111 protein-coding genes, 1 tRNA gene, 1 other RNA gene and 2 pseudogenes (3 of these 115 only partly in view) are annotated in these 111,905 nt (G+C 66.4%); 55 read left to right on the top strand and 60 right to left on the bottom strand.

Annotated elements, in window-relative coordinates; genetic code table 11:
- A protein-coding gene (gene egtD, locus FHS94_RS09700; RefSeq protein ID WP_343055228.1) for an L-histidine N(alpha)-methyltransferase crosses the window boundary here: on the top strand, nt 1 shows a 1-nt sliver of it. The gene continues 944 nt to the left of window position 1, outside the view; just 1 of its 945 coding nucleotides falls inside the window; its start codon lies off the left edge, out of view; only part of the stop codon is in view: it crosses the left edge, with 1 base visible at nt 1.
- Here egtD and FHS94_RS09695 read toward each other — a convergent pair.
- Nucleotides 1-858: the 5' portion of a CPBP family intramembrane glutamic endopeptidase gene (locus FHS94_RS09695; protein ID WP_184057189.1), read on the bottom strand. Its footprint begins 3 nt before the window's first position; only the first 858 of its 861 coding nucleotides appear in the window; the start codon lies at nt 856-858; the stop codon falls past the left edge of the window. The two genes, egtD and FHS94_RS09695, sit on opposite strands and share 4 nt — an antisense overlap.
- A 66-nt stretch (nt 859-924) precedes the next feature.
- Here FHS94_RS09695 and FHS94_RS09690 point away from each other — a divergent pair, with 66 nt between their 5' ends.
- Both FHS94_RS09690 and FHS94_RS09685 read left to right on the top strand, forming a co-directional pair.
- A complete protein-coding gene (locus tag FHS94_RS09690) occupies nt 925-1,794 on the top strand; it encodes a 3-hydroxyacyl-CoA dehydrogenase NAD-binding domain-containing protein (RefSeq protein ID WP_184057187.1) in 870 nt (289 codons plus the stop codon).
- Nucleotides 1,791-2,033 carry a CBU_0592 family membrane protein gene (locus FHS94_RS09685; RefSeq protein ID WP_184057185.1) on the top strand — a complete coding sequence of 81 codons (243 nt, stop codon included), beginning with the start codon at nt 1,791-1,793 and terminating at the stop codon, nt 2,031-2,033. Before FHS94_RS09690 ends, FHS94_RS09685 begins: the two co-directional genes overlap by 4 nt.
- Here FHS94_RS09685 and FHS94_RS09680 read toward each other — a convergent pair.
- Complete coding sequence (locus FHS94_RS09680; RefSeq protein ID WP_184057183.1) at nt 2,020-2,655, bottom strand: TMEM175 family protein; 636 nt, start codon at nt 2,653-2,655, stop codon at nt 2,020-2,022. The two genes, FHS94_RS09685 and FHS94_RS09680, sit on opposite strands and share 14 nt — an antisense overlap.
- Before the next feature lie 5 nt (nt 2,656-2,660).
- Nucleotides 2,661-3,929, bottom strand: a complete 1,269-nt coding sequence (locus tag FHS94_RS09675) for a NupC/NupG family nucleoside CNT transporter (protein WP_246348521.1) — start codon at nt 3,927-3,929, stop codon at nt 2,661-2,663.
- Nucleotides 3,930-4,246: 317 nt separating this feature from the next.
- Between FHS94_RS09675 and FHS94_RS09670 the strand changes: the two genes are divergently transcribed.
- The 5 genes from FHS94_RS09670 to FHS94_RS09650 all read left to right on the top strand — a co-directional run bounded on the left by FHS94_RS09670 (nt 4,247) and on the right by FHS94_RS09650 (nt 7,777).
- Entirely contained in the window at nt 4,247-4,933 is a 687-nt protein-coding gene (locus FHS94_RS09670; protein ID WP_184057181.1) for a queuosine precursor transporter, read from the top strand.
- A gap of 11 nt (nt 4,934-4,944) precedes the next feature.
- Nucleotides 4,945-5,844: an acetylglutamate kinase gene (gene argB / locus FHS94_RS09665; RefSeq protein ID WP_184057179.1), complete on the top strand. Its 900-nt coding sequence runs from the start codon at nt 4,945-4,947 to the stop codon at nt 5,842-5,844.
- Nucleotides 5,845-5,923: 79 nt separating this feature from the next.
- On the top strand, nt 5,924-6,229 hold the full coding sequence (locus FHS94_RS09660; RefSeq protein ID WP_246348485.1) for a YggT family protein: 306 nt from the start codon (nt 5,924-5,926) through the stop codon (nt 6,227-6,229).
- A gap of 20 nt (nt 6,230-6,249) precedes the next feature.
- On the top strand, nt 6,250-7,140 hold the full coding sequence (gene folD, locus FHS94_RS09655) for a bifunctional methylenetetrahydrofolate dehydrogenase/methenyltetrahydrofolate cyclohydrolase FolD (protein ID WP_184057177.1): 891 nt from the start codon (nt 6,250-6,252) through the stop codon (nt 7,138-7,140).
- Between the two features lie 16 nt (nt 7,141-7,156).
- A complete protein-coding gene (locus FHS94_RS09650) occupies nt 7,157-7,777 on the top strand; it encodes a MarC family protein (RefSeq protein WP_184057175.1) in 621 nt (206 codons plus the stop codon).
- A gap of 29 nt (nt 7,778-7,806) precedes the next feature.
- Here FHS94_RS09650 and FHS94_RS09645 read toward each other — a convergent pair whose 3' ends face one another.
- Entirely contained in the window at nt 7,807-9,702 is a 1,896-nt protein-coding gene (locus FHS94_RS09645; RefSeq protein ID WP_425506175.1) for an AcrB/AcrD/AcrF family protein, read from the bottom strand.
- A gap of 98 nt (nt 9,703-9,800) precedes the next feature.
- Here FHS94_RS09645 and FHS94_RS09640 point away from each other — a divergent pair, with 98 nt between their 5' ends.
- Nucleotides 9,801-10,208: a GtrA family protein gene (locus FHS94_RS09640; RefSeq protein WP_246348484.1), complete on the top strand. Its 408-nt coding sequence runs from the start codon at nt 9,801-9,803 to the stop codon at nt 10,206-10,208.
- The gene (locus tag FHS94_RS09635; protein WP_184057172.1) at nt 10,208-10,936 is read left to right on the top strand and encodes a class I SAM-dependent methyltransferase; all 729 of its coding nucleotides are present in this window, start codon (nt 10,208-10,210) and stop codon (nt 10,934-10,936) included. Before FHS94_RS09640 ends, FHS94_RS09635 begins: the two co-directional genes overlap by 1 nt.
- 21 nt (nt 10,937-10,957) lie before the next feature.
- Here FHS94_RS09635 and FHS94_RS09630 read toward each other — a convergent pair whose 3' ends face one another.
- Nucleotides 10,958-12,007, bottom strand: a complete 1,050-nt coding sequence (locus FHS94_RS09630; RefSeq protein WP_184057170.1) for a glycosyltransferase family 2 protein — start codon at nt 12,005-12,007, stop codon at nt 10,958-10,960.
- A gap of 33 nt (nt 12,008-12,040) precedes the next feature.
- Nucleotides 12,041-14,143 (bottom strand): RelA/SpoT family protein, encoded by a 2,103-nt coding sequence (locus tag FHS94_RS09625; RefSeq protein ID WP_184057168.1) that lies wholly within the window; start codon nt 14,141-14,143, stop codon nt 12,041-12,043.
- A gap of 122 nt (nt 14,144-14,265) precedes the next feature.
- Between FHS94_RS09625 and FHS94_RS09620 the strand changes: the two genes are divergently transcribed.
- Nucleotides 14,266-14,757 carry a winged helix-turn-helix transcriptional regulator gene (locus FHS94_RS09620; protein ID WP_184057166.1) on the top strand — a complete coding sequence of 164 codons (492 nt, stop codon included), beginning with the start codon at nt 14,266-14,268 and terminating at the stop codon, nt 14,755-14,757.
- Between the two features lie 39 nt (nt 14,758-14,796).
- Here FHS94_RS09620 and FHS94_RS09615 read toward each other — a convergent pair whose 3' ends face one another.
- Entirely contained in the window at nt 14,797-16,008 is a 1,212-nt protein-coding gene (locus tag FHS94_RS09615; protein WP_184057164.1) for an LL-diaminopimelate aminotransferase, read from the bottom strand.
- 109 nt (nt 16,009-16,117) lie between these two features.
- On the opposite strand from FHS94_RS09615, the gene FHS94_RS09610 reads away from it, so the two are divergent.
- The 3 genes from FHS94_RS09610 (at nt 16,118) to clpS (ending at nt 18,955) form a co-directional block, all read left to right on the top strand.
- Nucleotides 16,118-17,815 (top strand): PHA/PHB synthase family protein, encoded by a 1,698-nt coding sequence (locus FHS94_RS09610; RefSeq protein ID WP_184057161.1) that lies wholly within the window; start codon nt 16,118-16,120, stop codon nt 17,813-17,815.
- Between the two features lie 65 nt (nt 17,816-17,880).
- Complete coding sequence (locus tag FHS94_RS09605; protein ID WP_246348483.1) at nt 17,881-18,483, top strand: phasin family protein; 603 nt, start codon at nt 17,881-17,883, stop codon at nt 18,481-18,483.
- A 130-nt stretch (nt 18,484-18,613) separates the two neighbouring features.
- Nucleotides 18,614-18,955, top strand: coding sequence for an ATP-dependent Clp protease adapter ClpS (clpS, locus tag FHS94_RS09600; RefSeq protein ID WP_184057329.1), 342 nt, complete (start codon nt 18,614-18,616; stop codon nt 18,953-18,955).
- A gap of 27 nt (nt 18,956-18,982) precedes the next feature.
- Here clpS and FHS94_RS09595 read toward each other — a convergent pair whose 3' ends face one another.
- On the bottom strand, nt 18,983-19,789 hold the full coding sequence (locus FHS94_RS09595; protein WP_343055226.1) for a Crp/Fnr family transcriptional regulator: 807 nt from the start codon (nt 19,787-19,789) through the stop codon (nt 18,983-18,985).
- Between the two features lie 55 nt (nt 19,790-19,844).
- Between FHS94_RS09595 and murA the strand changes: the two genes are divergently transcribed.
- Complete coding sequence (gene murA, locus FHS94_RS09590; RefSeq protein WP_184057325.1) at nt 19,845-21,128, top strand: UDP-N-acetylglucosamine 1-carboxyvinyltransferase; 1,284 nt, start codon at nt 19,845-19,847, stop codon at nt 21,126-21,128.
- Between the two features lie 12 nt (nt 21,129-21,140).
- Here murA and FHS94_RS09585 read toward each other — a convergent pair whose 3' ends face one another.
- Nucleotides 21,141-21,659 carry a phosphoribosyltransferase gene (locus FHS94_RS09585; protein ID WP_184057159.1) on the bottom strand — a complete coding sequence of 173 codons (519 nt, stop codon included), beginning with the start codon at nt 21,657-21,659 and terminating at the stop codon, nt 21,141-21,143.
- Complete coding sequence (locus tag FHS94_RS09580; protein WP_184057157.1) at nt 21,659-22,675, bottom strand: adenosine deaminase; 1,017 nt, start codon at nt 22,673-22,675, stop codon at nt 21,659-21,661. The genes FHS94_RS09585 and FHS94_RS09580 overlap by 1 nt, the downstream gene beginning before the upstream one ends.
- Before the next feature lie 131 nt (nt 22,676-22,806).
- Between FHS94_RS09580 and FHS94_RS09575 the strand changes: the two genes are divergently transcribed.
- Nucleotides 22,807-23,091: a hypothetical protein gene (locus tag FHS94_RS09575; RefSeq protein ID WP_184057155.1), complete on the top strand. Its 285-nt coding sequence runs from the start codon at nt 22,807-22,809 to the stop codon at nt 23,089-23,091.
- Between the two features lie 21 nt (nt 23,092-23,112).
- Here the strand turns inward: FHS94_RS09575 and map are convergent, their stop codons facing one another.
- The 7 genes from map to lgt form a co-directional block, all read right to left on the bottom strand.
- Nucleotides 23,113-23,895: a type I methionyl aminopeptidase gene (gene map, locus FHS94_RS09570; RefSeq protein WP_184057153.1), complete on the bottom strand. Its 783-nt coding sequence runs from the start codon at nt 23,893-23,895 to the stop codon at nt 23,113-23,115.
- Nucleotide 23,896: 1 nt separating this feature from the next.
- The gene (locus tag FHS94_RS09565) at nt 23,897-24,103 is read right to left on the bottom strand and encodes a TA system antitoxin ParD family protein (protein WP_184057151.1); all 207 of its coding nucleotides are present in this window, start codon (nt 24,101-24,103) and stop codon (nt 23,897-23,899) included.
- Nucleotides 24,104-24,198: 95 nt separating this feature from the next.
- Complete coding sequence (locus FHS94_RS09560; protein WP_425506176.1) at nt 24,199-25,497, bottom strand: cystathionine gamma-synthase family protein; 1,299 nt, start codon at nt 25,495-25,497, stop codon at nt 24,199-24,201.
- An 83-nt stretch (nt 25,498-25,580) separates the two neighbouring features.
- Nucleotides 25,581-26,345, bottom strand: coding sequence for a peptidoglycan editing factor PgeF (gene pgeF, locus FHS94_RS09555; protein ID WP_184057147.1), 765 nt, complete (start codon nt 26,343-26,345; stop codon nt 25,581-25,583).
- The gene (locus FHS94_RS09550; protein ID WP_184057145.1) at nt 26,342-26,851 is read right to left on the bottom strand and encodes a GNAT family N-acetyltransferase; all 510 of its coding nucleotides are present in this window, start codon (nt 26,849-26,851) and stop codon (nt 26,342-26,344) included. Before FHS94_RS09550 ends, pgeF begins: the two co-directional genes overlap by 4 nt.
- Entirely contained in the window at nt 26,848-27,900 is a 1,053-nt protein-coding gene (locus tag FHS94_RS09545; RefSeq protein ID WP_425506174.1) for a class I SAM-dependent methyltransferase, read from the bottom strand. The genes FHS94_RS09550 and FHS94_RS09545 overlap by 4 nt, the downstream gene beginning before the upstream one ends.
- 11 nt (nt 27,901-27,911) lie before the next feature.
- Nucleotides 27,912-28,805 carry a prolipoprotein diacylglyceryl transferase gene (gene lgt / locus FHS94_RS09540; protein ID WP_184057143.1) on the bottom strand — a complete coding sequence of 298 codons (894 nt, stop codon included), beginning with the start codon at nt 28,803-28,805 and terminating at the stop codon, nt 27,912-27,914.
- A 65-nt stretch (nt 28,806-28,870) separates the two neighbouring features.
- Here lgt and FHS94_RS09535 point away from each other — a divergent pair, with 65 nt between their 5' ends.
- Nucleotides 28,871-30,583 carry a class I adenylate-forming enzyme family protein gene (locus tag FHS94_RS09535; protein ID WP_184057141.1) on the top strand — a complete coding sequence of 571 codons (1,713 nt, stop codon included), beginning with the start codon at nt 28,871-28,873 and terminating at the stop codon, nt 30,581-30,583.
- Here FHS94_RS09535 and glpK read toward each other — a convergent pair.
- Genes glpK through FHS94_RS09520 form a run of 3 tightly spaced genes read right to left on the bottom strand, consistent with a single transcriptional unit; the run spans nt 30,565 to nt 34,265 of the window.
- Nucleotides 30,565-32,037, bottom strand: coding sequence for a glycerol kinase GlpK (gene glpK / locus FHS94_RS09530; protein ID WP_184057139.1), 1,473 nt, complete (start codon nt 32,035-32,037; stop codon nt 30,565-30,567). The genes FHS94_RS09535 and glpK overlap by 19 nt on opposite strands.
- Nucleotides 32,038-32,046: 9 nt before the next feature.
- Nucleotides 32,047-32,421: a hypothetical protein gene (locus FHS94_RS09525; protein ID WP_184057137.1), complete on the bottom strand. Its 375-nt coding sequence runs from the start codon at nt 32,419-32,421 to the stop codon at nt 32,047-32,049.
- On the bottom strand, nt 32,418-34,265 hold the full coding sequence (locus tag FHS94_RS09520; RefSeq protein ID WP_246348482.1) for a glycoside hydrolase family 9 protein: 1,848 nt from the start codon (nt 34,263-34,265) through the stop codon (nt 32,418-32,420). Before FHS94_RS09520 ends, FHS94_RS09525 begins: the two co-directional genes overlap by 4 nt.
- Nucleotides 34,266-34,395: 130 nt before the next feature.
- On the opposite strand from FHS94_RS09520, the gene FHS94_RS09515 reads away from it, so the two are divergent.
- The gene (locus FHS94_RS09515) at nt 34,396-36,864 is read left to right on the top strand and encodes a glycoside hydrolase family 3 protein (RefSeq protein WP_425506173.1); all 2,469 of its coding nucleotides are present in this window, start codon (nt 34,396-34,398) and stop codon (nt 36,862-36,864) included.
- A 65-nt stretch (nt 36,865-36,929) separates the two neighbouring features.
- The gene (locus tag FHS94_RS09510) at nt 36,930-37,727 is read left to right on the top strand and encodes a class II aldolase/adducin family protein (RefSeq protein WP_184057133.1); all 798 of its coding nucleotides are present in this window, start codon (nt 36,930-36,932) and stop codon (nt 37,725-37,727) included.
- A 226-nt stretch (nt 37,728-37,953) separates the two neighbouring features.
- On the opposite strand, the gene pnp is transcribed toward FHS94_RS09510, so the two are convergent.
- The 5 genes from pnp to FHS94_RS09485 form a co-directional block, all read right to left on the bottom strand.
- Nucleotides 37,954-40,332: a polyribonucleotide nucleotidyltransferase gene (gene pnp / locus FHS94_RS09505; RefSeq protein ID WP_184057131.1), complete on the bottom strand. Its 2,379-nt coding sequence runs from the start codon at nt 40,330-40,332 to the stop codon at nt 37,954-37,956.
- Between the two features lie 158 nt (nt 40,333-40,490).
- Nucleotides 40,491-40,760: a 30S ribosomal protein S15 gene (gene rpsO, locus FHS94_RS09500; protein WP_184057129.1), complete on the bottom strand. Its 270-nt coding sequence runs from the start codon at nt 40,758-40,760 to the stop codon at nt 40,491-40,493.
- A gap of 23 nt (nt 40,761-40,783) precedes the next feature.
- Complete coding sequence (gene truB / locus FHS94_RS09495) at nt 40,784-41,680, bottom strand: tRNA pseudouridine(55) synthase TruB (RefSeq protein ID WP_184057127.1); 897 nt, start codon at nt 41,678-41,680, stop codon at nt 40,784-40,786.
- Nucleotides 41,680-42,372 (bottom strand): site-2 protease family protein, encoded by a 693-nt coding sequence (locus FHS94_RS09490; RefSeq protein ID WP_184057319.1) that lies wholly within the window; start codon nt 42,370-42,372, stop codon nt 41,680-41,682. The genes truB and FHS94_RS09490 overlap by 1 nt, the downstream gene beginning before the upstream one ends.
- Before the next feature lie 52 nt (nt 42,373-42,424).
- Entirely contained in the window at nt 42,425-43,006 is a 582-nt protein-coding gene (locus FHS94_RS09485; RefSeq protein ID WP_184057125.1) for a thymidine kinase, read from the bottom strand.
- An 845-nt stretch (nt 43,007-43,851) separates the two neighbouring features.
- Between FHS94_RS09485 and FHS94_RS09480 the strand changes: the two genes are divergently transcribed.
- Nucleotides 43,852-44,019, top strand: coding sequence for a hypothetical protein (locus FHS94_RS09480; protein ID WP_184057123.1), 168 nt, complete (start codon nt 43,852-43,854; stop codon nt 44,017-44,019).
- A gap of 65 nt (nt 44,020-44,084) precedes the next feature.
- Nucleotides 44,085-44,528 (top strand): hypothetical protein, encoded by a 444-nt coding sequence (locus FHS94_RS09475; RefSeq protein ID WP_184057121.1) that lies wholly within the window; start codon nt 44,085-44,087, stop codon nt 44,526-44,528.
- A gap of 6 nt (nt 44,529-44,534) precedes the next feature.
- Here the strand turns inward: FHS94_RS09475 and rbfA are convergent, their stop codons facing one another.
- From rbfA to rimP, 7 genes are read right to left on the bottom strand one after another with little or no spacing between them, the layout of a single operon-like run.
- The gene (gene rbfA / locus FHS94_RS09470; protein WP_184057119.1) at nt 44,535-44,942 is read right to left on the bottom strand and encodes a 30S ribosome-binding factor RbfA; all 408 of its coding nucleotides are present in this window, start codon (nt 44,940-44,942) and stop codon (nt 44,535-44,537) included.
- Entirely contained in the window at nt 44,935-45,312 is a 378-nt protein-coding gene (locus FHS94_RS09465; protein WP_184057117.1) for a glyoxalase superfamily protein, read from the bottom strand. Before FHS94_RS09465 ends, rbfA begins: the two co-directional genes overlap by 8 nt.
- 18 nt (nt 45,313-45,330) lie before the next feature.
- A complete protein-coding gene (gene infB, locus FHS94_RS09460) occupies nt 45,331-48,213 on the bottom strand; it encodes a translation initiation factor IF-2 (protein ID WP_184057115.1) in 2,883 nt (960 codons plus the stop codon).
- Nucleotides 48,210-49,001: a DUF448 domain-containing protein gene (locus FHS94_RS09455; protein ID WP_184057113.1), complete on the bottom strand. Its 792-nt coding sequence runs from the start codon at nt 48,999-49,001 to the stop codon at nt 48,210-48,212. Before FHS94_RS09455 ends, infB begins: the two co-directional genes overlap by 4 nt.
- Nucleotides 48,982-49,224: a tautomerase family protein gene (locus FHS94_RS09450; protein ID WP_184057111.1), complete on the bottom strand. Its 243-nt coding sequence runs from the start codon at nt 49,222-49,224 to the stop codon at nt 48,982-48,984. Before FHS94_RS09450 ends, FHS94_RS09455 begins: the two co-directional genes overlap by 20 nt.
- Nucleotides 49,224-50,867, bottom strand: a complete 1,644-nt coding sequence (nusA, locus tag FHS94_RS09445) for a transcription termination factor NusA (protein ID WP_184057109.1) — start codon at nt 50,865-50,867, stop codon at nt 49,224-49,226. The genes FHS94_RS09450 and nusA overlap by 1 nt, the downstream gene beginning before the upstream one ends.
- Nucleotides 50,867-51,421: a ribosome maturation protein RimP gene (gene rimP / locus FHS94_RS09440; RefSeq protein ID WP_184057106.1), complete on the bottom strand. Its 555-nt coding sequence runs from the start codon at nt 51,419-51,421 to the stop codon at nt 50,867-50,869. Before rimP ends, nusA begins: the two co-directional genes overlap by 1 nt.
- 158 nt (nt 51,422-51,579) lie before the next feature.
- On the opposite strand from rimP, the gene FHS94_RS09435 reads away from it, so the two are divergent.
- Nucleotides 51,580-52,845 carry a PQQ-dependent sugar dehydrogenase gene (locus FHS94_RS09435; protein ID WP_184057317.1) on the top strand — a complete coding sequence of 422 codons (1,266 nt, stop codon included), beginning with the start codon at nt 51,580-51,582 and terminating at the stop codon, nt 52,843-52,845.
- Here the strand turns inward: FHS94_RS09435 and FHS94_RS09430 are convergent.
- On the bottom strand, nt 52,842-53,228 hold the full coding sequence (locus FHS94_RS09430; protein ID WP_184057104.1) for a PaaI family thioesterase: 387 nt from the start codon (nt 53,226-53,228) through the stop codon (nt 52,842-52,844). The two genes, FHS94_RS09435 and FHS94_RS09430, sit on opposite strands and share 4 nt — an antisense overlap.
- The gene (locus FHS94_RS09425; RefSeq protein ID WP_184057102.1) at nt 53,225-53,650 is read right to left on the bottom strand and encodes a PaaI family thioesterase; all 426 of its coding nucleotides are present in this window, start codon (nt 53,648-53,650) and stop codon (nt 53,225-53,227) included. Before FHS94_RS09425 ends, FHS94_RS09430 begins: the two co-directional genes overlap by 4 nt.
- An 82-nt stretch (nt 53,651-53,732) precedes the next feature.
- Here FHS94_RS09425 and FHS94_RS09420 point away from each other — a divergent pair, with 82 nt between their 5' ends.
- Complete coding sequence (locus FHS94_RS09420; protein ID WP_184057100.1) at nt 53,733-54,515, top strand: crotonase/enoyl-CoA hydratase family protein; 783 nt, start codon at nt 53,733-53,735, stop codon at nt 54,513-54,515.
- 4 nt (nt 54,516-54,519) lie between these two features.
- Here FHS94_RS09420 and FHS94_RS09415 read toward each other — a convergent pair whose 3' ends face one another.
- Both FHS94_RS09415 and FHS94_RS09410 read right to left on the bottom strand, forming a co-directional pair.
- Nucleotides 54,520-54,786 carry a hypothetical protein gene (locus FHS94_RS09415; RefSeq protein WP_184057098.1) on the bottom strand — a complete coding sequence of 89 codons (267 nt, stop codon included), beginning with the start codon at nt 54,784-54,786 and terminating at the stop codon, nt 54,520-54,522.
- Between the two features lie 67 nt (nt 54,787-54,853).
- Nucleotides 54,854-56,317 (bottom strand): DEAD/DEAH box helicase, encoded by a 1,464-nt coding sequence (locus FHS94_RS09410; protein ID WP_184057096.1) that lies wholly within the window; start codon nt 56,315-56,317, stop codon nt 54,854-54,856.
- Nucleotides 56,318-56,619: 302 nt separating this feature from the next.
- Here FHS94_RS09410 and FHS94_RS09405 point away from each other — a divergent pair, with 302 nt between their 5' ends.
- Complete coding sequence (locus FHS94_RS09405) at nt 56,620-57,474, top strand: MBL fold metallo-hydrolase (RefSeq protein WP_184057094.1); 855 nt, start codon at nt 56,620-56,622, stop codon at nt 57,472-57,474.
- Here FHS94_RS09405 and FHS94_RS09400 read toward each other — a convergent pair.
- Complete coding sequence (locus tag FHS94_RS09400) at nt 57,471-57,920, bottom strand: YdeI/OmpD-associated family protein (RefSeq protein ID WP_184057092.1); 450 nt, start codon at nt 57,918-57,920, stop codon at nt 57,471-57,473. The two genes, FHS94_RS09405 and FHS94_RS09400, sit on opposite strands and share 4 nt — an antisense overlap.
- Nucleotides 57,921-58,041: 121 nt before the next feature.
- Here FHS94_RS09400 and FHS94_RS09395 point away from each other — a divergent pair, with 121 nt between their 5' ends.
- Nucleotides 58,042-59,043 carry a fumarylacetoacetate hydrolase family protein gene (locus FHS94_RS09395; RefSeq protein WP_184057090.1) on the top strand — a complete coding sequence of 334 codons (1,002 nt, stop codon included), beginning with the start codon at nt 58,042-58,044 and terminating at the stop codon, nt 59,041-59,043.
- 41 nt (nt 59,044-59,084) lie between these two features.
- Here the strand turns inward: FHS94_RS09395 and FHS94_RS09390 are convergent, their stop codons facing one another.
- A complete protein-coding gene (locus tag FHS94_RS09390; protein ID WP_184057088.1) occupies nt 59,085-59,288 on the bottom strand; it encodes a hypothetical protein in 204 nt (67 codons plus the stop codon).
- A gap of 160 nt (nt 59,289-59,448) precedes the next feature.
- Here FHS94_RS09390 and FHS94_RS09385 point away from each other — a divergent pair, with 160 nt between their 5' ends.
- Genes FHS94_RS09385 through FHS94_RS09370 form a run of 4 tightly spaced genes read left to right on the top strand, consistent with a single transcriptional unit; the run spans nt 59,449 to nt 63,490 of the window.
- On the top strand, nt 59,449-60,735 hold the full coding sequence (locus FHS94_RS09385) for a 3-methyl-2-oxobutanoate dehydrogenase (2-methylpropanoyl-transferring) subunit alpha (RefSeq protein WP_184057086.1): 1,287 nt from the start codon (nt 59,449-59,451) through the stop codon (nt 60,733-60,735).
- Between the two features lie 53 nt (nt 60,736-60,788).
- Nucleotides 60,789-61,793 carry an alpha-ketoacid dehydrogenase subunit beta gene (locus FHS94_RS09380; protein WP_184057315.1) on the top strand — a complete coding sequence of 335 codons (1,005 nt, stop codon included), beginning with the start codon at nt 60,789-60,791 and terminating at the stop codon, nt 61,791-61,793.
- A gap of 3 nt (nt 61,794-61,796) precedes the next feature.
- A complete protein-coding gene (locus FHS94_RS09375) occupies nt 61,797-63,158 on the top strand; it encodes a dihydrolipoamide acetyltransferase family protein (RefSeq protein WP_184057085.1) in 1,362 nt (453 codons plus the stop codon).
- A 2-nt stretch (nt 63,159-63,160) separates the two neighbouring features.
- Nucleotides 63,161-63,490: a YciI-like protein gene (locus FHS94_RS09370; RefSeq protein WP_184057083.1), complete on the top strand. Its 330-nt coding sequence runs from the start codon at nt 63,161-63,163 to the stop codon at nt 63,488-63,490.
- Here the strand turns inward: FHS94_RS09370 and FHS94_RS09365 are convergent.
- A complete protein-coding gene (locus tag FHS94_RS09365) occupies nt 63,453-64,340 on the bottom strand; it encodes an NmrA family NAD(P)-binding protein (protein WP_184057081.1) in 888 nt (295 codons plus the stop codon). The genes FHS94_RS09370 and FHS94_RS09365 overlap by 38 nt on opposite strands.
- 65 nt (nt 64,341-64,405) lie before the next feature.
- On the opposite strand from FHS94_RS09365, the gene rarD reads away from it, so the two are divergent.
- Nucleotides 64,406-65,302 carry an EamA family transporter RarD gene (gene rarD, locus FHS94_RS09360; RefSeq protein WP_184057079.1) on the top strand — a complete coding sequence of 299 codons (897 nt, stop codon included), beginning with the start codon at nt 64,406-64,408 and terminating at the stop codon, nt 65,300-65,302.
- A 3-nt stretch (nt 65,303-65,305) separates the two neighbouring features.
- On the opposite strand, the gene FHS94_RS09355 is transcribed toward rarD, so the two are convergent.
- Nucleotides 65,306-66,502, bottom strand: a complete 1,197-nt coding sequence (locus FHS94_RS09355; protein ID WP_184057077.1) for an acetyl-CoA C-acyltransferase — start codon at nt 66,500-66,502, stop codon at nt 65,306-65,308.
- A 112-nt stretch (nt 66,503-66,614) separates the two neighbouring features.
- Here FHS94_RS09355 and FHS94_RS09350 point away from each other — a divergent pair, with 112 nt between their 5' ends.
- The 3 genes from FHS94_RS09350 (at nt 66,615) to FHS94_RS09345 (ending at nt 68,384) form a co-directional block, all read left to right on the top strand.
- Complete coding sequence (locus FHS94_RS09350; RefSeq protein WP_184057075.1) at nt 66,615-67,379, top strand: enoyl-CoA hydratase/isomerase family protein; 765 nt, start codon at nt 66,615-66,617, stop codon at nt 67,377-67,379.
- A gap of 106 nt (nt 67,380-67,485) precedes the next feature.
- Entirely contained in the window at nt 67,486-67,716 is a 231-nt protein-coding gene (locus tag FHS94_RS19145) for a hypothetical protein (RefSeq protein ID WP_221234671.1), read from the top strand.
- Between the two features lie 170 nt (nt 67,717-67,886).
- Nucleotides 67,887-68,384 carry a hypothetical protein gene (locus FHS94_RS09345; RefSeq protein ID WP_184057073.1) on the top strand — a complete coding sequence of 166 codons (498 nt, stop codon included), beginning with the start codon at nt 67,887-67,889 and terminating at the stop codon, nt 68,382-68,384.
- A 402-nt stretch (nt 68,385-68,786) separates the two neighbouring features.
- Here FHS94_RS09345 and FHS94_RS09340 read toward each other — a convergent pair whose 3' ends face one another.
- The 4 genes from FHS94_RS09340 to FHS94_RS09325 form a co-directional block, all read right to left on the bottom strand.
- Nucleotides 68,787-69,578, bottom strand: a complete 792-nt coding sequence (locus FHS94_RS09340) for a DUF2189 domain-containing protein (RefSeq protein ID WP_184057070.1) — start codon at nt 69,576-69,578, stop codon at nt 68,787-68,789.
- A gap of 249 nt (nt 69,579-69,827) precedes the next feature.
- Nucleotides 69,828-70,256: a CBS domain-containing protein gene (locus tag FHS94_RS09335; RefSeq protein WP_184057069.1), complete on the bottom strand. Its 429-nt coding sequence runs from the start codon at nt 70,254-70,256 to the stop codon at nt 69,828-69,830.
- Nucleotides 70,257-70,503: 247 nt separating this feature from the next.
- A complete protein-coding gene (locus tag FHS94_RS09330) occupies nt 70,504-72,078 on the bottom strand; it encodes an MFS transporter (RefSeq protein WP_246348480.1) in 1,575 nt (524 codons plus the stop codon).
- Between the two features lie 172 nt (nt 72,079-72,250).
- The gene (locus FHS94_RS09325; protein ID WP_246348478.1) at nt 72,251-73,174 is read right to left on the bottom strand and encodes a LysR substrate-binding domain-containing protein; all 924 of its coding nucleotides are present in this window, start codon (nt 73,172-73,174) and stop codon (nt 72,251-72,253) included.
- Between the two features lie 104 nt (nt 73,175-73,278).
- On the opposite strand from FHS94_RS09325, the gene FHS94_RS09320 reads away from it, so the two are divergent.
- From FHS94_RS09320 to FHS94_RS09305, 4 genes are all read left to right on the top strand, one after another.
- Entirely contained in the window at nt 73,279-73,593 is a 315-nt protein-coding gene (locus FHS94_RS09320; RefSeq protein ID WP_184057065.1) for a UrcA family protein, read from the top strand.
- Nucleotides 73,594-73,720: 127 nt separating this feature from the next.
- Nucleotides 73,721-74,512 carry an isocitrate lyase/PEP mutase family protein gene (locus tag FHS94_RS09315; RefSeq protein WP_184057063.1) on the top strand — a complete coding sequence of 264 codons (792 nt, stop codon included), beginning with the start codon at nt 73,721-73,723 and terminating at the stop codon, nt 74,510-74,512.
- Nucleotides 74,513-74,516: 4 nt separating this feature from the next.
- Nucleotides 74,517-75,104 (top strand): glutathione S-transferase family protein, encoded by a 588-nt coding sequence (locus tag FHS94_RS09310; protein WP_343055224.1) that lies wholly within the window; start codon nt 74,517-74,519, stop codon nt 75,102-75,104.
- A gap of 79 nt (nt 75,105-75,183) precedes the next feature.
- Nucleotides 75,184-75,840, top strand: a complete 657-nt coding sequence (locus FHS94_RS09305; protein ID WP_184057061.1) for a glutathione S-transferase — start codon at nt 75,184-75,186, stop codon at nt 75,838-75,840.
- Between the two features lie 75 nt (nt 75,841-75,915).
- On the opposite strand, the gene FHS94_RS09300 is transcribed toward FHS94_RS09305, so the two are convergent.
- The 3 genes from FHS94_RS09300 to FHS94_RS09290 form a co-directional block, all read right to left on the bottom strand.
- Nucleotides 75,916-76,956: a glycoside hydrolase family protein gene (locus FHS94_RS09300; protein ID WP_425506171.1), complete on the bottom strand. Its 1,041-nt coding sequence runs from the start codon at nt 76,954-76,956 to the stop codon at nt 75,916-75,918.
- A 25-nt stretch (nt 76,957-76,981) separates the two neighbouring features.
- Nucleotides 76,982-79,825: a TonB-dependent receptor gene (locus FHS94_RS09295; RefSeq protein ID WP_221234670.1), complete on the bottom strand. Its 2,844-nt coding sequence runs from the start codon at nt 79,823-79,825 to the stop codon at nt 76,982-76,984.
- Between the two features lie 242 nt (nt 79,826-80,067).
- Nucleotides 80,068-81,039 (bottom strand): glycoside hydrolase family 43 protein, encoded by a 972-nt coding sequence (locus tag FHS94_RS09290; protein ID WP_184057055.1) that lies wholly within the window; start codon nt 81,037-81,039, stop codon nt 80,068-80,070.
- A 725-nt stretch (nt 81,040-81,764) separates the two neighbouring features.
- Between FHS94_RS09290 and FHS94_RS09285 the strand changes: the two are divergent.
- A pseudogene (locus FHS94_RS09285) lies at nt 81,765-82,013 on the top strand (glucose/galactose MFS transporter); the annotation flags it as partial.
- A 249-nt stretch (nt 82,014-82,262) separates the two neighbouring features.
- Here FHS94_RS09285 and FHS94_RS09280 read toward each other — a convergent pair.
- The gene (locus FHS94_RS09280; protein ID WP_184057053.1) at nt 82,263-83,039 is read right to left on the bottom strand and encodes a FadR/GntR family transcriptional regulator; all 777 of its coding nucleotides are present in this window, start codon (nt 83,037-83,039) and stop codon (nt 82,263-82,265) included.
- 121 nt (nt 83,040-83,160) lie between these two features.
- On the opposite strand from FHS94_RS09280, the gene FHS94_RS09275 reads away from it, so the two are divergent.
- The 5 genes and pseudogenes from FHS94_RS09275 (at nt 83,161) to FHS94_RS09255 (ending at nt 90,742) form a co-directional block, all read left to right on the top strand.
- Nucleotides 83,161-84,738, top strand: a complete 1,578-nt coding sequence (locus FHS94_RS09275; RefSeq protein WP_246348475.1) for an alpha-N-arabinofuranosidase — start codon at nt 83,161-83,163, stop codon at nt 84,736-84,738.
- A gap of 7 nt (nt 84,739-84,745) precedes the next feature.
- A pseudogene (locus FHS94_RS09270) lies at nt 84,746-85,777 on the top strand (glycoside hydrolase family 43 protein); the annotation flags it as partial.
- A 154-nt stretch (nt 85,778-85,931) separates the two neighbouring features.
- A complete protein-coding gene (locus FHS94_RS09265) occupies nt 85,932-88,865 on the top strand; it encodes a TonB-dependent receptor (protein WP_184057048.1) in 2,934 nt (977 codons plus the stop codon).
- Between the two features lie 59 nt (nt 88,866-88,924).
- The gene (locus tag FHS94_RS09260; RefSeq protein ID WP_246348473.1) at nt 88,925-89,944 is read left to right on the top strand and encodes an arabinan endo-1,5-alpha-L-arabinosidase; all 1,020 of its coding nucleotides are present in this window, start codon (nt 88,925-88,927) and stop codon (nt 89,942-89,944) included.
- A gap of 75 nt (nt 89,945-90,019) precedes the next feature.
- Nucleotides 90,020-90,742 carry a FadR/GntR family transcriptional regulator gene (locus tag FHS94_RS09255; RefSeq protein ID WP_184057043.1) on the top strand — a complete coding sequence of 241 codons (723 nt, stop codon included), beginning with the start codon at nt 90,020-90,022 and terminating at the stop codon, nt 90,740-90,742.
- A gap of 283 nt (nt 90,743-91,025) precedes the next feature.
- Here FHS94_RS09255 and FHS94_RS09250 read toward each other — a convergent pair.
- Nucleotides 91,026-91,100 (bottom strand) — tRNA-Thr (locus FHS94_RS09250).
- Nucleotides 91,101-91,195: 95 nt separating this feature from the next.
- Here FHS94_RS09250 and FHS94_RS09245 point away from each other — a divergent pair.
- The gene (locus tag FHS94_RS09245; RefSeq protein WP_184057357.1) at nt 91,196-91,336 is read left to right on the top strand and encodes a hypothetical protein; all 141 of its coding nucleotides are present in this window, start codon (nt 91,196-91,198) and stop codon (nt 91,334-91,336) included.
- Between the two features lie 4 nt (nt 91,337-91,340).
- Here FHS94_RS09245 and FHS94_RS09240 read toward each other — a convergent pair whose 3' ends face one another.
- Nucleotides 91,341-93,143, bottom strand: coding sequence for an aminopeptidase P family protein (locus FHS94_RS09240; protein WP_184057041.1), 1,803 nt, complete (start codon nt 93,141-93,143; stop codon nt 91,341-91,343).
- Nucleotides 93,144-93,209: 66 nt separating this feature from the next.
- The gene (locus tag FHS94_RS09235) at nt 93,210-95,393 is read right to left on the bottom strand and encodes a family 1 glycosylhydrolase (RefSeq protein ID WP_184057039.1); all 2,184 of its coding nucleotides are present in this window, start codon (nt 95,391-95,393) and stop codon (nt 93,210-93,212) included.
- Nucleotides 95,394-95,503: 110 nt separating this feature from the next.
- On the opposite strand from FHS94_RS09235, the gene FHS94_RS09230 reads away from it, so the two are divergent.
- Genes FHS94_RS09230 through FHS94_RS09220 form a run of 3 tightly spaced genes read left to right on the top strand, consistent with a single transcriptional unit; the run spans nt 95,504 to nt 98,523 of the window.
- A complete protein-coding gene (locus FHS94_RS09230; RefSeq protein ID WP_184057037.1) occupies nt 95,504-97,564 on the top strand; it encodes a S9 family peptidase in 2,061 nt (686 codons plus the stop codon).
- A gap of 6 nt (nt 97,565-97,570) precedes the next feature.
- Complete coding sequence (locus FHS94_RS09225; protein WP_184057035.1) at nt 97,571-98,137, top strand: VTT domain-containing protein; 567 nt, start codon at nt 97,571-97,573, stop codon at nt 98,135-98,137.
- Nucleotides 98,134-98,523, top strand: coding sequence for an acyl-CoA thioesterase (locus FHS94_RS09220; RefSeq protein WP_184057033.1), 390 nt, complete (start codon nt 98,134-98,136; stop codon nt 98,521-98,523). Before FHS94_RS09225 ends, FHS94_RS09220 begins: the two co-directional genes overlap by 4 nt.
- Here the strand turns inward: FHS94_RS09220 and FHS94_RS09215 are convergent.
- From FHS94_RS09215 to hppD, 5 genes are all read right to left on the bottom strand, one after another.
- Complete coding sequence (locus FHS94_RS09215) at nt 98,520-99,398, bottom strand: pirin family protein (protein ID WP_184057031.1); 879 nt, start codon at nt 99,396-99,398, stop codon at nt 98,520-98,522. The two genes, FHS94_RS09220 and FHS94_RS09215, sit on opposite strands and share 4 nt — an antisense overlap.
- Before the next feature lie 196 nt (nt 99,399-99,594).
- Nucleotides 99,595-99,960, bottom strand: coding sequence for a Rieske 2Fe-2S domain-containing protein (locus FHS94_RS09210; RefSeq protein WP_184057029.1), 366 nt, complete (start codon nt 99,958-99,960; stop codon nt 99,595-99,597).
- Complete coding sequence (gene maiA, locus FHS94_RS09205; protein WP_184057027.1) at nt 99,957-100,595, bottom strand: maleylacetoacetate isomerase; 639 nt, start codon at nt 100,593-100,595, stop codon at nt 99,957-99,959. Before maiA ends, FHS94_RS09210 begins: the two co-directional genes overlap by 4 nt.
- Entirely contained in the window at nt 100,592-101,878 is a 1,287-nt protein-coding gene (hmgA, locus tag FHS94_RS09200; RefSeq protein ID WP_184057025.1) for a homogentisate 1,2-dioxygenase, read from the bottom strand. Before hmgA ends, maiA begins: the two co-directional genes overlap by 4 nt.
- A gap of 157 nt (nt 101,879-102,035) precedes the next feature.
- On the bottom strand, nt 102,036-103,106 hold the full coding sequence (gene hppD / locus FHS94_RS09195) for a 4-hydroxyphenylpyruvate dioxygenase (protein ID WP_221234668.1): 1,071 nt from the start codon (nt 103,104-103,106) through the stop codon (nt 102,036-102,038).
- 78 nt (nt 103,107-103,184) lie between these two features.
- Between hppD and FHS94_RS09190 the strand changes: the two genes are divergently transcribed.
- The 3 genes from FHS94_RS09190 to FHS94_RS09180 all read left to right on the top strand — a co-directional run bounded on the left by FHS94_RS09190 (nt 103,185) and on the right by FHS94_RS09180 (nt 105,288).
- Nucleotides 103,185-103,628 carry a MarR family winged helix-turn-helix transcriptional regulator gene (locus FHS94_RS09190; RefSeq protein ID WP_184057021.1) on the top strand — a complete coding sequence of 148 codons (444 nt, stop codon included), beginning with the start codon at nt 103,185-103,187 and terminating at the stop codon, nt 103,626-103,628.
- Nucleotides 103,629-103,682: 54 nt separating this feature from the next.
- On the top strand, nt 103,683-104,216 hold the full coding sequence (locus tag FHS94_RS09185) for a gamma carbonic anhydrase family protein (protein WP_184057019.1): 534 nt from the start codon (nt 103,683-103,685) through the stop codon (nt 104,214-104,216).
- A 61-nt stretch (nt 104,217-104,277) separates the two neighbouring features.
- A complete protein-coding gene (locus tag FHS94_RS09180; protein ID WP_184057017.1) occupies nt 104,278-105,288 on the top strand; it encodes a sugar kinase in 1,011 nt (336 codons plus the stop codon).
- A gap of 22 nt (nt 105,289-105,310) precedes the next feature.
- On the opposite strand, the gene FHS94_RS09175 is transcribed toward FHS94_RS09180, so the two are convergent.
- Complete coding sequence (locus tag FHS94_RS09175) at nt 105,311-105,589, bottom strand: chorismate mutase (RefSeq protein ID WP_184057015.1); 279 nt, start codon at nt 105,587-105,589, stop codon at nt 105,311-105,313.
- 107 nt (nt 105,590-105,696) lie between these two features.
- Here FHS94_RS09175 and FHS94_RS09170 point away from each other — a divergent pair, with 107 nt between their 5' ends.
- The 3 genes from FHS94_RS09170 to FHS94_RS09160 are packed head-to-tail and all read left to right on the top strand — an operon-like array spanning nt 105,697 to nt 109,474.
- Nucleotides 105,697-106,710 carry a polyprenyl synthetase family protein gene (locus FHS94_RS09170; RefSeq protein ID WP_184057013.1) on the top strand — a complete coding sequence of 338 codons (1,014 nt, stop codon included), beginning with the start codon at nt 105,697-105,699 and terminating at the stop codon, nt 106,708-106,710.
- A gap of 21 nt (nt 106,711-106,731) precedes the next feature.
- On the top strand, nt 106,732-109,182 hold the full coding sequence (gene hrpB, locus FHS94_RS09165; protein ID WP_184057011.1) for an ATP-dependent helicase HrpB: 2,451 nt from the start codon (nt 106,732-106,734) through the stop codon (nt 109,180-109,182).
- Between the two features lie 10 nt (nt 109,183-109,192).
- Nucleotides 109,193-109,474: an ETC complex I subunit gene (locus FHS94_RS09160; RefSeq protein ID WP_184057009.1), complete on the top strand. Its 282-nt coding sequence runs from the start codon at nt 109,193-109,195 to the stop codon at nt 109,472-109,474.
- A 34-nt stretch (nt 109,475-109,508) separates the two neighbouring features.
- Here FHS94_RS09160 and FHS94_RS09155 read toward each other — a convergent pair whose 3' ends face one another.
- Nucleotides 109,509-110,015 (bottom strand): NUDIX hydrolase, encoded by a 507-nt coding sequence (locus FHS94_RS09155; RefSeq protein WP_184057007.1) that lies wholly within the window; start codon nt 110,013-110,015, stop codon nt 109,509-109,511.
- A gap of 81 nt (nt 110,016-110,096) precedes the next feature.
- Between FHS94_RS09155 and mscL the strand changes: the two genes are divergently transcribed.
- Nucleotides 110,097-110,537, top strand: coding sequence for a large conductance mechanosensitive channel protein MscL (gene mscL / locus FHS94_RS09150; RefSeq protein WP_184057005.1), 441 nt, complete (start codon nt 110,097-110,099; stop codon nt 110,535-110,537).
- On the opposite strand, the gene FHS94_RS09145 is transcribed toward mscL, so the two are convergent.
- Nucleotides 110,534-110,965: an RrF2 family transcriptional regulator gene (locus tag FHS94_RS09145; protein ID WP_184057003.1), complete on the bottom strand. Its 432-nt coding sequence runs from the start codon at nt 110,963-110,965 to the stop codon at nt 110,534-110,536. The genes mscL and FHS94_RS09145 overlap by 4 nt on opposite strands.
- A gap of 40 nt (nt 110,966-111,005) precedes the next feature.
- Here FHS94_RS09145 and ssrA point away from each other — a divergent pair.
- Nucleotides 111,006-111,381: a transfer-messenger RNA gene (ssrA, locus tag FHS94_RS09140) on the top strand.
- A 46-nt stretch (nt 111,382-111,427) separates the two neighbouring features.
- Here ssrA and FHS94_RS09135 read toward each other — a convergent pair.
- Nucleotides 111,428-111,905, bottom strand: the end of a protein-coding gene (locus tag FHS94_RS09135; RefSeq protein WP_246348504.1) for an MFS transporter. The gene runs 752 nt beyond the window's last position; only the last 478 of its 1,230 coding nucleotides appear in the window; its start codon lies off the right edge, out of view — the gene reads right to left on this strand; its stop codon occupies nt 111,428-111,430.

Raw genomic sequence — 111,905 nt, 5'->3', positions numbered from 1 at the left:
GACGAAGCCGCGCCGCCGCGCGCCAATCCAGGTGATGATGAAGACGGCCAGCCCGACGACCATCGCCGACACCGATGCTTCGGGGCCAAAGATGCCGCCGGACAGCCACTCGGGGGCGCCGCTCACGGGGGCGCTGGCGAACAGGCTGCCATTCTCGACATGGCCCGACACGCGCGCGCCGAACACCGGCCCCTGCATCATGTTCCAGGCGATGTGCACGCCGACCGACATCCACAGCCGCCCGGTCAGGAGGTAAAAGCCCGCCAGCATCGTACCCGCTTCGATCGCGATCGCCACCGCGCCCAGCCAGGTCGCGTTCGGATTGCCCAGGTGACCGCCGCCGAACAGCAGCGAAGACAGGATGATAGCCGGCCACACTCCGGCGGCGCGCATCAGCAGGCGAAAGATGATCGCGCGCGTCAGCAACTCCTCCACCAGGCCGACCTTGGTGTAGGTCAACAGGTCGTTCGGCCAGTCATACCAATTGGCCCGCGCAAGGGTGTACGCGCCGAGCAGCCGCAGGCTGGCAAAGACCAGCGCGAACATCCCCGTCCCGATCAACAGGCCAAGGCCCAGGTCGCGCGGCAGCGCCGACAGGCGCAGTTCCTCGACCGGGCGCTTCTCCACCCGGCGAACCAGCGCCGCGTACACGACAAAGAGCGCGACCAGCGACAGCGTGCCCCCGATGTTCGCCACCGTGGCGGACTGGTGAAGTGGCCCGCGCAGCACCGAACCGACCGCGGAAAACGCGATAAACACCGCGAACAGCGCCAACATCCAGCCGAACGCAATCGCCGGGCGCCAGCGCCTTGGCCGCAGGATCCCGTTGTCGCCCAGCGCGATCGGCACAAAATCCATGTCGTCTCCCCCGTTCCCCGGGGCCACGCTAGCGGCTAAGCGCGGGCGGGAACAGGAGAGATGCTGATGAACACCGTGGGCGTGATCGGGGCGGGGCAGATGGGCGCGGGGATCGCGCAGGTCGCGGCCCAGGCAGGATATCGCGTGCTGCTGTCCGACGTCTCGCGTGAACGGGCGGAGGCGGGCAAGGCCGGGATCGCCAAGCAGCTCGCGCGTCAGGTTGACAAGGAAAAGATCACCGCGGACGCCCGCGATACTGCGCTGGCGCTGATCGAGCCGGTGGACGCGCTGTCCGCCATGGCACCCGCCAGCCTGGTGATCGAGGCGGCCACCGAGCGCGAACCGTTGAAGCGTCAGATCTTCACCGAAGTCGGCGCGGTTCTGGCATCCGACGCGGTGCTCGCCTCCAACACGTCATCGATCCCGATCACCCGGCTGGCTCAGGCATCCCCCGATCCCGCGCGCTTCATGGGCGTGCATTTCTTCAACCCGGTGCCGGTCATGGGGCTGATCGAGCTGATCCGCGGCCTTGCGACCAGCGACGAGACGGTGGCGCGGGTGGAAGCATTCGGGCGGACGCTGGGCAAGGAGATCGTCCATGCGAACGACGCGCCCGGCTTTATCGTCAACCGCGTGCTGATGCCGATGCTCAATGAGGCGTGCTTTGCGCTGGGGGAGGGCGTCGCGAGCGTGCGCGATATCGACACCGCCTGCCGGCTGGGCCTCAATCACCCGATGGGGCCGCTGACGCTGGCCGACTTCATCGGGCTGGACACCTGCCTCGACATTACCCGCGTGCTGTTCGAGGGCACGGGCGATCCCAAGTTCCGCCCGGCGCCCCTGCTGGTCAAATATGTCGAGGCGGGCTGGTACGGGAAAAAGGTCGGCCGCGGCTTTTACGACTGGACCGGGCCGGAACCGGTGCCAACGCGGTGACGGGAAGCGACGCCATCGGGTTGGTGGGCACCGCGCTGATCCTTGGCACCTATGCACTGACCGTTGCCGGGCGAGCGGACCCGAAACGAGCACCGGCGCTGGCGGGCAATGCCGCGGGCGCCAGCCTGATCCTCGCCAGCCTGTGGCACGACTGGAACCTGTCCGCCGCCATCGTGGAAGGTGCCTGGGCGGTGATCGCGCTGCTGGGCCTCCTCCGCCTTGCGATCAGGCGGCGGTAGCGCCCCTGCCGCCCCGCGCTAAAAGGATGCGCCACAAGGGCATGCTGAGCAGCAGGGCGAGCCCGAACGCGGGATAGGGCATCAGCGCCGATGCGACCAGCGCAATCGCCGCGCCCAGCACCACCGCCCGCCCGCGCCGGCGATAGGTGGCAAGCAGCGCCGGGTGGGCATCCTCGGCCACCACCGGCGCGCGCAGCACATGGCGTTGCAGGTTGAGGTTGAGCAGCGCCGCCGCCAGCAGCCACGCGCAATACAGCATCACCGGCAACCTCGCGAAGGTGTTGGCGCTCATGAACGCGGTGAAGAACGGTGTCGACGCGATCGCCAGCAGGAACCACAAATTGCTGACGATCAGCCGCTCGTCCCAGCGCGCGGCCAGGGCAAAGGCGCGGTGATGCCCTGCCCAAAAAGCGCCGATTACCCAGAAGCTGACCGCAAAGCCCCAGAACTCCGGCACCAGTTGCAGCAGCGCCTGCGCCTGTTCCGCAAACGGCTGGCCATAGTGCAGGTGCGGCGGGTGCAGCTCGATCACCAGCAAGGTGATGGCGATTGCGAACACGGCGTCCGAGAAGAAGACCAGCCGTTCGAGCCGGTGCGCGGAGCCGTGGTCGAGCGCCGACATCGCCGTCAGCCGATCAGCAGCCCGGCCAGCGCCGCGCTCATCAGATTGGCCAGGCTTCCCGCCGCCAGCGCCCGTAGCCCCAGCCGCGCGATGTGGGGCCGCTGGTTGGGCGCCAGGCTGCCCGTCACCGCCATCTGGATCGCGATGGAGGAGAAATTGGCAAAGCCGCACAGGGCAAAGGTGACGATCGCCACCGTCCGCTGCGACAGCTGCGCCGCCTGCTTGCCAAGGTCGATGTAAGCGACGAACTCGTTCAGCACGATCTTCTCGCCGAAAAGCCCGCCCGCGATCCCCGCTTCGCGCCAGGGAATGTTGAGCAGGAACATCACCGGCTGGAACACGTAGCCGAGCAGCCCCTGGAAGCTCAGCTGCGGATAACCGAACAGGCCGCCAACGCTGCCGAGCAGGCCGTTGGCGAGCGCGACCAGCGCCACAAAGGCGAGCACCATTGCGCCAACCGCCACCGCCAGCTTCACGCCCGTCTGTGCGCCCTGTGCAGCCGCCATGATCAGGTTGGCGGGCTTTTCCTCGTCATGCGTCGCATCGGGCAGCGGCTCGCCCGGGATGGGCTCACCACCGGCAACGCCCAGCGGCAGCTCCGGCTCGGCCGGGGTCGCGGTGTCGGGCATGATGATCTTGGCCATCAGGATGCCGCCCGGCGCCGCCATGAAGCTTGCCGCCAGCAGATAGTCGATGCTGATCCCCATCGAGGCATAAGCCGCCAGGATCGTCCCCGCGACGCCCGCCATGCCGCTGGTCATGACCGTGAATAGCTGAGCGGGCGTGAGGCCGGCGAGATAGGGGCGGATCACCAGCGGCGATTCGGACTGGCCGACAAAGATGTTCGCCGCCGCGCACAGCGATTCGACCTTGGACGCGCCGATCACCCATTCGATGGCGCCGCCGATCCAGCGCACCACCAACTGCATGACCCCCAGATAGTACAGGATCGACACCAGGCTGGCGAAGAAGATGATCACCGGCAGCGCGGCGATCGCAAAGCTGTTGCCGCCGATCGCCGGGCTGGCGAGCGGGCCGAACAGGAAATCGACCCCCGCCTTGGCATAGCCGAGCAGCGCCGACACGCCAGCCGACGCGCCTGCCAGCGCGCTGCGGCCGGGCGACCAATAGAGCACGATCACGGCAATCGCCGCCTGCAATGCAAACGCCGCGCCCACGATCCGCGGCCGGATGGCACGACGGTTCGTCGACAGGGCGAACGCGATCAAAAGAATGACAACAATGCCGATCAGGCCGATCAGGATACGGTTCAACGCGCTGAGTCCCCCGTGAGGCCCGGCACGCGTCCGCCCTTCACCGCTGCGCAGCATAGGGAAGGGAAGGCGGGTCGGGCAAGCCGGAGCCACGGTCGTGCATTGGCGAATTGGGACGCTGCGCCGTGCGGCGTGACACTGGTGACGCCCTGAAATCCGTCCGCCGGCGCAAATTCCACGCGGACCGCGGCGGCAGGGTGTGGGGCAGGGCGGGTCGTCATCATGGGTCGTCTGCCCCGTACAGGGGGTTGTAGGACAGAAAAATCGAACAAAGCGGGCGCTTTGCCGGCGCGGCGAAAGTCGCTAGCACTCCAGCGATGGCTTCCCCCCCTCCCGCGATCTCGCGTTCGTTGTTCGCCTTCTCGATCTTCTACGGCGGCATGGTCTGCATTGCGGGCGTGCTGGGCAACAAGCAGGTGGCGCTTGGCCCCTTGTCGGCGCTTGGGCCGGTGCTGGGCCTGCCCCCGCTTGCGATCGAGGCGGGGATCAGCGCGTTCCTGCTGCTGGTGGTGACGTCCAGCGCGATTGCGGAGCTTCATGGGGGAGAGGTCGCGACCCGGCTGGTCCGGCTCGGCTTCATACCGCTCATCGTATCGATCCTGCTGTCCGCGCTGGTCTGGGTCCTGCCGCCGTCGCCGGACATGCAGCCCGCGAACCGCGATGCCATCCAGCTCGTGCTGTTCGCGACGTGGCGCATCTGGCTTGGCGGCATTATCGCCTATGGCGTGTCCCAATCACTGAACGTCACCATCTTCGCCGCGCTCAAGGGGCGCGAGGGCAGCCGGTTGCTCTGGCTCCGCGCCGCGGTAGCGGGGATGCTCAGCCAGATCGTCGACACGCTGCTGTTCGTGACCATCGCCTTTTACGGCGAATTCCCGATCACCTCCCTGCTGGTCGGACAGATGCTGGTGAAGGTGGTTTTGTCCGCCGTGCTGGTGCCGCCGCTGATCTATGTCTTTGTCGCGCTGGGACGGCGGCTGGACGGGACCGCCACGCCCGCGTAACGCGCGCGCCCATGACCGACTACGCTCCCAGTGCCCAACTGCTTGCCAAGGCGGAAACGCTGACGGAAGCGCTGCCCTATCTCCAGCGCTATGCCGGGCAGACGTTCGTGGTGAAATATGGCGGCCACGCGATGGGCGCGCCCGAGTTGCAGCGCGACTTCGCCGAGGACGTGGTGTTGTTGCAGCAGGTCGGGATCAATCCGGTCGTGGTGCACGGCGGCGGCCCGCAGATCGGCGCCATGCTGAAGCGGCTGGGGGTCGACAGCACCTTTGTCGGCGGGCTCCGCGTTACCGACAAGCAGACCGCTGATATCGCCGAAATGGTCCTGGCGGGATCGATCAACAAGGAAATCGTCGGCTGGATCGGCCAGGCCGGCGGTCGCGCGGTGGGCGTGTCGGGCAAGGACGCGGGCCTGGTCCGCGCCGAGAAGATCGCACACCGCGCCGCCGACCCGCTTCAGGGGATCGAGCGGCACGTCGATCTGGGCTTTGTCGGCGAACCCGTGGCGGTCGACCGGCGGCTGATCGACAGCCTCTCGCGCGAGGGCATCATCCCCGTGATCGCGCCGGTCGCGGCCGGCAATGACGGCCACACCTATAACATCAACGCCGATACCATGGCGGGCGCGGTCGCGGCGGCGCTGGGCGCGGCGCGGTTCTTCCTGCTCACCGACGTGCCGGGCGTCCTGGCCAAGGACGGCACGCTGATGACCGACCTACACCCCGGCGACATCGCCGCGCTGAAGGCCGATGGCACGATCACCGGCGGCATGATCCCCAAGCTCGACACCTGCGTAGCGGCGGTCGAGTCGGGCGTCGACGCAGCGGTCATCCTCGACGGCCGTGTACCCCATGCGCTGCTGCTGGAGATCTTCACCCGGACCGGCGTCGGCACGCTGGTGCGGGCGTAAGAGCGGCCGGTCGTAACGCAGGTGTGGCGATAGCGCGGGCGCATCCCTATACACTTCCCAACAACCCGGGGAGCCGCGCTTGATCACCATTCTCCAGATCTGCCAAATGCTGCTGAACGTCATCTGGTGGGTGATCGTCATTCAGGCAGTGCTGTCCTGGCTGATCGCGTTCAACGTCATCAACACGGGCAACGATATCGTCCGGCAGATCTGGTACGCCCTGGGGCGTATCACCGATCCGCTGTACCGGCCGATCCGCCGGGTTCTGCCCGACTTTGGCGCGCTGGACCTGTCGCCGATCGTGGTGCTGCTCGCGATCGCGATCCTGAACCGCATCATCGACAACGCGATCCTGTCTCAGATGAGCGCCGGCGCAACCTTCTGAACTGATCCAACGGGGGCGGCATGAGCGCGACCATTATCAACGGCAAGGCGATTGCGGCGGAGCTGCGCGCCCGCGTCGCGGCACAGGTGCCCGCCTTTCGCGACGCCACCGGACGGGCGCCGGGGCTGGCCGTGGTGCTGGTGGGCGAGGATGCGGCGTCGGCCGTGTACGTCCGCAACAAGGGCCGCGCGACCCGAGAGGCGGGGATGGAGAGCATCGAGCATCGCCTGCCCGACACGACCACCACGGCGGAACTGCTCGACCTTGTCGGGCGGTTGAACGCAGATCCTGCGGTGGACGGCATCCTGGTCCAGCTGCCGCTACCCGCTGCCGTCGATACGCAGGCGGTGATCGAGGCGATCGACCCGGACAAGGACGTCGATGGCTTCCACCCGGTCAATGCCGGGCGGCTGGCGACGGGGCTGGACGGGCTGGTGCCCTGCACGCCGCTGGGGTGCATCCTGCTGCTCCGGACCATTCACCCGCATCTTGCCGGACTGGAAGCGGTGGTGGTGGGGCGCTCCAACATCGTTGGCAAGCCGATGGCGCAATTACTGCTGCGTGAAAGCTGCACGGTGACGGTGGTGCACAGCCGAACCCGCGACGCGTTTGCGCATATCCGCCAGGCGGACATCGTCGTGGCGGCGGTCGGCATCCCCGGCTTCGTTCCCGCCGCGGCGATCAAGCCGGGTGCAACGGTGATCGACGTCGGCATCAACCGGACCGACACGGGGCTGGTCGGCGACGTCGACTTCGCGGCCGCGAGCGAGGTTGCGGGCGCGATCACGCCGGTGCCGGGCGGGGTCGGGCCGATGACCATCGCTTGCCTGTTGCGCAACACGCTGGTCGCCGCTGCCCGTCGTGAAGGCGTGTCGCTGGACCTGGCGACGATCGACGGCGCTGCTGCATGAGCGGGCAGGCCCGCTGATGCTCGAGCTGTTCGTTTCCTCGCTCGTCACGTTCTTCCTGGTCATCGATCCGCCGGGCTGCGCGCCGATCTTTGCCGGGCTGACCGCGGGCGCCACCGCGACGCATCGGCGTGCAATGGCCGTCCGGGCGGTGCTGGTGTCGGCGGCGATCCTGCTAGTGTTCGCGCTGGTCGGCGAGGACCTGCTGAAGGGGCTGGGGATCAGCCTGGCGAGCTTCCGCATCGCGGGCGGCATCATGCTGTTCCTGATCGCGCTCGAAATGGTGTTTGAAAAGCGCACGCAGCGGCGTGAGGACCGCGCCGCCAAGGTGGCCGAGACGCCGGAGATCGAGGACGTGTCCATCTTTCCCATGGCCATGCCGATGATCGCGGGGCCGGGATCGATTGCGACCACCATGCTGCTGATGGCGCGCAATGACGGGCTGGAGCGCACCTTTGTGGTGCTGGCCGCGATGGCGACGATCCTGTTGCTGACCTTGTTGTCGTTGTTGGCGGCAGGCCCGCTGATGCGGATGTTGGGCGCCCGGATCGAAGCGGTGATCACGCGGCTGCTGGGCGTGCTGCTGGCGGCACTGGCGGTGCAGTTCGTGATCGACGGACTACAGGTACAGCTGCGCTAACCTCGCCAAAACGCCTGCCGGACCGACCCTTAGTCGATCCGGAACAGGCGTAGCGGCGACCCGGCGGGCAGGGGAAGCGGCGTCAGCCAACTGAACTTCTTTCCGTGCGCCAACTGATCGTAGAAGCCGCCGGGGTTGCGCGCCCGATAAATGGTCGATTCCGCCATGTCCGGACACACCATCAGCATGGTCGCGCCGTGGCGGCGCATGATCGCGTGGGCGTTCTCCGACGATCGGCTGAAGGCGTGCTGGACGTCCAGGATCGCATCGCCGTTGCGGTGATACGGGCCGGCGATGGCGCTGTGGTGGGTCAGCACGATCAACCGCGGGCCAAGATCGGTGAAGGTGAAGACAGTCTGCGCCGGATAATGGTTCAGCGGCCGCAGCGCCGGCTGCGTCATGCAGCGCCCAGTCGCGCGATTGACGCGCCGGGTATAGGCGCTGGGCCGATCCGGCGGCAGGTAGTTCACCAGCTGGTGCCCGAACAGATTGATGCTCAGCGGCTTCATGACCAGGCCCACGAAGCTGCCGGTCGCAATCAGCACCGCGCCCACCGTGCCGAACACCCGCACGAACACCGAATGGTGCCCCAGAGTGAACGCCACCAGGACCCAGGTGAGCGCCACCGCACCCGGCACTGCCAGCAACTGCGCCGCCGGCCCGGCGCGCACCTGCCACAACAACATGGCGCAGGCGAAGGCGGTGAACAACGCCACCGCCGCCCAGCCCACCAGCGCGGGCGTCCGCCGGGCCCGCCACGTCGCCAGAATGGCGCCGAGCAGGCCGATCGCGGGTAGCACCGCGATCGGGAAGCCGACCCGGAACGGGTGCTTGTAGATCGGCTTGGCTTCCTTGACGTTGTCCAGCCAGGTGCGGGCAAGCTCCGGCGACACCTGTTCGGGCCGGCCGAGGCATTGCGGGAAAAACAGCGCGAAACCGGCCGCGACGATCGCGCCTGCCGCAACGGCCAGGCCCAGGCGCGCCGCGCGCGACTGGGGGTTGGCCCGCGCCGCGGCAAACAACAGCGCACCCGCGACCACCACGACGCTAAGCCACACCGGCGTCAACGCATCGCAGCGGGGCAGCTGATTGGCGTTGGATGCGAAGGCAGCGAAGCCTGCGGCGTTCGCGCCCGCCAGCATCAGGCCATAAACCTGAAGCCGCGCCGCCTCCGCCCTATCCCACACCCAGCGCAGCGCGATGATCGCCCCCGCCATCAGGCAATAAGGCAGCATCTCCAGCCCGATGCCGAGGCTGATCGCGCTCGCGATTCCGACCAGCGCGCCGCCGCGCGGGCCCCGCGTGTCGCACAGCCCGGCCACCGTAAGGCTCAGCATCGCGAGCTGCCATCCGTGATGGTCGATGCGCTCTGGCATGAACATCAGCATTGTGGTCGGCGCGATAAGGATGAACGCGAGCGCGACCGGCCAGGCCAAGGCCGCGATCAGCCGCCGCGCGGTGGCGGCAATGCCCAGCATCGCAACGGCGAGTGGCAGCAACGGGGCGATGCCGCAGGCCAGCCGCTCTGCCCAGGCGTTTGACGTGAACAGGCGAAAGAACAGGATCAGGCCGGCGATCGGCAGGTCGACGATGCGGCTCCAGTGGATGTCGAAGCCCTGCGGCGGATTGAGCCGATACTGGCGCAGGTCATACCAGCCCTGGCCATTCAGCCAGGCGCGCACCTGCATCAAGCGCATATTGTCGTCAGTGTCGCCCAGTGCCAGCCAACGGATCGCGCCCCAGCGCTGCCACACATACCAGGCGGCCACCGCCGCCCAGGCGACCAGCACGAACCGGATCCATTGCCGATCGAGCTCGATCTGAAGCCGGCCCGGTTCGCCAGCAGCGCGACCGCCGTCCGGGGCCTTGTTGCCCTGGCCGTCGCCGCCCACCATCTCGTTGTCGACCGAAGAAGCTTCCCTCACGCGTCCACCCGCATTACACGCCCGGGCTTTCGCGCCCCCGCCGCTCTATCGCGGGCGGCTGAAAGGGCAAGGCGGCGGTGTCGGCACTCGCAAGACGGTTGGACGATCTGAAGGCGAGCGGGCTGCTGGGCCAATTGATCCGGTTTGGGATCGCGGGCGGGCTTTCGACCGTGATCTATTCGGCCGTGTACCTGCCGCTGACCGCGCTGGTGTTCGACCGGCACCATGCGGTGTATGCCGTTCCCTTCGCCTTTGCGGTGGCGGTAACGGCGGGATTCTTCATGCACAGCCGCTGGAGCTTCAAGGGGCATGGCACGCGCGATCCCGGTGCTGGGCAGCAGGTGAAGTTCGTGGCGGTGCAGGCGTCGGGCATGGCGCTGAACGCGGTGGTCACCTGGATCGGCACCGCCGTGTTCGGCTATCCCGCCTGGGTGCCGCTGCTGCCGGCGGTAGCGCTGGCGACCATTTTCACCTTTATTCTCAATCGCTGGCTGGTGTTCGCGTAATGGATCGTATCGTCTATGACCGGATGGCGGCGCACGACTCCACCCATTGGTGGTACCGTGCGCGACGCGAGATCCTGGCCGATTACCTGACTCGCTATGGTCGCCTGCCTGAAAAGGCACGCATCCTGGAGATCGGCTGCGGCACCGGCCACAACCTACCGATGCTGGCCCGCTTCGGCGATGTCGAGGCGATCGAGATCGATCCCGCCGCGCGCGAGATCGCGTCCGAACGGCTGGGCCGCCCCGTGGGTGCCGCGCCGCTGCCCGCGCTGCCCGACGTGCCGCGCGGCGCATTCGACCTGGTCGCGGTGCTGGACGTTGTGGAGCATATCGAGGACGATGTGGCCGCCCTTCAGGCGATGAAAACGCTGCTCCGGCCCGGCGGCAAGGTGTTGATCGCGGTGCCCGCACACCAATGGATGTGGTCGGCGCATGACGAGGTGAACCATCACCACCGCCGTTATTCCAAGAAGACGCTGGCGGCGGCGATCGGCAAGGCGGGGCTGCGGCCGACCAGGCTCACCTATTTCAACTCGCTGTTGTTCCCGCTGGCCGCGGCGGCGCGGGTCGCGGGGCGGCTTACGGGGCGTGACGACAGCGACGATTCGCCCCCGCCGCCCGCGGTCAACAAGCTGTTCGAGACGATCTTTCGCTGGGAACGGCACATGGTCGGCCGCGTGCCGATGTCCCCGGGCGTGTCGATCGTGACACTGGCGGAGCCGGCCTAGACTTCGCCGCGCGAGGTCGCGTCAGACGCCTGGCGTCGCCTCGACAGGATCGGCCCGCACGGCGCCGGGCAGCGGCGGTGTTGCGCGGGGCGTAGCAGGCGGCTCGGCCCGAAAGCCAAGCGTCGCGCGGCCCTTCACTGGCCCCGCCACGTCGGCGACGAGGTAAAGCGGGCGGCGTTTCACCTCCACATACATGCGGCCGAGATATTCGCCGATCATGCCCAGCACGAACATCTGCACCGCGCCCAGGAACACGGTGACGGCCATGGTCGATGTCCAGCCCTGCACCGCGCTGCCCGACAGCCAGCCGATCGCGATGTAGACGAACAACAGCATCGACACGCCGGTCAGGATCAGCCCGGCATGGCTGGCGAACCGTAACGGCGCGGTGGAAAAGCCCGTCACCGCGTCAAAGGCAAGACGAAGCATCTTGCCGAACGGGTAGTTGGTTTCGCCCGCGGCCCGCTCGGCACGGTCGTAGGGGAAGGGAACCTGGCGGAAGCCGATCCAGGCGACCATGCCGCGAATGAAGCGGGCCTGTTCGGGGAGCGACAGGAAAGCGTCGAGCGCACGACGGCTCATCAGGCGGAAGTCGCCGGTGTCGAGCGGGATTTCCGTGTCGGTCAGGCGATCGAGCAGGCGATAGAAGATCGCGGCCGTCGCCTTCTTGAACAGGGTTTCGCCCGCGCGCTTGCGGCGAACCGCGTAAACGACGTCCGCGTCCTGCTCGGCCATGACCCGGCGCATGTCGCCCAGCAGTTCGGGCGGATCCTGCAGGTCGGCATCAATGATCAGGATCTGCGCGCCCGCGGACAAGTCGAGCCCGGCGGTGAGCGCCAATTGGTGGCCGTGGTTGCGCGACAGGTTGATCGCGACCAGCCGCGGATCACCCGCCGCCAGCCGCTGCATCACCGCCCAGCTGTCGTCGCGGCTGCCATCGTTGATCAGGATGATTTCGTGATCGTCACCCACGGCGGCGCGTGCCGCCGCCGACACGCGCGCGTGGAGCGCTGGCAGGCACGCGGCCTCGTTGTAGCAGGGGATGACGACGGAAAGGGCGGGACGGTCCATGGCCAGCGATCGATTGGGAGCGAAACGCCCCCGCTACACCCGCTCCACCGCGTTGACTACGTCTGCCGCGCGCAAGGCCGCGATCAGTCGCATCAGTTGCTGAACGTCATGCACCTCGACGTCGATGGTGTTGGTGTGAAAACCACTGTCCCGGTTGTCTAGCCGCAGGTTGATGATGTTGGCCTTGTGCGCGCCGGTGATGGTGGCGAGCACGCCCAGCGCGCCCGGCTCGTTCTTCACCTCGACGCTGATGCGGGCGACGGCGCCTTCGGTCGCTTCGCCCCAGGAAACGTCAACCCAATCGGTCTCGCCCTCCGCTCGCTCGGCCAGTTCGGCGAGCACGACGCAATCGATCGCATGAATCTCGATGCCGGCGTCAGGGCGGCGTAGCCCAGCGATTCGGTCGCCCGGCACCGGGTGGCAACAGGTGGCAAGGTTGTAGGCGACGCCGGCGGTCAGCCCCTTGATCGAGATCGCGCTCGACTGCGGTGCCTGGGCGACGTCGGCGCCGGCGGAGCCCGGCATCAGCGCCTCCATCACCGCCGCATCCGACAGGGTACGGCGCGCGATCGCGATCATCAGCGTCGCCTCGTCGGCAAGCTTCAGGCGCTTCAGCGCATGGGTCAACGCGTCCGTGCCGATCTGCGCCGGCAAGCGGGTCACGATGTCGTCGTAGAGCTTGCGGCCCAGGCGGATGCTTTCGTCACGCTCCTTGTGGCGGAGGTGGCGGCGAATCGCGGCGAGGGCCTTGCCCGTGATCGCGAAGCTCAGCCAGCCGCGCTGCGGTTCCTGCGCCTTGGATCGCAGTATCTGGACCTGGTCGCCATTCTCGATAGCGGTTTTCAGCGGCACGACACGGCCGTTGATCTTGGCCCCGACAGCCTGGTCGCCCAGATCGGTGTGAACGGCATAGGCGAAGTCGATCGGGGTCGCTCCCTTGGGCAGCTGGATCAGCTCACCCTTGGGCGTGAAGGCAAAGATCCGGTCCTGGTACATCGCCATGCGCGTGTGTTCGAGCAGCTCTTCCGGGCTGCCGGCGGTGTCCAGGATCTCGACGAGGTCGGCGATCCAGCCGACGCGCGGGCCAGGCTCCGCCGCGGTTTTCTGCTTGTACGCCCAGTGCGCGGCGAAGCCCATTTCGGCCTGCGCGTGCATGTCGGGCGTCCTGATCTGGATCTCTACCCGGCTGTTGTCGGCGTGGATCACCGTGGTGTGCAGCGATCGGTAGCCGTTGCGCTTTGGATTGGAGATGTAATCCTTGAACCGGCCAGGCACCGCGTGCCAGCGGCGGTGGATGTGGCCCAGCGCCTGGTAGCAATCCTCGATAGTCGGCACGATGACGCGGAACGCCATGATGTCGCTCAGCTGTTCAAAGCTGATGTGGCGCTCCGACATCTTGCGCCAGATGGAATATGGATGCTTTTCGCGGCCCGAAACCTCCGCTTCCAGCCCCGCACGGCCGAGCAGCAGCTTCAGCCCCGACGCGATCCGCGCGATCCGGTCCCCGCCACCTTCCTTCAACTGCGCTAGGCGGCGGCTGATCGACTCGCTCGCCTCTGGCTCGAGCTGTTCGAAGGCGAGCGTCTGCATCTCCTTCATGAACTCGTACATGCCGATCCGCTCGGCGAGCGGGGCATAGATGTCCATGGTTTCGCGCGCGATGCGGCGGCGCTTTTCCGGATTCTGGATGAAGTGCAGCGTGCGCATGTTGTGCAGCCGGTCGGCGAGCTTCACCAGCAGCACGCGGATGTCGTCCGACATGGCGAGCAGGAATTTGCGCAGATTCTCCGCGGCGCGCTCGCTTTCGGTCTGCGCCTCGATCTTGGACAGCTTGGTGACGCCATCGACCAGCCGCGCGACGCTGGGGCCAAAGATGCGCTCCACCTCTTCGGCAGTCGCGACGGTATCCTCGATCGTGTCGTGAAGGATCGCGGTGGCGATCGTCTCGTCATCGAGGTGCAGGTCGGTCAGGATGCCCGCCACCTCGATCGGGTGGCTGAAATATGGGTCGCCATTGGCGCGCTTCTGCGAGCCATGGGCGTGCATGGAAAACACATAGGCGCGGTTCAGCAGCGCCTCGTCGGCTTGCGGGTCATAGTCGAGGACCCGGTCGACCAGTTCATATTGCCTGAGCACGTTTACCTAGATGGCGCGTGTGAGTGTTGCATTGCAACCGGCTAAATGGCGGACACGCAAAGAAGTGGAACGGGAAACGGCGTGGCTTGCTTTCGCCCGCGGCGGGGCCGACATTCAAGCGCATGAACGATGTGTTCGAGTTGCCGGCCGAATGCAGCCTGCCTGCCGCGCTGGAAGCGATGGGAGAGCGCTGGTCCTTTCTGATCCTGCGCGCCGCGTTCAATCGGTTGCAGCATTTCGAGGAATTCCAGGCGACTCTGGGGATCGCGCGCAACATCCTGGCCAATCGCCTGACCCGGCTTGTGGACCACGGCATCCTGCGGCGTGAGCCGGTGGCGACCGACAAGCGCAAGATCAAATATGTGCTGACCGACAAGGGCTATGCGCTGGTGCCGACGCTGGTCGCCCTGCGGCAATGGGGTGAGCGCTGGGAAACGGGTGCCCCGGCCTATCCCATGCTGGTCGACGCGCGCGACCGGAAACCCATTCGCCAGGTGGCGGTGCTGAGCCATGATGGGCGGGAGCTGGGAAAGCGGGACCTGGTCTGGGCGGCTCCGGAGGAGATAGTCGGCGAGGCCGGCCCGGCGGCCGACGAGGTCAAGGCCGCCGAGTAACACGGCCGCGCCGCTCGTCGGCCGTCACCGGAGAGGGTGTCAGCCCGCCTTCTGGTGCGGCACGTTGACCCCCATGGATTGCAGATAGCGCCTCACGTTGCGCGCGGCCTGGCGCAAGCGCTGCTCATTCTCGACCATCGCGATGCGGACGAAGCCCTCGCCATTCTCACCATAGCCGACGCCGGGCGCGACCGCGACCTTCGCATGGGCGAGGAGCTGCTTGGAGAATTCCAGGCTGCCCAGGTGCTTGAGCGCGGGCGGAAGCGGTGCCCAGGCGAACATGGAGGCGGGCGGGCTGGGGATGTCCCAGCCAGCGCGAGCGAAGCTTTCAACCAGAACGTCGCGGCGCTTGTGGTAGAGCTGCCGGTTCTGCTCCACGATCTCCTGCGGTCCGTTCAGCGCCGCGCAGGCGGCAGCCTGGATCGGCGTGAACGCGCCGTAATCCAGGTACGACTTCACCCGCGACATCGCGGCGATCAGCTTCTTGTTGCCAACCGCAAAGCCGATGCGCCAGCCCGCCATGGAATAGGTCTTGGACAGGCTGGTGAACTCGACCGCGACATCGGTCGCGCCCTTCACCTGCAGGATCGAGGCTGTGGGCCGGCCGTCGAAATACAATTCCGAATAGGCAAGGTCCGACAGGATCCAGACCCCGTTTTCCCGTGCCCAGGCGACCAGGCGTTCGTAGAAGGTGATGTCCACCGTCTCCGCGGTCGGGTTGGATGGGTAGTTCACCACCAGGATGCTGGGCCGGGGCACCGTGAACGCCATCGCCCGGTCCAGGCTTTCCCAATAGTGCTCGTCGGGCGTGGTCGGCACCGCGCGGATGGTCGCGCCGGCGATGATGAAGCCAAAGGTGTGAATGGGGTAAGACGGGTTGGGCGCCAGCACCACGTCGCCCGGCGCGGTGATCGCCGTGGCAAGGCTGGCGAGCCCTTCCTTGGACCCCATGGTCACGACGACCTGGGTTTCGGGATCGATTTCCACCCCAAAGCGGCGGGCGTAGTAGTTGGCCTGGGCGCGGCGCAGGCCGGGAATGCCCTTTGACTGGGAATAGCCATGCGCGTCGGGCTTGCGCGCCACCTCGCACAGCTTGTCGATGACGTGCGGGGGCGGGGGCAGGTCGGGATTGCCCATGCCAAGGTCGATAATGTCCTCGCCACCCGCGCGGGCCGCGGCGCGCATCGCGTTCACCTCCGCGATGACATAGGGCGGCAGCCGCTTGATGCGATAGAACTCGTCGTCGGCCATGAGCGTTCACCTTTCGCCGGGCACTCTACCGCCAAAGCGTGACGAACGGGACCCCGGTTTTACGGTTACGGGCGCAGGTGCTAACACCCTGGCGCACGAGAGGGACGCCATGCCTGACCACGCTACGCCGACGCCGCCAACTTCGGCTCCCCCAAGCCTTGCGGACCTGCAGCACTGGACCTGGGTGATGGGGCGTGCGCAGCAGATGATGATGGAAGCGGGACTGGCCGCGGTACAGCCCTTTGCCGCGCCCGAATCGCCCGCAAAGCCGGCCGACTTCTGGCAATCGGGCCTTCAGATGTGGCAAAAGCTGCTCGATCCCGAGGCGCGCGAACCCGACCCGCGCGACAAGCGGTTCCGGGCCGATGCGTGGCGTGACCCCTGGTTTGACTGGATCCGTCGGTCCTACCTGACCATCGCCGACCACATGCTGGCGGGCGTCGACCGGCTCGAGGGCGTGGACGAGCGCCAGCGCGAGCAGATCCGTTTCGCTACAAACGCGCTGATCGATGCACTCAGCCCGTCAAACTTCGCTGTCACCAACCCGCAGGTGATCCAGCGCGCGGTGGAAACCAAGGGGGAGAGCCTGCTCAAGGGCATGTCCCACATGCTGGCCGACCTTGGCCGCGGGCAGCTGACCCATACCGACCGCACCGCGTTCGAGGTGGGCGTGAGCCTGGCGACGACGCCGGGCAAGGTGGTGAAGCGCACCCCGCTTTTTGAGCTGATCCAATATGCGCCCGCGACGGATCGGGTGCTGGCGACGCCGCTGGTCATCTTTCCGCCCTGGATCAACCGCTTCTATATCCTGGACCTGACGCCGGAGAAGAGCTTCATCCGCTGGGCGGTCGAACAGGGCATCACCGTGTTCATGGTGTCGTGGAAGTCGGCCGACGCGTCGATGAAGGATGTCGCCTGGGACGATTATGTCGCGGCGCAGGTCGACGCGATCGACACCGTGCGGGAGTTGCTGGACGTGCCGGCGGTGCATGCCATCGGCTATTGCGTGGCGGGGACCACGCTGGCGGCGACGCTCGCCTGGCTCACGGCGCGGGGCGAGGGGGAAAAGGTCGCCTCCGCCACCTTCCTGACCGCCCAGGTCGACTTTTCCGGCGCCGGCGACCTGTCGCACTTCGTGGGTGAGGATCAGTTGGCGGTGATCGGGGCACTGACCCCCGAAGGATTCCTGGACGGGCGCTACATGGCCGCGACGTTCAACCTGCTGCGCGGTCGCGACCTGATCTGGAATTACGTCACCAATAATTACCTGCTGGGGGAGGACCACGCGCCCTTTGACCTGCTGCATTGGAATGGGGACACGACCAACCTGCCGGCGCGCTGGCACCTCAGCTATCTGACCGACCTGTACCGCGACAACCTGCTGGTGGAGCCGGGCGCATTGTCGATCGCCGGCGTGCCGCTGGACCTGCGCGTCGTGAAGACGCCGACCTATGTTCAGGCCGGGCGCGAGGACCATATCGCTCCGCCCGAAAGCGTGTGGCGGCTGACCGAGATGTTCCGGGGTCCGTTGCGCTTCGTACTTGCGGGATCCGGGCACATCGCTGGCGTGGTCAACCCGCCTTCCGCCGGCAAATACCAGCACTGGGTCAGTGACGAGCCTGCCGATTCGCTCGACGCCTTTGTTGCGACCGCGCGGGAGGTGAAGGGGAGCTGGTGGCCCGATTGGGCGACATGGCTGCGCGGTCAAGATGCGGAGGAGGTGGGTGCGGTCGGTCCGCGGGTGCCCGGCAAGGGTGCGCTGCCAGCCCTGGGCGATGCGCCGGGCGAGTATGTGCGCCAGCGCTGAGCCCGTCGCGCGGCGCCGCGGGGTACTTGCAATCTGACCGATCCGGCGCTATTGTGCACTGCAGCATGGAAACGGATCGCTCCCTCTCAGACGGCGGGATCACTCCCGAAACCAGGCCGGCCACCAAGAAGCCGGCGCGGATGCGCGCGCGACGTCGCGATGGTGCGTCCCCCTCCGCCGGCATGGGCCCGGCACCCACGCAACCGAAGGACGAGATCATGGAAGAGCAGATCAAGGCCGCTACCGACCACGTTCAGGCGCAGGCCGGCGCGATGTTCGCTGATGCGGGCGCGCGCGCCCAGGGCGCCGTTGAGCGCGGCACCAAGCTGTTCGCCGAGATGGGCGAGTTCAGCAAAGGCAACCTGGACGCAGTAGCCGAGTCGGGCCGCATCGCGGCGCGCGGGCTGGAAGCCATGGGCCAGGATGCGGCGAACTTTGCCCGCAGCTCCTACGAGAACAGCGTCGCGGCGCTGCGCAGCCTGTCGAGCGTGAAGTCGCCGACCGAGCTGCTGCAGGCGCAGGGCGAGCTGGTCCGCAAGGCGTTCGACGCAATGGTCGCGCAGACCTCGCGCAATACCGAAACCACGCTGAAGCTGGCGGGTGAGATCGCGCAGCCGCTTCAGAACCGCTGGGCACTGGCTGCCGAGAAGGCCCGCACGGCCGGCTGATCCGGTCTGCAATGGCTATGAAAGGGGCGGTTGCCGATGCGGCAGCCGCCCTTTTTCGATGGGCTGGGCTCTTGCCCTACACCGCCCGAGTGCCATATTTCGGTGACACATGACGCTGCAAACATTCACGATGGCCGAACGCCGCGACGGCGGCGGCGATGACGATGGGGGTGAGGGTACCGGCACGGGCCTTGCCACGCGTACCCGCGCGCGCACCAAGCAGCCGACGCCTTACCGCGTGCTGATGCTGAACGACGATTACACGCCGATGGAATTCGTCGTGCTGTGCCTGCAACGCTTTTTCCGGATGAACATGGAAGAAGCGACCCGGGTCATGCTTCACGTCCACCAGAAGGGCGTGGGCGTGTGCGGCATCTTTTCCTACGAGGTTGCCGAAACCAAGGTGGGGCAGGTCACCGACTTCGCGCGCCAGAACCAGCATCCTCTCCAGTGCACGCTGGAAAAGGCCTGATCGATTGATCCCGCGCTGACCGAGTGATCAGCGCGCCGGTGCCAGCCACTCCAGGTCGACGCCGTCGTTGCGGTCGACGTAATTGGCCATCTGCGCCAGTGCGCCATGGTTCAGCACGGTGACGCGGCTGCCGGCACGAGCGATCAACTGTTCCTCCTCGAGCAATCGCAGCATCCGGTTGACGTGAACCGCGGTCAGCCCAACCGCGTCCCCCATTTCTTCCTGCGTCAGGCCGAGCTGGAATTCGTCCCCGTTCGCCATGCCGCACGCGCTCATGCGGTCGCGCATTTCGATCAGCAGGGCCGCTACCCGTCCGCGCGCGTCGGTGCGGCCCAGCGTCGCCAGCCGGTCTGACATCACCTGCCGTTCAAGCTGCGCCAGCGCGCTGATCGCAGCACCCAGGCGAGGGTTCTGGGTCATCAGCCCGATCAGCGCCGTGCGGTCGAATGGAGCAACTTCCGCATCGCTCGTCGCAACCACGGTTTCGAGCGAATGCCGGAATGCCAGCGCCGACCAGCCCAGGATGTCACCCGGGAAGTGGAAGCGCAGGATCTGCCGGCTGCCATCGCGCAGCAGCACATAGCTCATCGCCGTGCCCCGCCTCAGCAGAAACATCTCACCCGCGCGGTCATTCAGCCGCAGCAAGGCGGAACCGCGCCGCAGGAGCCTGCCGCGATCCTCCAACTGGGCGAGTGCGCTGCTTTCCTCAGCGCTCAACGTCATCAGCCGTCCGATCCGGTCGGCCAAACAGATACCTGGCACGTCGTGTTTTTCCCCCGAGGAATCGCGGGAAAAGCAAACCGGGCGCATCATCGCATTAAAATCGATCAACACGGCTGTTCCCGTGCGGAGGCTTGCGCGCGGCGATGCGCGCGATACACGCGAGTGCATGGACCGCATCATCATTCGTGGCGGCAACCGCCTGTCGGGCAGGCTGCCGATCTCGGGCGCCAAGAACGCGGCGCTCACGCTGTTGCCGTGCGCGCTGCTGACCGACGCGCCGCTGACCCTCACCAACCTGCCACGCCTGGCCGATGTCGACGGGTTCGGGCATCTGCTGAACCAGCTTGGCGCGTCGACGAAGGTGTCGGGCACCAGCCCACAGGAGTTTGGCCGCACCATGCGGATACGGGCGGGCGAGCTGACCTCTACCGAGGCGCCTTACGACATCGTGCGCAAGATGCGGGCGTCGATCCTGGTGTTGGGGCCGATCCTGGCGCGCGCGGGCGTTGCTCGGGTCAGCCTGCCGGGCGGGTGCGCGATCGGCAACCGACCGATCGACCTTCACCTGCGCGCGCTGGAAGCCGTTGGTGCGGAGCTGGAGATGGCGGCGGGCTATGTGGAGGCGCGCGCGCCCGGCGGCCGGCTTTCCGGTGGCCGGTACCGCTTTCCGGTGGTGTCGGTTGGCGCGACGGAAAACGTTGTCATGGCGGCCGTCACTGCGCGCGGGGGGACCTGTATCGAGAACGCGGCGCGTGAGCCCGAGATCGTCGACCTGTGCCGCTGCCTGGTCGCGATGGGCGCCAGGATCGAGGGCATTGGTACCGAGACGCTGGAGATCGAAGGCGTCGATCGGCTGAACGAGGCGACCTATGCCGTCATGCCCGATCGGATCGAGGCGGGCAGCTATGCTTGTGCAGCGGCGATCACCGGCGGTGACCTGACACTGACGAATGTCGCGCCCGATGACATGGGCGCCACGATCGATGCGCTGCGCGAGGCGGGCGTGACGGCGGAGGTGAATGGCAGCGAGATGCGGGTGGCAGCCGAAGGGCCGCTGAAGCCGCTGACGCTGTCAACCGCACCGTACCCCGGCTTCGCCACCGACATGCAGGCGCAGTTCATGGCGATGCTGACGCTGGCACAGGGCGCAAGCGTGCTGACGGAGACGATCTTCGAAAACCGCTACATGCACGTGCCTGAACTGGCGCGGATGGGTGCCGACATCACCGTCAGCGGCCGCACCGCGGTGGTGCGCGGCGTCGTGGGCCTGACCGGCGCGCCGGTGATGGCGACCGACCTGCGTGCATCCATGAGCCTGATCCTCGCCGGCCTAGCGGCGGAGGGCGAGACTTCGGTCAGCCGCGTCTATCACCTCGACCGGGGCTATGAGCGGCTGGAGGAGAAGCTGTCGGCCGTTGGCGCGGATATCGAGCGCCTCGGCGACGGCTGATCGCCCGCCGCGTCAGGCGATCCGGTCGGGCACTTCGGCGGCATCCTCCGCGATCGCCTCGGCCGGTGCCACCGCCTCCCACGGGAACACGAACCAGTCTTTTGTGACGGTGCGGTCGATGGTTCGCGCGCGATAGTCGACCCGCTGCGCCGACACTCCGTTGTCGATCAGCGTGGCGAAGCGGACATGGTCGGAAGCGGCCTGTGCCGCCGCCAACGAGGTGCGCAGCATCCCGATGGTGCGGCCCGAATCGTTGATATCGTCGATGAACAACAGACGCTCGCCCTCACGCGTGCGGGCGGCGAGGCGGACCAGCACGTCGTCCGCGAAGTCAGGAACGTGGCTCGACAGATCGCAGGAGAGGGTGGGCAGGCCGGTCGCGTGGCTGAGATAGACGGCTGGCACCAACCCGCCACGCCCAATCCCGATCAGGAAGCTTGGCTGCCAATCGGCGTCTGCCGCGATCGCCGCCGCCAACGCCCGCACGTCCGCAACGAAGCGCTCATGCGCGACCGTGTCGAACACCGGCATCAGGCGGCCTCCGCCACATAAGCGTCGATACGGGCAAGGTGCGCCGCCACCGCCTCGTCGGGCAGGAAGCTGCCAAGGAAGCTGTTGCGGGCCAGCGTCGCCAACTCCTGCCGCCCCAATCCGCGCGCCTCCGCCACCGCCACGTAATTGTCCGCCACATAGCCGCCGAAATAGGCGGGATCGTCCGAGTTCACCGTGGCGCGCAGCCCTTCCCGCAGCATCCGATCGATAGGGTGATCGGCCATGGCATGGACCACGCGCAGCTTCAGGTTCGACAAGGGACACACCGTCAGCGTCATGCCGGCGCCCGCCAGCCGGGCGGTCAGCACCGGGTCCTCCAGCGAGCGATTGCCATGGTCGAGCCGGTCGATCGCGAGCAGGTCCAGCGCCTCGCGAACATAGTCGGGCGGCCCCTCTTCGCCGGCATGGGCACATAGCTTCAGGCCAAGCTCCCGCGCGGCGGCGAACACGCGGGCAAAGCGGGAAGGCGGATTGCCGACCTCTGACGAATCGAGCCCGACGGCGGTGATGTGGGACAGCCAGGGGCGCGATTGCTCCAACGTGGCGAACGCGTCCTCCTCCGACAGGTGGCGCAGGAAGCTCATGATCAGGCAGCTGGTGATGCCATGCCGCGCCTTTGCGTCGGCCATGCCGGACAGCAGCCCGCGCATGACGGTGTCGAACGCGATCCCGCGCGCCGTGTGCGTCTGCGGGTCGAACATGATCTCAGCATGTTTCACACCGTCAGCGGCGGCCCGATCGAAATAGGCTACGGTCAGGTCGTGGAAGTCGCGCTCCGTCACCAGCACCGCCGCGCCCTGGTAATAGATGTCCAGGAAGTCCTGAAGGTTCGAAAACTGGTATGCCGCCCGCACCGCGTCCGCAGAGGTGAACGGGATGGTCAGCCCGTTGCGCCCGGCCAGCGCGAACATCAGTTCGGGTTCCAGGCTGCCCTCGATGTGAAGGTGAAGCTCTGCCTTGGGCAGGCCGGCGATGAAGCGCGAAAGATCAGCCATAATCTCGTGTATTCGCGCCCTGCGCGCCGGCGGGCAACCCCGCAGGTTTGGACAAAGCACGACTGAGACTTTTCTTCGCTCGGTGCAGCGTCTTAGGAAAGGCCATTACAGCACAGGGTTGCATGCCAGCGATGACTGACAAACCGAACCGCTTTCCTTGGAGCCGTGACAAGGAGATTGAACTCGCCAGACGTTATGTGGCGGGGGAAGCGGTTGATGCGATTGCGGCTAACTTCGGCTGCACCACCAGCGCTCTGACCACGCGTATCAGCACGCTCGGCATCCGCCGGCGCAAGCTTGCGACCAATTGCGTGGGCAATGGCAATGCCATCTTTCTGACCGGCTCTGCGCTGAGGAGCGCGATGCCGTTGCCGGACGACAGTTTCGGAGAAGACCTGCTCGCTCAACTGGACTAGGTGATTGCCCGTCGCGCAGTTTCATGCCCGCTGGCGCACGGCTCCTGGTTTTTCGTCCCGGCGCAGGGTCAGCACCTCCACGCCATCGGCCGTGACCGCGACCGTATGCTCGAATTGTGCCGATAACTTCCCGTCGGCGGTGACGACGGTCCAGCCATCGTCCAATGTCTCCACCTTGCGCGTGCCCTGGTTGATCATCGGCTCGATCGTAAAGGTCATGCCCTCGCGCAGCGTCGGGCCGGCGCCGGCGCGGCCGAAGTTCATCACCTCGGGCTCTTCATGCATTTCGCGGCCGATGCCGTGGCCGCAGAACTCACGCACCGCCGAATAGCCGTGCTTCTTGGCGTGCTTCTCGATTGCGAAGCCTATATCGCTCAGGCGCCCGCCGGGCCGTACCTGGCCGATCCCCTTCCACATCGCTTCCTGAGCGACCTGCACCAGCCGGCGCGCAGGAGGGCTGACGGTGCCGACCAGATAGGTCTTGCTCGAATCAGCGATGAAGCCGTTCTTTTCGAGCGTGATGTCGAGGTTGATGATGTCGCCGTCGCGAATGACCTGGCCTGGGTCGGGCACGCCGTGGCAGACGACCTGGTTGATCGAGCAGTTCAGGACATAGGCAAAGCCATATTGCCCCTTGCTGGCCGGCCGCGCCTGTAGATCGGTGGTGATGAAGCGGTCGACCATGTCGTTGACCGCCAGCGTCGACATGCCGGCCAGATCCTGTTCGTCCAGCATCTCGAACACCGACGCCAGCAATCGGCCGGACACCCGCATCAGCGCCAGTTCGTCAGCCGTCTTTACCATGTCAGGCGGCCGCGGCCTGATCGGGAAGCGCCTGCACCGCGGAAAGCTCTGCCCGCACAATCTCGGCGAACGACAGGGTGGGGCTGGCCTCGGCGAGCATGCCGATCTTCATCCAGAATTCCGCCTGCGCATTGATCGACCGGCACATCACCGTGCTCGCACGGCGGATCTGTTCGTGCAGTTCGTCGTCGATCTTCACGATGCCCACCGCCGCTTCCTCCAATCACGAGTAAGCGGAACGTATATGGATCGTATATCGCACGTCAACGGGCCGGCCGCTTTCACGCAGCCGGCCCGAACAGGTCAGATCGCGGCCAGCGCTTGTTCGAAGTCGGCGATCAGGTCGTCCGCGTCTTCCACCCCGATCGAGATGCGAACAAGGTTGTCGGTGATGCCGAGCGCCTGCTTGCGCGCATCCGGCACCGAAAGGTGCGTCATGCCGGCAGGGTGGCTCGCCAGAGTTTCGGTGCCGCCCAGGCTGACCGCCAGCTTGGCAATCTTGAGCGCGTCGAGGAAACGGAACGCCTCGGCCTCGCCGCCCTTGAGGTAGAGCGAAAAGGTGGAGCCGCCGCCCGAGCAGTGGCGACGATAGATGTCCGCCTGCCGGCTTTCCTCATTCGCCAAGAAGCCGAGATAGCCGACGCGCTCCACCTTGGGCTGGTCACGCAACCAGGTGCAGACCTTGTCCGCGTTCTCGCCCGCGCGGCTCATCCGCAATTCCAGCGTTTCCAGGCTACGCAGCAGCATCCAGGCGGTGTTCGGGTCGCAGATGGTGCCGATGGTGTTCCGCATCGATCGGATGGTATTGATCTGCGCCTTGTTACCGAGCAGCCCGCCCGCGACCAGATCCGAATGGCCGCCGGCATATTTGGTCAGGCTGTAGACGACGATGTCAGCGCCATGGTCCAGCGGCTTGTGCCACAGCGGGCCGAGGAACGTGTTGTCGATCGCGATAGGCGGCTTCTCGGCTGCCCCCGCAAACACGGCGTCGCGGCTGGCGGCGACCGCTTCCACGTCGACCAGCGCGTTGGTCGGGTTGGCGGGGCTTTCGAGATAAATCAGCGCGACGCGGCCCGAACCCGCCGCCTTGCTCATCACCGCGTCAATCTCCTCACGCGTGGCGCCAGCGGGGAAGTCGAGCCAGTGGACGCCGAAACGGCCAAGGATCTTGGCGATCAGCGTCTCGGTCGCGGCATAAAGCGGGCCCGAGTGAACCACCGTGTCGCCCGGCTTCACCATCGACAGGAACAGGGTCGCGATGGCCGACATACCGGACGAGAAGCTGAGCGCGTCCTCCGCTTCTTCCCAGATCGCCAGGCGGTCCTCCAGGATCTCCTGGTTCGGGCCGTTGAAGCGCGAATAAACCAGCCCCTCGGCACCGCCCGGCCGCTTGCCGGTCACGCCCTCGAAGTGGCGCTTGCCCGCGGCGGCGTTGGGGAACACAAAGGTGGAGGTGAGGAAGATCGGCGGCTTCAGCGATCCTTCCGACAGGGCCGGATCATAGCCATGACCCATCATCAGCGTCGATGGCTTCAGCTTGCGCTCACCGATCGTCTTGGGCGTGTCGTCCTGCGGCTGTTGCGCGGGCACGCCGCCCGACATCTCTGCTTCGTTCTCGTTGGGCGTGTCGGTCATCTGCACTCTCCTTGGCAGCGGTATGTAGCCCAGGATAGTCACCGTTGAAACTAGCTGGGCAATCCGATCAGGCTGATCTGGCGGCCATAGGTCGGCTCGCCCCGGTGTGTCGCCCGGCGGTAGCTGTAGAAGCGGTCGGGAAGCGCATAGGTGTCTAGCCCAAGCGCCTCGACCCGCAACACGCCTGCGTGACCCAGCCGGTGGACAACATAGGCCTCCAGGTCGAAGCGGTAGTGACGCTCGCGTGCGGGAGTGAAGAAGCGCTCGTTGGCGCGATCCACGGCGGCGAATCGATCGAGAAAGCCCTCATCCACCTCGTAGCTTGTGCGCGCGATGCACGGGCCGACCGCGGCCACGATGCGGTCGCGCTGCGCTCCCAACGCTTCCATCGCGACCACGGTGGCGTCGGTGATGCCTCCCAGCGCGCCCTTCCACCCCGCGTGCGCCGCGCCGACGACCCCTGCCTCCGTATCGGCCAGCAGCACGGGCGCGCAGTCGGCCGTCAGGATGCCGAGCAGCAGGCCGGGGCGGTCGGTGACCAGCGCATCCGCATGGGGGCGCAGATTGTCGTCGAATGGCTGAAGCACCGTGACGCAGGATGCCGAATGGACCTGATAGGCGGTGACGAGGCGCGAGCCCGGCAGCACCGCTTCCACCGCGCGGGCGCGGTTCGTCGCGATCGCGACCGGATCATCCTCCGACCCCAGCCCGACGTTGAGCCCGGCCATGTCGCCGGTCGACACGCCGCCGCGCCGGCCGAGAAACCCATGGGCGATCCCGTGAAGCGCGTCGGCGCGATTGACCTCGACGTTCATAACGACAGCCGCATCAGGCGATCTTCGTCGATCACGCTGCCCACAGCGAAGTCGTAGCGGCCGATGTCAACGAAGCCGTAGCGGGCGTAGAATCGCTTGGCCCGATGGTTGTCGACGTAAACGGACAGGACGAGCTCGGTCCCGCCGCCCGCGCGCGCCGTATCGATTGCCCAATCCATCAAGGCAGGCCCGACGCCCGCGCCCAGGTGGCTGGAGAGAACATAAAGCTGGTGCAATTCAACCGCGCCCGACGGCCAGTCGCCCGAGAACGCCACGGGGCCGAGCTTGGCAAAGCCGATGATCTTGCCCCCATCGGTCGCGACGCGGATAGTGTAGGCGGGGTCGGTCACGTGCGCCTGAAGCCCGGTCGGGCCGAACGCCGCGGGAAGGAAGACGTCCAGGTCACCCTGCCGGTACAGGCCCCTGAAGGTTTCGGTATAGGCCTGGGTTGCGACCTCCCGCAGGTCACCGGCGTCGGCGGCAGTGGCGGGGCGGTAGTGGATCATGCAAACCCCGCCGGCGTCGGCCAGTTCGGCGCGGTGAGGCCGAGCACCTTGAACAGCGCGCCCATGCCGTTCACCAGGCGCTGGCGATCGGTGACCAGGCTGTCGGCACGGTCGGGGTGCGCGCGGGCGAGGGCGGCGGAACGCGAATCGATGCCTAGCCGGACCAGCCATTCCGCCTGCTCGACCGGGCCCCAGGCGACCAGGCCCGACACCTGGCCCGCCGCGGCAAGGGTAGTGAAATCGACGTGCGCCGACAGGTCCTGATCGCCCACCCGCTCGAACGGGTTGGCAAAGGAGTGGCCACGCACAGCCTGCAAGGTTTCGCCCAGCGCCGGCCCCTCATAGCCATAATCGATCGCCAGCAACGTGCCGCCCTGGCGAGCGATGCGGGCAGCGAGGGAGCGTACAACGGCGACGCTTGAAGGGCTGACTTCCAGCACCGATCCCGCCGGCGCGTCGCGCAGCGGTTCGGGCACCACCTCCGCGGGGACGGGCGGGCCGGCCACGGGCAGGAACAAGGTGTCCTGGCAGGCGACCAGGCGTTCGTGCCAGGCGTCGCCGCGGCGCACCAACTGGCGGATCGGCAGCGCGTCGAAAAACTCATTGGCGACTACCACCAGCGACCGGTCGTCCGGCAGGGTGTCGACCGTGTCGTGCCAGCTGGCCTGCGGCACCTGCTCCGCTTGCGCTGCGCGCAGCACCGGGCTGATCTCCACCAGGTGAACGGGCGGGGTCCAGCCAGCCTTGCCCGCCGCGCGTAGGGCATCGGCGCTGAGCGTGCCGCGGCCGGGGCCAAGCTCCACCCAGGCAGCGTCGGGGCGACCCGCGCGATCCCACAGGTCCGTGGCCCACAGGCCGACCAGCTCACCGAACATCTGGCTGATCTCTGGCGCGGTGACGAAGTCGCCGGTCGCGCCAAGCGGGTCGCGGGTCGCGTAGTAATGGTTGTTCGCCGCGGCCATGAACTGCGAGATCGGCACCGGGCCCGCCATGGTAATCGCGCGGGCGAGCCGGTCGGAAAGGCTGCCGCCCGCTTCGGTATCCATCATGCCCGCCCGCCTCAGGCGACGCTGGTGCCGCCCGCGATCGGTTCGACGCGGGTACGACGGCGCGGCGCGGTCGCCATCAGGTACGCGCCGCCCAGGATCATGGGCAGGCAGAGAAGCTGGCCCATGTGCGTACCGGGCGTGCCGAGCAGCCCCGTCGCGTACTGGCGATCGGGCTCGCGGAAGAACTCCACGATGTACCGGGCAAGGCCATAGCCGACCAGGAAGAGCCCGACGAGGCGGCCCGGCTGGTAGCGGGCGCGGGTGCGCCAGAAGGCGAAGGCGAGAATCGCGAACAGGACGATGCCCTCCAGCGCAGCCTCATAAAGCTGGCTCGGGTGGCGCGCTGGCTCGGGCAGGGGAAACGGCACGGTGTGGGGAAAGATGATCCCCCAGGCGACGTCGGTCGGGCGTCCCCACAACTCCGCGTTGATGAAGTTCGCGATCCGGCCAAAGAACAGCCCGAACGGCACGCAGCACGCGACGTAATCGTGGATTCGCAGCCAATCGAGCTTGTTGGCGCGGGCGAACAGGATCAGGCCCAGCGACGTCCCGATCACGCCGCCATGGAAGCTCATGCCGCCATCCCACAGCCGCAGGATGCGCAGTGGATGCAGGATCATGTCGGGCGAATAGAACAGGACATAGCCGATCCGCCCGCCAAGGATGATCCCCAGCGTCGCGTAGAAAACAAGGTCGTCGGCATGGCGCTTCGCCATGGGCGCGCCCGGCTGGGCAAGCAGGCGGAGCAGGTACCACCAGCCGACCACGATGCCGGTGATGTACGCCAGGCTGTACCAGCGCAGCGCAAACCCGCCGATGTTGAACAACACGGGGTCGAGCCCGAGCTGATCGAAGCGGATGTGCCCGGACGCGGAGGCCGCAGCGGCAAGGACGGGCAGTATCAAGGCTTTCCCCTCAGGTCTTGCGCCCTCATAAGGGGGCAAACGAACAAACCCAAGCGGAGAGAAAGATGGCGAGCGAACTCGACCGGCGAATGGACGCAGTGATGGCTGCCCTGACCGGCGAGGGAGGGCCTTTCGCGCTGACCCAGGTGGAGAAGCACGGACGCTTGCTGCCGGTGATCGCCGCCGCGCCGCCGACCTTGCCCGCCTATTTCGCCCACTTCATCGCCCAGCATGCCGACGCCACGTTCCTCGTTTCCGGGGCGGAGCGGCTGACCTTTGCCCAGGCTGGCGCGGCGGCACAGGCCGTCGCCCGGGCGCTGGTCGGCGTTCATGGCGTCAGGCCCGGCGACCGGATCGGGCTGGCGATGCGCAACTCACCAAGCTGGATCGTCCTCTACATGGGCATCGTCAGCGCTGGCGGGGTCGCTACCTTGTTGAACGGATGGTGGGGTCCGGAGGAACTGGGCCAGGCGGTGGCGGAGGTTGGCTGCACGCTGGTGTTCGCGGATGCCCCGCGCGTCGATCGGCTGAACGCGGCAGGCGGCCTGTCCGCAAAGGTGGTCGGGATCGATGACACGCTGCCGCTGGATCAGGCGCTTGGACCGGTGACGGCGGGGGCGGACGAGGGCACGTCGTTGCCCTCCATCAGCCCGGAGGACCCCGCCACGGTGCTGTTCACCTCGGGCTCGACGGGCCGTTCGCGCGGGGCGGTTTCATCGCACCGGGCGATCACCCAGGCGACCTTCAACTACCTGGCGCAAGTGGTTATGATGCTGACGCTGGCGACCCAGGATGGCAACCCGCCGACCAGCCAGCCGGCGACGTTGCTCAACCTGCCGCTATTCCATGTCACGGCAGAGGTGCCGGTGATGCTGCAAAGCTTCGCCATGGGGCGCAAGCTGGTACTCATGCCCAAATGGGACGCGCTGGAAGCGATGCGGCTGATCGACGCGGAGCATGTCACCTATTTCGTCGGCGTGCCGCTGATGAGCTATGAGATCGCCACTCATCCCGAACGCGCCCGGTTCGACCTTTCCACGGTCACCGACTTCGCCGCCGGGGGTGCGCCGCGCCCGGCCGAGCATGTCCGCCGGCTCGACGCCGAGCTGAAGGGTGCACCGCTGATCGGCTATGGCCTGACAGAAACCAACGCTGCGGGCACAGGCAATTGGCGATCCAATTACCTCGCCAAGCCGGATTCGGCGGGACGTCCATCAGCGCCGCTGATCGACCTCGCCATTGTCGGCGCGGATGGCCAGCCGGTCCCGCAGGGTGAGCGGGGCGAGATCGGCATCCGCTCGATCGTCAATTTCGAGGGATATTGGAATGATCCGGGGGCAACCGCGGCGGCGATGACGCCGGACGGTTACTTCCTGACCGGCGACATCGGCTATCTGGACGAGGACAACTACCTGTTCATCGTCGACCGCAAGAAGGACATCATCATCCGCGGCGGGGAGAATATCAGCTGCCCGGAAGTCGAGGCCGCGCTGTACACGTGCGACGGCGTGGGAGAGGCGGCGGTATTCGGCCTGCCCGACGACCGCTTCGGAGAGGTGCCGGGCGCGGTGGTCCATCCACTCGCGGGCAAGACGCTGGACGAGGCAGTGCTGCGCGCGTTCGTCGCGGAGCATGTGGCCGCGTTCAAGGTGCCCGCGCGCATCTGGGTCTCGGCGGTCCCGCTGCCACGGCTGGGGACGGAGAAGATCGACAAGGTGGCCCTGCGCGTCCAGTACCGCGCGATCTGGGCGGCGGAGCGTCAGGCCAGCAAAGCCTGACGCAGGGCATGGCGCCAGCCGTCAAGCAGGGGCGGCGCGTCGAAGCCGTGGGTGGGCGCGAATAGCTGTACCCCCGGCCGCGCCGCGCGCAAGGCGTCGAGGTCGGGCCATAGGCCGACGCCCAGCCCGGCAAGGAACGCGGCGCCCAGCGCGGTGCATTCGCGCATAGCGGGTCGCTCCACCGCCACGCCATTGAGGTCCGCGAGAAAGCCGCACAGCCAGTCGTTCGCGGTCATCCCGCCGTCCACCCGCAACGTGGCCGGGCTGCCTGCGCCATCATCGGCCATCGCGGCGAGCAGATCGTGGGTCTGAAATCCCACCGCCTCGATCGCGGCGCGCGCGACATGCGCGGCGCTCGTGGCCAGCGTCATGCCCGTGAGCAGCGCGCGAGCATCGGGGCGCCAATGCGGCGCGCCCAACCCCACGAATGCGGGCACCAGGTACACGCCGCCATTGTCCTTGACCTGCGTCGCCATGTCGTGGGTGTCGGAAGCATGGGTGATGAGGCCCAACCCATCGCGCAGCCACTTCACCGCCGCACCCGCGACGAAGATAGACCCTTCCAGCGCATAGGTCGGCACACCATTCAGCCGGTAAGCGACCGTGGACAGCAACCGCTTGGTCGAGTGCAGGCGCTGCGCGCCGGTGTTCATCAGCGCAAAGCAGCCGGTGCCGTATGTCGCCTTGACCTCTCCGGCCGAAAAACACCCTTGCCCGACCAGCGCCGCCTGCTGGTCGCCCGCGACGCCAGCAATGGGGATGCGCCCGCCGAGCAGGTCCGTCCAACCGAAGTCGCCGCTCGAATCGCGCACCTCGGGCAGGATCGCGGCCGGTACCTCGAACAGGGCGAGGAGGTCGGGGCACCAGCGCTGGCGATCGATGTCGAACAGCGCGGTGCGGCTGGCATTGGTCGCGTCCGTCGCATGGACACGGCCGCCGGTCAGCCGCCAGGTCAGGAAGCTGTCGATCGTGCCCGCCGCCAACTCGCCAGCGGCGGCGCGCGCACGGGCGCCCGGAACGTGGTCAAGCAACCAGGCAAGCTTGGTGGCTGAGAAATAGGGATCGAGCAGCAGGCCGGTGCGCTCCTGCACCAGCGGCTCGTGTCCCGCCTGCCGCAAGGCCTCGCAACGTGCCGCCGTTCGTCGATCCTGCCAGACGATGGCGGGGGCGATCGGGCGGCCGGTGGTGCGGTCCCAGATGACCACCGTTTCGCGCTGGTTGGTGATACCGATGGCGGCGATCGGCACATCGGCCAGCCGCGCGGCTTCGCCCATCACCGCCAGCGTGTCGCGCCAGATATCCTCCGGGTCGTGTTCTACCCAGCCGTCAGCGGGATAATGCTGGGGCAACTCGCGCTGGGCGGTGGCCAGGAGCGACCCAGCCTGATCGAACACCAGCGCCCGCGTCGAGGTAGTGCCCTGGTCGATGCTGAGGATATGGCGGGCGCTCGGCATTCTTCAGGGCTAGCGAGTAACCTGCGTGAAGCTGCCAAGCCGGCAAAAGGGGAAACTGCCCGCACCCGTTGCGCGGGCCTGGGTCGTCTCGACCAGGCGAAAGCGGTCGCCCGGGCACACTCGGCGTCCGTCGCGATTGTCCCACACGATCTGGCGAAAGCGGTTCAACTCGCCAAGGTTCGGGCACTCGCTTGCGAGCGTGTTACGATAGGTCCGCTTGCCCGTCAGTTGGAAATCGATCGCGGCGGGGCCGGCCGGCTGCTGGCTGACCACCTGGTCAAGGTCGATGCACGGTCCCGATGGCGCCCGGTCGTGCGCCACCGCCGGGCCCAGTGATGTGAGCAGCGTGGAGGCCAGCAGGGCGAGCGCGGGGAGGCGAATCATGAAGCCGGAACGCGCGAGCGTGCCTGGCCGCTCCCGGTCGCATCCAGAAAGGCTGACACCCAGACTAGCGGCGCGTTCCAGTTGATGGCCACTTCGTTCATCGAATAAGCGCGCCAGTCGTCGGTCCAGCATGTCATGCCGGTGCAGCGGCCCTTGAACGTCTTGGCGATCGGATCGGCATCGAGCGACGTTGAGTTGGGGCCGCCCGACAGCACGCCGCTGGGCGGTGCCGGGTAGCGCGGGTCGGTCGGATGCCAGAAGCGATGATGGGGAAAGCGCATCGGGCGCGTGCCGACGCCGGTCACGAAGGACTGGCCAAGCGCGTTGCGGCCGAGCACCCAGTCGAGCGTGTCGACCGCTGCGTCCCGATACCCCGCCTTGCCGGTCAACTGATAGACAACGCCCAGCAGCATGGCGCGGTTGAGCAGGGTGGAGGTCGATCCCCAGCCAAAGCGATCGCCCGCGAGGGGCAGGCGATAGCCGCTGGTCATTCGCTCTCCCATCAGAGCGTCGGCCCGGCCGATCAGCGCGGCGCGAACGCGGGCACGCGTCGGGGCCGAAAGCCTGGTCGCGACGGTGGCAAGCGTGAACAGCCCCGCCTGGTCTAGCTTGCCCCAGCTGAGGTCGTCATTCGGGGTGTTCAGGTAAGGCGACCCGTCGATCACCGCCGCGAAGCGTGGGTCGCCGGTGGTGGCGTACAGCTCCGCCGCTGCCCAGAACCGCTCGTCCGACCAGTCGCGGTCGCCATATCCGCCAGAGCCGGTGAAGGTCGGGCTGGCGACCAGCTTCGGGTGGCGCTCCGCCGCCGCCCAGGCCCGCTGCGCAGCTTTCAGCGCAGTGTCGGCAAAGGCGGGGTCGCTTGCCCGGTACACGCGCGCGGCCTGCGCTGCGACGGCGGCGAGGTTGAGCGTCGCGGCCGTCGAGGGCGGATAAAGCCAGCGTGGCTCCTTGTCCTCGGCCGGGGCGGTGGGCAGCGCGGTCCAATGTTCGTCCGCAACCTTTGTATGGGCGAGGCCGCCGGCGTCGATCTCCTGAAACACGGGCTTGGCTGCCATCGGATCAACCGGCACCTTCAGGCGCGCGCCGTCCGGGATCTGCATGGACAGGAGGAACTTCACCTCCACCCGCGCCTCGTCCAGCAGGTCGTCGGCGCCATTGCCGCGCTCGGGCAGTTGCAACGTGCCATCGGCGAACAGGTAGGGCCGGCCCCATGCGCTGAGGCGCTGGTGCAGGTCCAGCAGCGTCCACGTGCTGATCCCGCCGTTGACCACATATTTGCCCTGATCGCCCGCGTCGTACCAACCGCCCGTGGTGGTCAGCCGATAGGTGCAGCCCGGCCATTTGGTCCCCCGCTCGTCGGTCTTGGCGAAGCATGTCACTGTTTCGTCCGTGTGGCCCGCGGGGCGGGCGAGGTCTGGGCGTTCCACATAGGCGCGCTCGATCGGCACGCCGCTGCGCTGTTGGTAGAAGAAGGCCATCGCGGCGGCCGGCAGACGCGCAAACGGGCGCGGGCCGATCGCGAAGCGGTCGCTGGTCCCGGCTACGCCTGCCACGCGGAGCTGGTAGCCATCGCCGGCCTGGCGAAAGGAGGAGATGTCGACGCGGTGTACCGGCCGCCCGGAACCGGGATCGCGGCCGAACGGGGTTGTGCGGCCCGATGCAACCGTTCGCCCGGCGCGGTCGAGCAGCGTCCAGTTCAGTGGCGTCGGCGAAGCGCTTTCCACGATGGCGAGCTTGGGGCCCGTGGTCTCAAAGCCAAGCTGCCCTATCAGGATCGCGGGGGCAGAAGACGTCGTCTGAGCACTGGTAGCGGTACCCAGCAACAGGGGAGCAACAAACGGCATCGCCGCCAAAAAGACTGGTCGCATTCGCGCTTCTTCCCTACAGTATGACAACGTTAGCGAGAACGTTATCAAGGCTGGACGGCTACTGGTTCAAGGCATTGCCGGAGCCCGCCTTATCAGGAGAGGACGCATGAAGGGCAAGGCTGGATGGATGGCGGGGGCGGCCGGGCTGCTGGCCGTGATGGGTGCCGCACCGCTGATCGCGCAGGTCGCGAACGGGGCCGCTTCGGCGACGGCGCACCCGGAAAGTTGGCCCAAGCTCAACAACCGGCGCCAGCGCGATCCCAAGGTTGAAACGCGCGTCGAGCAGATCCTGTCGCGCATGTCCGTCGAGGACAAGGTCGGCCAGCTGATTCAGGTCGACATCGCGTCGATCACCCCCAAGGACCTGGAAACCTATAAGTTCGGCTCTGTGCTGAACGGCGGCAGCTCGGGCCCCTATGGCAACGACAAGGCGCCTGCGTCCGACTGGCTGAAGTTGGCGGACGAGTTCTACGACGCGTCGATGAAGCGGTCCGACACGCGGCCAAAGGTGCCCGTGATCTGGGGCACCGACGCGGTGCACGGCGCCAACAACATCATCGGCGGGACGCTCTACCCTCACAATATCGGCCTCGGCGCGATGCGTGATCCCGACTTGGTCAAGCGGATCGGCCAGGCGACGGCGGAGGAAACCGCCGCTACCGGGCAGGATTGGACCTTTGCGCCGACTGTGGCGGTGGTGCAGGACGACCGTTGGGGCCGCACCTATGAAAGCTATTCCGAGGACCCGGCCATCGTCGCTTCCTATGCCGGCAAGATGGTTGAAGGCATCCAGGGCACGGTTGGTCAGGACTTCATGGGCCCGGGCCATGTCATGTCCTCGATCAAGCACTTCCTGGCCGATGGCGGCACGGGCGGCAAGGATCAGGGCGACGCGCGCATCTCCGAAGACGCGCTGCGCGACATCCACGCCGCGGGCTATGTGACCGGCCTGGAAGCAGGCGCGCTGATCGTGATGCCTAGCTTTTCGAGCTGGAACGGTACCAAGATGACGGCGAACAAGAGCCTGCTGACCGGCGTGCTCAAGGAGCGCTGGGGCTTTGACGGCTTCGCCGTCAGCGACTGGAACGCGCATGGCCAGGTGCCCGGCTGCACCACCGAAGATTGCCCCGCCGCGATCAACGCGGGCCTCGACATGTTCATGTATTCGGGCCCGAAGTGGAAGGAGCTCTACGCCAACACGCTGGCCGAGGCGAAGGACGGGCGTATCCCCGCCGCTCGCCTCGACGACGCCGTTCGCCGCATCCTGCGCGTCAAGCTGATCGCCGGCACGTTCGAGCACGGCCGTCCGTCGAGCCGGCCGATGGCAGGCGAGTTCAACCGGATCGGCAGCCCCGAACACCGCGCCCTGGCGCGCGAGGCGGTGGCAAAGTCGCTGGTGCTGCTGAAGAACAATGGCGGCGTGCTGCCGATCAAGGCGGGCGCCAACGTCCTCGTCGCGGGCAAGGCGGCCGACAGCATCGCCCAGGCGGCCGGCGGCTGGTCGATCACCTGGCAGGGGACGGAAGTCTCCAACGCCGACTTCCCCCACGCCCAGTCGATCTGGAGCGGACTGGACGAGAACATCCGGGCGGCGGGCGGCCGCGCCACCCTGTCGGCGGACGGCAGCTACGCTGCCAAGCCCGACGTCGCGATCGTGGTATTCGGCGAAACGCCCTATGCCGAATTCGTGGGTGACCGCCCCAGCCTGGAATACAGCCCTGAGGACAAGAGCGACCTCCAGCTGCTCAAGAAGCTGAAGGCGGCGGGCGTGCCTGTCGTGGCGGTGTTCCTGTCAGGCCGGCCGATGTGGGTGAACCCGGAGGTCAACGCGGCCGACGCCTTCGTCGCGGCATTCCTGCCGGGTACAGAAGGCGGCGGCGTTGCCGACGTGCTGGTCGCGGGCAAGGGCGGCGCGGCCAAGCGCGACTTCCACGGCACGCTCAGCTTCTCATGGCCCAAGCGCATCGACCAGAATGTGCTCAACCGTCGCGATCCGAACTACGACCCGCTGTTCCCGATCGGCTACGGCCTGACCTATGCCGCGCCCAAGAGCCTGGCGAAGCTGGACGAGACGCGGCCGGCGGTGACCGTGGGTGACACCTCGACGCTGTTCGGGCGTGGCCGGGTAATCGCAGGCGGCAAGCTGACCCCGACCGGCGCGGTGGCGGTGACGCGTGTCGACCGCAACGCGCAGGAGGACTCGCTTCGGCTCACCTGGACCGGCGCGGGTGAGGCGGCGATCCAGGTTGCGCGCCCGATCGACTATCGGCGTGAGGCGAACGGGGAGTTGAGCCTGGTCGTCAACTATCGCGTCGTCACGCCCGCAAGCGGTCAGTTGACCGTGACGATGACCGGGGGAAAGGCGGCTCGCGTGCCCGTGACCAGCTTGTTGACGGCAGCGGCCGGAACATGGGGCGAAATGGCGGTGCCGCTCCGCTGCTTCGCCACCGGGGGTGTCGATATGGCCGCGGTGACGCGTCCCTTCGCGATCGCGTCCACCGGTGCGGCCCGGATCGATGTGTCATCGGTGCGGATCGCCAGCAGCGGCGCTCCCGGAGCAGCCTGCCCCCGCTGAGGCGCCAGTTGGCGAGCGTCGGCCGATAGGATAGCCTCTTCCGAAACAGAACGGAGAAGGATGCCATGGCCACGCTCGCCCCGGCCGACGCACGGGTTCATGCCGCCGAGATCCACGCGAACGGGTATGCGCCGGGCGAGTGGGAAGCGCGGGTGGACCTGGCGGCCGCCTATCGCCTCGTCGCGCTATACGGGTGGGACGACCTGATCTTCACCCACCTGTCGGCGCGGGTGCCGGGACCCGAGCACCATTTCCTGATCAACCCGTACAACATGATGTTCGAGGAGATCACGGCGTCCAGCCTGGTGAAGATCGACGTTGACGGAAACCCGGTCGGCAAGACCGACCAGCCGGTCAATCCAGCCGGCTTTACCATCCATTCCGCCATCCACATGGCCCGCGAGGACGCGGCGGCGGTGATGCACCTCCACACTCCGCACGGGCAGGCGGTGTCCGCAATGCGCTTTGGCCTGTTACCGCACACCCAGACCGCGATGATCGCGGGGCATGACGTCGCGTATCATGATTATGAGGGCATCGCGACGGACCTGGACGAGCGCGAGCGGCTGGTCGCGGACCTTGGCGCCCGCAATGCCATGATCCTGCGCAACCACGGCACGCTGGCGGTCGGCGAGAGTGTCGGCGCGTGCTTCGTCCGCCTGTATTTCCTGGAGCGCGCGTGCGAGGCGCAGGTACTCATGCTCGCCGCCGGCCGCGACAATCTCAACGACCCGCACGAAGATGTCGGCGCAAAGGTCGCAATGCAATCCAACCCCAAGGGCATGGGCATGGTCGCCGAGCGGCTCGCCTGGCCCGCGCTGAAGCGCAAGCTCGACCGGGTGGACCCAACCTACAAGAACTAACCCTGCGCGTCGGGGGCCAGGGCGGGGTTGAAGTTCAGGGAACCCTTGAGGGCCGGACGGCGATTATCCGCAAGGCTGCCTCGGGCGCGATGGCGACGCGGCCGCCGCACGGGTGGTCGGGGACCCGGCTTGCTACGCTAGCCGCGAACGCCGGACACGAAAAAGGGCGGGGCGACGTCGCCGGGCATTGCTGCCATGGCGACGCCGCTCCGCCCCGATCGACTGATTAGTCGCGGTCGCCGGTCAGGAAGGCGGGAGCGAACTCGGGCGCGGGGCCGTCATCGTTGCCGCCGCCATTGCCCTGGCCACCCTGGCCGCTTTCGCGGCGGGGGCCGCGATCGCCACGGTCGCCACGGTCACGACGTGGGCCGCCTTCACGACGGGGGCCACGGTCGCCACCGCGATCACCACCACGGTCGCCACCGCGATCACCACGGGGACCACGATCGCCGCGACCTTCACCACCCTCACGAGGCTGGCGGGCAGGACGGCTGTCCTCCAGCTCTGCGCCGGTTTCCTGGTCGACGACGCGCATCGACAGGCGAACCTTGCCGCGCGGATCGATCTCGAGGACCTTGACCTTAACGTCCTGACCCTCGGACACGACGTCCGTCGGCTTCTCGACCCGCTCGTTCTTCATCTCGGACACGTGGACGAGGCCGTCCTTGCCACCCATGAAGTTCACGAACGCGCCGAAGTCGACGATGTTGACGACCTTGCCATTGTAGATCTTGCCGACCTCGGCCTCTTCGACCAAGCCCTTGATCCAGTTCACCGCGGCTTCGATCTGCGCCGGGTCGGAGGAGCTGACCTTGATCACGCCCTCGTCGTCGATGTCGACCTTCGCACCGGTGGTGGCGACGATCTCACGGATCACCTTGCCGCCCGTGCCGATCACTTCGCGGATCTTGGACTTGTCGATGGTGAAGGTCTCGATCCGCGGCGCGTGCGCCGACAGCTCGTTCCGGGTCTCGCCCAGTGCCTTCGCCATTTCGCCCAGGATGTGGGCGCGGCCCTCATGCGCCTGTGCCAGGGCGACGCGCATGATCTCCTCGGTGATGCCGGCGATCTTGATGTCCATCTGCAGCGAGGTGATGCCTTCGCTGGTGCCGGCCACCTTGAAGTCCATGTCGCCGAGGTGATCCTCGTCGCCCAGGATGTCCGACAGGACGGCGAACTTCTCGCCTTCCAGGATCAGGCCCATCGCGATGCCCGATACCGGACGCTTCAGCGGCACGCCCGCGTCCATCAGGCTGAGCGAGCCACCGCACACCGTCGCCATCGACGAGGAGCCGTTGCTCTCCGTGATGTCGGAGGTGACACGGATGGTGTAGGGGAACTCTTCCTTGGTCGGCAGCACCGGGTGCAGCGCGCGCCAGGCAAGCTTGCCGTGACCAATTTCACGACGCCCCGGCGCGCCGAAGCGGCCCACTTCGCCGACCGAATAGGGCGGGAAGTTATAGTGGAGCATGAAGTTTTGGTACGACAGGCCATTGAGGCCGTCGATCATCTGCTCGGCGTCCTTGGTGCCGAGAGTGGTCGTGGCGATGGTCTGCGTTTCACCGCGGGTGAACAGCGCGGAGCCATGCGCACGCGGCAGGAAGTGAACTTCCGCTTCGATCGGGCGCACCGTCTTGGTGTCACGGCCGTCGATACGGACGCCTTCGTTCAGGATCTGGCCGCGGACGATCTCCGCCTCCAGCTTCTTCACGAGCTTGAGCGTGCCGAGATACTCGGCCGGGTTCTCGTGCTTCAGCGTCTCGAACGCGTCGCGGGCCTTGGTGCGGGCTTCGTTGACCGCGGTCTGGCGCTCCGCCTTGTTGGTCAGCTTGTAGGCAGCGGCCAGGTCAGCGCCGATCAGCTCGCGCAGCTTGTTCTTGTGGGCCGACAGGTCGGCGCCGGACTTCAGCTCCCAAGGCTCCTTGGCAGACTTTTCGGCGAGCTGGATGATTGCGTCGATCACCTGCTGCGACGCCTTGTGCGCGAACATCACCGCGCCCAGCATCACATCCTCGGACAGCTCCTTGGCTTCCGACTCGACCATCATCACCGCGTCCTGGGTCGCGGCAACCATCAGGTCGAGCTCGCCCGTCGCGATCTCGGCGTCCGACGGGTTGAGTTGATACTCACCGTCCTTGTAGCCGACGCGCGCCGCGCCGATCGGGCCCATGAAGGGCACGCCCGACAGCGTCATCGCTGCCGATGCGGCAACCATGGCGAGCAGGTCCGGCTCGTTCTCGCCGTCATAGCTCATCACCTGCGCGATGCAGTTGATCTCGTTGTAGAAGCCCTCTGGGAACAGCGGGCGGATCGGACGGTCGATCAGGCGGCTGACCAGCGTTTCACGCTCGGTTGCGCCACGCTCACGCTTGAAGAAGCCGCCCGGGATGCGCCCCGCCGACGAGAACTTTTCCTGGTAGTGGACGGTGAGCGGGAAGAAATCCTGCCCTTCCTTGACGCCTTTGGCAGCCGTCACGGCGCACAGCACCACCGTTTCGCCGAGCGTGGCGATCACTGCGCCGTCCGCCTGGCGGGCAACCTTGCCCGTTTCGAGCGTGAGGGTCTTGCCGCCCCACTCGATGCTGACCTTCTGGGTATCGAACATTCTGTTTCCTTCACTCCTCACGCCCGATGCGGGAGGGGCCTATCTGCGAGCTAAGCCGGCTCGCGGCGGTGTGGAGCGTGTTGATGGCTCCATGCCCGTGTCGCCGGATTGCGACGGGGCGGATAAGAGAAGGGCGACCCGAAGGCCGCCCTTTTCCGTCACTTGCGAAGGCCGAGCTTCGCAATGAGAGCGAGATACCGATCGCCGTCCGACTTGCGGAGGTAATCAAGCAGCGCGCGACGCTTGTTGACCAGCATCAGAAGTCCGCGACGCGAATGGTTGTCCTTGGCGTGACCCTTGAAGTGCTGGGTCAGGTTGCTGATCCGCTCGGAAAGGATCGCGACCTGCACCTCGGGGGAGCCGGTGTCACCCTCGCCGCGGCCATGTTCGGAAATGAGCGCCTGCTTGCGCTCCGCCGTGATCGACATGTGCTAGTCCTTCGACATCGTGTTTACAGGTTGAAGCCGCGTTCGACCCGCACCATCCCGCCGGAAACATCGACCAGCGCCACAGGGACGTCGTCGAGCAAGGCAAAGGCAGTGCCGTCATCGGCGGCAATCCCGGCCAGAACACGCCCCTGTCGAAGCGCCCCTGCCTGGTCGGGAGTGAGGGAGAAAGCCGGGATGTCGTCCAGCCCCGCCCTCAACGGCAGAAGTAACTGTTCAAGGTTGCGCGCCTTAGCGGCTTCGTTCCAATTGTCCAGCGATATCGCCTGGGCAAGGTCGAACGGGCCTGCCTTTATCCGGTGCAGATAGGTCACATGACCCACCGTACCCAGCGCCAGCGCGATGTCCCGCGCCAGGGACCGTATGTAAGTGCCCTTTGACACGTGCGCCACCAGGGTCGCCTCGGCAAGTACGCCAGCGTCCGCCGCCTCGATGGACAGGGAATGGATCATCACCGATCGCGTCGCGAGCGCCACGTCCTCGCCTGCGCGGGCGAGGTCATAGGCGCGGGCACCATCAACCTTCAGCGCCGAATAAGCCGGCGGCACCTGCTCGATCGGGCCGGTAAAGCGGGGCAACACCGCCGCCAGTTGGGCAGCATCGGGCCGCACCGGGCTGGTCGCGACCACTTGGCCCTCGCGGTCGAGGGTGTCGGTCTGCTCACCGAAGCGGATGGTAAAGGCATAGACTTTGTCGCTGTCGAGCATCCGGCCGGCAAGCTTGGTCGCTTCCCCGACCGCGATCGGCAACACGCCCGAGGCGAGTGGGTCGAGCGTGCCGCCATGGCCGACCTTGGCCTTGCCGTGCCCCGCTTCGCGCAGGCCCCGCTTGATCGCGCCCACCGCCTGGGTGGAGCCAAGCCCCAGCGGCTTGTCCAGGATGATCCAGCCGTGGAGGGCCATCAGGCGATCGCTCGCGCAAGGTCGAGCAACTGGCCAAGCAGCCAGCGCGCGGGCGGGCCCACGACGCGCGCGACGATGTCCGCGCCGGGCACCAGCATCGGCAATACCACCAGCAACCCGATCAGCAGCAGGAACCCGTAACGGCCGATGCTCGCATAGCGGCGGGCAAGGGGGCGGGGCAGCAGCCCTTCCACCACATGGCCGCCATCAAAGGGCGGGATCGGCAACAGGTTGAAGATGGCCAGGAAAACGTTGACCATCAGGAACGAGAAAAGGATGTCCGCCGCAAAGCGCGGCGCGCCACTGGCCGGCAGCGTGCCGCCCAGGCTGGCCGACAACAGCCCCAGGCCGAACGCGCCCAGGATCGCGAGCGCGAGGTTCATTCCCGGCCCGGCAAGCGCGACCAGCATCATGCCGGTGCGTGGCCGGCGCAGGCAGGCTGCGACGACGGGCACGGGCTTCGCCCAGCCGAATACCGGCGCACCCGCGATCGCCAGGCTGAGCGGCAGCAGCACGGTGCCGACCGGATCGACGTGGCGAACGGGGTTGAAGCTCAGCCGCCGCTGCTCGGCCGCGGTAGGGTCGCCAAGCCAGCGCGCGACCCAGCCATGCGCGACTTCGTGAAAGACGATGGCAATGACGAGTGGCACGATCCACACGGCCGCGCGGTAGACGATATTGTCGGAGGACATGGACGGAACATAGGCGAGCGTGCCGGTCGGCGCCAGCAACGCCGTGGCGTAATCAGGCGCTGCCCAGCGCCTCCACGAAGTGCCGTCGGCACAGCGCGACATAGCGGTCGTTGCCGCCGATCTCCGTCTGCGCTCCCTCCCCGATGGCACCCCCCGCAGCGTCGACCCGCAGGTTCATGGTCGCCTTGCGTCCGCAGGTGCACACCGATTTGATCTCGACCAGCGAATCGGCAAGCGCGAGCAGGCGGGCGGAGCCGGGGAACAATTCTCCCTGAAAGTCGGTGCGCAACCCATAAGCGAGGACGGGGATGTCGTGCGCGTCGGCCAGGCGCGCCAGACTGTCGACCTGCCCGCTCGTAAGGAATTGCGCCTCGTCCACCAGGACGCAGGCAAGCGCCTCCGTACGGTGCCGTTCCAGCACCAGGGCGGCGAGATTGGTACCGGGATCGAACGGAGTGGCCGATGCTTCCAGCCCGATGCGCGAGGTGATGGTGCCCGGCGCGAACCGATCATCGATCGCGGCGGTGAACAACATGGTCGACATGCCGCGCTCGCGATAATTGAAGTCGGCCTGGAGCAAGTTGGTCGACTTCCCCGCGTTCATCGAGGCGTAGTAGAAATAAAGCTTGGCCATGCGCCGACGATTGGCGGATCGGCGCCCGCGTCGCCACGGCTTTTTTCATGGGAGCCGCCGCGGCGTTCCGATTGCTGGCGGCATCGCAGCGGGGCATGGTGGCGCCATGCAGGTCGTCAAAGCACCCCTCCTCCTTCTCTTGGCTGGCTGCCTGTCCGGGTGCATCGCGGCGGCCGTGCCGTTGGTCGCAGCGGGCGGCGTCGCCGCAAGCGCCACCGCGCGTCCCGACCGGGCTGATCGGGAGGAGAGGCGGGCGGCCAGACGCGCGGCCAAGCAAGCAAAGCGTGAGGAAAGGACCGCCGCGGCTGCGCCACTGCCCGCTCCTAAGCCGCTTCCGGCCGACCCGACACAGCGGCGGGCGGGACAGTTCTACGCCGGCTCTCTGCCCCGCCCGGACGGCAGTGATGCCCCGCCGGTGCCGCCAGCCGAGGCTCAATCAGCGCCAATCACGCCACCGCTTGTGAGCAGCGAAGGCACGCCGCCTGCAGCCTCACCTGCCGGCGCGACCTGGGCGGATCTGGGCCATTATGTCGCCGGCCATATGCCCGCGACCCGAAGCGTGCTCTTGGACCGGGGCAGCGACAGTGCCGACCCGCGCTGGATCACGTGCGAGGGCAAGGAGCCAGCGGTACTCGCGACGGTTTCGGTGACCCTGGGGCCGGCGCCGGCCGGGGGGCATCGGGGAACAGGCCCGACAATGGCTTGGGGCGCTGAACACGATCGGGGTCAAGCTGGTCTTTGTCGCCGGCGATGACGGGGAGGCGGAGAGGGCCCGCGCGGCGCTCGCCAAGGCCGGACTGCCCGCTCCCGTCGCGGGCGACACGCTGCTGATCGGCGGCTCCGCCGTGTCGGTGCGGGCGAGCGTTGCCGCGCGCTATTGCGTGGTGGCGCTTGCGGGGCGGGTCGCGGCTGACTTCCCCAATGCGCTGACCCCGGCAACATCGCCGCCCGCCCTGCAGCCGATCTGGGGCGCCGGCTGGTTCCTGTTCGGCGACAAGCCAGCCGCGCCGTGATCGCCCTTGCTGTCGTGCCCCGTTCATCTCACCCGATCTAGGTGGGCGCGACAAGGAGGCGGATGATGAACAATTGGGTGGCGGCCAGTCTGTTGAGCTCGATCGGCCTGAGCGGCCTGCTGGCGACGGCAGCGGCGGCAAGCGTCGATACCTCACCCAAGCCCGGCGGCGTGTATCGCCTGAAACCCGGCATCTTCGTTGAGCAGGGTACCCGGTGCGAGGACGCGCCCAATGCGTCGATCCGCCTTTACGATGGGCGTGGGATCAGCACCGCCCACACCCGAGCCTGTCGCGCGAAGGTCGTGTCACGCCGCGGTAGCCGGTACACGGTGCGTCAGTCCTGTATTGATGCCGGGGCCGGACCGGCCCCCCGCTTTGTTGAGACCCAGACACTGACGGTGCGCGATGCGCTGACCTTTACCTTGGGCAAGGGCACACGCGCCGCAACCTACCGCTATTGCCCGGTGTACCAGTTGCCGCCGGGTCTCAGGAGCGCAGTACCGCGCTGATCGCGATCACGTTTCGGACGGCTGCTCGCCCAGGTCCCGGGCAACGGCGGGCGCGCGCAGCAGGGCGTCGATATGGCTGCCCTCGTCAAAGCTTTGGTCGGGCAGGAACTTCAGCTTGGCCGCGTACCTCATTTTCACCCGGTGGGCGACCTCGCGCTGCAGGAACGCGGTGTTGGTGCGCAGCGCCTTGATGACGGCCTCCTCATCCCGGCCCAGCAACGGTTTCACGAACACCGTGGCATGGCGAAGGTCGGATGACATGCGGACTTCGGTCACCGACACCATGTGCTTGGCCAAGGTCTCGTCATGCACGTCACCGCGCTGCAGGATCTCCGACAGGATATGCCGAACCTGTTCACCGACGCGCAGTGTGCGGACCGATGCAGCGCCGGCCTGGCTGGCGGGCTTAGCCACGCTTGATCTCCGAATAAAAGGTAAGCCGATTGCCGGACGGGTCGGTGACTGTCACCTCCTGCGTGTCCCAGGGCGTCGTTGACGGCGCGCCTGGACGGCAGTTGCCGTGCTCCTTGGCCCTGAGTGCGGCTGCATAGCCGACCACGTCATCCACGGCCACGCGAATGGCCGAGCCGGGCGTGGCATCGCCAAAGTGTTCGGTCAGGTGCAGCACGCACTCGCCATGGCGCACCCCCATGTAGAGCGGCGCCCATTCTTCGAAACGTGCCTCGAACATCAGCTCGAAACCTAGGAAGTCCAGGTAGAAGTCGCGGGTGCGCGCTTCATCAAAGCTGCGCAGGATGGGAACCGGCCTGCCGAATACAACCATGACCGGTTCCCGTGCTCCTTAGAGCGTACGCTCGCGCAGTTCGACTTCATAGGTTTCAAGGTAGTCGCCCGCCTTGATGTCCGTGAAGTTCTGCGTGAACGTCACGCCACATTCCAGCCCCGCGCGAACCTCGGCCACGTCGTCCTTGAACCGCCGAAGCGATGCAATCTCACCCTGGTAGATGATGACGTCGTTGCGCGTGATACGTGCCTTGAGTGCCTTGCGAATGACGCCGTCCGTGACAAGCAGACCCGCAGCCCTGCCCGTCTTGCCCGCGGAGAACACTTCGCGGATCTCGGCGCGGCCCACAACCGTCTCGAACGCCTCCGGTCCGAGCTCGCCCGCCATGCCGGCGCGGATCTCGTCCACCAGGTCGTAGATGACGTCATAGTACTTAAGCGCAACCTTTTGCCGCTCGGCGATCTCGCGCGCCTTGGCATTGGCGCGGACGTTGAAGCCGATGATCGGCGCCCCCGATGCACCCGCCAGCGTCACGTCGGATTCGGTAATGCCGCCGACACCGGAGTGCAGGATGCGCGCGCGGATGAGATCGGTGGAGATCTTGTTGATCGACCCCACGATCGCTTCCACCGTGCCCTGCGTATCGGCCTTGACGACGAGCGGATACTCCATCGCCTGATCCGCCCGCAGCGCAGAGAACATGCTTTCCAGGCTGGCCGGAGCCGTTGTGGTCCGCTTCTGCGTCAGCACGCTCTGGCGATACTCGGCGACCTCACGGGCCCGCGCCTCGTTCTCGACCACCTGAATCGGGTCACCCGCCGACGGGACACCGGAGATGCCCAGCACCTCCACCGGCATTGCCGGGCCCGCTTCCTTGATCTGGCGTCCCTTGTCGTCGACCAGCGCACGGACCTTGCCCGATTCCGCGCCGATCACGAACACGTCGCCGACCCGAAGTGTGCCACGGTTGACCAGCACGGTTGCAACCGGACCGCGACCCTTGTCGAGCTTCGCCTCGATCACCGTGCCCTCGCCCGGACGATCCGGGTTGGCGCTCAGTTCAAGCAGTTCGGCCTGAAGCTGGATCTTCTCGATCAGGTCGTCGAGGCCGGTCTTCTTGAGCGCGGATACTTCCACGTTCTGGACGTCGCCGCCCATTTCCTCGACCACGACCTCATGCTCCAACAGGCGCTCGCGCACGCGCTGGGGATTGGCCTCGTACTTGTCGACCTTGTTGATCGCGACGATCATCGGAACGCCCGCCGCTTTGGTGTGGTGGATGGCCTCGATCGTCTGCGGCATCAGCCCGTCGTCGGCCGCCACAACCAGCACCACGATGTCCGTGACGTTGGCGCCACGCGCGCGCATCTGGGTGAAGGCCTCGTGACCCGGCGTATCCAGGAAGGTGATCCTAGACTTATCCTTCAGCGTCACCTGGTATGCACCGATGTGCTGGGTGATGCCGCCGGCCTCGCCGCGAACCACGTCCGTGCCACGCAGCGCGTCGAGCAGCGACGTCTTGCCGTGATCAACATGGCCCATGATGGTGACCACGGGCGGGCGGGGACGCAGGCTGTCGGGCGCATCCTCAGACACGTCGATCGCAAGATCGATATCCGATTCAGACACGCGGCTGATGTTGTGGCCGAACTCGGTCACCAGCAGCTCGGCCGTATCCTGGTCGATGGTCTGCGTCATGGTGACGGGCATGCCCATCTTGAACAGTGCCTTCACCAGGTCCGCGCCCTTTTCGGCCATGCGGTTGGCGAGTTCCTGCACGGTGATCGCTTCGGGCACCTGGACGTCGCGGACCTGCTTGGCCTGCTGGTCGCGCGGACCACCAAAGCTGCGCTTTTCCTTTTCGCGCGCACGCTTCAGGGCAGCTAGGCTGCGGGCGCGGGCGCCGTCCTCGTTCAGGGCGCGGTTGACGGTCAGCTTGCCGCCACGACGCTCGTCACCCTTGCGATCGCGCTGTTGCGGCGAAGGCCTGGCAGGGGCGTTGCGTGGAGTTGCCTGGCCGCCCGACAACGGACGCTGACCCTGACTCTGGGGCTGGGCAGAGGCCGACTGGTTCGTCGTGGCTGCAGCAGGCGCGGCAGCGGCAACAGGCTGCTCCACCGGCTTGGGCTGCGGCTTGGGGATTTCAGGCCGGGCCACGGGCGAGAAGCGGCGCGGCGCGGGCATGGATGGATCGCGCGACAGCTGCAGCGTCGCCGCGGGCTGAGCGCGCACCGGTGCAGGCGCAGGCGCAGGCGCCGGCTTGGGCGCCGGGGCTGGAGCCGCCGCAACCGGCTCTGGCGCCGGAGCAGGGGTGGGCGCAGGTGCCGGGGTCGGCTCAGGCGCGGCCGGCTGTTCGATCACGGGCGGCGCGGCGCGCTCAACCGGACGGAAACCCCGACCAGCGGGCGTCGGCACGCTGATCGGCGCAGGCGCGGGCGCCGCGGCAACAGGCGTCGGCTGAACCGGAGCGGGCTGAACAGGTGCGGGGGCAGGCTCTGGCTCGGGCTGCGGCTCGGGCACCGCGGCTGCGGCAGCCGCACGCTCGGCAACACGCACGCGCTCGGCCTCCGCACGCTGGATCCGCTCCGCCTCGTCACGCCGACGGGCATCCTCCAGCGCGTGCATGCGCTGGTCGTCCGCCTCGCGCAGCAGGCGGGCCTGGCGCTCCTGGGGTGTTTCGTTCGCCGCGGCGGGACGCGGCGCGGGGGCCGGCGCAGGCGCTGGCGCCGGTGTGGGCTCGGCAACAACCTGCGGAGCCTCAGCGGCCGGCGCAGGATCGCCCGGCCGACGGAAGGTGCGGGCCTTCTTGGTTTCCACGATCACCGTGTTCGAGCGGCCGTGGCTGAAGCTCTGCTTCACTTTGCCGGTCTCGACCGTGCGCTTCACGCCCAGGGGCGCGCGCATGCCAAGTTTCGGCTTGTCGTTGTCGGTCTCGCTCACTCAGTGTCCTCGTGTACGTCTACGGCCGGTTCTGTTGGTATCGGCTGCGGCCCGGAAACTCCGGGCGCCGATGAACCTCGCGAGGCCGTTTCGCAAGGCTGGGCATTCTGGTCAGGTCCGATGAAATGCAGCCAGCGACCGAGCGCATCGCTCACCCGCTTGGCCGCAGCGCGGTCTGTCAGCCCGATATGTACCACATTCTCGCGGCCCAGCGCCAACGCCAATATGGTGCGCTCGACCGGCAACGCCAACCCCCGCACATCGCTTCCTTCGCGATCGGATCCGACGCGCCACGCCTGGGCAAGCCGGCGGGCGCCGTCCGAAGCGGCGTCGGCGGCATGGAACAGCGCATGAAGCTGGCCTGAGCGGGCAGCGGTATCGATCCGTTCGGACCCGGTCAGCAGGTTGCCCGCACGCGCTTCCAGGCCCAGCCGGTCCAGCGCGGCGCGCTCCAGCGCGCTGGCGATCAGGTCGGGCAGGTTGGCCGGAATGGTGATCGCGCCCGTCTTGAACGCGCGCGACAGGGCGCCGTGCAGGCGCCCCTTGGCAATGGCGATCTCCAGCTCGGCGCGGGTTACCCCGATCCAGGCGCCACGACCGGGCGCCTTGGCCCGAACGTCGGGCAAGACCTGTCCGTCGGGCGCGAGCGCAAGCCGCACCAGGGCGGCCTGCGAAGCGCGTTCGCGGGTCAGGATGCAGGAACGGACAGGCTCGGCCTCGCGGTTACCCGCGGGACTGCCCTGGCCAGCGGATGGGCGCGTTAGTAACTCATTGCGAGGGTTCCGCATGCGCGTCCTCCCTCGATACCGGCTGGGTGGCCGGCGCATCGCGATCCGCGATGAGCTGGCCACCCGCGCCGTAGTTTTCCGTCGACACTTCCTCGATCACGATCTGGACCGCGGCCGGGTTCTTGCCCAGCCGCGACACCAGCGAGCCCGTCACGTCGGCGACGATCCCGGCCTTCTGCTCCTTGGTGGCGGAACCGGCGAGTCGGATCGACACAAAAGGCATCAGGCCTCCTCGCCCTCCGCGCCTTCGGCTGCTTCTGCTGCTTCGGCAGGAGCTTCCGCTTCATCATCGGCAAACCAGTGCTGGCGCGCGGCCATGATGATCTCGTTACCCTGCTCGTCGGTCAGGCCATAGACGGCCAGGATGCCGCCACGGTTCTCGCTGCGGTCGGGGCGCTTGGGGGCGTCCTCGTTACGGCGGCGGGGCTCGGCGCGCTTCTTTTCGACCAGTTCGTCGGTGGCGAGGTCGGCCAGATCGTCGAGCGTCTTGATCCCCGCCTTGCCCAGCGTGACCAGCATCGTTTCGGTCAGATAGGGCATGGTGGTCAGGTCGTCGGACACGCCCAGCGCGATGCGCTCCTCACGATTGGCGGTTTCGCGACGTTCCAGCGCTTCCTGCGCACGGCTTTGCAGCTCCTGCGCCAGATCCTCGTCAAAGCCCTCGATGCCGGCAAGCTCGTCGATCTCGACATAGGCCACTTCCTCAAGCTCGGAGAAGCCCTCGGCGACCAGCAGCTGGGCCAGCGTCTCGTCCACGTCCAGCTCGGTCTGGAACATCTCGGAGCGCTCAACGAACTCCTTCTGGCGCTTCTCGGAAGCGTCAGCCTCGGTCAGGATGTCGATCGCCTTCGCCGTCAGCTGGCTGGCAAGGCGCACGTTCTGGCCACGGCGGCCGATCGCGAGCGACAGCTGGTCGTCGGGCACGACCACCTCGATCCGGTCCTCTTCCTCGTCGATCACGACGCGGCTGACGTTCGCCGGTTGTAGCGCGTTCACGACAAAGGTCGCGGTGTCGGGCGACCAGGGGATGATGTCGATCTTCTCGCCCTGCATCTCCTGCACCACCGCCTGAACGCGGCTACCCTTCATGCCGACGCAGGCGCCGACCGGGTCGATGGAGGAGTCGTGGCTGATCACGCCGATCTTGGCGCGGCTGCCCGGGTCACGGGCTGCGGCCTTGATCTCGATAATGCCGTCATAGATTTCGGGCACTTCCTGGGCGAACAAGCGCTTCATGAAGTCCGGGTGCGCGCGGGACAGGAAGATCTGCGGCCCGCGGGTTTCGCGAGCGACCTTCAGGATCAGCGAGCGGATGCGGTCGTTGACGCGGACCGCCTCGCGCGGGATCTGCTGGTCACGGCGGATCACGCCCTCGGCGCGGCCAAGGTCCACGACGACATGGCCGAACTCGACACGCTTGACGACACCGGTGATGATCTCACCCTGGCGATCCTTGAACTCTTCATACTGGCGCTCGCGCTCGGCGTCGCGGACCTTCTGGAAGATGACCTGCTTGGCGGCCTGTGCAGCGATGCGGCCGAACTCGATCGGGGGCAGCGGGTCGACGATATAATCGCCGATCTGCGCGCCCTTTTGCAGCTTCTCCGCACCCTTCAGGTCGACCTGGGTGAAGTAGTTGTCGACCGCCTCGACCACTTCCACCACGCGCCACAGGCGCAGGTCGCCCGACGCGGGGTCGAGCTTTGCGCGAATGTCGTTCTCGGCACCATAGCGGGCCTTGGCGGCGCGCTGGATCGCGTCCTCCATGGCCTCGATCACGATGCCCTTGTCGATCATCTTTTCCGACGCGACCGAATTGGCGATCGCGATCAGCTCCGCGCGATTGGCGGTAGCAACACTGGCCATCAGTGGGTGTCCTCTTCTTCGAATTCTTCGAACTCTTCCGCGCCCTCGGTGGCGAGAGGGGCGGTGGCTGCGATGAGCCGGTCGGTAATGGTTAGTTTGGCGTCCGCGATCTGCGACAGCGACACTGTCATCCGCTGATGCCCACGCACGTCGATCGACACCTTGTCATCCTCGATCCCTACCAGGTCGCCGGTCAGGATCTTGCGGCCGTCGACCTTCTCGGCGAGCGTGATGCGCGCTTCGTGCCCGGCCCAATCGGCAAAATCCTTGGACCGGGTGAGGGGCCGGTCGATGCCGGGCGACGATACCTCCAGCCGGTATGCGCCCTCGATCGGGTCGCGGCCTTCTGCTTCAAGCGCGTCCAGCCGATCGGAGATGCGGCGCGACAGGTCAGCGCAATCATCGATGGTCAACTGGCGCGTTTCCGGCCGCTCGGCCATGACCTGCAACGTTGGGTCCGAGGTGCCGCCATACATCTTCACGCGCACCAGGTCGAAGCCGAGAGCCTGCGCTTCGGGTTCGATGATCGTCGTGAGAAGGGCGTTGTCGGTCATGCTGCTCCAGGTACAGGTCGTTGCCGCCGCGGGGCCCAGCCCCGCAGCCTCTTCATCTGGCGATGTAGAGAATAATCATGGATATACCCGCTCTGCCCCTCCTGCACAAGCGGGATGGAGTTGACGCCGGCGCTCGGGTCGCGGAGAGCTGTGCCGGCATGATCCGCCAGTCTTTTTTCCTCGCCACGCTGCTTGCGAGCAGTGCCTGTTCCGCCCAGCCCCAGGCCAGCTCGTCCGCCCCATCGGGTGGGGGCACGCAGGCCGGCGCGTCCGCCCAGGCCTTTGTGCCGCCGCAGCCGCCCGAGGCAGCCCAGCCGGTGCCCAAGGACGCGCCGCTCGATCGATCGATCAAGAACGTGCCCGCCACCACCGGGCGCGCCAACCTGCCCGAGTCGCCGCCGCCCGTCACGGTTACCCCAATCGGCCAGTTCGATGCGCCCTTCGCGATGGCCTTCCTGCCCGACGGTGCGCTGTTGGTGACTGAAAAGGCGGGCAAGCTGAAGCTGCGCGCGCCCGACGGCAGCGTTTCGGACGTGATCGGCCTGCCCCCGGTCGAGGCTGGCGGCCAGGGCGGGCTGCTCGACGTGGCCGTGGCACCGGACTTTTCGAAGAGCCGCACCGTGTTCTGGAGCTATGCGGAGCCGGGCGCGAACGGCAGCGCGCTGGCGCTGGCCAAGGGCACCCTGCAGGGTCGCGCGTTGTCGAGCGCCCGCGTTATCTGGCGTTCTGGCTCTAACGGGCCGGGCGGGCAGTTCGGGGCCAACATCGCCTTTTCGCCCGATGGTCAATTCCTGTTCCTGTCCTCCGGCGAACGACAGCGCTTCACCCCGGCGCAGGACCCGGCGCAGCTGATCGGCAAGGTGTTGCGCCTGACGCTTGACGGCCAAGCAGCCCCCGGCAACCCGAACTTCGCCAAGGGCGGGGCGGAGGCGATGATCTGGACCAGCGGGCACCGCAACCCTTACGGCCTGGTGTTCACGCCGGACGGCCGGCTGTGGGAAGAGGAGATGGGTCCGAAGGGCGGCGATGAGCTCAACCTGCTCGAGCCGGGCAAGAACTATGGCTGGCCGACGGTGTCGAACGGCGACAATTATTCGGGCCAGCCGATTCCCGACCACCCCAGCCGTCCCGAGTTCGCCGCGCCTGTACTTTGGTGGAACCCGTCAATCTCGCCCGGCGGCATGATCCACTATTCGGGCGCGATGTTCCCGCAATGGAAGGGTTCGCTCTTCATCGGCGCGCTGGGGGCTGAAGGTGTCGTGCGCATCACGCTCAACGGCGCCACCGCAAAGCCTGCGGAGTTCTGGACGATGGGAACCCGCATCCGCGATCTCGCCCAGGCGCCCGACGGTGCGATCTGGGCCCTGGAGGATGGTGAGCGCGGCTCGGGCGGTCGATTGCTGCGGCTGACGGCCAAGCGTTAGGCCAGGGGCCGAACCAGCAGGAAGTTAGAGCGCGCGGCGGCGATAAGCTGGTCGCGCGCGTCCTGCCACGCAAAGGCTTCGACGTTGGCGACGCGGGTGCCGAGCCGGGTCACGCGCCCGGCGGCATAGGTCGTCTTGTCGCGGCCGCCCCGCATATAGTCGATCGTGCTGGTCACCGGCTCGATCCCGACACTGTCGTCGGCAAGGACGTGCCGCAGGGCGGCCAGCGCCGCGAACTCCAGCAATCCCGCGATCGCCCCGCCGTGGAGGAAACCGGGTCGGCCGACCACGTCCAGGCTGAACGGGAGGCTGAGCCGGGGGGTGTCGGCCTCTCCCGACGCGATCTCGATCCCGAGCGTGCGGGCATAGGGCGGCAGGATCATGGGCGCGCGCCCGTTACCATGTAGGTGCCCACAAGGTGCGCGATCGGGTCGTCCGGATCGCCTTCATGCGCGATGCCGCGCACGAACGACACCGATTCCTCGATGCGGTAGCACTCGCCCCGGCCGATCACGCCTTCGTTTGCGCGCGGTGCACGCAAGTGATCGAGCCGCAGGTCCAGCGTCGCATGGGGCACGAACTGACCCCGCCTGTGCCAGACGGCCAGGCTGGCGGCGACATCCAGCAGCGAGACAACGGGGCCGGCCGCCATGGCACCCGTACGATCGTCGCCGGTCAGGTCCTCGCGCCAGGGCAGCGCCAGTTCGCACCAGTCGGTGCCGTGATCATGGTATTCGATGCCGATCCGCCCGCCATGGCCGCCGAATCCGCCGCGTACGAACCGGAGGAGGTCGAAAGACAGCATGAAGAAGGCTCTACACAGGCGGGGCAGCCGCGCAACCAGAGCCCCTCTGGTGCTCAGTGTCGATGCGGCATAGCCTGGCCCGATGACCAATCGAGTGAGCATCACGATCGAGGGTGGCGTTGCGGACGTGCGCCTGTCGCGCCCCGACAAGATGAACGCGATCGATTCGCCGATGTTCGCCGCGTTGGCCGACGCGATCGATCGCCTGGCAGCAACTCCGGGCCTGCGCTGCGTGGTGTTGTCGGGCGAAGGGCGTGGCTTTTGTGCCGGGCTCGACATGGCCTCGATAGCGGCGGGCGGCGCCGGGCTGGACTTGGCCGCGCGGACGCATGGCCCTGCCAACCTGCCGCAGCACGTCGCCTGGGGCTGGCGAACGCTTCCGGTGCCGGTGGTTGCTGCCATTCACGGCGTAGCGCTCGGCGGTGGGCTGCAGATCGCGGCGGGCGCGGATGTCCGCATCGCGCGTGCGGATGCGCGGCTGTCGATCCGGGAACTGCACTGGGGCATCGTGCCCGACATGGCGGGATATGCGCTGTGGCGGGGTACCGTGCGCGACGATGTGATGCGGGAACTGATCTATTCGGCGCGTGAGGTTGACGGCGAAGCAGCCGCGCGGCTGGGTCTCGTCACCCGTGTCGCAGAGGACCCGATGGCGGAAGCGCTCGCCCTGGCTCACACAATCGCGGCCAGAAACCCCGACGCGATCCGGGCCGCGAAGCGGCTCGCCAACATGTCGCTGGACAGCGATGCAGCGAAGATCCTCGCCGCCGAAAGCGCCGAACAGCTGAAGCTGCTGCGCTCTGCCAATCAGATGGAGCAGGTGCGCGCGAACCTGGAAGGCCGCGCGCCCGACTTCGCCGATTGAGCAGTCAGAGTATTACCGTCTGCGGCTTGGTTTCATTGATGGCGGCCAGGATCATGCGTTCCCAGACGGCCACATCGCCGACCGCCGCCATTGCCTGATCCGGCTCGCGAAGAGTCTTCAGCACTGCCACCGCATCGTCGACATGGTCGCGCCAGGCGTCGTCGACCATCTTGCCGGCCGATTCCTCGTCACCCTCAGCGTTGATGCTGATCCGCTGGCCCGCGAGAACGCGGGCGATGCGTTCGGCAACGGTGGAAACGGATACGTCCATGACTGGCTCCTCACGGGATGATCAAAGGGTTGGCTGAGCAAACCCGCGAGGAACCGGATGGCTCCGTTCAGCGCACCGGCGAAGGGACGGGGCCGCGCTGGCCGCTGCCGCCGCCGCTGCCGCCACGGCCTTGACCCTGGGCCTGGCCGCTGCGGCCCTGACCACCGCCGCCCTGACCACCGCCGCCCTGACCACCACGACCGCGGCTGCCGCTCAGGCTGCCACCGCCATTGCCCTGACCACGACGGCTGGCATTGGCATACTGACGTCCGCCGGGCGTCGGCGCCGCGGCATGGCTGGCACGCGGACGCGCGGGCCCGCGCTGCTGACGCTCTTCGCGCGGTGCGGGATCGGCACCGATCGCCTTGACCCGCTCCGACTTAATGGTGTCGGCCTGACGCATGAAATCCTCGGGCAGCGCACGGACCGGCACCTTCTGACGGGTCACCTTTTCGATGTCCTTCAGGTAAGGACGCTCGTCCTCCGCACAGAAGGAGATCGCGATGCCGCTTGCGCCGGCGCGCGCGGTGCGGCCGATGCGGTGAACATACTGCTCGGGCACGTTGGGCAGCTCGAAATTCACCACGTGGCTGACGCCGGACACGTCGATACCGCGCGCGGCGATGTCGGTCGCGACCAGGATCTTCACTTCGCCCGACTTGAAGGCGGCAAGCGCCCGCTCACGCTGGGGCTGCGACTTGTTGCCGTGGATGGCATGCGCGGCGATGCCGTTGCCCGCCAGCAGCTTCACGACGCGGTCGGCGCCGTGCTTGGTGCGGGTGAACACCAATGCGCGTTCGATCGGCTCATCGCGAAGCAGAATGGTCAGCAGCGCCTGCTTCTCCGTCTGATTGACGAAGGTCACCTGCTGGTCGACGCGCTCCGCAGTGGTCGCTGCAGGCACAACCGACACCGTGGCGGGGTCGACGAGATACTGCGACGCCAGCTCGCGGATCGAGGTCGGCATGGTGGCCGAGAAGAACAGCGTCTGGCGCTTGCGGGGCACCATGCGCACGATCTTCTTGAGCGCGTGGATGAAGCCCAGGTCCAGCATCTGGTCGGCCTCGTCGAGCACCAGCACCTCGACGGTGGACAGGTTGCAGAAGCCCTGCTCCACCAGATCGATCAGGCGGCCGGGCGTGGCGACCAGGATGTCAACACCGCGGGACAGGTCCTGACGGTTCTTGTTTATGGACGTGCCGCCGAACACGGTCGCGACCGACAGCTTGGAGAACTGGCCATAGCCGCGGGCATTGTCAGCGATCTGGCTGGCCAGCTCCCGCGTCGGCGCAAGCACCAGCATGCGGCAATGGGTCGGCAGCACGCGCTTGGCGCTTTCGCCGAGCCGCTGGATGGAAGGAAGAACAAAGGCGGCAGTCTTGCCGGTACCGGTCTGGGCGATGCCCAACAGGTCGCGGCCGGTCAGCACGGTCGGAATTGCGTCGCGCTGAATCGGGGTGGGCTCGGAATAGCCCTTGGCGGCGAGCGCACGAACAAGCGGCTCGGCCAGGCCAAGATGAGCAAAGGACATGAAATAGCTTTCGAAACGGCCAATCGCGCGCATCAGGCGCACGGGTGGCGGGGGTTGATGACGCCCCGCGTGACTTGGGAAGCCTGAAGCAATGACCGAGGCGGAGCCGGAGCAGCACCCAAAGGGTGTCGTGCCCGATCACGCTGCGTAAACGCCTCGATGCCGGCGCAGATGGCCGATGCATGTCCGAAAGTCAAGATCGACGCCCTGGCTGCCGGTGACAAGGTTTCGCGCATCGGCGCGCGGCGAAGGTGGAGCGATCGCGCAAGTCAATGGTTCTGCCTGGGAATTGGGAGAAGGCCATGCGGATCCATCACCTCAACTGCGGCACCGACTGCCCGCTTGGCGGCGCGCTGTTCGACGGCCGCAGCGTTGGGCCGCTCGGCCGGATCGTGTGCCAATGCCTGTTGATCGAAACGGACGCGCACGGGCTGGTGCTGGTCGACACCGGTTATGGCCTGCGCGACGTGGCCCACCCGCATGCACGGCCCGATCCGCGCATCACCTTGCCCTGGCGGATGATGCTCAACATTCGCCTGCATGAGCGCGACACCGCGATCCGACAGGTCGAGGCGTTGGGGTACAAGGCGTCGGATGTGCGGCACATCGTCACAACCCATCTGGACTTCGATCATGCCGGTGGGCTTGAGGACTTCCCCCATGCGCTCGTTCACGTGATGGCCCGCGAATATGACGATGCTACCGGCCCGCACCGCGGCGTTGTCTCGCGCAATCGCTGGCGCGCGCGGCAGCTGAACGGGGTAGAGAACTGGCGGCGTTATGGCGCTCGCGGTGAGCAATGGTTCGGCTTTGACGCGGTACGTGACCTGGACGGGCTGCCGCCGGAGATCCTAATGGTGCCGCTGCCGGGACATACCTGGGGCCATGCTGGCGTTGCGATCCGCAAGGACGACGGGCGCTGGCTGCTCCATGCGGGCGACGCGTATTTCTACCGCGGCGAGATGCGGCAGGCGCGGCGTCGGTGCACGCCGGGGCTGCGTGCCTATCAGCGCCTGATGGAGGTCGATGCGACCAGCCGGCTGGCAAACCAGGAAAGGCTGCGCGCGCTGTCGATCGAGCGCCGCGACGAGGTGACAGTGACCTGCACCCATGACCCGGTTGAGTTGGAGCGGCTGCAAGTGGGCAACCCGCTCTAGGCGGGGCGCAATCGGTCCACGATCGCGGCGATGCGGCGGGCCCGTGTCTCCGATTTCTTAGCGCTTTCCACCGACTCCGCCCGCTCACGCTGGTCGGTGAAGCTCAACAGGTCAAAGGCGGGGCGGAGGGAGGCGGCGTCCAGCGCCGCTGCCAGGTCGTCGGGCACCTCGACAACCCGCGGCTCCGTGTCGAGGGTGAGCGTCATCTGCACCTCGTCCCCCGCCTTTACGCCCGCCGAGGCGCGGTGGCTGGCGCGAAATGGAACAAAGACCTTGCCCGACATGATCGCGATCGTGCTGCGATATCGATGGCCAGCGACCGTGACCACCACTGGCGGCCGTGCCCGCCCGAACACGGCGCGCGGCTCCACCGGAACCGGAATGTGCCCCGCCTCCTCGCCCTCGCCGACGACGAAGAGGAAGCTGGTGGAAGGCGGGTGGGCCATGGCTAGCTCCTGCAGGTCCCCGCAATTCAGCATGGATGATCGCCGGGTAGAAGGGGGCAAAGCGCCTCGACTTCGCCGGGGTTGAGCGGTTAGGGAATGGGGAAACAAAGGGAGAGGCACCATGAAGCTCGCAAGCCTGAAGCACGGCCGGGATGGTCAGCTGGTGGTGGTGTCCAACGACCTCGCCTGGTTCGCGACCGCGGGGCACATTGTCACGACGCTGCAGGGGGCGCTGGACGACTGGGATCGGGTCGCGCCGGCGTTGCAGAACCTTGCAACCGATCTGGACCATCAGGTTATCCCGCGGATGCGCTTCCACGAACATGACGCTGCCTCGCCGCTGCCGCGCGCGTTTCAATGGGCGGACGGATCGGCTTATGTGAACCATGTCGCGCTGGTGCGTCAGGCGCGCGGGGCAGAGATGCCTGAGACGTTCTGGCACGATCCGTTGATGTACCAGGGTGGGTCAGACGGCTTTCTTGGCCCGCGCGACCCGATCCCGCTCGGAGACGAGAGCTGGGGCTGCGACCTGGAAGCCGAAGTGGTGGTGGTGACGGGCGACGTGCCGCTGGGCGCCAGCCGTGAGGAAGCGCTGGCCGCCGTCCGGCTGGTCGGGCTGACCAACGACGTATCGTTGCGCAACCTGATTCCGGAAGAGCTGGCCAAGGGCTTCGGGTTCTTCCAGTCGAAGCCTGCCAGTGCTTTTTCGCCGGTGTTCGTGACGCCGGACTCGCTCGGCGACTGGTGGAGCGACGGCAAACTGCATCGCCGGCTGAATGTCGACCTGAACGGGCAACCGTTCGGGCGTGCAGAGGCCGGGGAGGACATGACCTTCGATTTTGGCACACTGATCGCGCACGCCGCCAGGACGCGCGCCCTGGGTGCCGGGACGATCATCGGGTCGGGCACGGTCTCGAACCGCGACCCGGATGGTGGGCCGGGCAAGCCGATCGCCCAGGGTGGGGTCGGCTATTCATGCCTGGCGGAAGTCAGGACGGTGGAAACCATCGCCAATGGCAAGGCCGAAACGCCGTTTCTCAAGAAGGGCGACACGGTCCGCATCTGGGCGGAGGACGACCGGCATCACCCGATCTTTGGCGTGATCGAGCAGACTGTGGTCTGAGAGCGAAGAGGCGGGCCCGTTTACCTATAGGGAGCGGGCCCTCAGCGTTTCGGCAGCGCGTCGCGCGCGACGCGCACCAATGTCTCTCGGCCTGCCACAAGCGCAAGCGCGCCCACGATCAGCGCGGACATCGGTCCATTGACGGCCAACCAGGGCGCCATCACGAGCACCGGAACCGCAAGGCCTAGAGCCGACAGCGCGGGCGAGGCCCGTCGCTTGTCCTGAGTGACGGGCGTCATGAACATGGGCGGCTCCTTTCCCGTCCCTGCATGGCGCTCAGGGGGTTAACGACCCGTCACCGGCCGCGGCTGGCCCGACAGCAACATCATGACGCTTGAAACTTTATTCCAAGCGGCCGATGGCGATCGGAAGGGCGCCGGCCAGGCGCAAGCAACGGAGAGACGCATGGCGAGCGAGCATCCTCGCGCCAATTTGCCACCGCTAAGCCTGCACGTGCCAGAGCCCAAGTTCCGGCCCGGCGACGCGGTGGATTTCGTGGGCGTGGACGTGCCGCCGGCCGGGTCCGCGCCCCGGCCCGACACGGCCGAGGCGCCGCGCGCGATGACCGACCTAGCCTATACGCTGGTGCGGGTGCTGGACGACAACGGGCAGGCGGTCGGCCCGTGGAACCCGCGCCTCAGCCCCGACCAGGCGCGTCGGCTACTGGCCGACATGGTGAAGCTGCGCGCGTTCGACGAGCGCATGTTCCGGGCGCAGCGGCAGGGCAAGACAAGCTTCTACATGAAGGCGACGGGGGAGGAGGCGGTGGCGGTTGCCGCCGCGCACGCACTCCACCGCGACGACATGTGCTTCCCCTCCTATCGCCAGCAAGGGCTTCTGATCTCGCGCGGCTATCCGCTGGTCGAAATGATGAACCAGATCTACTCGAACAAGGGCGACAAGCTCGGCGGCAAACAGCTGCCGATCATGTATTCGGCCAAGGATTTCGGGTTCTTTTCCATCTCCGGCAACCTCACCACCCAGTATCCGCAGGCGGTGGGCTGGGCGATGGCGTCGGCGGCAAAGGGCGACACGCGAATCAGCGCGGTGTGGTGCGGTGAAGGATCGACGGCAGAGGGCGACTTCCACTCCGCCTGTACCTTCGCGGCGGTGTACCGGGCGCCCGTCGTGATGAACATCGTCAACAATCAATGGGCGATCAGCAGCTTTTCGGGCTTTGCGGGCGCGGAGGCGACGACCTTTGCCGCGCGGGCGATCGGCTATGGCATTGCAGGGCTTCGGGTCGACGGCAATGACGCGCTGGCCGTGTATGCGGCGACGCAATGGGCTGCTGAGCGCGCGCGGACCAACCAGGGCCCGACGCTGATCGAGCACTTCACCTACCGTGCCGAGGGCCACTCCACGTCCGACGACCCGGGCCAGTATCGCTCGGCAGGCGAACCGACCGCGTGGCCGCTGGGCGACCCCGTTGCCCGGCTGAAAGATCACCTGATCGCGATCGGCGAATGGGACGAGGAGCGCCACGCCGCGCAGGACAAGGCAACGGCCGAAGAAGTGCGCGCGGCGCAGCGAGAGGCGGAAAAGAACGGCATCCTGGGCCACGGTCTGCATCAGCCGCTCGACTCCCTGTTCGACGGGGTGTTCGAGGAGATGCCCTGGCACCTTGCCGAGCAACGACAGCAGATGCTGGACGAGGAGGCGGCCTCCGGCAGGCCGTGGGCGCGGAAATGAGCAACACCGTGACAGAGCAGATCGAGGCGGAGGCGCCGCCCACGACGCAGCGCATGAACATGATCCAGGCGATCAATTCCGCCATGGACGTGGTGATGGCGCGCGACCCCGACGTGATCGTCATGGGGGAGGATGTGGGCTATTTCGGCGGCGTGTTTCGCGCAACCGCCGGCCTGCAGGCCAAGTACGGCAAGACGCGCGTGTTTGACACGCCGATCACCGAAATCGGCATCATCGGCGTCGCGATTGGGATGGGCGCCTATGGCCTTCGGCCCGTGCCCGAGATCCAGTTCGCCGATTACATCTACCCCGCGCTCGACCAGCTCGTATCGGAAGCTGCGCGGCTCCGTTACCGTTCTGCGGGCGAGTTCACCGCGCCGATCACGGTCCGCTCACCCTATGGCGGCGGCATCTTTGGCGGGCAGACACACTCGCAGTCGCCCGAGGGCATCTTCACGCACGTATCGGGCATCAAGACGGTCATTCCGGCAACGCCGTACGACGCCAAGGGGCTGTTGATCGCAGCGATCGAGGACAACGACCCGGTCCTGTTCCTGGAACCCAAGCGCATCTACAACGGCCCCTTCAACGGCCATTGGGACAAGCCGGCGGAAAACTGGTCCAAGCACCCGGCGGGGGAGGTGCCGACCGGCCACTACACGGTGCCGCTGGGCACGGCGAACATCGTGCGTGGCGGCGAGGCGATCACCATCCTTTGCTATGGCACCATGGTGCATGTGGTCGAGCGCGCGGTGGCAGATATGGGCGTGGATGCCGAGATCCTCGACCTTCGAACGCTGATCCCGCTCGACATCAAGGCGATCGAGGCATCGGTCAAAAAGACCGGCCGGTGCATGATCGTGCACGAAGCGACCCGCACTGCCGGCTTTGGCGCGGAACTGTCGGCACTGGTGACGGAGCGCTGCTTTTATCACCTCGAAGCGCCCGTCGAACGCGTCACCGGGTTCGACACGCCGTACCCGCACAGCCTGGAATGGGCCTATTTCCCCGGCCCGGTGCGGATCGCGGAAGCTCTCAAAAAGATCATGAAGGACTAACCGATGGCGCGCTTCACCTTCAAGCTGCCGGACATCGGCGAGGGTATCGCCGAGGCGGAGATCGTCGCCTGGCACGTCGCGGTCGGCGATCGGGTCGAAGAAGACCAGAACATCGCCGACATGATGACCGACAAGGCGACGGTCGAGATGGAAAGCCCGGTCGCGGGTACCATCGTCGAACTCGCGGGCGAGGTCGGCGACCAGGTCCCGATCGGCTCCGCGCTGGTAGTGATCGAGACGGATGCGGAGGCTGGCACGGACCAAGTCGAGGCCGCGCCGCCCTCGCCCGAGCAGGCGGAAGTCGCCGAGCAATATGAGGCGGAGAACCCGGGGGTCGAGGAGGCTGAGGCTGCCCGCATGACCACGCCGGCCCGGTCTGGCATCGACAGCTCCCCGACAAGGGCCGGACCCCCGTCGGGAGAGGTTGCTTCGGGGAAAACACCGGCCGTTCCTGCGCCACGCAATGCTGAACCCGAGGCTTCGCCGGTCGCGCAAGAAGACCGGGTTATCCTCGCCTCCCCCGCCGTGCGGGCGCGCGCCAAGGACCTTGGCGTAGATCTGAGCCAGGTCAGGCCCGCCGAAGGCGATCGCATTCGCCACGCGGACCTAGATGCCTTCCTTCGCTACTCGGCCGGCCAGGGCTACGCCGCGCCGGGCGCCAGCCGCGCGCGAGAGGACGAGCAGGTCCGCGTCATCGGCATGCGTCGCAAGATCGCGGAGAACATGGCCGCATCCAAGCGCGCGATCCCGCACTTCACCTATGTCGACGAGATCGACGTGACGGAGCTGGAGCGCGTTCGTGCCGATCTGAACGCCAACCGCGGCGGGCGACCCAAGCTGACGGTGTTGCCGTTCATCATCGTCGCCATCTGTCGCACCTTGCCCGACTTCCCCATGATCAACGCGCGGTATGATGACGAGGCGGGCGTGGTGACGCGGTCGGGCCGGGTACATCTGGGCATGGCGGCGCAGACCGATGCCGGGCTGACCGTTCCGGTGATCCGCGACGCGCAGGACAAAAATGTGTGGCAGCTCGCGACCGAGATCGGCCGGCTTGCCGAAGCGGCGCGCACTAACAAGCTGACCCAGGCGGAACTGGCCGGCGGCACCATCACCGTCACCAGCCTGGGGCCGCTTGGCGGCATCGCGACAACGCCGGTGATCAACCGGCCGCAGGTCGCGATCATCGGTCCCAACAAGATTGTGGAACGCCCCGTCTTTGACGGCGATGACATCCGCCGCGCAAAGCTGATGAACATGTCGATCAGCTGCGACCACCGTGTCGTCGATGGCTGGGACGCCGCGAGCTATGTCCAGGCGCTGCGCAAGCTGCTGGAAACGCCCGTGCTGCTGTTCGCGGACTGACCGTGCACTGGCTGTTCCGCTACGCCCTCGCGCCCGATTACCTCGAGCGCCGGGCACACTATCGCGATGAGCATCTGCGGCTGGCCTGGACCGCGGTGGATGGCGGCGATCTGATCCTGGGCGGCGCGGCGGGCGAGCCGGTCGAGGAAGCGTTGTTGCTGTTCGCGACCCGTGAGGGCGCCGAGGCATTCGCGGCGGCCGACCCTTATGTGACGAACGGCCTCGCCACAGGCTGGCGCGTGCTCCCGTGGCGAACCGTGGTGGGCGAGCGGGCGGCCGATCCCGTCCACCCGGCTAACGCGCCAGCAGGTCCTCCGCTCGGGTCCAACTGATCCCGGGGTAGCGGTCGTTGTCGGTGCCCTCCGCAGGGGCCAGGCCGGCGAACATGTTGTGCAGATACTGCATGCCTTGCCAGGCCGGGAACACCTCTCCCTTTTGCGGGAACAGCGTCCGTGTGAACCCGATCAGCCGAGAAAGGCCGCGCAGGGTGCCGGCGCGGAACAGCTTGTATCGTTCGCCGGTAACCCCCTCCATGATCCGGACCAGATCGCGTGCCGAAACGCTGCTACCCGCAATGTGCAGGTCGCGCGGGGCGTCCGGGTCCAGCGCGGCGGCCGCGGTGAAGGCGGCGGTGTCGTCCTTGGTCGTCAACGGAAAGCGGACATAAGGGTCCTGCCAGTACAGAACACGATAGATCGGGCGCTGGATCAGCGGCATCTGCCCTGACAGCATGTCCATGAAGCCGCCGTTCCAGATCGATGTCGCGCGGATGGGAGCGGTGTCGAGGTTCCGCCTGAAGTGGCGGCGAAGGTCGAAGTTCCGGTTCAGCCCCGGCGGGATCGCGCGATAGTCTAGCGCGAAGTCGGACGGGATGAAGCGCGGCACCCCTGCCGACACGGCCGCGTTGAGAAGCTGCCCCTGCGCGGTGATGATGACGTCCTCCAGCCCGCTCAGCGCGGACACGACGCAGCTCGCACCACGACAGGCGTTGGTCATGGCTGCCGAGTCGGCAAACCTGACCAGCACGATTTCGGCCCCGAGCCGTCCAAGTGCCTCGACCCGATCGCGCGGCGTATCGGCGCGGACCAGCGCGCGCACGGCTGCTCCTCGCTTCAGCAGCGCCGCGGCGATGCGCCCGCCCAGATCGCCGGTCGCGCCAGCCAGAACAATGGTGTCGGTCATGGCGGCTCAACGAACCGGCGGGGTGGCGGGTTGCGTGAAGGTCGCTGCATCGCGACAAGGCCGCGATGGCAAACACGGCCCCACTCCGCACCGGCCTGGTCCTCGGTGTCGCCGCTTATGTGAGTTGGGGACTGCTGCCGCTGTATCTGAAGCTGCTGCACACGGTGCCCTCGTTACAGGTGCTGAGCCACCGGGTGGTCTGGTCGCTGTTGCTGCTGGCCGTGATCGTGGTCGCGCTGCGCCGGGTGCGGGCGATTTGGGCGGCCGCGCGGGGGCGGACCCTTGGCCTGCTCTGCGCCAGTGCGGCGCTGATCGCGGTAAACTGGCTGGTGTATATCTGGGCTGTTCAGCACGCGCATGTGCTTGAAGCGAGCCTTGGTTACTTCATCAACCCGCTGGTCAACGTCGCGCTGGGGGTGGTCGTGCTCGGCGAGCGCGTGTCGCGGGTGCAGTGGGTTGCGGTGGCGATCGCGGCCGCGGGGGTGGTGGTGCTCGCGATCAACGGCGGGGGGCAATTGTGGATCAGCATCGCCCTGGCCCTGAGCTTCGGCTTTTACGGGCTGGTTCGAAAAGTGGCCGCGATCGACGCGCTGGGCGGCCTGACGGTGGAAACGCTGCTGCTCGGGCCGGTTGCGCTGGGTGTGATCTGGTGGGCAGGCGCGCATGGGCAAGGCGCGTGGGGACACGACGCGCGTCTCGACGCGCTGCTGGTGCTGGCGGGCGCTGTAACCGCCGCGCCGCTGCTGATGTTCGCGGCCGCCGCCCGGCGCCTCCGCTATGCGACGATGGGCCTGCTCCAGTATCTCGCGCCGACGCTGCAGTTCCTGCAAGCGGTGCTGTTGTTCGGGGAGCCGCTTCGTCCCGTCCACTTCGTCACCTTTGCCCTGATCTGGACGGGCTGTGCGCTGTACGCGTTCGACAGCGTACGAGCGGCGCGGCGAGGGGAACCGGCCAAGGCCTGATCGTCAGACGATTTCGAACAACCCCGCCGCGCCCATGCCGCCGGCGGTGCACATCGACACCACGACCCAACGCACCCCGCGACGACGCCCCTCGATCAGGGCGTGGCCGACCAGCCGGCTGCCGGTCATGCCGAACGGATGCCCGACCGCGATCGCGCCGCCATTGACGTTGTAGCGGTCGGGGTCGATGCAGAGTGTGTCGCGGCAATAAAGGCATTGCGACGCGAACGCCTCGTTCAGTTCCCACAAACCGATATCCTGCACCGAAAGTCCGGCGCGAGCGAGCAGCTTAGGGACGGCAAAGACAGGGCCGATCCCCATCTCGTCGGGCTCGCACCCGGCCGCCTGGAACCCGCGATAGATACCCAGGATCGGCACCCCTTCGCGCTCTGCCGTGGCCCGATCCATCAGCAACTGGGCAGAGGCGCCGTCAGAGAGCTGGCTCGCGTTGCCCGCGGTGACGCTGCTGCCCGGCCCGGTAAAGGCGCCGCCCGGCCACACCGTCTTGAGGCCAGCGAGCGCTTCTGCCGTGGTGCCGGGGCGGATGCCTTCGTCCTGCGTCACGGTTACCGTCTCGGTGCCGGTACGGTTCCCCTCCCTGTCGAGCAGCGCCTTTTCGACCGTGATTGGTGCAATCTCGTCATCGAAGGCGCCGCGGGCAAGCGCGGCGGCGGCGCGCTGCTGGCTTTGCGCGCCATACGCGTCCTGCGCTTCGCGAGAGATGCCGTAGCGCTCTGCAACGATTTCGGCCGTTTCGATCATGGGGATGTACGCGGCGGGCACTTGGGACGTCACGCTCTGGTTGACGAAGCGGGGCGCGTCCTTGGTGACAGTAAAGCTGATCGACTCCATCCCGCCCGCCAGCGCAACGTCGATCTCGTCGCACATGATCGACCGCGCGGCGAGAGCCACGGTGGTGAGGCCCGAGCCGCACTTGCGGTCGAGCGTGAGCGCCGGGACGGAACGGGGCAGGCCGCCCGCGAACACGGCCATGCGCCCGGCATTGCCGCCCTGGGTCCCCCATTGGTTGCCGACGCCCCAGAACACCTCGTCGACCCGCGCGGGGTCGATGCCAGCACGGGCGAGTGCGGCATCAAGCACATGACCGGCGAGCACGGGTGCTTCAGTGGCGTTGAAATAGCCGCGATATGCCTTGCCGATGCCGGTGCGGGCGGTGGACACGATCGCGGCTTCGCGCATGAGGTTGGCCTCTTTGAAGAATGGGTATGGTGCCTTACCCGCTCGACAGCCGCTTGTCGAAGCGCATGTTTGACGGCACGGGATGGCGCGAACGATCGGGGAGTGCAGGCAGATGACCGTGTCCACCAGCCGCGTAGGGCATGTTGAGGTGGTGACCTTTGCCCGGCCGCCGCACAACCATGCCGATCTCGAGATGTTGCGGGCGATCGGCGCAGCTTTCGACGCGGCCGATGCCGACCGTAACGTGCGCTGCATCGTGCTCCGGTCCGAAGGCCGGGTGTTCTGCGCCGGTGCGGACCTGGCAACCAAGAACCCGGTCGAGGATGGGGTCGGCGAACAGCGGAACCCCTTCTACGTCGCTGCGGCTCGCTTGTTCGCCGTGAAAAAGCCTGTGGTAGCGGCAGTGCAGGGCGCGGCTGTGGGTGCGGGGCTGGGACTGGCGCTTGTGGCCGACTTTCGCGTCGCAAGCATCGAGGCGCGCTTTGTCGCGAACTTCGTCCAGCTCGGTTTCCACCCGGGCTTCGGCATCTCCGCTGTGCTGGAGCGGGTCGTCGGGCGCCAAAAGGCGGCGCTGATGCTGCTCACGGGCCGGCGTATTCGCGGAGAGGAGGCCGGCGCCTGGGGTCTCGCCGATCAGGTGGTCGCGCCGAACATGCTCGACGAGGCTGCGCTCGCGCTGGCGGACGAGATCGCGGCGGGCGCACCGCTGGCCGTGCAGTCCACCCGTGCCACGCTCCGGGGAGATGTGGCCGCGCTGGTCGAGCGGCAGACGCACTATGAACTTGCCGAACAGGCCTGGCTCCAGAAGACGGCCGACTTCGCGGAAGGAGTGCGAGCCGTGAACGAGCGTCGGCCTGGGCAATTCAAGGGCGAATGACGTCTGGTCACGCCGGGAGGCCCACTGTGAAGAGAGAACGTGGTCAGCGGCGGTAGGTGGATCCTGCCCCTTGCAGGCCTGCCAGACACATGGCCTTATCTGGTGATTGACCTCCGGCGGAGAACTTGCCGTGCGCGTGCTAGCCTGCCTGCTGCCCGCGCTGCTGCTCGGCGCGGCTCCGGAACGAACGGAGGCGGTGCCGCCGGGTTCTTTCCAGACCTGGGGCATCCATCCCGTAGAGACTCTGTCACTCAAGGCCGGCGGCGTCTCGGTCAAGGTCGCGGCCACCCCTGCCAATCGCCGGCGCAGAATGAGGGTTGCCGGTTCGAAGGCGTAAGCAATCAGGCGACCGTCACGGTAAGCCAGCCGGGCCTCCCACCGTTCGAAATGATCAGCGACCGACAGGCATCGTTCGTCCGCGTCGCCATCGTCCGCCTCGGGCCCGGCCGGGGGCGGCTGGGTGCGGTGGTTGACAATCAGTGGGGCGGTTCGGCCGGATAAACCGCCGTGACGGTGATCGAGCCAGTGGTCGGCGGCTTCCATGCCGTGCCGCTGGAACACGACGGCAGCACGAAGCTGTTCGGCGAGGTGGCGATGTTACCCCGACGTCTCATGAAAGAGGGTCAACCCGGCTTTGTGCTGGAAGCACCAGGCTTCAACCATTCGCACGAGTGTAACGCATGCGTGCCCCGGCCTCCGCTGGTACTGACGATCCGTGACGGGCGAAGCGTCGATATCTCGGCCAGCCCATCCGTGCGGCCGCTGTTCGCGCGCGATTTGACCGCCCACCGCCGTGTCTGTTTTTCAACAGAGCGAGAGCGCAACGGGAGCTGTGCGGCCTTCGTCGCCGACGCGGCTCGGCTGGGGCAGGCTGCATTCGCTTGGCGACTGATGCTCTCCCACTATCGTCCTGAGCCAGCAGGTTACCCGGCGGCGCTGCGCTCGTATCTGGTGAGGGAGGGGTACCTGACATCAGCCGCAGCCAGTGAACTGCCGCTCCAATAGCTTTCATCCTTGGGCGGTAGTCGACCGGCCAGTTGTTCTGATCGGCTAAACGGCCTGTCGGGCGATACTCGGGCCGTGGCACGCCTGCCATGGGGTTTCGATGCTATCTGCCGGCAGCTTTGCTTGGCGCTGGCCGGCCTGAGGAGGTCGTGCCAGTTTTCGCGTGGCAAACGCGGACGATGGGCTGGCAAGCAATCGCCACGTTGGAGCAGTGCCTAACTCCTCCCGATCCCGTGCATGCCCGGCACTCTCGCCTGACGTCAGTACACGACGGTGGCGAAGCGATTGCCAGGGCCATGATCAACAGCATTGGCGGTCGGATCCTATCACGTTCGTCAACGCAGCTTGCGGGCGCGCAGCGACACGGTAGCCGCGATCGGTCGCGTTATCGGCCGCCAACAGTCACCGCTCGACCAGCCGCGTGTACAGGTGCCAGGTTGCATAGCCCAGCCAGGGCAGGACGATGGCAAGGCCGATGCCGGCTGGCAGGGTTCCGAGAAACAACAGCCCGGCCACTCGCAGTCCCCAACCGAATATCTCGCGCGGGTTACGCATCGTCGCCGCGACCGAGGTGCGGATCGCAATGCTCGCATCAACCGGCTTGTCGACCACCATGGGAAACGACACCACTGCGACCACCAGCGTCACGATCGCGAATGCCAGTCCGGCAAGGTTGCCAAGCGCGATCAACGCCCAGCCGGCGGGCGTTGTGAACAGGTCCCTCAAAAAGGTGCCGATGTCGAGCGGCGCCGCAAACCCGAAGGTTGCGCCGTAAATGGCATAAGCAACGATCAGCCACCCAACGAACAACGCGCCGAGCATGAAGGTAAGCGTTGCGATCGGCAGGCGACTGCGCCCTTTCAGCGGGTCGAGAAAATGCCACCAGCTCGGGTCGTCGCCGCGTTCACGTCGACGCGCCAACTCGTAGAAGCCGGACGCAACTGCTGGACCGGCGATGGACAGGCCTGCGACCAGCGGGAAGAACAAGGGCATCAGCGGGTTGTTGAAGGTGACCACGATCGCCACCAGGCAGATCACCGGGTACAACACGCCCACGAACAGGATGTCTCCGCGTTTTTCCCGGAAGTCGCGCCACCCTTCTGCCAGCGCCCAATTTAGGTCGCCTGCGGAGATGCGGCGGACATTGGGACTGTCTGCAAGATGGTGACCTGCGACGGGGTTCAGCGTGATCATGGCGGCTGTCCTGAATGATCGGTCGAGTCGGTGCTGCTTGTCCTTCGGCTCGGAAGGACGGCGTTATACGCCTTTTCGACAGGCCTCGCCATGGTCCAGGATCCGCGAGCCCCCTCTACCAACGCCCAGTCAGCGCGATTTAGGGCATAGGGAGGCGGGCTTCACGCCCACGGGCAACGTCATTGAAATGCGGACGATGCGACAACCCGGGACCGCTCGGCAGTTCCCTTATCGTCGGGCCCGGGCCTGTTAGGCCTGTTGAATATAGGCGCGCATGGCAGCAGCGTCGGCCTCCACCTGATCGATCCTGAATTTCACCAGGTCGCCGATCGATACGAAACCAACCAGACGTCCTTCCGCAACCACGGGCAGGTGCCGGACGCGGCGATGAGTCATCAGCGACAAGGCGCCCAATACCTGTTCGTCGGGCGTGACCGTCAGTGCCGGCGTGGTCATCACCTCGGAAATGCTGAGCCCCAGCGCTGCCGTTCCGTGTTCCTGGACACATCGGATGACGTCGCGTTCGGAGAAGATGCCGGCGACCTCCTCGCCCTTCAGGACGGGAGCTGCGCCGATACGGTGTGTCGCGAACAGCGACACCGCATCCGCAATGTTCTGGTCTGGGCGAAGAGCGAATATCTCAGCATTCCGCGCCTTTACGATTGCCCCGATGGTCAAGGGTGCGCTCCTTCTGTACGGATTTGCATTGTCTCACTCATCGGGCGCGAAGTTAAGTGTTGCTTGCACGGAGCCGCTTCTGGCTGTGCCCCGAAGTCGCACGTTCCTGCCGAACAAGCTGTCGCCGGGGCGGGTCATTCGCAAACAGCCCACCCGAAAACTACGGATATTAATGTGAGTTCGCGGTCGAGACGGGCTGCCATGTCGACCGACTCTCGCCTCGACTGTCCCGTCGGTGCGGTGCCGATCACGCCTCTGCGTGTCCCAGTTGACCCGTATCGGCATCCAGATCGCGCAGGTCGCGACCGCGCGTCTCGCGGCCAAACCAGGCGACCAGGACAAGCGCAATCGCAGTTGGCACCATCACCAGCAGCGAGGACACGCCCATCGACAGACTGACGCCGGAGATGGTCAGCCCCTGCGCCAGCAGCCCGCCACCCTTGGTGCATGCTGCGACCCAGCCCGTCGCACGGCCGCGCACCCTCAGCGGGAAGCTTTCGGCCGTATAGGGCAGCACGATCGCGATGATGCCGTTGGTGCCGACGATCAGCAGCGCGACGGGCAGCACCGGGCTGCCGGTCCCTGCCGCTTCCAGCCGCAGCACGAGCAACAGGCCCGCCAGCGTCACCGCGACCATGGTCGCCAGCGCCCATTTGGTGCTCCATCGGCTGTAAAGAAGCGCAGCCACGAACACGGTCGGAAAGGCGATCAGGGCACTTTCCGCCAGCAGCCGGCTGGATACCCCGACCGAATAGCCCTTAGCAACCAGATCGGCCGGCAACCAGAGCAGCAGGCCGAAATTGATGAGCCCCCAGGACAAGGCGCAAATGCTGAGCGCCGTCAGCTTTCCGTACAGGTGCAAACCGGTCAGGGCGTGCGAGCCACGCTTCTGCGCGACAATCGCCGCGCTGGCGCGATGGGCCTTCGCCCCAAAGCGGCGCATCACGCGCTCCGCCTCTTCCACCCGGCCGCGGGCGAGCAGGAACTTTGCCGACTCCGGGATCAGCGCACCGAGCAGGACGAGGGTCAGGCCGGTCGGCAAATTGGCCAGCCACAAAATGCGCCAGCCAAAGATCGGCTGAAGCAGCGCCGACAGCCCACTTGCCGCGAAATAGCCACCGACCGCGCCCAGCCCGCCGACCAGCACCAGGCTCCAGCCGCGATGCCGGTTGGGCATCATCTCCGCGAGCAGCGCATAGGTGACCGGAAGCATGCCGCCGGCTGCCGCGCCCATCATGAAACACATCGCGATGTTCCAGGCGAGCGAAGGCATCGCTCCGCAGATCGAAGTGCCCACGAACATCACGGCCGACAGCAGGATGGAAGCCTTTCGCCCGTATAGGTCAGCGATCCAGCCCCACAGCACCGACCCGGTCACTGTGCCCGCAAGTGCAAAGAAGGGGACTAGCGACACCGTCTTCTTGGGCACGCCATATTCGCCGATCATGCCTGGAACCGTGAAGCCCAGCGAGGCCGGTTTCATGACGTCGATCACCAGCGCAATCACCAGCACGGCCATCAGCCCCCAATGGGCACGGCTGAGCGGCGCGTCTTCAGGCGCGGCAACGACGATGTCGGCCGCAGCAATCCTTTGCGCGCTCAAATTGCGCGGCAACAGACCGTAGCCTGCCGTTATCGTCCCAACGACGATCAGCGCCATGCCGACCAGCATCAGGTTGTCCATCGGCATCCCGGCCAGGCGGTAGTGCATGGCCTGCGCCATCGCGAACATCGGCAGGTGGGCACACACTCCTGCCGTCACCGCAACGCAGCCGAGCACAAAGGCCCACACCGCCTGTCGATCCGAAAGGGTAGTCTTCATCACGCGCATGTTCGATAGCCCCAATGTCGCAATCAGGAATGCCCATGATTACGGGCAGCGTCCATCGTTGCTGACGAGTTTGACGTGACGCTACTGAGCGGCAGTTGATTGCTATTGGTTGCCGGACGCGGATTGGCGGGAAAGAAAGAAGCGGGATCGCCAATCGCGAACGTCACGCTCTTTCAGGCGGTTGTAGCATCGCACCATCGTTGCCTGCCGCTTGCCGCACCGCATCGAGCAGCCAGTCGCGGAACGCGCGTACTTTCGCTGAATGTCGCTTGTGCTCGGGGTAAACCAGCCAGAACCCGTTCTTGTAGAGAGCGCAATGTGAAAAGGGCTGGACGAGCAGGCCCAACATCAATTCCTGTTTGAACATGGGCGGGGACAGGATGCCAACGCCATGCCCGGCGATCGCGGCGTGACCGTCGAGCACTTGTGAGTCGAATCTGATGGCGGGACCGGAGGGAGAGCTGACCTCCAGCTGCGGAAGCGAGCTGAACCAAAGGTCCCACCAGTCGTCGTCGGGCGACAGGCGAGGGACGGTGAACAGGTCCTCGGGCGTCTTCAGCGGGTGTGATGCGAGGAACGAAGGGCTTGCCAACGGCGTGACCGGCATCCGCATCAGGAAGTGCGCGACCAGCCCCGGCATTGGCCCGGACACGCCTCTGATGGCGGCGTCGAACTCGCTGGCGGCAAGATCGACGAGTTTGTCGGAAACGTCCAGGCGCACGCTGAGGTCGGGCTGCGCCGCGTGGAAACCGCCGAGCCGTCCCGCTAGCCAATTAGTGGCAAAGGTGCGTGGTGCCGTGAGCGCCAGGATCGTGTCGCTCTCAGTCTGAACGGCGGCGAAGGTCTCGCGTAGCGAGTTGAACGATCCGGTCACCTGGGGTGCGATTCTGCGGCCCAGGTCGGTGAGGCCAACGCCGCGCCCCCGGCGGGTAAACAGCCGTGCCCCCAGGCGCTCCTCGAGCAGCTTCATCTGGTAGCTTACCGCGGCCTGCGTCATCCCGAGCTCGTCTGCCGCGCGGCTGAAGTTCTCGTGCCGAGCAGCTGCCTCGAACACCCGCACGGCGGCAAGAGGAGGCAGGCCAGACATACTCAATCATAAGCGCTGCTTGTCGATCCCGCCAAGCGTTTTGCTGGTCCCGTTTTGCGAGGGGGTACAAATAGACGGCCTCACTGGGACGAGGAGTCGCTCTGATGAAGGCCACCACATACGCCATCGCAGTCCTTGCGATGCTGCCCCACCCGCTCAACGCACAGGACGCGCCGAAAACCATGCGGGTCTCTCACGCAGATCTCGACTTGAGCACCAGGGCTGGCGTCAAGCTGTTCGACAGACGCATCGCTGCCGCCGCGAAGGCAGTCTGTCCCGACACAAGCGGTGTCCTGGAGTTCGCGCGACTGGCGATTGCGCGGCGTTGCGCTGCTCAGGCGGAGAAAGGGGCCAAGGCGCAACGCGATCGGATCGTGTCAGACTATTCTGGCCCTGAACTGGCATACAGCAGCCGCTGACGCAGCCACGTACGCGCGACTGCACGCGGCAGACATGCAAGGCCCGTTTATATGATCCACGCCTACTGCTCACGACCCTTGCCTCGCCCTTTGGGGCGGGGCACGCTGCCCTGGAAGGGAGATGGTCATGCCTGACACGACGGAAAGGCGCGTGACTTTTCGCCGGTTGCATGCCGACGGGTTCTTCATCCTGCCTAATGCGTGGGACCAGGGCAGCGCGGTTCGTCTGCAGGCGCTTGGCTTCCCGGCCATCGCGACGACCAGTGCGGGGGCCGCCTGGGCGCGGGGCAAGAGGGACGGCGAACTTGGTCTGGCAGAAGTCCTTGATCATCTGCGCCTCATGGCCGCGGCTACCGACCTCCCGGTGAATGCCGATTTCGAGAACGGCTTCGCGGACGAGCCAGCGGACGTCGCGGCGAATGTCAGTCGAGCCGTGGCGACCGGCGTAGCGGGGCTGTCGGTTGAGGACTGGTCGGGAACGGCGATTTATGGCCGGCACCTGGCGGTTGAGCGGATCAGTGCTGCGCGTGCAGCCATCGACGCGATTGATCCGAAGGCCATGCTGATTGGACGATGCGAGCATTTCCGCTCGCCCGACATGACCATGGACGAGTGCATCGATCGCGCTGCGGCTTATGCGGCCGCCGGTGCCGACTGCGTGTTCGTGCCGATGGTCACCGATCCCGTCGCGTTGGAGGAGTTGGTTGCGGCCGTCGCGCCAAAACCCGTGAGCGTGCTGCTTCCCTCCCTAGACACCGATCCATCGACGTTCGCCCGCTTGGGCGTCCGGCGGTGCAGCACCGGCGGACTTCTGGCCGCGGCCGCCTGGGCGGGGTTCGAACAGGCGGCGCTGGGGCTGAAGGCAGGCGGGCATACGCCGGCCCCATCGAACCCGACGCCAAGTGGAAACAGGGGCTAACGACGTGCTGACAATCTACGGTGACTCGATCTCAGGCAATTGTCTCAAGGTGAAGTGGGCCGCCGATCATCTCGGCATTGGGTACGAGTGGATCGAAACGGACGTTCTCCGCGACGAGTCACGATCGCCAGCCTTTCTGGCCATCAACCCGGCGGGGCAGGTGCCGACAGTGGTCCTGCCGGACGGCCGAGCCTTGGCACAGTCGAACGCGATCATCCTGTACCTGGCCGAGGGGTCAGCCTTGATCCCCGGTTCGCCCTACGATCGTGCCAAGATGCTCGAATGGCTATTTTGGGAACAATACAGCCACGAACCGTACATTGCCGTTGCACGGTTCCAGGTCAGGTATCTGGGGAAGTCATTTTCGGACCTTGACCCTAGGTTGATCGAAAGGGGCCAATTGGCGCTCCAACGCCTCGATCAGGCTGTCAGCGCCTCCGATTTCCTGGTCGGCAGTCAGCTTACGCTCGCCGATATCGCGCTGGTCGCATATACCCGCGTGGCTGGCGAAGGCGGGTTCGACCTGGCGCTCTACCCTGCGATCCAGGCCTGGATTGCACGCGTGGAGGGCGTTCTCGGGATAGCCGACTGAGTGCGACCGTGAATATCGGCAGGTAGAGGCGCCGGTCATTGGGCTACCATGCGGCCGCGCCGCGCAGCATAGGCCTGTGATGCCCGATCACGTCCTCTACAGCTTCCGTCGTTGTCCGTATGCGATGCGGGCGCGATTGGCGCTGGCGGCGAGCGGTACCCGCTACGAGCTTCGCGAAGTCCGGCTGGCCGACAAGCCGGCAGCCCTGCTGTCGGCTTCGCCCAAGGCAACCGTGCCCGTGCTCCAGACGGCCGGAGGAACGGTGATCGACGAAAGCCTGGCCATCATGCGCTGGGCCCTTGGAACGCGGGATCCAGAAGGCTGGCTCACGCGCGACGATCCTGCGCTGATCGCGGTCAATGACGGCATGTTCAAACATCACCTCGACCGATACAAATACCCCGATCGTCACGTTTCAGAACCTGAGGTCCACCGCGAACACGCCCTCGGTTTCCTGCGCGACCTTGATGCGTGGCTCGCGGTTGGCGGCCAACTTTGCGGATCGGTGCCTGGGTTGGCCGACGCCGCCATCATGCCGTTCGTCAGGCAATTTGCCGCGGTCGATCGCGACTGGTTCGACGGTCAGCCGTTCTCTTTCCTGAAAACGTGGCTCGCAGGCCACCTCGCCTCCGATCTGTTCGACAGGGTCATGCACCGGGTTGCACCTTGGATGCCCGGCGACCCGCCCACCATTGTGGACGCGACGGAACTTGCCCCTGTGATACTGGAAGGTTGAGATGCGGCGGACGATTCTGCGTCGTGCCTTGAACCGCTCGCATCCAATTGCACTGCGTTTGTCCCGCGTCCGGGTCTAGTTCGCGCCTCCGAACGCGGACACGAGTGCATCATACTCCTGACGACCTATCGTGATCATGGAGCCGTGACGGGCGTTCGGGACCATCGTGTAGCGATCCCACTCGGCAACGCCGGTGTTTCCCGACACCTGATACCATGGCCCGCTCAGTCGCGCTGCCTTGGACAGTCCATAACTCGTTCCGGCATATTGCTCGTAGTACAGCAGCCAGTCGCGGGCGTCTGGTGAACGGATCAGCGTTGGCGCTTCCCTGAAATTGGGGCTGAGCGGAGGGCCGGGCGGGCCGTAAGGCCCGGTCAATGCCGGTGCGCAAGAGACGCGAATGGTCTTGCCCGTCGTCCATGCATAGGACGGATAACGTTCGTCCTTGATAACCGCACAATTACCAGAACCGTCGTCGTTCGGCTGCACGATCGTGTCGATCGTCGCCATGTCCCACCCGAACAGTCGCTTCGGGAGCGCGTCAAAGTGCTTCAGGTCGGACGAGAGCACATACAGGGTCCGCTGACTGGCCCAGTAGCGCTCTGGGTCCGCGGGTGATCCTTCTATATTTGGCGTATGCCAGGTTAGCAGGAACTTCCCGCTAGCCCGGTCGAAAAACAACTTGGGGGCGCCGATCCTAGGAAGTGCGTGGGGGTGCCCCGCGACATGCGTCAGGTCGGGCTGGTAGGTAGCGAAGCGAGTCCATTTGATCAGGTCGTCCGACACCCAGAAGCGGATCAGGGGATCGTCGTCGCTCTTGTTGCCGACGAGATAGTAGCGACCATCCCTACCACGCGCGATGGAAGCATGACCGTGGTAATCAGCGGAGACTGGGCGCCCTCCGTTCAGTGAACGCCAGTGCAGCCCATCGAGGCTGACCGAATAGAACAGCACTCCATATTGCGCCTTTGTCATATGCGCGAACAGGTATGCCCTTGCCGGATCGACATAGGGCGTCTCAGGCGCACCGGGCGCTGCCTGCGCGGGTGCGGCTGAGTGTACCGCCGGCAGCAATGGGGCGACAGCAAGCGCGGCGAAAAGGTGAAGGCGCCGCACGGTGCTGCTCGTCGCCCCCTTCACGTCAGAAGCGGAAGCGTACGCCGAGCGAATAGGCCCGCTCGATATAGACGACCTGCCGGGTATAGGTATCGCCGGTGTTGTAGGTCCGGTAACGCTGCAAGGGATTTCCAAGCAGGTTCACGATGTCGAATGCGATCGTGATGTTCGGCACCGGCGTAACTGAAGTGGACAGGTCGAACTGACCGCGGCCCTTCTCGACGATAGCATGCGCGATCGGATCGAGGGTTTCGAGCGTGTAGCTGGTCACGAACTTGGAGCGATAGTTGTAGGCGAGACGCGCCGCGAACTGCGGCTTCTCATACAATGCGACGACGTTGGCGGCCCACTTCGACACGCCCGGGAAGCGCTGCTGCTCGTTGTTCAGCGTTGAAGCGAAGTTCGATTGCAGGTCCCCCTTGGCATCGATGTAGGTGCCGTTGGCCTGGACGCCGAACCCCTTTGCCCAGTCTGGTAGCCCGTCGATGTCGAGGAAGCTGGTGAACGACACCTCCGCACCCTGCAGCCGCGTTTGACCGAGGTTCACCGGGCGCGCGATGCGCAAGCCCGCCGCAGAACGGTCGTCCACGGTCGACAGGAAGCCTTGCGCGTCGTGCCTGAAAACTGCGGCGGTGAACGAGCCGGCTCGGGAGAAATAATACTCCAGGCTGACATCGTAATTGTTGGAGGTCAGAGGATCGAGGTCGGGATTGCCCGCGGATCCGCCACGACGAAGACGTTCGACGCAATCGGGGGTGGTCGCGTTGATTAGGCATGGGTCGCCCGGCGCGAGGATAACAGGCTGATTAAGCGACGTGTTTGGCCGCAAGTCGAAGAAGTTCGGGCGGGTGCGCGTCTGAGTATAGGCAAGGCGCAGCTGAAGCTTGTCGTTGAGCGCGATGCGCGTGCTGACGTTGGGCAGATAGTCGGTGTACTCGTTCTCGGCGGTAATGCCCGGGAACGTGACCGCGCCACCGGTGTCCTCAATACGCGAGAACCCGCTGATCCGCGTCTTGGTCTTGACCGCACGCAGGCCGACGACGCCGTCCACAACGACATTGCCGATGTCGACGCCGTACTTCAGCTGCGCATAGGCAGCATAGGACTTCTCGTTCGCGCGGAAATTATCCGGTGGATTGAAGGGCGGAACGCCTGCGGGCACCCCGAAGTAGCTGCGCAGAGCGGGCAGGTTGTCGCGGATGCTGTCGCGCGTGATTGCGGCATATGCGACGTTGGGCTGCGCGTTATTGTAGGTGAAGCCTGGCAGGCTCGTCCTCACGACGGCTCCTGGCAGCGCCGTTAGCGGAACCCGGGCGCCCTCGTTGTTGACGTACAGGTTGCCGAAGTCGCGAGCCGCATCCCGGTCTGCATAACGAACGCCGACCTGAAACCGCTTCAGAAAGCCGAGATCGAGGTCATAGGAAAGGTCGGTGCGCGCCTGCCAGTCCTTGCCGCTTACCACCAGCAGCTCCTGGTAAAGACCGCGGCTGATGAAGTTGGCGGGATTCGCAAGGTCGAAGTTCACGAACGTCTGGCTGGCGCCTCCGTCCTTGCCGGCCTCGAACTGGACGTTGCGCACCGGCGAGGTGGCAGCGGCATAGTCGACGTTCACTAGATTGGCCGTGTAGGTACTGTCCGTGTACGCGACGTCGGCCGAGACCTCCAACCGGTCCCTTTTCCAGATCGCACCGGCGCCGGCCTGGTAAGTGTCCGTCTTGCCGTTGAAAGAGCCGGTGTAACCGTCTGGTCGGACGGCGCCGCTCACCGTGGCGGTGGAGATCTTGTTGGTGTCCGGGAAGGTCGTCACGTTCGTCAGCGTTATGTCGCCGAAAACCGGGATAAACATCCAGCGATTGTAATCTTTCGACCGGAAGCCCTGGAAAAGCCCGTCAGCGTAAATCTCCAGTTCGGGCGTTGGCTTCCACTGGAAGGCGGCGTTGGCCGACGGACGGTAACGAGCCCCATAGCCGAGGAAGTTGCCCTGCGCGTCGGGAAAGCGAAGGCCGGCAGGCTGGCCCGGTGCCCTGTTCGAGATGGTGCCGTCGGCATTGGTCTGGTTGGTGCTGGCGATCACGAGCGATTGTTCGCGCGTCGAGTCCAGGAAGTTGACGCCTACATAGGAGGCATTCACCAGCAGGCCCATCTCGCCGATGCCGGTATCCCAACGATCGCTGACCAGAAGATTGCCGTTCGGGACGATTTTCTCGGACTGCTGCGAGAGTACGCCGTTGAGCGAACCCGAGACTTCGAAACCATTGAAGTCAAAGGGCCGGCGGCCGCGCACGTTGATTGCGCCGGCGATGCCGCCCTCGATCTGGTTGGCAAGGCCCGACTTGTAGACTTCCAGGGCAGCGACCGTGCCGGCGGGGAAGTCCTGGATCTGAACATAGCGACCTTCGGCGGTGAAGATCTGCCGGCCATTATAGGTGGTGGTGAGGTCGGGCAGGCCGCGGACGGTAACGCCTGCTGACTCGCCGCCGCCACGGGTCACGGCCACACCCGCAACGCGCTGCAGGGCGGACGAGGCAAAGGTGTCCGGAAGTTTGCCGATGTCCTCGGCCACAACAGCGTCGACAATGCCGTCCGACAGCCGTTTGATGTTCTGAGCCGATTCTAGGCTGCGCCTGAAGCCGGTGACCACGACCTCGTCGCCCGCCGTGGGCTGGCTGTCCTGGGATGCGGCATCGGGTGATGCGGCGTTGATGCTCTGATCACTCGGGGCGGTTGGCTTGGGAGCCTCTTCCGCGCTGCCGGGTGGGGTGGTTTGAGGGGCGCTGGTTTCCGCCGTCTGGGCAGCCGCTGGCGCCGAGATTACGCCTGCCAACCCGAATGTCGACACCGACATGCACAGCAGCGACTTCCACTTCATCATCCTCTCCCCCTTTTCTCCGCCCCCGCTGAATTCAACGTCGGGCTGCTACTCCTACAATACCTGACGCCCGAACGGCCCCAAGGGATTTGTATGATATAAATGATAGATGCCTTTGGTGGGCTTTGCTACCCCGCAGATCTGCCGAGGGAAGGACGCGGGCTTCGAGCGACAGAACCGGTCAAGCCGCGCTGGCCCGGCTCCGTCTGGACACCACAATAGCGCTGGGAAGCGGACCTGACCTATGGGACGGGCGCGTCGACCCGTTGTCCCGCCCGCGCGGGCACCGGAAAGATCGGCGTGCCCTCGCGGGCCCAGCGCATCCGTTGCACGCGCGGGGAACGGGTCGCCTTGCACCCAGCACCGGCGCCCTGGTTGGCGTGATAGACGATCCAGCTCTCCTTGCCTTTCCGCGCCGTGAAGAACGCGTTGTGCCCTGGCGCGTATACGTTTTGGGTCGGCGCTTTCGCGAGCACGGGGCGGGGCGCCTTTGTCCAGTTCGTGGAAACCATCGGGTCGGCCCTGGGGCGTAACCGGAGCAGGCCGAGCGCGTAGTCGTCCGACCAGCATGCGCTCGCCGAATAGGCAAGAAAGAGGTCGCCATTGGGGCCCGGCAGGAACGCGGGTCCTTCCAGGATTTGGCGGCCGCCCTGACGCTCCCAGGCAAGGTCTGGCCGCGCGATCGTCACGGCGGGGGCGGCAAGCGTCCAGGGGTTTAACATAGGTGCCAGCATCAGGACGCTATCGGGCCCGTCATAGGCTGAATAAGCAAACCAGAGCCGCCCTCGCGCTTCGAAAGCGGTGCCGTCGATCCCGGGTAGCACGGTCGGAACACGGCCCCGGTCTGTCCACTGGCCCTTCAGCGGATCGCGTCCGGCGTTCTCCAGCACAAATACGCCACGATGGGCATCGTCGTCCTGACCCGCTGCGGCTGCAGTGTAGTAAAGGTACCAGCGGCCACCAAATCGGTGCAGTTCCGGTGCCCAGATTGAGATGGAATGATCACCGGCCGTGGCTGGTCGCCAGATAACGACCTCTTCTGCCTCGGGGAGGCGCGCCAGATCGCGTGTGCGACGAAGGGTCAGTCGATCTCCGCGCGTGGCCGTGAAGTAAAACCAGCCACCCTCGGCAAGGATGAACGGGTCAGGACCGGAAGGCAGCAGTGGATTGATCAAGGTCGCCCTGATCTTCTGCGCCGTTAGGGGCCCCGGCATGATTGCGCCGGCTAACGCTAGAGCTGTGAGAAGCGGCCTCACCAGCCCCGCCCCGCAATGCGCCAGTAGCTTACATAGACTGCCATAAGCACCACCGATCGAAGCTGCCGTGTGAACGTTCATCCACGACAGTGGCCATAACGCGATTGTCTTGCAATCCGACAAGGCCGCTGTGGCTCGGCTTGCTATACTACCCGCGCAGGCACGGCACCTTTGTCCGAGCTGAAGCTGCTTGGAACCTGTTCGACGGACGTGCTGCGCTGGATGCTGGAGCAGCGACGTTCACTGACACTACTCCGTCGGTTTGACGAGCTGCGCATCTGATGGAACTGCAAGCAATTGCCTTGGCCGGTGCCACTCGGACAGCCGACGATATGATAGTCGTAGCCCTGCAACGCATGCGGGTTGACCAGTAGGATTGGGTGGGGAACTCGAGGCAGGTATTGCCTTCCACTTCGCAATCTTGCTCGCGTCGAGCAACCTGCTCTTTGAGCAGTTTCGCAGCGCGGTAGAGATGACGCTACGCTAACCCCGGCGGTAAACCGAAACGCTTCTGGCGCGGGTGAGCATGCAGCGGATCGACGCGCGCGGAGCCGAAGCCGGGCTGGTTGCGAGTATCCGGCGAGCCCTGCACGCGGAACGTTGACGGGCACTTACACCAACCGATACTCCTACAAAAGCCGAGGCGATTGCAGCATCTGCCGACGCCGTCAGAGAGGAAGTACATGCCAGCCGTTGGCTCAACGCGCCCAGCCAGCGGCGCTGTCGGTGCCGGGACGAACTACCGATCGGCGCTGACGTTGCTCGCAAGCCTGTTCTTCATGCGGGGCTTCATCACCGTCATCAATGGCAGGTTGCTGCCCCATCTGCGCAGCGTGTTCGAGCTCAGTTACTTCCAGGCGTCGCCGATCGAAAGCGTTAGATTCATCGCCTATTTCTTTGCCTCGATCCCGTCGGCGAAGCTGATCGAGCGCTTCAAGCTGCCCGCGATGGGTTGAGCCACCAGCCTCGCCGCCAAGCTCGCTGCGGGCCATCTGAATGGCAGCGTCGCACCGGGGGCATTTTGGGCGGGAACCCATCCGCTGTTCGGGTCGGGCACCGCGATCTGGCGAGCGCTCGCGATAAGCTGGCGACAGTGCGGAGCATGGGACCGGGGATCCGGGGCGGCGCGCCACCGCCTTCGGCTTGCCGGCTCCGGAGCCCTCGATCGCGGTCGTCTGGCGTCAGACTTCCAGGGCGCGGCGGGCGTCCTCCTGCGCAGTCTGAACCAGGGAGTGCATGGCCTCCGCAGCGGCTGGTGCGTCCCTTGCGACGATTGCATCGAAGACGCGGGTGAGATCGGGCAGCGGATTGCGCGGCAAGGCGCGGGCTGCCTGACCATGTCTGGTCGTCCAGTTCACGACTGCGCCGATCCCCGCTTCGAGCACGATCAATGCCTCGTTGCGGGTCGCCCGTAGCACTGCCCCGTGAAAGTCGCGTTCGGCAGTGCTTCCGGCGTCCGGTCCAGGCGTCATTTGACGCATCGCGGCCAGCGCGGTCTTCATGGCCTTGAGGTCGGCAGGAGCACGGCGCGTAGCTGCGAGCCCCGCGGCGGCAGGCTCCACAATGGCCCGTAGTTCAAACAAAGCGCGCACGAGCGACATATCGGGCCCACTGTCGAACGCCCAGGTGAGCACCTCGGGATCAAGCAGGTTCCAGCGCTCACGCGGGCTGACCTGCGTCCCTGCCTTTGGTCGGCTCGCCACCAGACCCTTCCCGGCCAGGATGCGGAGCGCCTCGCGAAGCGCGCTGCGGGACACGTCCAGGCTGTCCGAAAGCGCAAGCTCGTTGGGCAGGATTTCACCGGGCGCGTACTGGCCCGACAATATCGCGGTGCCCAGCTTGTGGATGATTGAGCCGCGGAGCCGGCGCCCGGTGTTGCGCGGGTTGCGGATAAGCCCCGGGAGATCGTCCGAAACCTCCGCTGTACTGCCTCGCCTAGCGATGTTCGTCCCCAGCATGCCTTTACCTGCGCCCGAGCCAGCCGGAGGGAGGCGAAGAGATGATGGATTGCGCAGGACCGATTCCTCTTATAATAATACTAATAGACGGGCTTAGTACCCGCGTGCCGGGGAGAGCAAGATGAGGGCGAAATTTCATGCGCTTGCGAGCGCCATGCTGCTGGCGGCAGTGTCACCGGCGGCTGGCCAGACGGGCGCGGTGCCGGTGGCATCGCCGCCGCAGGGGACCGCAACCGCCACCGTGCGGGCCGACGCACCGGGCCCGACCTATGACAGGCGGATCTTCACCCAGTTCGCCGAGCATCTTGGCAACGGCATCTATGGCGGGCTTTGGGTCGGGAATGACCGGCGCATTCCGAACACCCGTGGCTTCAGGAACGATGTAGTCGCGGCGCTGCGTGATTTGGGCGTGCCCCTGATCCGCTGGCCGGGGGGATGCTTCGCTGACGAATATCATTGGCGCGAAGGCATCGGGCCGAGGAACAAGCGACCCATCAAGGTCAACACCAACTGGGGCGGCGTGACCGAGCCGAACGCTGTTGGAACGCACGAATTCATGGACGTGACCGAGCAGATCGGCGCAGAGGCCTACGTTTCAGGGAATGTCGGCGCTGGTAGCCCGCAAGAGATGGCCGAGTGGGTCGAATACATGACGGCGCCGGCCGGCAGCCTGGCGGAGGAGCGCGCCCGGAACGGTCATAAGGCCCCGTGGAAGCTCGCGATGTTCGGCATCGGAAACGAGCTCTGGGGTTGCGGCGGGAACATGCGGCCCGATTACGCCGCCGACGTCACGCGGCGTTACGCCACATTCGTCAAGGCACCGAGCGGCGTGCGCATCCTGAAAATCGCGTCGGGTGCGAACAACGATGATTACCGCTGGACCGAAACCATGATGCGGGAAGCCTCAGGCCAGATCGATGGCGTCTCGCTCCACTACTACACGGTGCCAGGTGGTTGGCCTCCGCGCGCCGACTCTAATCGTTTCGACGAGACCGGGTGGGCCGAGACGCTTGCAGGAACGTGGCGCATGAACGAGCTGATCACGAAGCATGCCGCCGCGATGGACAAGTACGATCCCAAGAAGCGCATCTTCCTGGCCGTGGACGAGTGGGGAACATGGTATGCGGGCGATCCTGGCACCAATCCGGGGTTCCTGCGGCAAGGAAACACGCTCCGCGACGCGTTGGTGGCGGCGATCAATCTCAACATCTTCGCGAGCCACGCCGATCGGGTGAAGGTGAGCGCGATTGCGCAGATGGTGAACGTGCTCCAGGCGATGATCCTCACCGACGGGCCGCGCATGGTGCGTACGCCCACATATCACGTGTTCCACCTCTACAAGCCGTGGCAGGACGCGACGGTCTTGCCCGTGGAGCTGCGATCGCCCTGGTACGGCAAGGATCAGTGGGTGGTGCCGGCGGTCAGCGCCAGTGCGGTGCGCGACAAGGCCGGCGCAGTCCATGTCGGACTGACCAACGCGGACCCGAACCGGCCGATGACCGTCACCACGAGGCTGGCTGGGGTGCAGGCGACGGCAGTGACAGGTCAGGTGCTGACCGCACCGGCGATCAACTCCGCGAACGCCTTCGATGCCCCGAACACGGTGGCGCCGGCGCCCTTCACCGGGGCAGCGCTCTCGAACGGCACGTTGACGGTGACGCTGCCGCCGAAGTCGGTGGTCGTGCTGGACCTGAAATGAGGACGCCATGATGACGATATCCCGACGTCTCTTCCTCGCCGGCGCCGCCACGGCCGCCGCCGTCCCATCGCTCGCGCGGACGGCAAAGGCGCCACGTGTCACGAACCCGCTGGTTCGGGAGAGGGCGGACGCGCAGGTGTTCCGGCACGAGGACGGCTGGTACTATATGACTGGCTCCGTGCCCGAGTACGACCGGCTGGTGCTGCGTCGGTCGCGGACGGTCGCGGGACTGGCGACCGCGCCCGAACGGGTGCTGTGGCGGCATGTGGCGAGCGGCCCCTTGTCTGGCTTTATCTGGGCGCCGGAGATGCACTGGATCGGCGGACGCTGGATCATGTATTTCGCCGCCGGACCCAGCGGCGGCGGCGAGGATGTGTTCCGTATCCGGACGCATGCCGTCGCCTGTGACGGCGCGGACCCGATGACAGGATCATGGTCGGTCCTGGGGCAGCTTCAGACCCCCTGGGATAGCTTCAACCTCGATTCGACCAGCTTTGTCCATCGGGGGCAGCGGTACCTGGCCTGGGCACAGCGAGAGGAGGGGATCGACACCAATTCGAACCTGTACCTGGCGCCGTTGGCAACGCCGCTGACCCTGGCTGCACGCCCTGCTCGCTTGTCCGTGCCCGAGCTGCCGTGGGAGGTGCAGGGCTTCAAGGTGAACGAAGCGCCCGCGCTGCTCGCCCGACATGGCCGGCTTTTCCTGACCTACTCGGCCAGTGCCACGGACGCGCGTTACTGCATGGGGATGCTTACTGCGCGCGATGACGCTGACATCATGGATCCTGCAAGCTGGAGCAAGTCACCGGTGCCCGTGATGAAGACTTCGATCGAGCATCGGATCTACGGCCCTGGCCATAACAGCTTCACGGTGGACGAACGCGGCCGCGATCTGCTGGTCTTTCACGCCCGGGACTACGAGAAGATCAAGGGCGACCCTTTGTTCGACCCGAACCGCCACACGCGGGTACAGCCGATCCGATATGGTCCGGACGGCGTACCATTGTTCGATCCGCCAGTAGCGAACGGGCCCATGCCGGCAGCCTGAGGGACCCCTGAAGTAGTTACGATGGAACAGGATTTCGGAAGCTTAAGAAGCAACAAGGGCGATTTCAGCAAAAGCAGCAGTGCGCAGAATATGTCTGAGTAAAGGCGCGGGCACGAGTCCGCTCGTTGCAAAGGGAGAGTGTGTCATGGCCCAGAAATCCACCATTCTGACCTCCGTATCGACGGCAGCGTTGCTGGTTAGCTTTCCTGCGTTCGCGCAGCAAACGACGGAGCAGCCGGGCCAGGCTGGAACGCCCGGCACTCAGTCCGGCACGACGACGGGTGGGACCACTTCCAGTGTATCGGGCGCCCCTGATGCACCCGGATCGGCCGGCCAGACGGGAGAGGACTCCGACGTCGTCGTCACGGGCGTGCGGGCCTCCATCGTGGGCGCGCTTAACCGTCGTCGCGAGTCGACCCAGATCGTTGACTCCGTCGTGGCCGAGGACGTCGGCAAGTTGCCGGACAACAACGTCGTTGAGGCGTTGCAGCGCATCACGGGCGTTCAGGTCACCGATCGCGGCAATGGTGAGGCGGCCGGTATCCAGATCCGCGGGCTTCCCGATGCACTGACTACTCTTAATGGGCGCAACATCTTCACCGCCGCGGGCCAGACCTTCGCGCTGCAGGACATCTCCGCAAACCTCGTGAAGCGGGTGGACGTGTTCAAGACGCGTGCGGCCGACCAGATCGAGACCGGTCTTGCCGGCCAGGTAGATGTGGTTACCCGCCGTCCGTTCGACTTCAAGGGATTTGCTATCTCGGGCCTCGCCCGCGGCATTTACGATCAGGAAGCCGATAAGATAAATCCGAACGGCGCCATGTTAATCAGCAATCGTTGGACAACCGGCATCGGCGATGTCGGCGTCCTGCTGAACGCGAGCTATACCCGGGCAAAGTACCGCACGATGTCCACGACAGCCGGGGCGTTCGTGCCATTCGCGACGCTCTCCCCCGCCACGGGCACCGGGCTTGATCGGTTCCAGCGCATATTCCCGGCAGCTCGCGACCCGATCACCGGCCAGTTCGCACGGGCGCCGGGCTTGGGCGAATGGGACGTGGGCTTGGACCGCGGTCTCCCCACGGCGGCCGGTTCAACCCTGCTCGTCAACGGCGTCGCCACGCCCTATTACCTGTCCCGCGACGCAGCCTTCAGCTCGGACCTGTACGGCAAGCGCGAGCGGCCGTCGGCGAATATCGCGGTTCAGTGGGCGCCCAATGCCAGTTCAGTGTACACCGCCGAGGCGTTCTACGCCGGGTTCCGTGGTACGACGTTCAACAGCCTCCAGTTCAGCTTTGTCGATTTCTGGGCGAACCCCCAGGAGCCGACGCTGTACGAGGGCACGAACATCGTGAAGTCCCGTGTCGCCAACCAGGTCTATGGGTTCAACAGTGGCGATTTCTCGACCAACAAGACCGACAGCTTCGTCTACGCTCTGAACGGGAAGTGGGACCTCGGTGACCGCGGTGCCATCGTTGCCGACGCTGCCTATCAGACAAGCACCAACAAGACTTCGTTCATCGCGGCGCGGACGGAACGGGTCGCGCCGTCGATCAACGTGGACTTCAACGCCGGTGGCGGCGTACCGTCCTACCATTTCGATGACGACGCGGCGCTGGCCGATCCGTCTGTCTGGAACGTCGCGCAACTGTACGACAATGCCAATCGCAACAAAGGCAGCGCGATCAGCCTGACGCTGGATGGCAATTATACTTGGGATGATGGCTTTCTCCGCCAGATCAAGGGCGGGTTCCGCTTCGACGATCGCAAGGCATCATCTTTCGTGCGTTCGCAGGACGCAGGTATCCTCGGTGTGCCTCTATCGAGCCTTCCCGAAGGGGCGACCTTCACCAACAGTGACTTTTTCAAGGGGCGGGCCGACGTGCCCACCAGCTGGGTGCTTGCGAACGGCTACTGGCTGAACCGGAACGCGGACCTCGTTCGCGGGCTCTACCAGCGCGTGACTCCGACGCTTCAGACCTCGGACCAGTTTTCGCTGGTGAGGACGTTCGACGTGGACGAGATCACCCTCGCCGCATACCTTCAGGCTGATGCGCAGGTCTCGATACTGGGACGCCCGCTGAAGCTGCAGGCTGGGTTCCGGTATGTGACCGTGGACACGGATGCGAACTTCTTCGATCGGTACAACAACAGCGCCCGGACGTCCTCCTCGCCCGGATCGCAGCGGCTCCTGCCGAGCGCGACAGTTCGATACGACATCACGGACAATCTGCGGGTACGGGCCAACTATGGCGAAACGCTACGTCGGCCCGCTTTTGGCGACATCAACCCCAACTTCGCGCTGGTGGGCGACCTGACAAACGTCGGATACGGCAGCGGCACGGCCGGTACGGCCACGCTGCGGCCTACACACTCGAAGAACTATGACGTTGCCGTCGAATGGTACCTCGGCCGGGACAGTGCGATCACTGTGACGGGTTTCCGACGCGAGATCGACGGGCTGGTCGTTCCGGTCACTCGGCTCGAGTTCATCCCCAACAACGGGATCGTGGCCGGCGCCACCAACGATTTCGCGATTACCCGGCCGCTCAACGCGTCCGATGGCGTGCTCAAGGGCGTCGAGATCGGGCTTACCTACTTTCCGCACTATCTGCCGAATTTCCTGGAGGGTCTCGGCTTCCAGGGGAGTGTGACGGTGCTCGACTCCAGCCAGAACATCCCGCGCTATGACAATGCCGGCAACCTGATCGGCGAGGACCGCTCCGACTTCTTTGGCGTCTCGAACCTGTCGTACAACGCTACCCTCGCCTACGATAACGGCCCGATCGGTGCCCGCCTGTCCTATGTCTATCGTAAGGCGTTCGCCGCCCGGAACGAGGCGCGGCTGTTCGCCAATCCGATCGGCGTATGGCGCCGTCCGGAGAGGAGCCTTGACCTTCAGATCACGGCCAAGCTGACGGACCAGGTCGGGCTTACGTTTGACGCGGTGAACCTCACCCGCTCGAAGCAGCAGGAATATTACCGCTTCGCCGACGTCGGGAACGCCGAGCAGTTCAATCTCGGCACCCTGCTGATCCCGCGCACCTTTGCAGTCGGCGTGCGATTCAGCTTTGACTGAGGTTCCACGGGGCGGGTGACTGATCCGCTCGCCTCGCAACCGATGGACAACGTAAAATGATGGCACGGCAGGCAACGGCGCTGTTCCTGGCGCTCCTTACGACCGCCGGGGCTGCACAGCGGACAGCCGGGCCGGAACTCTCGGGATCGCTGACGCCCGTGCACGACCCCGCGATCATCCGTCAGGGTGACGAGTTCCTGCTGTTCGTCACCGGCCATCTGGGGCCGGGGCCTGGACCGCTCGCCCTGCGTACGTCGCCCGACCTTGTTCATTGGACACTACGTGGGGCCAGTTTTCCGGAGCTGCCGTCATGGGCGGCTCGATTGGTGCCGGGAGCCAAGGGGCTCTGGGCGCCGGACATCAGCCGAGTAGGCGGCGAATACCGGCTCTACTACGCGGTTTCCACCTTCGGCTCGAACCGGTCCGCGATCGGCCTGGCAACCGCGCGGAAGATCGACCCGGAGCATCCGGCGGCGGGATGGACGGACAAGGGTCCGGTGATCGCGTCGACGCCGACCAACGACTATAATGCGATCGATCCAGCGGCCTTCGTCGACGTGGACGGGCGTCACTGGATGGCGTTCGGCAGCTTCTGGTCCGGGATCAAGCTGATCGAGCTTGATCCGAAGACCGGGCTCCGCAAGGCGGGCGACCCCGCTCCACGTGCAATCGCCGCCCGGCCGGAATTGGGGCAGCAGCCCGGACCGGGGCCGGGCGCGCTCGAGGCGCCGTTCGTGATCCGGCGCGGCGGCTACTACTATCTCTTCGTGTCATTCGACTTCTGCTGTCGCGGCAAGGAGAGCAGCTACAACACCGTGGTGGGCCGCGCGAGGACGCCGGAAGGCCCCTATGTCGACCGAACCGGGCGAGCCATGCTGCGCGGCGGCGGGACGCCGGTGCTTGCTTCGGGAAGGGGCGGCGGCGACCGTTTCGTCGGACGAGGCCATGTCGCCGTCCTGCAGGATGGTGGCCGCGACCGGATCGTCTACCACGCCTACGACACGCAAGCGAACGGGACGCCGACGCTGCGTATCCAGCCTCTCAAATGGACGCGCGACGGCTGGCCAGTTGCGGCCTAGCCGTCTCGCCGGGTGGGTAGTGGTGCAACGCGGTCTGCTTGCCGTTCGCGTCACCATCGGCCTAAGCTGGTTTAGATGCCTGGACACCCCACCTTCAACGGCGGTCATGACGAAGTCGCTGCGATCCTCGCGTGCGAAATCATCGCTGGAACTCGGCCGGCCGGGAGCAGATTGCCAACAGTCGAAGAGATGTACGAGCGTTTCGGCGTCTCCAGGGTCATGGTCCGTGAGGTGACCAAGACCTTGACGGCCAAGGGCTTGGTAAATCCCAAGACGAAGGTCGGGACGCTGGTCTTGCCGCCCGAGCGGTGGAACTGGTTCGACCCGGACTTTCTCGCTTGGCGCGTGCGAGTTGGCCTCGATGCCGAGTTCTTCAATCAGCTTACGCAGATGCGGCGCGCCGTCGAGCCGAGAGCCGCCGCGCTGGCCGCGGAACAGAGTTCGGCAAGCGTTATCATTGACCTTCGCTCTGCCTTGGACGCCATGGCTCACAGCGACGGAGGCAATCGCGAGTTCGCCCAAGCCGACTTGCGTTTCCACGTGACGGTTGGGGCGGCTTCGGGCAACCCGCTGTTTCGCTCTTTCGCGAGTGTCGTCGAGACGGCGCTCGCAGCCTCGCTCTCCTTGACGGCTCCGCTGAGTAGGGAGGCCATTGCGATCACGGTAGCGCGTCACCGATCGATCGTGGACGCCATCGAAGCTGGCGATCCCGATGGAGCGGCGCAAGCCATGCTCGGGGTCATAAACGAAGGTTCGGACCGGCTTCGGGACAAGACGGCGGCCCTTCTTCCTGATTGACCACCTGTTTGTAGCAGTCCGGCCATCGAGGTGCTCCAGCGCGTGTCATGCAAGCGGAAACGCGGGACCGGAGCAGGACTTACCCCACAAGGCCGGAAGCGGTGTTTGAGAGGGACGGGTGCCGTCGGCATCACGAACTCGGCTGGATGCGTAGCAAGTCTTTCGCGACAATCGCCAGCAACCAAGACTCAGAAGTGCGCCCTAACCCCGGGGGTCAGGCCTAGGACCCTAGAAGTTCGCTGAAGCAGCAACAGCGAACCTCTGGGGGCCGACGTCAGAGAAATGGTGCTGCCGGTGAGGATTGAACTCACGACCTCAGCCTTACCAAGGATGCGCTCTACCACTGAGCTACGGCAGCACTCGCCCGCCTGTCTCGGCGGTGGCGGGAAGGGGGCCTAGAGACGAAGCGCGGCCGGTTGTCAAGGCATTGCCGCACCGGTTACACGGGCAAGCATGGCCGGGCAGGACGACAGGGCAGAACGGTTGAAGGCGCAGCTGCGTGCGAACCTGCGCCGGCGCAAGGTGCCGGGCGACGATCCGGGCGAGGATGCGACACCCTCGCCCGACAAGGATCGCGCGCAACCGGACGCCTGATTCGTCAGGCGATCGGCGCGCACTTGGCCGCGAGCCAGCGGCGTTCGTCCTCGTCCAGCTGGGGCCCGATGACTTCCAGCACGCGTGCATGATAGCCGTTGAGCCAGGCCTGCTCTCCGGTCGTCAGCAACGCGGAATCGATCAGGTCACGCTCGATCGGCGCAAAGGTCAGCGTTTCGAACCCAAGCATCGCACGCTCCGGGTCGCCGCCCGGAATGGTGCGCGGTTCCACCAGCAGCAGGTTTTCGATCCGGATGCCGTACTCGCCCGCCTTGTAATAGCCCGGCTCGTTGGACAGCATCATGCCAGCGCGCAGTGGCTCGAGAGAGGCGCCGCCGGGGTAATTGGGTGCTGCGATGCGCTGAGGCCCCTCATGCACCGCAAGATAGCTCCCGATGCCATGGCCCGTCCCATGTCCGAAATCGAGACCAGCCTCCCACAAGGGGCGCCGCGCGAAGCCGTCGATCTGCGCCCCACTGGTGCCGTCGGGGAACACGGCCGTGGCTATCGCGATGTGGCCTTGCAGCACGCGGGTGAAGCGGTCGCGCATCTCGTCCGTCGGCCGTCCTATCGGGATCACGCGGGTGACGTCGGTGGTGCCGTCAGCATATTGCCCGCCCGAATCGACCAGGAACAACTGGCCAAGCTCGATCGGCGCGTTGGACTCCTCCGTGACACGATAATGGGGGCTCGCCCCGTGCGCGCCGGTTGCGGAGATCGTATCAAAGCTGCTGTCGAGCAGCAGTCCGGTTTCCTGACGGAAGGCGAGCAGCTTGGCAGCCGCCGACAGCTCGGTCTGGCCACCGCGGGGGCATTCGATCTCGGCCCAGCGCAGGAAGCGGGTCAGTGCTGCTCCATCGCGGGCGGAGGCGGCACGGTGGCCGGCGATTTCGGCCTGGTTCTTGATCGCCTTGGCGAGCACGGCTGGGTCGCGCAGCCAAACGACCTTGCCGCCGCCTGCCTCCACCGCGTCCGCAACCGCTGTCACCGCCCGCTCGGGATCGATCGCGACGCGCTTGTCCGCCAGTGACTGAAGGTGCGCAGGGAAGGCCGCACGGTCATGGAGCCGCACCGCATTGCCCAGATGCTGGTGGACCGCATCGTCGACCTTTTCAGGTGCGACGAACAGGTCGGTGGTGCCATCCGCCGACACCACGGCATAGGCGAGGGCGACGGGCGTGTGGTCAACATCGGCGCCGCGTACGTTCAGCGTCCACGCGATCGAGTCGAGCGCGGTCAGGACTACCGCGTCGGCGCGCTTGTCACCCAGCCAGTCGGCAATGATGGCGCGCTTCTCAGCCGATGATGCGCCCGCCTGTGTGTCGGGGTGGACGACTATGCGGGCGTGGGAGGGGGCGGGGCGGTCGGTCCAGATGGCGTCGATGGGATTGCGGTCCGCCGCGACCAGGGTTGCATCACGGTCCGCCAGCACCTCGCGGAGCTGCTCCACGGAGGAGCGGGTATGGAGCCAGGGATCATAGCCGATCCGCGCGCCGGGGCGGACATGGTCCGCAAGCCAATCGGTGACGCTTTCCGCGGGAACGGCGACATAATCCCAATCGTCCGCCGACACTTGTTCGCGTACCTGCAGCGTGTAGCGTCCGTCAGTGAAGATGGCCGCCTTGTCGGCCAGCACCACCGCGGTGCCGGCCGAGCCGCCAAAGCCAGTCAGCCAGCCCAGCCGCTGGGCATAGTCGCCGACATATTCACTCATATGCTCGTCGGTCAGCGGGACGATGAAGCCGTCCAGTTGGATGCTGTAGAGTTCGTCGCGCAGCGCGACGAGGCGTTCATGATGGGTCGACATGCGCGGGACCATAGCGGTCCCGGCATGCCTATGTCACATCGCCATCCGCTCAGGGCGTCGATGCGATCAGGCGACCTGCTCGTCCTGCCGGTACTGTTCCACCTTTCGCGCAGCGGCGTGGCGGGTCAGCGCGTCGGCCAGCGGAGGCAGCATCTGCCCGCGAATCGAGGCCAGCGCCGCGCTGGCGGGCCGAGGTGCGCGCCAGCCAGGCTCGTCGCCGGCACCCTCTACTACCAGTGAGGCATCCAGGCCGAGCGCCATGGCGACACGCCGGACGAAATCGGCCTCGGTCAGTGCTTCGTCGCCGGCCAGGTGCCAGGTCCCTCTCTCCCCATCGATGATGAGGTCGAGCACCGTGCAGACCAGGTCGGGCAGGTAGGTGGGGCTGGTGATCGCGGACGAGGCACGGAATCGGCGCCGCTGGCGGAGGGAATGTTCGACCTCGATAGCCAGGTTGTGCTGGTCATAAGGCGAGAACAACGTGCCGGCGCGAACCACCAGCGCGTCCGGACAGGCCAGCGCCACCGCCCGCTCGGCTTCCCGCCTGCCGCGACCATAAGCGTTGACTGGGCTGGGGGGCGCGTCTTCACGATAGGGCGCGGCCTGGCTGGCCCCGAACAACTGGTCCGAAGAGAAGAAGGTGTAGCTGATCCCGCGTTCGGAGCAGAGCCGTGCTGGAACGGCCGCATCATCGCGGCCAGCGGCCAGGCAACCAGCAGGATCGCGCTCCGCTTCCTCGATGCTGCACCGCTCGACCGCGTTGATCACCGCCCATGGCTGATGCCGGTCGAGCAGCTCCGCCATGCGCTGCGGAGAGTTGATGGGCCAGGCGCGCTGCCCGACCATCTCGTAGGGCAGGTCGCGGAGCGTGCAGGCACCCGACAGTGCACGGCCGAGCGGGCCTGTCCCGAGGATCAGAATCGGTCGCGCCGCGCGGCCCGAACTAGTATGGACCGACGGCGCCGGCGCGTCCCAAGACACCGGCCTGTGTTCCAGTCGACGCTGCTGCTGCCACCAGCCGAGCGAAGCGAGGGCGGGGTGATCCGCCATCGCGGCCAGCTCTGCGCCACCATGGCCCAGGGCGCGCAGCAAGTCCGCAATCGCGGTCGGACGCGGAGTGCCGCTGCGAACGTCGAACGGCCCGGGTTCGTAATGTCCTGCCTCCCGGGTCAGCAAGCTCGACCAGTCGACATTGCCGATCAACGCCCAGGCGGTCAGCGCACGGACGTCTACGCCCTTCTCGCGCAAGGCCAGGCAATCGTGCCACGACTGCCAAATCCAGCGCATCTGCTCCTCACGCGTGCAGCCAAGATGCGATTCAGTGACTGCGATCGGGATGCGGTAACGCTGCCAGGCTTCCGTCAATACGCCCGACAAGCCGGCCGGCGCCGGGTCGAGCACGCGGGCGGCAGTCAGGTCATGATAACCCGTCTCCGGCGTTGATAGGTCATACTCGGCGAGGCGATGATCAACGAACCGCTCGCTGGTGACATAATGGTTCACGCCCAGCAGGTCGGGTGGGCATGGATCGTCGGCGATGGCGTGGAGCCGGTCGGCAAATCCAACGCGAGCGATCTCTTCCCAAAGCGGGTGGTCGGGGGTCACCCGGCCAGCGAGCAGGTCCCAGCTGATCCAGCGGCGGTGATTGTAGAAATCGACCACGTCGCGAAGCGGCTCCGTGCCATAATATCGGCCCAGGTCCTCCGTTTGCACCAACTTGGCTGCCGGGTTGATCGCACGAATGGCCTGCATGGACAGGCGGGTGGCGTCGATCTGGTTGAGCAGGGCCAACCAGAAGCTGCGATCGTCGGCGGCATGGGGATACCAATGGCCATAAAGGGCGGAGAAACGCGCCGTGGTCAGCGGTTCGTTGACCGGTGTCCAATGCTCGATATGCGGATAACGGCGCACAACGGCATCAGCGAACTGACCTAGCAGCGGCGCGAAATTGTCAGAAACCAGGCTGGTATAGGCGGGGCCGCTGCCATGATGGGTTAAGCCAACAATGGGGTCCATTCCCAATTCAGCGATGCGAGCAAGCCGTTCGTCGGACCAAGACCAGTCATGCTCGTCCGGGCTGTTCGGCGCGATCCGCTCCCACAATACCGGATAACGCAGGCGGCGGATGCCGAGCGCCGCGAACCGGTCCAGGTCATCGATGCGGTGTTGATGGCCCGTTAGTATCGTTTGGTCGCGATACCGGTCGCCGACGCGGTTCACAGTGCATTCGTGTCCTCCCCAGAGTTCCACGCATTTGCCCCTTGCTTCACCATCGTTAACCCAGCCCAACGTTCCTGGCAGGTGATTGGCTCCGTCGCGGATTTCATCGACAAAGCGGGTTCGCCGGTTATTGCGGTGGCATGACCGATCTCACCCCGCCAATTGCCCCGACCCGCCCGCACAGCTTTACCACCCATGGCATCACGGTCGAGGATCCCTGGGCCTGGCTGAAGGACCGGAACTATCCCGAGGTCACCGATCCGGAGGTGTTGGGTTATCTCGCCGCGGAGAACGAATATTTCGAGGCGGCAATGAAGCCGCATCAGCCATTGGTTGACCGCCTGTACGAAGAGATGAAGGCGCGGTTGAAGGAGGACGAATCCACCGTTCCGCAAAAGGACGGCGAGTGGTTGTACTGGACGGGCTACGAGACTGGCGGCCAGTACCGCAAATGGTGGCGACGTCCGGTGGCGGGCGGTCCGGACGAACTGCTGCTGGACGAGCCGGCGCTGGCCGAGGGCAAGGAATATTTCAGGCTGGGAGCGATCGCGACGTCGAACAACGGCCGCTATCTGGCCTATGCGATCGATGACAGCGGCGCCGAGCGCTTCACCGTCCGGGTCAAGGACCTGGAAACCGGCGATCATCTGCCCGAAGTGATCGAAGGAATGCTGTCCGAGATCGTCTGGACCGCGAACGACGACGCGTTCCTGTACGGGCTGGCGAACGAACAATGGCGCACCGACAATGCCCGGCTGCACCGCCTTGGCACCCCCGTGGCCGACGACATCGAACTCTATCGGGAGGCGGACGAGGGCTATCGCGTGGCGGTCGGCGAGACCTCTTCGCGCAAATGGATCGTGATCGGGACCGGCGACCACAACACGTCAGAGATCCGGCTGGTCCCGGCCGACGATCCCACTGCCGACCCGATCCTGGTCGCGCCGCGCAAGGACGGTCGCGAATATGACGTGGACGAGCATGACGGCACGCTGTTCATCCACACCAACGACACCGACCCGCAGTTTCGCCTGTGCACCGCGTCGATCGACACGCCTGGCGAATGGCAGGAACTGATCGGGCCGAACCCGCACTTCTACATGACCGGCGTCGAATGCTTTGCGAAGTTCTTCGTGGTGGAGGGGCGCGAGGACGGGTTGGACCGGATCGCCATCCACCGTTACGACGACCACACCGAGCCGCAGCGGATCGTGTTCCCGGAGGCGAGCTATGCCGCCGGACTGGGCGACAATCCCGAATATGACATGGACGTGCTGCGGCTCGGCTATGAGTCGATGGTGACCCCCGGGACCGTCTATGATTACGACGTCGCGACGGGCGTCCTCACCACGTTGAAGGTGCAGGAGATCCCGTCTGGCTATGATGGGGCGAAGTACCGGACGGAGCGACTGCACGTCACCGCGCGCGACGGAACAAAGGTGCCCGTGTCGATCGTGTACCCCGCCGACTTCCCGCGCGACGGATCGCGGCCGCTCTACCTTTACGCCTATGGCGCCTATGGCCACGCTATCCCGCCGGGCTTCTCAACCGGGCGGCTGAGCCTGCTCGATCGCGGCTTTGCCTATGCCATCGCGCATATCCGCGGCGGTGATGACCTGGGCCAGCAATGGTACCATGACGGCAAGCTGTTGAAGCGCACCAACACCTTTACCGACTTTGTAGACGTCGCGCGGGCGCTGGTGGAACAGGGCTGGACGAGCGCCGGCAAGATCGCGATCGCAGGTCGCTCGGCCGGTGGCGAGCTGATGGGCGCGGTGGTCAATTCCGATCCCGACCTGTGGGGCGCGGTCATCGCCGACGTGCCGTTTGTCGACGTGCTCAACACCATGCTCGATCCCGAACTGCCGCTGACACCGGGCGAATGGCCCGAATGGGGCAACCCGATCGAGGACAAGGCGGCATTTGAGCTGATCCGCTCCTATGACCCATATTTCAATGTGCGGGCACAGGCTTATCCGCCCATGTTCATCTCAGGCGGGCTCAACGACCCGCGGGTGACCTATTGGGAGCCGGCGAAATGGGCGGCGAAGCTGCGCGCGACCAAGACCGACAACAACATCCTGCTGCTCAAGACCAACATGGGCGCGGGGCACGGCGGCAAGTCGGGCCGCTTCGACAGCCTGCGCGAGGCGGCGGAAGAGCACGCCTTTGTTCTGTGGCAACTCGGCATCGAGAGCTGACGGTTCGTGGCGATCGAGGCTCTGGTCGCCCGCTACGGCCTGCCCGCGCTGCTGGTCGGCGCAGGCATCGAGGGTGAGGCGGTGGTGGTCGCGGGCGGGTTGCTCGCGCACCAGGGGCTGGTACCGCTGGCCGGCGTGATGGCAGTGACCGCGATCGGCTCCTTCGCCGCGGACCAGGGCTGGTTTGCGGTCGGGCGCCGGTTCCGCGATTCCGCACGGGTGCAGCGGATCAGGCGCAAGGCCGCCTTCGCTCGCGCGCTCTCCGCGCTGGATCGCCATCCGATCGGCTTCATCTTCGCCTTCCGATTCGTGTACGGACTTCGAACGGTCAGCCCGATCGCGATCGGATCGGCGGGCGTGTCTCCTAAACTCTTCCTGCCGGTCAACGCGGTTGCGGCGGTGATCTGGGCCGTGTTGTTCAGCTCGGTCGGCTATTGGTTCGGCAATGCTTTCGAGCGCTTCATGGGGCGGCTGCATCCACATGGCGCCAGGCTGTGGTGGATCGTCGCTGGGCTGGTGGTCGCCGGGCTCATCGTCGGAGCGGTGCATTGGTGGCGCAAGGGGCGCACATGAGCTTCACCCTGTCCTTCACCGCTGGCGCCGACGACATCGACGAGCTCGGCCATGTCAACAATGCGGTCTGGGTTCGCTGGATACAGGACATTGCCGTCGCCCATTGGGCAGCGGTGGCGTCCCCCGAACACCAGGACGCCTATGTCTGGGTCGTGACCCGGCACGAGATCGACTATCGCGGCAATCTTGCCCTGGGCGAAGTAGTGGAGGCCGATACCTGGGTCGGCGAGCTGAAGGGCGCGCGCTTCAATCGGCATGTTCGCTTCAGCCGCGACGGTCGCGTGCTGGTGGAAGCGGTGACGACCTGGGCGCTGATCGATCGGGCCAGCAGGCGGCTGCTCCGCGTCCGGCCAGAGATCGCGGCGCCGTTCCTTCGGGGCGCCTAGGCCCCGACGTCCAGCAGCGGCCCCGTGCCGTTGAAGCGGCCCGCCTGATAATCGCGGATCGCTTCGCCGATTTCCTCACGCGTGTTCATGACAAAGGGGCCGTGCGCTACCACGGGTTCGTTGATCGGGTCGGCATGGCCGAACAGCAGCACCGCATCCTCCGACGCCTCGACCATCACGGTGTCCGAATCGTCGTTGAACGTCGCGAGGTGCCACTGATCGACCTCTCGTCCCGCAACCGCGACACGACCGGAAACGACATAGAACAGCACGGCCCGGCCACAGGGCGCCGGCAATTCGACCCGTGCGCCGGGATAAAGCTGAACGGTGGCCATGAACACGTCGGTCAACGAGCGGATCGGACCCTTCTGACCGACAAAGCTGCCGGACACGAGGTTCACCGTTCCGGCCCCGTCCGGCGTCGAAAGCGCCGGAATGCCGTCCGCCTGGACGCCCGTGTAGCGCGGCGGCGTCATTTTCAGGCGGGAGGGCAGGTTGACCCAAAGCTGCAGGATCTCAAGCGGCCCGCCGGTCTGCTTGAAGTCGGGCGGCGACACCTCCGCATGGATCAAGCCCGAGCCAGCGGTCATCCACTGCACTCCGCCCGCCGCAATCACGCTCTGGTGACCGCCCGTGTCGTGGTGGGCGAGCGTACCCGACAGAATGAACGTCACGGTCTCAAAGCCGCGGTGCGGGTGCGGGCCAAAGGGCAGGCCGTTGTTGTTCGCCGCATAGACCTGCGGCCCATGGTGGTTGAGGAACAGGAACGGGTCGACCTGTGGCAGATCAGCGGCCGGGACGGGACGCCGGGTGACGAGGTCGGCGATGTCGTCGCGAATGGCGGCGTGGACGGCGGCGATGGTGCGGCTGGTCATTGCCCGCATGTGCGGGCGCGACGGGGCGGGGGCAAGGTCACGGCCCGAAACGCTGCGTTCGGCAGCGGTGCGGGTCAGGCGTTGCCGCTTCCACCCCGATCAATGCGCGGTCGCCCCCGGCGTGCACGGCTGGCTTCCCGCCAAGCCGGCGCCCATGCACCCGAGGCTCGTGACGCGTTGACGTGTTAGTGACGTGTCAGCCCGCCGCGTTCCTGGTGACCAACATCCCATTCTCGACGCCGACCGGCCAAGGGGTAAGGTGCTGGCCGACACAGGGGCCGCCCACGCATAGTCCGTCGCTGACCTGGAAAAGCGCGCCATGCCAGCTGCACGCGATCAGCCCGCCCGCCATGTAGCCGTCCAGTTCCTGCGCCAGCGGCACGCCGGCATGGGGGCAACGGTCGACATAGCCGAACGCCTCGTCCCCCCGCCGGACGACGAAGCCGTGAAAGCGCCCGGCGCGCATCTGCAGCACGAAGTTACGCGCCTGGCCGTCGGCGATGAGGTCGAGCGGCCCGAGCGTCACACCCGCCGGGGTCGCAAACACACGGGTGTCCGTCACGCCGGATCCGCGTCCGGCTGGCCGGAAGGGTGCGCGGCGGCGAAGGCGGGGTGGGCGCTGGCATGATCGGCCACGGCGTGCAGGCGGGGGTAGGGTGACAAATCCACCTTGAACCGTTCGGCGCTGTAGACCTGCGGGACCAGGTGGCAATCAACAATGCCCGGCTGGTCGCCAAAGGCGAAGGCGCCGGCGTGGCGGGCGATCAACGGCTCGAGCGCGGCGAAGCCTTCGGTGATCCACCGCGCGATCCAGTGGCTGACCTGGTCTTCGCCCGCTCCGAATTCCTGCCGCAATACCGACAGCACGCGCAGGTTGTTGAGCGGGTGGATGTCGCACGCGATCAGCGCCGCCATGGCCCGGGCGCGCGCGCGCGCCTGTGGCTCACGAGGTAACAGCGGCGGCTCGGGATGGAGTTCGTCGAGCAGTTCAATGATCGCGCTGCTCTGCGTAAAGGCTTCGCCGTCCAGTTCCAGCGCGGGCACCAGCCCTTGCGGGTTGAGCGCCTGAAAGCTCTCTGCCCGCTGCGCGCCGGTGCGCAGGTCGTGGTTTGCTTGGCTGAACTCCAAACCCTTCAGGTTCAGCGCGATCCGGACCCGATACGCGGCGCTGGACCGCCAATATCCGTGCAGGATCACGGCAGCTGCGCCTTGGGAAAGCCTTCCCACACCGCATCATAATCGAGCTGTGCGGTGGGTGCCTCGGCGGCCCAGCGGGTCAGGCGGACGGGATGACGCGTTTCGAACATGAAGGCCATGGTGCCCTCGATCTTGTGCGGCTTCAGGTCGGCATTCACCGCCTTTTCATAGCTTGCCCAGTCCGGGCCATGGCCGTTCATCTGGTTGTGCAGGGACGCACCGCCCGGCACGAACCCGCCCTCCTTTGCGTCGTAAGCGCCGGTGATCAGGCCCATGAACTCGCTCATCACGTTGCGATGGAACCAGGGCGGACGGAACGTGTCCTCCGCCACCATCCAGCGCGGGGGAAAGATCACGAAGTCGCAATTGGCAGTACCGGGCGTGTCGGAGGGCGATGTCAGCACGGTGAAGATCGACGGGTCTGGATGGTCGAAGCTGACCGTGTTGATCGTGTTGAACCGCGTCAGGTCATAGCGGCACGGCGCCAGGTTGCCGTGCCACGCGACAACGTCAAACGGTGAATGGGGCAGGGTGGTCGACCACAGCCCGCCGCCGAACTTCTGGACGATCTGCCACTCGCTATCGTCATCCTCGAACCAGGCGACCGGCGTCTCGAAATCGCGCGGATTGGCAAGGCCGTTGGCGCCGATCGGGCCGAGGTCGGGTAGCCGGAACAGCGCGCCGTGGTTCTCGAGCACATAGCCGCGCGCTCGCCCGTCGGGCAGCGAGATGCGGAACCGGACGCCGCGCGGTATCAGCGCGACCTGAAGCGGGGTAAGGTCGATGCGGCCCTGTTCGGTATCGATCCGAAGCCGGCCATGCTCGGGTACGATCAGCAGCTCCCCATCCGCTGAGAAGAACGCGCGCCGCTCCATGTCGCTCGTGGCGGCGAACAGGTGAATGGCGACGCCATGCCCCGTCCCGACATCGCCATTGCCGCCATAGGTGATCAGGCCATCGACCCAATCCGTCGCCTGGTCCGGCCAGGGCAGCGGGTCCCAGCGCAACCGGTTGGGGCTGGGCGGAACCTGGTCGAAGGGCGTGGAGCGCAGGTGGGGCGCACCCTGATAGGGCTGGAACGCGGGATGCTGTGCCGTCGGGCGCAGGCGATACAGCCAGGCGCGGCGGTTCTCGGCTCGCGGTGCGGTGAAGGCGGTGCCGGATAGCTGTTCGGCGTAAAGGCCGAACGGCACTTTCTGGGGGGAGTTGCGGCCGACGGGAAGCGCCCCCGGGACGGCCTCGGTGGCGTGGTGATTGACGAAGCCGGGAAGGTAGTTGGTCATCGTTCCTCGCCTTCCCGGGGGTGGCCGGGGTGGTTGGTGGGCGGACGCTTGAATTGCCAATCGCCGGCGCGTCGGACCCGGCAAAGCCCGGCCCTATGCGCCGGCTTGCCGTGCCGGCCGGGCGCGGGCCTCGCCTCCGCTCGGCATCCGGCGACGCTTACGCGTCGACCGTGATAACCCCGCGCCTGATCTGATCCAGCTCGATGCTTTCGTACAGTGCCTGGAAATTGCCGTTGCCGAAGCCCTGATTGCCCTTGCGCTGGATGATCTCGAAAAAGATCGGGCCGACCATGGTGTCCGTGAAGATCTGCAGCAGCAAGCCTTCCTCACCGACATTGCCGTCGATCAGGATACGGTTCTTCTTCAGGCGCTCCAGGTCGTGGCCGTGGTTGGGCACGCGCTTGTCGACCAACTCGTAATAGGTCTCGATCGTGTCCTGCAGCCGTACGCCGCGCTCGCGCAGCTTTTCCACCGTTTCGAAAATGTCTTCCGTGGTAAAGGCGAGGTGCTGGATCCCTTCGCCGTTATACTCGCGGATGAACTCCTCGATCTGGCTCTTGTCGTCCTGACTTTCGTTCAGCGGGATGCGGATCGCCTTGTCGGGCGCGATCATCGCCTGGCTGAACAGGCCCGTCGCCTTACCCTTGATGTCGAAGTACTTCTGCTCTTCGAAGCCGAAGATGGCGCCGTAGAACTGCGACCACACCCGCATCTGCCCGCGCCGGACATTATGAGTCAGGTGGTCGAGCAGGTCGAGGCCAACATTGTTGCGCGCCTCTGCCTCTTGCCAGCCGGGCACCTCGGTCCAGTCGTCGTACAGCGAGCCGGCCTCGCCATGCCGGTCGACCAGGTACAGGTTAGACCCGCCAATGCCCTGCAGCACATAGCTGTTGGGGCCGAGCGCGCCGTTGGACGCATCCGCCTTTTGCGCGCCGCGTGCGAGTGCCGCGTCGAAAGCTTCCTTGGCGTCGTGGACACGGAAGGCCATGCCGTTGGCCGACGGGCCATGCTCGGCACTGAACGCCGCGGCCTGCCCCGACTTCTCGCGGTTGAGCAGCAGGTTGATGCGCCCCTGCTTGTAGCGAACGATGTCGAGCTGCGGGTGACGATGCGCGGCGACGAAGCCCATCTGCTCGAACAAGTGCGCGAGCTTGTCGGGATCGGGAGAGGTGAATTCGCAGAACTCGAACCCGTCCAGCCCCATCGGGTTGACGTCCATGTGTTCCATCGCAGTCATCCTCGATAGTATCCGTTGTTACCGGATGTGCGCTCTTGCCCGGCTGGTGTCAACTGTTACCATCCGGTTATGCCTAGCCTCGAACTCGACGCGTTCATCCCGTATCGCCTGTCCGTCACCTCCAACCTGGTCAGCGACGCGATCGCACGCACCTATGACGCGCTGTTCGGGCTTTCGATCCCCGAATGGCGGCTGGTTGCGGTGGTGGCGGAGGCCGGGGAGATCACGCAGCAGGCGATCGGTGCGCGCACCCGCATGGACAAGGTTACCGTCAGCCGCGCCGCCATCGCGCTGGTCGAACGCGGGTTGATGGACCGGCGCGGTAACCCCAGTGATCGCCGCTCGCACCTGCTCGCGCTTACTCAGGCAGGGCGTGACCTTCACGCCGCGATCGCGCCCAAGGCGCTGGAGCTGGAGCGGCGTTTGTTCGCGCCGTTCGATCCGGAGGAGGTTGCGGCCTTCACCGACATGCTGCGCCGGATTGAGGCAGCGGCGCTGGCGCTGGAGGGTTAGCCGGCGGAAAGTCCCTGTCGCCAACATACAGCGTGAACGAGGAGGAGAAGCGCCGTGCCATGCTACAGCATCGACGGAAAACGACCGCAAGTTGCAGCGGACGCATGGATCGCGCCCAGCGCTGACGTGATCGGTGAAGCCGTGCTGGGTGCAGGCGCGTCGGTCTGGTTCGGCGCGGTGATCCGGGCGGATAACACCCCGATCCTGGTCGGCGCCGAAACCAACATCCAGGAAGGCGCGATGCTGCACTCCGACCCCGGCACGCCGCTCACCATTGGCCGGGGCTGCACGGTGGGGCACCATGCCATCCTGCACGGCTGCACGATCGGCAACGATGTGCTAATCGGCATGGGCGCCACGGTGCTGAACGGCGCCGTGATCGGCGGACAATGCCTGGTCGGCGCGGGCGCCCTGATAACGGAGGGCAAGGTCTTCGCGCCGGGGCAGCTGATCCTCGGCAGCCCGGCGCGTGCCGTGCGGGCGCTGGACGCTGCTGCGATCGCGGCGCTCGGCTTGTCGGCGGCGCACTATGTCGCACGGGCGAAGCGATATGCGGCGGGGCTGGGACGGGTGGAACAGGAACAATGAGGAGCTTGTGCCGCGCGGCCAATTTCCCGACAGGCAGGGCGGCAACGAGGGGAGGCGACAGATGACCGGCAACAGGCTGCTTTGCTTTGGCGAGGTGATGCTCCGCTTATCGCCGCCCGGCCGCGAATTGTTGATGCAATCACCGCGGCTCGACGTCTGGGTGGCGGGCGCAGAGGCCAACGTCGCGACCCAACTCGCCAAGCTTGGCCACCGTGTCGCGCTCGCGACGCGGATGCCCGACAATGATCTGGGCCGTGCCGCAGCGGCGACGTTGCGCGGTCATGGCGTGGAGGCGGATGCGATCCAGTTCGCCGGGGATCGCATGGGGCTGTATTTCGTCACCAGCGGCGCCGGGATGCGGGCGACGGAAGTCATCTACGACCGCGCCGGATCGTCCTTTGCAGAAGCGCCGAAGGAAGCTTGGGATTGGGATGCGCTGCTGGCCGGGGTCGATAGGCTCCACCTGTCCGGCATCACCCCCGCGCTCGGACCCGTGCCCGCCGCGGCGGCGCTGGCCGCGGTGGAGTCGGCGAGCGCCCGTAACATCCCGGTCTCCTTTGACGGGAACTGGCGCGGCAAATTGTGGGAGCGCTGGGACGCTGACCCGCGCGCGATCCTGACCCGCCTGGTCGAGCACGCGGACCTGATGTTCGGCAACCATCGCGATATCGCGCTGCTGCTTGGTCGCGAGTTCCACGACGACGGTTCACGACAGCGCGCGGCGTGCGAGGCCGCGTTCAACGCTTTCCCCAAACTCCAGGTGATCGCCGCGACCACCCGCCAGATCGAGCATGTCGACCAGCATCGCTTGTCGGCGCGGATCGACACGCGCGACGGCTTTGCCGAAACCGAAGAAGTCGAAGTGGCGGGCATCGTCGACCGCATCGGCGGCGGAGACGCCTTTGCGGCGGGGGTGCTGCACGGGTTGCGGACCGGCGGCGACATCGCGGCTGCCGCCCGCGACGGCTTGGCACTCGCCGTGCTGAAGCATTCATTGCCGGGCGATGCCGGCCTGTTCCGCCGCGCCGACCTCGACGCCTATCTGGAAGGAGGGCTCGACGTGCGGCGGTGAGTCGCCGCGGCGGGCCGGCGGCTTAGCCGCGCAGCTGTTCGTGGTGCCGGATCACCTCGTCGATGATGAACCGGAGAAACTTCTCGGAGAATTCCGGGTCCAGTTCCGCCTCCAGGGCCAGTTGCCGCAGCCGCGCGATCTGCCGTTCCTCGCGCCCCGGATCAGCCGCGGGCAGGCCGGAGGTTGCCTTGTAGCGCCCCACCGCCTGCGTCACCTTGAACCGTTCGGCGAGTAGATGGACCAGCGCCGCATCGATGTTGTCGATGGACTTTCGGTAACCCTGCAGCACGGCGTCGGACATGGCGGCTCTCCCCTGTCCGGCTATGCGGGGCAAAGAGGAGGCGGGCAAGGGGCGGAGGCGGGCAAGGGTTGCGTTCGGGGCAGGGGCGGGCCAGATGCCCCGCCGAGATGACCGCTACCCTTCACCGCCTCGACACGCGCCGGCCCCCCTCGCTGGAACCCATGATGCAGCTGGTCGCGGCTGACATGAACATGGTCAACGCGGTGATCCTGGAGCGAATGCAGTCCGAGATCCCGTTGATCCCGGAACTTGCCGGCCACCTGATCGCCGGCGGGGGCAAGCGGATGCGGCCCATGCTGACGCTCGCGAGCGCCAAGCTGATCGGCTATTCTGGCGCACGCCATCACCGGTTGGCGGCGGCGGTGGAGTTCATCCACACCGCGACGCTGCTTCACGACGATGTGGTCGACGGGTCTGACCTGCGCCGTGGTAAGCGTACCGCCAACATCATCTGGGGCAACCCCGCAAGCGTGCTGGTCGGCGATTTCTTGTTTTCCCGCTCGTTCGAGCTGATGGTGGACGATGGCAGCCTGCGCGTGCTCAAGATCCTGTCCAACGCGTCGGCCGTGATCGCGGAGGGCGAGGTCAACCAGTTGACCGCGATCCGGCGGATCGACCTGGCCGAAGACCGCTACCTGGCCATCATCGGCGCCAAGACCGCGGCGCTGTTCGCCGCCGCCTGCCGCGTTGCAGCAGTGGTGGCCGAACGTTCCGACGATGAAGAAGCGGCGCTCGACGCCTATGGCCGTAACCTCGGCATCGCCTTCCAGCTGGTTGATGATGCCATCGACTATGTCTCGGACGCGGGCACGATGGGCAAGGATGCGGGCGACGACTTCCGCGAGGGCAAGGTGACCCTGCCGGTGATCCTGGCCCATGCGCGCGGATCGGCGGAGGATCGCAAGTTCTGGAAGGACGCGGTCGAGGGGCGTCGCGCCGGTGAGGCGGACTTTGCCCATGCGATCGACCTGGTGCGCAACACCCGCTCCGTCGACGACACGCTCGCCCGCGCGCGCCACTATGGCCAGCGCGCGATCGACGCGCTCGGCCCCTTTGCAAGCGGCAAGGCCAAGGACGCGATGGTCGAGGCAGTCGAATTCGCGGTTGCGCGGGCGTACTGACCAGATCCGGGATGCGCGGCCGTGACTGACGCGCTGCCCGTTCGTGCCGTTCTGCCGGACCTGGTCGCCGCGCTGAACGCGGGCACGACCGCGGTGCTGGTCGCACCGCCGGGGGCCGGCAAGACCACCGCCGTCGCGCCGGCCCTGCTCGAACAACAATGGTGCACGGGCGAGATACTGCTGCTCTCGCCACGCCGCCTCGCCGCTCGCGCGGCAGCAGAGCGGATGGCGGCGAACGCGGGTGAGCCGGTGGGCCGCACCTTCGGCTACGCCACCCGGCTTGACACCAAGCGCTCTGCCGCGACGCGCGTCACGGTCGTCACCGAGGGCATCTTCGTTGCCCGGATCCAAGCTGACCCGGAGCTGGCGGGCGTGTCGGCGGTCCTGTTCGACGAGGTGCATGAGCGCAGCCTTGATTCGGACACCGGCCTGGCGTTCGCGCTTGATGCGCAGGGCGCGTTGCGTCCCGACCTGCGGCTGGTCGCCATGTCCGCGACACTCGACGGTGCACGATTCGCGGCCCTGCTGGGCGACGCGCCGGTGATTGAGAGCGAAGGGCGCAGCTTTCCCCTGGATCTGCGCCACCTTGGCCGCGCGGCAGAGCAGCGGGTCGAGGACGCTGTCGCCAGCGCGGTGCGCCGCGCGCTCGCCGAGGACACGGGCGGCGTGCTCGCCTTCCTGCCCGGCGTCGCGGAGATCGAGCGAGTGGCGGAGCGGCTGGCGGGCCTTCCCGACACGATCGCCCTTCACCGGTTGCACGGCAGTCTCGATTCAGCCGAACAGCGCGCTGCGATTGCGCCGGCGCGCGACGGGCGGCGAAAGGTCGTGCTGGCGACCAGCATCGCCGAAACCAGCCTGACGCTGGACGGCATCAGGATCGTGGTGGATTCGGGGCTGGCCCGGCGCCCTCGATATGATCGGGCGGCCGGGATGACCCGCCTCGTCACCGAGCGTGCAAGCCAGGCGGCGGTGACCCAACGCGCGGGCCGTGCCGCGCGGCAGGGGCCGGGGGTCGCGTACCGGCTTTGGGAGGCGGCCGCGACCGCGGGGCTGCCCCGGTTCGACCCGCCTGAGATACTGGAAGCGGACTTGTCGGCGTTGGTGCTCGACACCGCGATATGGGGCGTGGGCGATCCGCGCGAGCTTGCCTGGCTAGACCCGCCGCCGACGGCCGCCATCGAGGAAGCGCGGGAGCGGCTCGCGAGGTTCGAAGCGCTGGAGGATGGCCGTCCGACGGCCCATGGCCGGGCCCTCGCACGCCTGCCGGTGCCACCACGCCTCGCGCATATGCTGGTGCGGGCAGGGGAGCGGGGGCTCGGCGCTGTGGCGGCGGAGGTCGCGGTGCTGCTTTCGGAACGCGGGCTGGGCGGCAACGACGCGGACCTGGAGACACGGCGACGCCGGTGGCGAAGCGAGCGCGGCGGGAAGGCGCAGTCGGCGCGCGGGCTGGCGGAGCGCTGGGCGAAGCTGGTGCCGCAAGGTGCCCGCGTGGAGGAGGGCGCCGATGTGATCGGCCTGTGCGTCGCGCTCGCCTTTCCCGACCGGGTGGCGCGCCGACGCGATGCGTCAGGGGAAAGCTGGGCTTCGGTTGGCGGGCGCGGCTTTCGGCTCGATCCCACCTCGCCGCTTGCCCGCGCCGAATGGCTGGCGGTGGCTGACACGGCAGGCGCGGCGGCAGGTGCGCGTATCCTGTCAGCGGCGCCGATCGACCCGACAGCGGTCGAAGCGCTGTTCTCGGACAAGCTGGAGGTGCGGCGGATCGTAAGCTTCGACCCCACAACCGGGGGCGTCGCACCGACTCGTGAACGTCGGCTTGGCGCAATCCGGCTTGCCTCGGGTCCGGACGCGGACGCCGACCCTGCCGCGATCGAGGCGGCGCTGCTTACCGGGGTGCGTGATCATGGGCTCCAGTTGCTGCCGTGGAGCGACAAGGCGCAGGCCTTGCGAGCCCGCGCCGCCTTTGCGGGCGTGCGGCTGGACGATGCCGACTTGCTGGCCCGCGCCGACGAGTGGCTGGCGCCGTTGCTGGCGGGCAAGCGGCGGCTGAGCTCGATTGCGGCCGGCGACCTTTACGATGCGCTGCGCAACCTGATCGGCTGGGACGGGATGCGCCAGGTCGATCGGCTCGCCCCGCCTGACTTCACCAGCCCGGCGGGCTCGACTCACCCCATCGATTATGGCGCGGAGGGCGGCCCGCGGGTGGAATTGCGGGTCCAGGCGCTGTTCGGGCTTGCCGAGCACCCGGCCGTAGGTGCCGATCGGGTGCCATTGGTGTTGAGCCTGACCAGCCCCGCCGGCCGCCCGATCCAGACCACGCGCGATCTGCCGGGCTTTTGGGCGGGCAGTTGGGCCGCGGTCGCCAAAGAGATGCGCGGTCGCTATCCGCGCCACCCTTGGCCCGACGACCCCGCTGCCGCATCAGCGACGCTGCGCACTAAAAAGGCGGATGCGCGTTCAAGCGGGGCAGGTTAAGGGACTTCTCATGCCTATCGCTCGCATTTTTCAGCTTCCCAAAAACGCCATGCAGTCCGGCCGTGCGCGGACCAAGGATTGGACGCTCGATTTTGAGCCTGCCGAGGCAAAGAAGCCCGATCCGCTCACCGGTTGGGCCGGCAGTGGCGACACGCGCGACCAGATCCGGTTGAACTTCCCGACCGCGGAAGCCGCGATCGACTATTGTGAGCGCCAGGGCTGGGACTACACGGTCATCCCGGCGCCCGAAAAGGTGCTGAAGCTGCAGGCCTACGCCGACAATTTCCGCTGAGGCGCAGCGCCGGGCGGGCGCGGTGACCGTTGGATCAGAGCCGCGGGCCGATCAGCGCCAGCAGCTTTGAATCCATGCCCACCCCCGCCGCGCGCTTGCTCGCAACGAACGCGTCGAGCTCGGCCAGGGGAACCCGGTGGACGGTGATATCCTCCTTGTCGTCGCCGCCGCCCTCGCCGACCCGGGTCAGTCCGGTCGCGCGCACCATGGTGAACCGTTCGGAGGTCATGCCGGGCGACGAATAATATTCGCCCAACACCTCGACGCTGGCCGGGCGATACCCCGTCTCTTCCTCCAGTTCGCGGGCCGCGGCATCGGTCAGCGCCTCACCCTGGCTCTCATCCCCAACCAGGCCCGCCGGTAGCTCCAGGCAGCGCCGCCCGGCTGGTATCCGGAACTGTTCCACCAGGATCAGGTGGCCGTCGTCGACCGCGACGATCACCGCCGCGTCGATGTCGCCGTTGCGCTCGGCATATTCCCAGCTGCCTTGTTTGATCACGGACAGGTACTTTCCCTGCCAGACGGTATCGCCGTCGCTCATTCTTAGCTCCACGGACTCTGCAGGGGTTGCTTCTGCCGGCCCGGTACAGGACATTGCCGTGGGGCCAAAGAGGAGATGACGATGCTGAAGGAATTCAGGGCATTCATCGCGCGCGGCAATGTGATCGACCTGGCAGTCGCTGTGATCATCGGTACAGCATTCAGCAGGATCGTGACTTCTCTGACCGAAGACGTGCTGATGCCGATCATCGGAAAGGTCTTTGGCGGGCTGGATTTCTCCAGCTACTTCATCCCGCTTGGGCCGATACCGGCCAAGCTTGCCGGTTCGACCGATTATGTCGCGTTGAAGAAAGCGGGGGTGCCGCTGCTGGGTTATGGCGAGTTCATCACCCAGGCGGTGAACTTCCTTATCATCGCCTTTATCATCTTCATGCTGGTGCGCACGATCAACCGAGCGACCAATCTCCTCGAGCGAGAGGTTGCGCCGCCCCCGCCCGAGCCGGTCGAGATCGAACTGCTGCGCGAGATCCGCGACGAACTTCGCGTCCGTCGCCAGCCTTAAGCGACTGCCAGATCCTCGACGGTCGCGTCGGCCAGGCTGGTGCCGTCGAGGATCCGTGCGGTTTCATCGCGCACCCGCATCATGGCGTGGCGAATCGCGCAATCGGCCTCGCTCTTGCAGTCGAGGCACCGGCGATAGGCGGTGCGGCTGACGCAAGGGACCAGTGCCAGCGGCCCTTCGATGACGCGGATGATGTCGCCGAGGGAGATCAGGTGCGCGCGGCGGGCGAGCACATAGCCGCCCATCTTGCCACGCTGGCTGACCAACAGGCCCGCTTCCCGCAGATCGGCCAGGATCAGCTCCAGGAACTTGCGCGGGACATTCGCTTCCTGGGCGATGCGGGTCATCGGCACGGGCGGGCCACCGGCGGGAGCCTGAGCCAGATAGAGCATCGCGCGAAGGGCGTATCGGGAACGCTGGGTCAACATAATGGGGCCGCTATGGCCCTCGTTTGTGGCGAGCGAAAGGCGGTTTGCAAGCTGACGATCTGCCACCTATATCAACGGTGTCGGGTTTGACCCGGCTATGGCGATAAACTGCGGCGTACAATAGGCGCAGCGGACCCGGGGGCAGTACCCGGCGGCTCCACCACCGCAGCTGAGGCGCTCAGTGCCACGCTTCACGCGTGGTGGCGTGCACCAGCTGCGTTAGAGGGGCCGAACCAGGATCGACGTGTGTTGAAAAGCGCTGTTTTCGCTCGGAATGGGACCACCGCAACGGCCCATTACACAAGTGCCAACGATAACGAAGCACTCGCGATTGCGGCGTAACTGAGGGCCTCACGGCCTAAGGTTACTCCAAAATAGCGCGGTTCGGGCCTCACCGGGCAACAGAAGAGGACACCAGCGGCCGCCGGGGGGGCCGGGCAACAGAATCCCCCCGGACCTCCCTTATCGGACGTCCGCCAGCGGGTCGCGATCGCGCGTGTCGCGCATCAGCAGTGCGGTCAGCAGCGCCGCCGCGCAGATGGCGGTCGCATACCAGGCAAAGGCGCCTTCGTGGCCGCGCTGCTTCAGGAAGAGCGCCACGGCTTCCGCACTGCCGCCGAACAGCGCGTTGGCGACGCCATAGGCGAGGCCAACGCCCAGCGCGCGTACATGAACCGGGAACAGCTCCGCTTTGAACAGGCCGCTGACCGAAGTGTAGAGGCTGTTGATCGTGAGTCCGACCAGCACCAGCGCAAACGCTGCAACTGGGCTCTGGACGCTTCCCAGCAGGCGCAGCAGCGGCACGGTGGTCAGTGTCGCAAGCACACCAAAGGCGATCATGTTGCGCCGCCGCCCGATCCGGTCCGACAACGCGCCGAATAGTGGCTGCAGCATCATGAAAGGCACCAGCACCGCCGTCATGATCCAGTTCACCGCGCGC

It is taken from the genome of Sphingomonas aerophila (genome assembly GCF_014199305.1).
Lineage (GTDB): Bacteria > Pseudomonadota > Alphaproteobacteria > Sphingomonadales > Sphingomonadaceae > Sphingomonas > Sphingomonas aerophila.
The sequence above is the reverse complement of the archived record's forward strand: the minus strand, read 5'-3'. Positions and strand labels throughout refer to the sequence as shown.

Coding starts and splice junctions, on each gene's coding strand:
- FHS94_RS09690 (WP_184057187.1), top strand. CDS start 925: ATGAACACCGTGGGCGTGATCGGGGCGGGGCAGATGGGCGCGGGGATC.
- FHS94_RS09680 (WP_184057183.1), bottom strand. CDS start 2,655: ATGTCGGCGCTCGACCACGGCTCCGCGCACCGGCTCGAACGGCTGGTC.
- FHS94_RS09670 (WP_184057181.1), top strand. CDS start 4,247: ATGGCTTCCCCCCCTCCCGCGATCTCGCGTTCGTTGTTCGCCTTCTCG.
- argB (WP_184057179.1), top strand. CDS start 4,945: ATGACCGACTACGCTCCCAGTGCCCAACTGCTTGCCAAGGCGGAAACG.
- folD (WP_184057177.1), top strand. CDS start 6,250: ATGAGCGCGACCATTATCAACGGCAAGGCGATTGCGGCGGAGCTGCGC.
- FHS94_RS09650 (WP_184057175.1), top strand. CDS start 7,157: ATGCTCGAGCTGTTCGTTTCCTCGCTCGTCACGTTCTTCCTGGTCATC.
- FHS94_RS09635 (WP_184057172.1), top strand. CDS start 10,208: ATGGATCGTATCGTCTATGACCGGATGGCGGCGCACGACTCCACCCAT.
- FHS94_RS09630 (WP_184057170.1), bottom strand. CDS start 12,007: ATGGACCGTCCCGCCCTTTCCGTCGTCATCCCCTGCTACAACGAGGCC.
- FHS94_RS09620 (WP_184057166.1), top strand. CDS start 14,266: ATGAACGATGTGTTCGAGTTGCCGGCCGAATGCAGCCTGCCTGCCGCG.
- FHS94_RS09615 (WP_184057164.1), bottom strand. CDS start 16,008: ATGGCCGACGACGAGTTCTATCGCATCAAGCGGCTGCCGCCCTATGTC.
- FHS94_RS09610 (WP_184057161.1), top strand. CDS start 16,118: ATGCCTGACCACGCTACGCCGACGCCGCCAACTTCGGCTCCCCCAAGC.
- FHS94_RS09605 (WP_246348483.1), top strand. CDS start 17,881: ATGGAAACGGATCGCTCCCTCTCAGACGGCGGGATCACTCCCGAAACC.
- clpS (WP_184057329.1), top strand. CDS start 18,614: ATGGCCGAACGCCGCGACGGCGGCGGCGATGACGATGGGGGTGAGGGT.
- murA (WP_184057325.1), top strand. CDS start 19,845: ATGGACCGCATCATCATTCGTGGCGGCAACCGCCTGTCGGGCAGGCTG.
- FHS94_RS09585 (WP_184057159.1), bottom strand. CDS start 21,659: ATGCCGGTGTTCGACACGGTCGCGCATGAGCGCTTCGTTGCGGACGTG.
- FHS94_RS09580 (WP_184057157.1), bottom strand. CDS start 22,675: ATGGCTGATCTTTCGCGCTTCATCGCCGGCCTGCCCAAGGCAGAGCTT.
- FHS94_RS09575 (WP_184057155.1), top strand. CDS start 22,807: ATGACTGACAAACCGAACCGCTTTCCTTGGAGCCGTGACAAGGAGATT.
- map (WP_184057153.1), bottom strand. CDS start 23,895: ATGGTAAAGACGGCTGACGAACTGGCGCTGATGCGGGTGTCCGGCCGA.
- FHS94_RS09560 (WP_425506176.1), bottom strand. CDS start 25,497: ATGTCGGGCGGCGTGCCCGCGCAACAGCCGCAGGACGACACGCCCAAG.
- pgeF (WP_184057147.1), bottom strand. CDS start 26,345: ATGAACGTCGAGGTCAATCGCGCCGACGCGCTTCACGGGATCGCCCAT.
- FHS94_RS09550 (WP_184057145.1), bottom strand. CDS start 26,851: ATGATCCACTACCGCCCCGCCACTGCCGCCGACGCCGGTGACCTGCGG.
- FHS94_RS09545 (WP_425506174.1), bottom strand. CDS start 27,900: ATGATGGATACCGAAGCGGGCGGCAGCCTTTCCGACCGGCTCGCCCGC.
- FHS94_RS09535 (WP_184057141.1), top strand. CDS start 28,871: ATGGCGAGCGAACTCGACCGGCGAATGGACGCAGTGATGGCTGCCCTG.
- glpK (WP_184057139.1), bottom strand. CDS start 32,037: ATGCCGAGCGCCCGCCATATCCTCAGCATCGACCAGGGCACTACCTCG.
- FHS94_RS09525 (WP_184057137.1), bottom strand. CDS start 32,421: ATGATTCGCCTCCCCGCGCTCGCCCTGCTGGCCTCCACGCTGCTCACA.
- FHS94_RS09520 (WP_246348482.1), bottom strand. CDS start 34,265: ATGCCGTTTGTTGCTCCCCTGTTGCTGGGTACCGCTACCAGTGCTCAG.
- FHS94_RS09515 (WP_425506173.1), top strand. CDS start 34,396: ATGAAGGGCAAGGCTGGATGGATGGCGGGGGCGGCCGGGCTGCTGGCC.
- FHS94_RS09510 (WP_184057133.1), top strand. CDS start 36,930: ATGGCCACGCTCGCCCCGGCCGACGCACGGGTTCATGCCGCCGAGATC.
- pnp (WP_184057131.1), bottom strand. CDS start 40,332: ATGTTCGATACCCAGAAGGTCAGCATCGAGTGGGGCGGCAAGACCCTC.
- rpsO (WP_184057129.1), bottom strand. CDS start 40,760: ATGTCGATCACGGCGGAGCGCAAGCAGGCGCTCATTTCCGAACATGGC.
- truB (WP_184057127.1), bottom strand. CDS start 41,680: ATGGCCCTCCACGGCTGGATCATCCTGGACAAGCCGCTGGGGCTTGGC.
- FHS94_RS09490 (WP_184057319.1), bottom strand. CDS start 42,372: ATGTCCTCCGACAATATCGTCTACCGCGCGGCCGTGTGGATCGTGCCA.
- FHS94_RS09485 (WP_184057125.1), bottom strand. CDS start 43,006: ATGGCCAAGCTTTATTTCTACTACGCCTCGATGAACGCGGGGAAGTCG.
- FHS94_RS09475 (WP_184057121.1), top strand. CDS start 44,085: ATGAACAATTGGGTGGCGGCCAGTCTGTTGAGCTCGATCGGCCTGAGC.
- FHS94_RS09465 (WP_184057117.1), bottom strand. CDS start 45,312: ATGGTTGTATTCGGCAGGCCGGTTCCCATCCTGCGCAGCTTTGATGAA.
- FHS94_RS09455 (WP_184057113.1), bottom strand. CDS start 49,001: ATGCGGAACCCTCGCAATGAGTTACTAACGCGCCCATCCGCTGGCCAG.
- FHS94_RS09450 (WP_184057111.1), bottom strand. CDS start 49,224: ATGCCTTTTGTGTCGATCCGACTCGCCGGTTCCGCCACCAAGGAGCAG.
- nusA (WP_184057109.1), bottom strand. CDS start 50,867: ATGGCCAGTGTTGCTACCGCCAATCGCGCGGAGCTGATCGCGATCGCC.
- rimP (WP_184057106.1), bottom strand. CDS start 51,421: ATGACCGACAACGCCCTTCTCACGACGATCATCGAACCCGAAGCGCAG.
- FHS94_RS09435 (WP_184057317.1), top strand. CDS start 51,580: ATGATCCGCCAGTCTTTTTTCCTCGCCACGCTGCTTGCGAGCAGTGCC.
- FHS94_RS09430 (WP_184057104.1), bottom strand. CDS start 53,228: ATGATCCTGCCGCCCTATGCCCGCACGCTCGGGATCGAGATCGCGTCG.
- FHS94_RS09425 (WP_184057102.1), bottom strand. CDS start 53,650: ATGCTGTCTTTCGACCTCCTCCGGTTCGTACGCGGCGGATTCGGCGGC.
- FHS94_RS09420 (WP_184057100.1), top strand. CDS start 53,733: ATGACCAATCGAGTGAGCATCACGATCGAGGGTGGCGTTGCGGACGTG.
- FHS94_RS09415 (WP_184057098.1), bottom strand. CDS start 54,786: ATGGACGTATCCGTTTCCACCGTTGCCGAACGCATCGCCCGCGTTCTC.
- FHS94_RS09410 (WP_184057096.1), bottom strand. CDS start 56,317: ATGTCCTTTGCTCATCTTGGCCTGGCCGAGCCGCTTGTTCGTGCGCTC.
- FHS94_RS09405 (WP_184057094.1), top strand. CDS start 56,620: ATGCGGATCCATCACCTCAACTGCGGCACCGACTGCCCGCTTGGCGGC.
- FHS94_RS09400 (WP_184057092.1), bottom strand. CDS start 57,920: ATGGCCCACCCGCCTTCCACCAGCTTCCTCTTCGTCGTCGGCGAGGGC.
- FHS94_RS09395 (WP_184057090.1), top strand. CDS start 58,042: ATGAAGCTCGCAAGCCTGAAGCACGGCCGGGATGGTCAGCTGGTGGTG.
- FHS94_RS09390 (WP_184057088.1), bottom strand. CDS start 59,288: ATGTTCATGACGCCCGTCACTCAGGACAAGCGACGGGCCTCGCCCGCG.
- FHS94_RS09385 (WP_184057086.1), top strand. CDS start 59,449: ATGGCGAGCGAGCATCCTCGCGCCAATTTGCCACCGCTAAGCCTGCAC.
- FHS94_RS09380 (WP_184057315.1), top strand. CDS start 60,789: ATGAACATGATCCAGGCGATCAATTCCGCCATGGACGTGGTGATGGCG.
- FHS94_RS09375 (WP_184057085.1), top strand. CDS start 61,797: ATGGCGCGCTTCACCTTCAAGCTGCCGGACATCGGCGAGGGTATCGCC.
- FHS94_RS09365 (WP_184057081.1), bottom strand. CDS start 64,340: ATGACCGACACCATTGTTCTGGCTGGCGCGACCGGCGATCTGGGCGGG.
- rarD (WP_184057079.1), top strand. CDS start 64,406: ATGGCAAACACGGCCCCACTCCGCACCGGCCTGGTCCTCGGTGTCGCC.
- FHS94_RS09355 (WP_184057077.1), bottom strand. CDS start 66,502: ATGCGCGAAGCCGCGATCGTGTCCACCGCCCGCACCGGCATCGGCAAG.
- FHS94_RS09350 (WP_184057075.1), top strand. CDS start 66,615: ATGACCGTGTCCACCAGCCGCGTAGGGCATGTTGAGGTGGTGACCTTT.
- FHS94_RS09340 (WP_184057070.1), bottom strand. CDS start 69,578: ATGATCACGCTGAACCCCGTCGCAGGTCACCATCTTGCAGACAGTCCC.
- FHS94_RS09330 (WP_246348480.1), bottom strand. CDS start 72,078: ATGAAGACTACCCTTTCGGATCGACAGGCGGTGTGGGCCTTTGTGCTC.
- FHS94_RS09325 (WP_246348478.1), bottom strand. CDS start 73,174: ATGTCTGGCCTGCCTCCTCTTGCCGCCGTGCGGGTGTTCGAGGCAGCT.
- FHS94_RS09320 (WP_184057065.1), top strand. CDS start 73,279: ATGAAGGCCACCACATACGCCATCGCAGTCCTTGCGATGCTGCCCCAC.
- FHS94_RS09315 (WP_184057063.1), top strand. CDS start 73,721: ATGCCTGACACGACGGAAAGGCGCGTGACTTTTCGCCGGTTGCATGCC.
- FHS94_RS09305 (WP_184057061.1), top strand. CDS start 75,184: ATGCCCGATCACGTCCTCTACAGCTTCCGTCGTTGTCCGTATGCGATG.
- FHS94_RS09295 (WP_221234670.1), bottom strand. CDS start 79,825: ATGAAGTGGAAGTCGCTGCTGTGCATGTCGGTGTCGACATTCGGGTTG.
- FHS94_RS09290 (WP_184057055.1), bottom strand. CDS start 81,039: ATGCCGGGGCCCCTAACGGCGCAGAAGATCAGGGCGACCTTGATCAAT.
- FHS94_RS09280 (WP_184057053.1), bottom strand. CDS start 83,039: ATGCTGGGGACGAACATCGCTAGGCGAGGCAGTACAGCGGAGGTTTCG.
- FHS94_RS09275 (WP_246348475.1), top strand. CDS start 83,161: ATGAGGGCGAAATTTCATGCGCTTGCGAGCGCCATGCTGCTGGCGGCA.
- FHS94_RS09265 (WP_184057048.1), top strand. CDS start 85,932: ATGGCCCAGAAATCCACCATTCTGACCTCCGTATCGACGGCAGCGTTG.
- FHS94_RS09260 (WP_246348473.1), top strand. CDS start 88,925: ATGGCACGGCAGGCAACGGCGCTGTTCCTGGCGCTCCTTACGACCGCC.
- FHS94_RS09255 (WP_184057043.1), top strand. CDS start 90,020: ATGCCTGGACACCCCACCTTCAACGGCGGTCATGACGAAGTCGCTGCG.
- FHS94_RS09245 (WP_184057357.1), top strand. CDS start 91,196: ATGGCCGGGCAGGACGACAGGGCAGAACGGTTGAAGGCGCAGCTGCGT.
- FHS94_RS09240 (WP_184057041.1), bottom strand. CDS start 93,143: ATGTCGACCCATCATGAACGCCTCGTCGCGCTGCGCGACGAACTCTAC.
- FHS94_RS09230 (WP_184057037.1), top strand. CDS start 95,504: ATGACCGATCTCACCCCGCCAATTGCCCCGACCCGCCCGCACAGCTTT.
- FHS94_RS09220 (WP_184057033.1), top strand. CDS start 98,134: ATGAGCTTCACCCTGTCCTTCACCGCTGGCGCCGACGACATCGACGAG.
- FHS94_RS09215 (WP_184057031.1), bottom strand. CDS start 99,398: ATGACCAGCCGCACCATCGCCGCCGTCCACGCCGCCATTCGCGACGAC.
- hmgA (WP_184057025.1), bottom strand. CDS start 101,878: ATGACCAACTACCTTCCCGGCTTCGTCAATCACCACGCCACCGAGGCC.
- hppD (WP_221234668.1), bottom strand. CDS start 103,106: ATGGAACACATGGACGTCAACCCGATGGGGCTGGACGGGTTCGAGTTC.
- FHS94_RS09190 (WP_184057021.1), top strand. CDS start 103,185: ATGCCTAGCCTCGAACTCGACGCGTTCATCCCGTATCGCCTGTCCGTC.
- FHS94_RS09180 (WP_184057017.1), top strand. CDS start 104,278: ATGACCGGCAACAGGCTGCTTTGCTTTGGCGAGGTGATGCTCCGCTTA.
- FHS94_RS09175 (WP_184057015.1), bottom strand. CDS start 105,589: ATGTCCGACGCCGTGCTGCAGGGTTACCGAAAGTCCATCGACAACATC.
- FHS94_RS09170 (WP_184057013.1), top strand. CDS start 105,697: ATGACCGCTACCCTTCACCGCCTCGACACGCGCCGGCCCCCCTCGCTG.
- FHS94_RS09160 (WP_184057009.1), top strand. CDS start 109,193: ATGCCTATCGCTCGCATTTTTCAGCTTCCCAAAAACGCCATGCAGTCC.
- FHS94_RS09155 (WP_184057007.1), bottom strand. CDS start 110,015: ATGAGCGACGGCGATACCGTCTGGCAGGGAAAGTACCTGTCCGTGATC.
- mscL (WP_184057005.1), top strand. CDS start 110,097: ATGCTGAAGGAATTCAGGGCATTCATCGCGCGCGGCAATGTGATCGAC.
- FHS94_RS09145 (WP_184057003.1), bottom strand. CDS start 110,965: ATGTTGACCCAGCGTTCCCGATACGCCCTTCGCGCGATGCTCTATCTG.